A 115,343-nucleotide genomic window follows, 5' to 3' on the forward strand; every position below is an offset into this window, starting at 1 on the left:
AAATCCGGGTTCACTTATGCCGAGAACTGATGACGAACCGGCTACGGCCGGGAAGTGGTTGATGCCATGCTTCCAGGAAAAACTTCTAAGCGTCAGGTCAAGGGGGACCGTACCCCAAACCGACACAGGTGGTCAGGTAGAGAATACCAAGGCGCTTGAGAGAACTTGGGTGAAGGAACTAGGCAAAATGGCACCGTAACTTCGGGAGAAGGTGCGCCGGTTCTGGTGATGAGATTTACTCTCTGAGCTGGGACTGGTCGAAGATACCAGGTGGCTGCGACTGTTTATTAAAAACACAGCACTGTGCTAACACGTAAGTGGACGTATACGGTGTGACGCCTGCCCGGTGCCGGAAGGTTAATTGATGGGGTTAGCTTCGGCGAAGCTCTTGATCGAAGCCCCGGTAAACGGCGGCCGTAACTATAACGGTCCTAAGGTAGCGAAATTCCTTGTCGGGTAAGTTCCGACCTGCACGAATGGCGTAACGATGGCCACGCTGTCTCCACCCAAGACTCAGTGAAATTGAAATCGCTGTTAAGATGCAGTGTATCCGCGGCTAGACGGAAAGACCCCGTGAACCTTTACTACAGCTTCACAGTGGATCTTGATGTTGCTTGTGTAGGATAGGTGGGAGGCTTTGAAGTGTGGACGCCAGTCTGCATGGAGCCAACCTTGAAATACCACCCTGGCAATATTGAGGTTCTAACCCAGGTCCCTTACCGGGACCGGGGACATTGTGTGGTGGGTAGTTTGACTGGGGCGGTCTCCTCCCAAAGAGTAACGGAGGAGCACGAAGGTTGGCTAAGCACGGTCGGACATCGTGCGGTTAGTGTAAAGGCACAAGCCAGCTTGACTGCGAGACGTACAGGTCGAGCAGGTACGAAAGTAGGTCTTAGTGATCCGGTGGTTCTGAATGGAAGGGCCATCGCTCAACGGATAAAAGGTACTCCGGGGATAACAGGCTGATACCGCCCAAGAGTTCACATCGACGGCGGTGTTTGGCACCTCGATGTCGGCTCATCACATCCTGGGGCTGAAGCCGGTCCCAAGGGTATGGCTGTTCGCCATTTAAAGTGGTACGCGAGCTGGGTTTAGAACGTCGTGAGACAGTTCGGTCCCTATCTGCCGTGGACGTTGGAAGTTTGAGGAGAGCTGCTCCTAGTACGAGAGGACCGGAGTGGACGAACCACTGGTGTTCGGGTTGTGTCGCCAGACGCATTGCCCGGTAGCTAAGTTCGGACGGGATAACCGCTGAAAGCATCTAAGCGGGAAGCCCCCTTCAAGATGAGACTTCCCTTGACCTTTGAGGTCACATAAGAGACGTTGAAGACTACGACGTTGATAGGCGGGGTGTGTAAGCGTTGTGAGGCGTTGAGCTAACCCGTACTAATGAATCGAGAGGCTTGACCATATAACGCCAAAGCGATTTGAATGTTGACTGTGTTACCCGCTAGAGGATAACGAAGCCCGTTACCCGTAGCCCGTAACCCGTTAGCAGCCATGCACAGCATGAGAGTGTAAAGCAAGAACAAAAGCTTATTTAAAACATATTTTGGATTCCAGAGTATGCAGCAGCCCAAACGGGCTACGGGATACGGGCCACGGGCTACGACCCAAAACGCCCACCCAAGCTGTGACTCAAAAGAATTTGCCTGGTGACCATAGAGTGTTGGAACCACCCGATCCCATCCCGAACTCGGAAGTGAAACGACGCATCGCCGATGGTAGTGTGGGGCTTCCCCATGTGAGAGTAGGTCATCGCCAGGCATTCAATTAGAAAAGCCCGATAGAGAAATCTGTCGGGCTTTTTGTTGTTTGCCCAGCGAAGCGGGCAAACCCGTCAGGCTGAAAGAAGCCTGAGCCGCCCCGACTGAGGGGAAGGCAATCTGAATGGCAAGGGCGTAACTGGCCAACGGTTGGGTCTGAAGGAAGCCATAGGAAGTCAGAGGTACACAGCGCAAGCGAACCTGATTCGGCAGGTTGGGAGCGGCAAGCGTGCGAAATAGCGCAAAGCCCGATACTCAGTCAGTCCCAACTCTGTGCTTGAGGGTGGCATTTCTGACAGGGAACCGTTTAGTAACTGGGGAAGCCTGGCATCAATCTCTGAATCTCAGGGGCTGTTATCGCAAGAGGAAACTCAAGGGTAACAGTGGTGTGAGGTGGCAGATGATCCTGTAGTAGTGATGAAATTCCGGCCTGTGAAGGCGGGTAACCGTTCGGAGGGCAAAACCGGAATGACTACAGCCAGAGTGACTGTAGGGCATGTGTCGTCAAAAGCGGCAGATGTTGCGAAGGGGTGAAGCATTCTTAAAGAACAGTCAGACCGCAGGAATGACACTGTGAGCGCACAAGCTGCCTGACGAGGCAGGACATCTTCGGCTGGTGAGGTTGGGAACAATCCTGCTAAAAGAAAGAGCCGCGCTCGGGAGTAAAGGACAGGTAGCAGGTAGATTGCCTTGAGCCAGAACGCCTGTGAATGTCCATGAAGAATCCGGCCACAGTAGAAGGATGGCGCAATCTGTCTGTCGTGAGACAGTAACTGATGAGAGTATATTATAGCCTGTATGGGCGCTTGCTGACGATGGAAGCGCTTTACAACGGATTCAAAAAGGTATGGAAAGCGAAAGGTGCGGCCGGAATAGATGGGCAGAGCCTGAGCGACTACGCCTCGAATCTGCGTGGGAATCTTGAACAGTTACTGCTTGAATTGCGGGAAAAGCGCTACAAACCGCTACCGGTAAAGCGTGTAGAAATCGACAAAGAAGACGGTGGAAAGCGTCTGCTGGGAATCCCCGCAGTAAAAGACCGAATCGTCCAACAAGCACTTCTAAATATCCTGACCCCGATCTTTGATCCGGACTTCCACCCGTCCAGCTATGGGTACAGACCGAATCGAAGCTGCCATCAAGCCATTACCAAGGCGACCCTGTTCATACGGAAGTACGACAGACGCTGGGTGGTGGACATGGACTTGTCCAAATGCTTTGACCGACTCGACCACGAGTTAATTCTCAAGGCGTTCAGGCACAAAGTGGCAGATGGAAGCATCCTGAACCTGATCAGAATGTTCCTGAAAAGCGGGGTGATGGTTGGCTATCAACTGGAAGCCACGGAAACAGGCAGTCCACAGGGCGGAGTGATCAGTCCCTTAATCTCAAACGTCTATCTTGATGCGTTTGATCAGGAAATGATGCGACGCAAGCACAGGATTGTCCGCTATGCGGACGATATCCTGATTCTGTGTGGCTCCAAAGCAGCGGCAGAAAACGCTCTGAAAGTGGCGACCAAAGTACTGGAGCAAGACCTGAAACTGACGGTCAACCAGAATAAAACACACATAGCCCATAGCGGCGAGGGTGTGAAATTTCTGGGAGTTGAAATCCTGAGCAGCTATACGCGCATACAGGAAAAGAAGCTCAACGCACTGAAAGCAAAGGTAAAGCGAATCACGAAAAGGAATCGGGGAACGAACCTTGAAGGAGTAATCCGAGAACTGAACCCTGTGATACGAGGATTTGCTAATTACTTCAGGATAGCGAACTGTAGTCGTGAATTAAAACGGCTGACAGGATGGATGAGGCGCAGGCTGAGATGTTTACAACTGAAACAGTGGAAGAAACCAGCGAAGCTGCATCGTCGGCTGAAGCAACTGGGTTACAAGCCACCATTTAAGTACATCAAAATGCGTTCATGGAGAAATGCGTGCAGTCCCCTGTCGCATTTAGCCATGCCGAACAACTGGTTCAATGAGATAAAGTTGTTCAATTTGGAAGGCGTTAAAACGGGCGTTCTTGCCCCTTATTGTTAAGGGATAGAGAGTGCAGGAGCCGTGTACGAGGTCCGTACGCACGGTTCTGTGGGAAGGACGGGGCAATAGCCCCGCCTTACCTAATGTGTTCAACAGGCACTTAATTTAACGTCAGCTCGAACTTTGAATCAGGAAACTGAAGGTTCTTCATCATCAGAATGTGAAAGCTGTTCAACCCGGCCATTAACCCTATCAAACAGGGTTTCCATGGTTTTCGATGGCTTTCTGCCCAGGTAACTGAACACCATGACAGCCAGAGTTGCGGCAATAATTCCCGGAATGATTTCATAAAGGTCATACCAGCCACCCTGCTGCTGTTTCCACCAAACGACGGTCAGGCCACCAGCCACAATACCCGCTAATGCTCCCATGCCGTTCATCCGTCGCCAATACAGCGACAGTACCAGCACCGGACCAAAGGCTGCGCCAAAGCCTGCCCAGGCGTAGGAAACCATACCCAGCACCGAATGATCAGGGTTTAGCGCCAGCCAGGTGGCAATCACAGCAATCCCCACTACGGCGATACGTCCAACCAGAAGCACTTCTTCCTGAGGGGCGTTGCGGCGGAAAATATCCTGGTAAAAGTCTTCTGCAAATGCTGTTGAGCAAACCAGTAACTGTGAGTCCGCAGTACTCATGATGGCAGCCAGAATAGCGGCCAGCAGAATACCGGCAATCACCGGATGGAACAGTGTATTCACCATCAACATAAAAATTGCTTCGGGGTCATCAAGGCTAATCCCAAGCCTCTGTGTGTAAACCGCACCCGCGAGGCCTACCAGCAAGGCCCCCAGCATACAGATGCCCGTCCAGCTCACGGCTATTCTGCGAGCCAGTACCAGCTGTCCTTCAGACTTAATCGCTTTAAAGCGAGCCATGATGTGGGGCTGGCCAAAATACCCCAGTCCCCAGCCTAACAGGGATAACACCGTTATCACGGACAACGTTTCACCTTCGACAGTGGTTAACACATTTAACAGTTCGGGGTTAATCTGCTGCAACTCCTGAAAAACAGTATCAGCCCCGCCACTGGCTTCAAGGGCTGCAATCGGTACCACCAGCAGGGCGGCAGCCATCAATAGTCCCTGAATTAAATCCGTCCAGCAGACAGCCAGAAATCCACCATACAGCGTGTAGGAAATCACGCTGATCATGCCAATAATGACTGCCCAGTGATAATCAATGCCAAATACCGATTCAAACAGTTTGCCACCGGCCACCAGACCAGAGCTGGTATAAAAAAGGAAAAAGATCAAAATAAAAATCGCCGAGACAGGTTGCAACAACCCTTTTCTGTCCTCAAAACGATTGGCAAGAAACTCGGGTAACGTTAAAGCTTCATCGGCCAGAGCGCTGTAGGTTCTCAGGCGGCGCGACACTATCAACCAGTTCAGCCAGGTGCCTCCCAGCAAGCCCGCAGCAAGCCAGAACGCCTCAAGACCCGCTGCAAATGCATAACCGGGCAACCCCAGCAGTAACCAGCCACTCATATCAGATGCTCCGGCACTTAACGCCGCTGACCATGGTCCAAGGGAGCGTCCACCAAGAAAATAATCGGAAGAACTCAGAGTTCGACGCCAGGCATACAGGCCGACAAGCAGCATCGATCCAAAGTAAACCAGGAAGGTTAACAAAATCAGGTTATTATCAGTCATCGTCGTTACCGGATTAAGTGATTAGAACGACTGCTTTTCTAAACGGCTTATCTAAATAAAGTTAGTCTACTTCTCTGTATTTCGTCATATTTGCCAAGTTTTTAATAACTGTATGAATTAAAAGGCTCTCTTAAAAAACAGTGTCAGCCCATTAATTTTGACCACGCTCCCGACAAAAGCGCTAACTGCTTTCCCATAGCTGGCCAGAAATGATTCCGGACAGGCAGAGTTGCTTTTATTCCAATGCTTCACCATGAAGCAGCTATCCTTATTGTCCGACGCTAAATTGTCCAGCGCCAGACAAGTACTTGTCAGTTGGCCTGAAACGCTTTATATCTTTAAAGACAGGGTTAACCAATGCTAACGCAGTCACCGTGTACAACCGGCGCTGCTTACGGATTCAATTTATGCCTGAGCATCAGAATCTTATGCCCAAACCTCAGATGACCAGCCTCAAAGACTGTAGCCGGGTATGGATTAACGTAAACCTGGCAACGTTTGACCCGGCTCTGTCAGATGCCTACGGCGTTCAGACAAAATGCGCTCTCGGTGTTCTTGATGGCCGCATCGCCTGCATTGAGCCGATGTCATCTGTCACCGCAACGTCGCTGCCCTATGATGTCATCGACGGCCATAATGGCTGGCTGACGCCGGGGCTAATTGACTGCCACACCCATCTGGTCTTTGGCGGTAACCGTGCCAACGAATTTGAACAGAGGCAACAGGGCAAGTCCTATCAGGAAATTGCCAGAAAAGGCGGAGGAATTCTGTCCACCGTCAGGGCAACCCGGGTTCGCTCAAGAGAACAGTTGATCAAATCCGCTCTGCCCAGACTCGAGGCACTGATCAGGGAAGGGGTGACAACGGTCGAAATCAAGTCAGGTTACGGCCTGAACCTTCCTGATGAAATCAAAATGCTGGAAGTCGCCCGGGAGCTGGGGAGCAGGGTTCCCATCCGTGTCAAAACCACTCTGCTGGCTGCTCACGCCCTGCCTCCCGAGTACGCTGGGAGACCCGACGACTACATCGACCTGGTGTGCAATGAAATCATTCCCACGGTGGCTGAACAGGGTCTGGCAGACGCTGTTGACGTGTTTTGTGAAACCATCGGCTTCGACCTGAAACAATGCGAGCGGGTGTTTCACACCGCACTTGACCACGACCTTGCTATCAAGGGTCATACTGAGCAGCTCTCATTGACCCATGCCAGCTCTCTGGCCGCTTCAATGGGCGCCCTGTCCTGTGATCATCTGGAATATCTGGATGAAACCGGCGCTGTGGGTCTGGCCCAGTCAGGAACCGTTGCCGTTCTGTTGCCCGGTGCTTTTTACTATCTGAAACAGAGCAGAAAACCTCCCGTCGAACTGCTTCGCCGCTTCAAAGTGCCGATGGCGGTTGCCACCGATATCAACCCCGGCAGCTCGCCTCTGGCTTCAATCCGGCTGATGATGAACATGAGTTGTATTCTTTTCCAACTGAGCGCAGCCGAAGCCATTGCCGGAACGACCCGTGAAGCTGCCCGGGCGCTGGGAATCATTGATGACTTCGGAACCATTGAAGTCGGCAAGATTGCAGACCTTTGCTTGTGGGATACTAACCACCCCAACGAATTGCCGTATGAACTGGGTCACTCACCGTTAAAGCAGCGCATCCTTGGTGGAGACATTGCTAATGGGGATAGTTTATGGACATAGCTTATGGACATCGTTTATGAGTGCTGAGTCGCCTAACCCAGAACCGGCCCGCCCTGATTCAAAAGCGTATCAGGAAAAATTGCCCGACATGTCTCTGTGGCATGGAAGAGTTGATGAAGAAACTGTTCCTGAATGGGCTCTGCGCTGGCATCAGAAAGTTAACCGCTATTCAGGCCAGTCTGCGTTACCCGGTGTTACCCTTGCAGGCTTTGCTTCCGACGAAGGCGTACGCAGAAATAAAGGACGCCCCGGGGCGGCATCAGGCCCGGATGCTCTGCGCAAGGCTCTGGCAGGGCAACCATGGAACCGTGACCAGCCAGTATACGACAGCAGCACGATCATTTGCCGGGGTGGTAACCTGGAAGCCGCACAGCAAGCCTTTGCCCGGCACATTTCAAAACTGCTGGATAATCAGCAGTTGCCTATAGGGCTGGGAGGTGGTCATGAAATCGCCTGGGCCAGCTACCAGGGGCTTATTCATCACCTGAATCCGGAACAGAAGCCCAATGTCGGCATTATCAATTTTGACGCACACTTTGATTTGCGAAAACCCGATCAGGCAGGTGCCAGCTCCGGCACTCCGTTCTGGCAGGTAGCGGATTACACCAGACAACAACAGTTACCCTTTCATTATCTTTGCCTTGGGGTAAGCCGCAACAGCAACACCCGGGTGCTGTTTCAAAGAGCCAGAGCGCTGGGTGTCGATTATCACTACGACGATGATATGACCATCCTCCAGCTGAATACACTGACTGACGCACTGTCCCGGTTTATCGATAAAGTCGATCACGTTTACCTGACCATCGACCTTGATGGGTTTCCTGCTGCACTGGCTCCCGGTGTCAGCGCGCCAGCCAGCCGGGGCATTCCGTTGGAAGTAGCGGAACCCCTGCTGAAAGACATCCGGGATTCAGACAAGCTTCGACTGATTGACATCGCCGAGTTCAATCCAAACTATGATATTGACCATCGAACCTCAAGGCTGGCTGCCCGGTTGATTCATTTGCTGACTTTTCAGGAACCGACTCTTTAGGAACCGACTCTTTAGGAAACGATGAGTTATGACAAGTAACAACTGTTTAAGAACGGACAGCTCAAGAACGGACACGTCCCGAAAAATCTCTGCACCAACTGGCTCAATACTGAACACTAAAAGCTGGTTAACCGAAGCTCCTTTGCGAATGCTGATGAATAATCTTGACCCGGCGGTGGCAGAAAAGCCCGAAGACCTGGTCGTCTATGGTGGCATTGGTCGTGCTGCAAGAAACTGGCAGTGCTTTGACAAAATTGTCGAGGTACTCAAACGATTAAACGATGATGAAACCCTGCTGATTCAATCCGGCAAACCCGTTGGCGTATTTCCAACCCACGCTGACGCCCCCAGAGTATTGATTGCCAATTCTAACCTGGTACCTTATTGGGCAAACTGGCAGCACTTCAATAAGCTCGACCAGCAAGGCTTGATGATGTACGGACAAATGACGGCAGGTTCCTGGATCTATATTGGCTCCCAGGGGATCGTCCAGGGGACTTATGAAACCTTTGTCGCTATCGCCAACCAGCACTTTTCAGGCAGTGCTGCCGGTAAATGGATTCTAACGGCAGGTCTTGGAGGCATGGGAGGTGCGCAACCTCTGGCTGCGACCATGGCTGGTTTCTCTATGCTGGCAGTTGAGTGCGATGAGAGCCGTATTGATAAACGCCTTGAGACGGGTTATCTGGATCGAAAAACCGCCAGTCTTGATGAAGCCCTGAAGTGGGTGCAAACAGCCTGCAGACAGAAACAACCAGTGTCTGTGGGACTGCTGGGTAATGCCGCTGACATCCTGCCACAACTATTATCCAAAGTGGTGTCGTCTGAAAGAGTGTCGTCCGAAAAGGTTTTACCTGATGTCGTCACCGACCAGACCAGCGCCCACGACCCACTGAATGGTTACCTGCCTTCAGGCTGGAGCCTTGAAAAAGCCAGACAAGCCAGACAGCAAAGCCCGGAAGAGTTAAACGCCGCTGTCCGTTCATCCATTGCCAACCATGTCCGGGCCATGCTTGAGTTTCAGAAAAACGGCTCGGTGGTCGTCGATTATGGCAACAATATCCGCCAGGTTGCGCTGGAAGAAGGAGTACAGCAGGCATTCGATTTTCCCGGTTTTGTTCCAGCCTATATACGTCCCTTGTTCTGTGTGGGTAAAGGCCCTTTCCGCTGGGCTGCCCTCAGTGGTGACCCTGAAGATATTTACAAAACAGATGCAAGAGTCAAAGCACTTATCCCAGACGATAAACACCTGCACAACTGGCTGGATATGGCTAAAGAAAGAATTCATTTTCAAGGACTGCCAGCCCGAATCTGTTGGGCAGGGCTTTCTGACCGGGCGCGTCTGGGCCTTGCTTTTAACGCCATGGTCAGAAGCGGAGAGCTTTCGGCTCCAGTTGTGATTGGCAGAGATCATCTGGATTCCGGTTCTGTCGCTTCCCCCAATCGTGAAACAGAATCAATGCTCGATGGTTCTGATGCCATCTCAGACTGGCCTCTGCTGAACGCACTGCTGAATACCGCCAGTGGGGCGACCTGGGTCAGTCTCCACCATGGCGGCGGTGTTGGCATGGGCTTCAGCCAGCATTCCGGTGTAGTCATTGTCTGCGATGGAACTGAAGCGGCAGACCGCCGTATCGCCAGAGTCCTGAACAATGACCCGGCTACAGGTGTCATGCGTCATGCGGACGCCGGTTATCAGGAAGCCATTGACTGCGCCCGGCAGGGCCAGCTGGACTTGCCCATGCTGGAGGAACAGTGATTTGTCGCAGTCGATAACCCTGACACCCGGCACATTAAGCTTTGAAACATTACGAGCCGTCTATGAACAACCCATCCGGTTAACGCTCTCACCAGATTGCCATCAGGCTATAAACGACAGCGTTCAGGTTGTTGCAGATATCATTGCCAGTGATAAAACCGTTTACGGCATCAATACAGGCTTTGGCCTGCTCGCCAATACCCGTATTCCCTCAGATCAGCTGGAAACACTTCAGAACAGTATTGTTCTCTCTCACGCTGCCGGAACGGGCGAACGCCTGAGTGACCCTCTGGTACGATTGATTATGGTGCTGAAGCTGAACAGCCTGTCCCGGGGCTTTTCCGGCATTCGTCTGAAAGTCCTTGAAATGCTTGTTGAACTGGTCAACCACGGTATCTACCCCTGTATCCCCTCTCAGGGATCGGTTGGTGCGTCGGGAGACCTGGCACCACTGGCACATATGGCTATGACCCTTTTAGGCGAAGGGGATGTGCGCCATAAGGGGCAACAGATAAGCGCCAGGGACGGTCTGGCTATCGCCAGCCTTTCCCCCATTAAACTGGCACCAAAAGAAGGTCTGGCACTCCTGAATGGTACTCAGGTATCCACGGCATTAGCGCTACAGGGACTCTTTGAAGCAGAAGACCTCTTCAATGCCGCCCTGTTAGCAGGTAGCCTGAGTGTTGAAGCGGCACTGGGCAGCCGTAAACCTTTTGATGCCCGTATCCATGAAGCAAGAGGGCAGCAAGGTCAGATCGACACAGCACAACTCTATCGACACATCCTTGAACCTGAGACGGAAATATCCCGGTCACATAGAAGCTGTAAAAAAGTCCAGGACCCTTATTCGCTTCGTTGCCAGCCTCAGGTGATGGGGGCGTGCCTGACTCAGCTTCGACACTGCGGTGACATTCTCCTCACCGAAGCGAATGCTGTCTCTGACAACCCTCTGGTCTTCTACGACGAGGGGGAAATTCTTTCTGGTGGTAACTTTCATGCTGAACCGGTAGCGATGGCTTCAGATATTCTGGCTCTGGCTATTGCGGAAACTGGCGCCCTGTCAGAACGTCGGATCGCTTTACTGATCGACAGTCAATTATCTGGCCTTCCTGCTTTTCTGGTTGAAAACGGCGGTGTGAACTCCGGTTTTATGATTGCTCAGGTTACAGCGGCAGCCCTTGCCAGTGAAAACAAGATGCTGGCACACCCGGCCAGTGTTGACAGCCTGCCCACTTCAGCCAATCAGGAAGATCATGTTTCCATGGCAACCCATGCTGCCCGCCGCTTACAGGCTATGAATAGCAATGTCAGGGGAATTGTTGCGATTGAACTGCTGGCAGGCTGTCAGGGGATTGACTTTCGCAGACCTCTGAAAACATCCAGTACGCTGGAGCAGGTTTATAATGAAGTTCGCCGGTTTGTTCCTTTCTACGATAAAGACCGGTTTTTCGCACCTGATATTGAATCGATCAAACAACTGCTCTCTTCAGGAGACTTAACCTCCCTATTACCCCAAAAAGCATGGCTGCCTTCATAAATAGCTCTTCGTAGTTAAGCTATGCTTTATTAGAAGCCATTATAAAAAGCCTTCTTGCGAACGAACGCTTTTTATTTCTCACAGCGATCTACAGAAAGGGATTTCGAAGAACATGGACGGTGCAAAAGGAGCTGAAGCGCTCAACCTGCAGAAGCTATACCCCGGAATGGATAAAGAGCATGTCATTAATAGCCAGGGGGACTTTGTTAATCGAAAAGTCCGCAAGCTGGAAAATACTGCCAATTATCTGAACCCTTCTGCTAATCAACGCAAAGCCCACACAGACCAGCACACTGAGCAGGAGTCAATCTATAGCCGCCGAATAAAAATTCTACAAACTCACGGTGACTTCAGGAGTGCTGTCAGGCAGATTGAAACCTCTGAGTTCACGAACGAAGGAGGGAAGCTTGAGGTTACCCCTTCAAATAAGCTGGAAACCAGTATTTCAGGCATTAAAGCGTTTGCAAAAACACCAACGACTAACACTGATACTAAAGCAGCTATCTCTGAAGCTGGACTGCTTCGTCGCTCACAAAAAGACCTGACCCTGTTTTTTGGTCATTGCCTTAACTCAGCTCAGTCTCCCCATGCTGTTTTTCAACTTCAACACTATATTAACCGGGAAGCTGAATCCAAGGGAATCAGTCCTGGCGACCAAAAAACGCTATTAGAACAAATCGATAAAAAATATGATGAAATGGTCAAAGCGCTCCCTGCCACTCTCAACCAGATGACGGCACCCAGACCATCTCCGTCGAATACTGTCTACAGCGCAGAGAGAAAAAAACAGGCTTATGTACACGAACTGTCTGTAGCGATGGCAAAAGGTCAAAGAAACGACCTATTGAAAAAAAGTTCAAGAAAGCTAGCTGATGCAGCAGTACAGGCTTTTACTAACAATACTAATGTTTTAAAGCCCCACAATAACGATCTTGAGAAAACCCTCAGCCGGTACAAAAGCATAGAGGAATCTACCAACAATTACCTGTCGCCAGTACTCAAACTCACTGAGAACGATTCAGGCAAAAAAATGCTTAAACGAGCAAAAGAAGCGACATTAGAAACCGTCAAAACGCTACAAGACCAGCTTAACGTCATCCCTAAAGCCGTGGAAGGAAAAAAAGACTCACTTAATGAGCTGCACAAACTAGAGCAGAAAACTAAGGTTAAAACTCGAGAAGCCTACAAACTGGCAGCTCAATATGAGCAGGCTGAAAATAAATATCTTGAATTAAAAAGAGCTGCCGGCTCTTCCAAATTCAGCCGTCGCTTCAACATTCCCTATCAGATCAAAAGGCATGAAAACCGCCAATATAAGAAACAAATTCAAGACAAGCAGAATGTCACCAGAGAAGAACTAAAAAATATATCTACTAAAATTGAACAGGCACAACACAAATACTCCCTTCAACAGTCACATCTCAGTCAGCTTATAAAACAGTTTGGTGATAGCGTCAGTGTCGTGCATCCGGCACTGCCTGATCCCAATAAAATATTGAAGTCATCTGACTACTCAGAAACCTTTAACTCGTTAAAAAAAGCAGGTTTGTTGCAAGAAGTGGACGCCATTCAGGCTCAAGAATTTTTTAACAAAGTAGACAACGCCATGCTTGTAACAGCGTCTGTGGAATACAGTCAAAAGCCTTTAGCGGACGAATTCGAAAAACTCGTTCGCAATGAAGGTTACAGCCCTCGACAGGCATTATGGATTCTTGAAAATAGCATGGATGAAAACATTCCCGGAGAATTTGAACGGGGCTGCCAGACCGCTATAAATTTCTTGACTGATCATGCAGCCTTACACCCGGAACGAACCGTAGAAGCCACTCCACCTTATGTACAAGGCATTGAAAGTGAGTTATTCCAGGTCAATCCTCACGATGTCGGCTCAACTTCTAATGCAGAAGTTGTTCAATACTTTCAAAAACTCACTACAGAGCATCCTGAGCTTAGCAATGAGATTGATGAACTTTGTCACTTCCTGATCGACGGGTTTGAGGAAGACAGTGAATGGGTCGATGAGAACGAAATGCAGGATCTGTTCAATGACTACTTCACTGCCATTCAAACTGGAGCCAGAGAATTAACAGAAAACAACGGAACCATGGATTCAGCCTTTAATATAATGACTGAATACCTTGTAGCCAGAGAAGCCGAGCTGAGGTCATAGGCTGCGATATTTGTTTTTTTTCCGCAAACAGCAAAAAACTCGACAAATTGCTCTGTCTGGCTTTTCTAATGATTGTCTGGCGATGACATGATATGGTCGGTATCACTGGCACACCATAACCAGAACAGGCTAATCAGCCACTTAAACCAGCATATTGATGAGCCGGTTATTAATGGTTTTTTGGTTTCATTACATTATCCCGGTCTGCAGTTCTGCCTCGGTATAGAGCGGGTAATTGTTTGCATCAGGCAACTGGTAATGCCACCACTCACTCTGGATCGGATTAAAACCGGCGATACTCATAACGCCCGCCAGCAGCAGGCGGTTGTTCTGGGCTTTCTCTGACACCTGGTCATTGCCGTGGTGAGCCAGTGAGCGGAAATCATCAAAATCGGTTCCCATCTCCAGCTCTTGGCCAAAACTGTCCGTAAGGGTCAGGTCAATAGCGATCCCCCGGCAATGCGGGCAGGTGCCGGTTTGAGGGTGTGAAACGTACATGGGATCAGGCGTATGGTCGAACAGTAACTGCTGAGCCTCCTGCGGGCGAAAGGCATCCCATATTTTCAGCTTTAAGCCTAGTGGCGACAGAATATCAATCGCTTTCTCCAGACCTGCTACGGCATCCGGATGCAGGTAGCACAGAGGTTTTTTATAAAGAGGCCTGCCGGTAAAATTATCTCCGGAAGCATAAGCGATGGATAGAGTCACATCGTGACTTTCGGGCGTGATGGCGATAAGCGTCTGTGTCTTCATAATTGGTGTGTCTTTATCAATAGTCATCGGTGGTGGATTTTTGGTCAGGCTTCCATTCAGGCTATCACCCTTTATCGGCATTCACGATGAAATCTGGTTGCTGGCTGGGGGAGCAGGTGTTTTTACAGGTTTAAGCAGATTGACGGTAATCGCAGTGACCAGCATGCCAATAAGCGTGGCAAAAATATACCAGCAGCGTCCGTCAACGACTGGTAAGACAATCCAGCCTCCCCAGGGGGCATTGTTTAACACCCCGGCACTGAAACCAATGATGTTGCCGGTGATGCCTCCCAGTACGATGGCAGGTAATACTCTTAATGGGTCGGCAACGGCAAAGGGTATCGCGCCTTCGGAAATCCCTATCATACCCATCATCAGCGCCGCTTTTCCTGCCTGACGTTCTTCACCTGAGTATTTGAGTGGTGCCAGAACGGTTGCAAGCCACATGCCCAATGGCGGCGTACAGATAGCAATACCCACTCCGCCCATAAGATAGGGGTGGTCCTTGACCTGAGTTTGTGCAAACAGGGTGGCGACTTTGTTGATAGGCCCACCCATGTCAAAGGCAGTCATGGCACCCAGTATACCGCCCATAAGAACTTTTGAAGTCCCCTCCAGGCTGTACAAACAGTCATTAAGGGAGGTCGTCAGGTGTGCAATAGGGTAGCCAATAAGCCAGATAACAATGCCAGAGGTCAGAAAAGTACCCAGCAGCGGGTAAATGAAAATAGCCCCCATAGGCTTCATGGTGACAGGCATGGGGATACGTTTCAGCAGATTGACAATGTAACCGGCGATGAAACCAACAATAATGGCTCCCAGAAAACCACCACCATAACTTTCCGCCAGCCAGGCTCCAATCATTCCCGGTGCGAGTCCGGGGCGGCTTGCTATCGACCAGGCAATGTAGCCCCCCAGTATGGGGATAAACAGTGTAAAGCCTGCCACTCCCATATCCCAGAGGTCTTTTGGAAATCCCGATTCAGGCTGGGCTCCTTCACCATTGAGCATAACGGCAAGAGACAACAGAACACCGCCGGCAACAATAAACGGGATCATGTGGCTGGTGCCGGTTAATAGGTGTATTTTCAGGTTGAGCAGCTCATGCCTGAAGTTCAGAGGTGTGATTGCTGGGACCGACAATTTCATTATCCTGAAAATCTCATTTTCTGGCAGGTGAGTACCGTTATCAATGTGCAGTCATCAAACGGGTTTATGAGTATAGGATGTACAGGGAGGGTTTTGTGATATCAGTGACTCCGTTTCTGCCTCATGCGGCGGTTCAGCATTTCAACCATCAGTGAGAAGGCCATTGCAAAGTAGATATACCCCTTGGGTATGTGGAAGTTCAGACCTTCAGCCATTAGTGAAACACCGACGAGAATAAGAAAGCTGAGTGCCAGCATTTTGAAGGTTGGGTTGTTGCTGACAAACTGACCTATAGGATCTGCAGCAAACATCATAACACCCACAGCGATCATGATGGCGGCCACCATTACCCATACATCGTCAGCCAGACCGACGGCGGTGATGACAGAGTCCAGGGAGAAAACGATATCCAGAAGCGCGATTTGAATCAGGGTGAAGAAAAAGCCACGTCGTATAAGAGCCGGGGCGCCCTCGTCTTCCGGTTCAAAACAGTTGTGTATTTCGTGTGTTGATTTTGCCAGCAGAAACAATCCACCGCCAAACAGAATGATATCCCTGCCAGAGACTTCGTGTCCGAACACGGTAAACCAGGTCGCAGTTAGACCCATAATCCAGGTGATAGACAGCAGTAAAGCGATTCGGGTACCCATCGCCAGCAGGAGGCCGAGATAACGGGCGCGCGCCCGTTGGTGTTCTGGCAACCGGTCGACCACAATAGTAATGAAAATGATATTGTCAATGCCCAGAATGATTTCAAGCAGAGCCAGTGTCGCCAGGGCTATCCAGGGCTCAGGCGTCAGCAGGACTTCCAGGGTAGGCAGGGAAAAAACTGGGTCCATGATGCGCCCTTCGCTTCATTGGCAGTTGTGTTTATTTATATCGGCCTGCTTTATTTTAGACCTTAACTGGTTACACGACAGACAATAAAAAGCCGGTAATTCTCGGAGTGAGTATTGCCGGCTTAATGAGGTTGATGGTCAGTCAGGTTGAGTGAATGGGAAGATCAGCGCTGATCCAGAGGCACGAAGTTTCTGGAAGTCGCACCTGTGTACAACTGACGGGGGCGACCAATGCGATATTCACCGCTGATCATTTCATGCCAGTGAGCAATCCAGCCCGGTGTACGACCTGTCGCAAAGATAACAGTAAACATCTCGGTTGGAATGCCTAATGCTTTCAGGATGATGCCTGAGTAGAAATCGACATTCGGATAGAGTTTTTTCTCAATGAAATACTCATCTTCCAGTGCAATCTGTTCAAGGCGTTTAGCTATTTTGAACAGCGGATCGTTTTCCAGGCCCAGCTCGTATAAGACCTCGTCACAGGTCTGCTTCATCACTTTGGCACGAGGATCAAAGTTTTTATAGACACGATGACCAAAGCCCATCAGTCGGAAAGGGTCGTCCTTGTCTTTGGCGCGGGTGATGAATTCATCAATATTGTCAACACTGCCAATCTCATTCAGCATCACCAGTACCGCTTCATTGGCACCGCCATGGGCTGGCCCCCACAGGGCTGCGATACCGGCAGCAATACAGGCGAATGGGTTTGCACCACTGGAACCGGCCAGGCGAACCGTTGAAGTGGATGCATTCTGCTCGTGGTCTGCATGAAGCAGGAAGATGCGATCCATCGCCCGTGCCAGTACCGGGCTGACCTCGTAATCTTCACAGGGGGTGGCAAACATCATGTGCAGGAAGTTACCACCGTACGAGAGGTCGTTGCGAGGATACATGAAAGGTTGGCCAATGGAGTATTTATACGCCATGGCTGCCAGGGTTGGCATCTTGGAAATCAGGCGGTAGGCACAGATTTCCCGGTGATTTTCATTGGTGATGTCCAGAGAGTCGTGATAGAAAGCGGATAAAGCACCTACAACGCCACAGATCACTGCCATAGGGTGTGCGTCGCGACGGAAACCCGAGAACAGGTCGATCAGTTGTTCATGAACCATCGTATGGTTCATGATGGTTTTCTGGAATCGGTTTTTTTCTTCAGCGTTTGGCAATTCTCCGTAGATCAGCAGATAACAGGTTTCCAGGTAGTCAGAGTGTTCTGCCAGTTGTTCAATAGGGTAACCCCGGTGCAACAGTATGCCTTTGTTGCCATCAATGTAAGTGATTTTAGACTCACAGGATGCAGTAGATACAAAGCCAGGGTCGTATGTAAAGTAACCATTGGCTGTAAGGCTGCGGACGTCAATAACATCAGGACCAGTAGAGCCGGAGTAAACAGGTAACTCCAGTTCCTTGCCTTCTATCGTTAAGAGAGCTTTTTTTTCAGCCATGATAAGGTTGGCCTCCTGTTTTGCCGTTTTATTGGTGTCTTTATAGTCAATCAAGGCCCTGATATGAGTAATTATTAGACAGAAAATGAGCGGGCCCGCTTGTACGGTTCGACCACTATAGAGGGATTAAATCTTTTGTCAAACCCGAAAAAACATGATCGGTAAAATAAAGATCAGTAAGAAAATTTCCTTAATATAGCGGTAAATTGTAATTAAAAACCGAAGTGTATATACTTCAAATCCGAAGTCGTGGAAGGCTTTTAGCAGGGGACGGAATAGCCTCCAACGGCTAACGATAACCTGTAAACATCAGCGTTTAGCAGGTTTGGCACCTGCGCTTTTTGGGGACCCTGAGTATTCTGTCCCGGGGTTTCAGTGTTCTTTCTGCTGTGCACGCCGTAAGGCGTTAGGACAAAAAACGTGAATAGCAAAAGACCAGTTAACCTGGATATAACGACAATAAAACTGCCTCTGCCAGCTTACACCTCCATCTTGCATCGACTGTCAGGCATACTCCTTTTCATCGGGGTAGGGTTGCTGATTTATGCACTGGATCTTTCATTGGCTTCTGAAGAATCCTTTGCAGACTTGCAGGCGATAATGTCATCGGGTGTGGCAAAATTAGTCCTCTGGGTTCTGCTTTCAGGACTGATCTACCACTTCGTTGCCGGAGTAAAGCACTTATTAATGGATGTCGGCATAGGTGAAGAGCTTGAGTCTGGTCGTGCCGGTTCATTAGTAACCATTGTTGTGTCAGCCGTTCTGATCGTTTTGGCGGGGGTCTGGGTATGGTAACCAATATCACCAATTTGTCCCGGAGTGGGTTGTACGACTGGATGCTGCAACGCCTGTCGGCGATTGTGCTGGCAGCCTATACCCTTTTTATAGTCGGATATATTCTGACAACGCCTGAGCTGGATTATGGACAGTGGAGTGAACTGTTCAGCCAGGTCTGGGTTCGGATTTTCAGCTTTCTGGCACTTCTGTCGCTTGTTGCTCATGCCTGGGTAGGCATGTGGACCATTGCCACAGACTATTTAAACCGCCGTGCTTTCGGAGCAAAGTCGGTTTTGATTCGGTTCCCCGTGCAACTGATCTGCTTTATTGCACTGTTCAGTTATCTGGTCTGGGGCATTCAAGTAATCTGGGGGCTCTGATTAATGGCGGCACTTCATACCCTTACCTTTGATGCGATTGTTATTGGCGGAGGCGGCGCAGGTATGCGCGCTGCGCTGCAGTTAACTGAGGCAGGTATCAGGACGGCCTGTATCACGAAAGTTTTTCCGACCCGTTCGCACACCGTTTCGGCCCAGGGAGGAATTACCTGTGCAATAGCCAGTGATGACCCCCATGATGACTGGCGATGGCACATGTTTGATACGGTTAAGGGCTCTGATTATATTGGTGATCAGGAGGCCATTGAGTACATGTGTTCCGTTGGTCCTCAGGCTGTGTTTGAGCTGGAACATATGGGGCTGCCATTTTCCAGAACCGATGAAGGACGCATTTATCAGCGTCCGTTTGGTGGTCAGTCCAAAGAGTACGGAAAAGGTGGTCAGGCAGCGAGAACCTGTGCCGCAGCTGACCGAACCGGACACGCGCTGTTGCATACCCTTTATCAGGCCAACCTGAAAGGTGGTACCACCTTTTTTAACGAGTGGTACGCCGTTGACCTGGTCAAAAACCAGCGGGGACAGGTAGCAGGTGTTATTGCCATTTGCATTGAGACCGGTGAAACCGTTTACGTTAAAGCCAAGGCGACAGTGCTGGCAACGGGTGGTTCAGGCCGAATTTACGCTTCGACCACCAATGCCCTGATTAACACCGGTGACGGCATTGGCATGGCGTTGCGTGCAGGCTTCCCGATGCAGGATATGGAGATGTGGCAGTTTCATCCAACCGGTATTCATGGTGCCGGCGTTCTGGTCACAGAAGGTTGCCGTGGTGAAGGGGGCTACCTGATTAACAGCGAAGGTGAGCGTTTTATGGAACGCTATGCGCCGAATGCCAAAGACCTGGCTGGTCGTGATGTGGTCGCCCGTTCCATGATTATTGAGATTCTGGAAGGCAGAGGCTGCGGCCCGAATAAAGACCATGTAATGCTGAAACTTGATCATCTGGGTGATGAAACTCTGAACCTGCGCCTGCCGGGTATTTGTGAGCTGTCCAAAACCTTTGCCCATGTTGATCCTGTGAAAGCGCCGGTTCCTGTGGTACCTACCTGCCATTACATGATGGGCGGTATCCCGACCAATATTGGTGGTCAGGCACTGTTCCCTGATGATCAGGGTAATGATCAGGTGGTGGATGGTCTTTACGCCTGTGGAGAAGCCGCCTGTGTATCGGTTCACGGTGCTAACCGTCTTGGCGGTAACTCTCTGCTTGATCTGGTGGTCTTCGGCCGGGCAGCAGGGCTGCAGATTGAAAAGAGCCTGAATGAAGGTTTTGACTCAGTCGATGCATCCGACAGTGACATTGAGGCGGCACTGTCCAGACTTGACCGTCTTAATAGCAGTCAATCCGGTGAAAAAGTCGCGGAGCTGAGAACCGAACTGCAAAATACCATGCAGCTGTATTTCGGTGTGTTCCGCGAAGGTGGCAGTATGCAGGAAGGCCTTAAAAAGCTGGATGAACTGGGCGAGCGGATGCAGAACATCCATCTGCAGGATAAGAGTCAGGCCTTTAATACCGCAAGAGTTGAAGCTCTGGAGCTTGAAAACCTTTATGAGGTGGCTTACGCCACAGCGGTTTCAGCTGAAGAGCGTAAAGAGTCCCGGGGCGCACATGCCCGGAATGATTTTACCGAACGTGATGACGAAAACTGGCTGGTTCATTCGGTTTACTACCCGACAGACAGGGCAGTAGGTAAACGTCAGGTGAATTTTGCTCCCACATCAATGGAAGCCTTCCCGCCCAAGGCAAGAACGTATTAAGGGAGGCTCAGGATAGTTATGTTAGTAAGTGTCTATCGCTATAATCCGGAAACGGATGCCAGGCCTTTTATGCAGGATTATCAGATCGAGATTCCGGAAGGCAAAGACCTGATGGTGCTTGATGTTCTTAACCTTCTGAAAGAGCAGGACCCGAGCCTGGCTTATCGTCGCTCCTGTCGTGAAGGCGTTTGTGGTTCCGATGGCTTAAGCATCAGTGGGACTAACGGACTGGCGTGCATCACGCCCCTGTCAGAAGCTTCCCGGGGCAAACGTCTGGTTCTGCGGCCACTGCCGGGGCTGCCCGTTATACGAGATCTGGTCGTCGATATGGGGCAGTTCTACAAGCAATATGAAAAGATCAGGCCCTATCTGATTAATGATCAGCCGCCTCCTGCGATTGAACGTTTGCAGTCGCCGGAAGATCGGGAAAAGCTTGACGGGCTCTATGAATGCATACTCTGTGCCTGCTGTTCAACAGCCTGCCCGTCTTTTTGGTGGAATCCTGACAAGTTTGTGGGGCCTTCGGGCTTGCTGCAGGCCTATCGTTTTCTGGCAGACAGTCGCGATACCGCCACTCAGGAGCGCCTGGCTGATCTGGATGATCCGTTCAGCGTGTTCAGGTGCCGGGGCATTATGAACTGCGTCAGTGTTTGCCCAAAAGGGTTGAACCCGACCAAAGCCATTGGGCATATCCGGCAGATGCTATTTAACAGCGCCACTTAATGGCGTTTTCGCTTTTAGGAGTTACAAATAGTATTTTTTTATTGTTACAAATAGTATTTTTTTTATTGTTAATTGTATCTACAATAGAGCGGGATTGTTCGAAGGTGTAGCTGGTTGTATACATAGCTCTGCCTGTAGTTTACTCTTGGATACCTGCCGGTTTTGTGACCAGTTTTTTTGTGAACGGCCGGTAAGTTTTACCAGCAGGGGCGGCCAGCATTGTGTTGGTTAAATAAGATTTGCCCCAGATATACGGGGTGCAGACCATGCAAGAAGGTGTGATGCAGCAAATGTGGGCGACGTCTCATATTGCCGGGGGAAATGCTGCATACGTCGAGGAGTTGTACGAGCTTTATCTGCGAGACCCTAATGGTGTCTCAGAAGAATGGCGTGATTATTTTGAAAAGCTTCCACAGGTGAATGGTGGCAATCCGGATGTGCCACACTCAACCATTCAGGAAAACTTCATCCTGATGGCCAGGCAGCATCAGACTACCCGACCAATAGCAGCCAGCACAGTATCCAGTGATCATGAACGAAAACAGATTCAGGTTCTGCGCCTGATCAGTGCATATCGAATCCGTGGTCATCAGCAGGCGCGCATTGATCCGCTGGGGATATTAAAAAGGGAGAAGTTCCCGGATCTTACCCTTGAATACCACGGCCTTTCCCGGGCCGACCTGGAGATCGAGTTCCAGACCAGCACCATTTTTATTGGCAAAGAACGGGCAACGTTACAGGAAATCATCGCTGCACTCGATGCCACCTACTGTGGCTCAGTAGGTGTTGAGTACATGCATATTGTTAACACGGAACAGCGCCGCTGGTTTCAGAGCCGCATGGAAAGTGTCAGAGGACGCCCTGAAGTGGGTAGGGAAGCCCAGCTGCATCTGCTGGAACGTCTGACCGCTGCGGAGGGGCTGGAAAAATACCTTGGTACCCGTTACCCCGGAACCAAGCGTTTTGGCCTTGAAGGTGGTGAAGCGTTGATTCCCATGCTGGATGAAATGATCCAGAGAGCAGGCTCTTACGGAGCCAAAGAAATCGTCATTGGAATGGCGCACCGTGGTCGTCTTAATGTCCTGGTGAACATCCTGGGTAAAAATCCTTCTGAGCTTTTTGATGAGTTTGAAGGCAAGAAAATGGCAGACAGCGGCTCTGGTGATGTGAAGTATCACCAGGGTTTTTCGTCTAATGTTATGACACCTGGTGGTGAGGTTCATCTTGCGCTGGCTTTTAACCCTTCGCATCTTGAAATTGTTGCGCCAGTGGTCGAAGGTTCAGTGCGGGCTCGGCAGGATCGGCGTCATGATGATATCCGGGGGCAGGTGATTCCTGTTTCCATTCACGGTGACGCAGCTTTTGCCGGACAGGGCGTTGTGATGGAAACCCTGCAGATGTCTCAGACCCGTGCTTACAGTACCGGTGGTACTGTTCATATCATTATTAACAATCAGGTAGGTTTTACCACCAGTCGCCGGGAAGACGCTCGTTCAACTGAGTACTGTACCGATGTTGCCAAAATGGTGGGTGCGCCAATTCTTCACGTAAATGGTGATGATCCGGAAGCAGTTCAGTTTGTGACCAAACTGGCGCTGGATTACCGTATGGAATTCAAACGGGACGTGGTGATCGACATGGTCTGCTATCGTCGTCGTGGGCACAACGAGGCTGATGAACCCTCAGCCACTCAGCCCATGATGTATCAGACAATCAAGAGTCATACCACGACCAGAGATTTATATGCTGAAACCTTGGTTGGGCAGGGAGCCCTCTCTGCTGAAGCCAACAAGGAGCTGGTGAATACCTATCGGACTGCACTGGACAACGGCGAGCATGTTGCCAAGGCGCTGGTTAAGGAACCCAATACGGGGCTGTTTGTTAACTGGATGCCTTATCTGGGACACGAATGGACAGCACGCCATGATACCCGGGTAGCCCTGGGCAATCTGCAGGAACTGGGACAGAAACTATGCGAAATTCCTGAGGGCTTTGTGTTGCAGCGTCAGGTCAGCAAAATAATTGATGATCGTCGTAAGATGGCAGCAGGTGCATTGCCCATAAACTGGGGTTGTGCAGAAGTGCTGGCTTATGCCTCTTTGTTGAAAGAAGGGCATCCAGTTCGAATCACCGGCCAGGATGTTGGTCGCGGAACCTTTTCTCACCGTCATGCTGTGCATCACAACCAGAAAGACGGCAGCGCACTGGTACCTCTGGCCAGGCTGAGTGATGACCAGCCTCCGTTCCAGATATGGGATTCGCTGCTTTCTGAAGAAGCCGTGCTGGCTTTTGAGTATGGCTATGCGACCACGACGCCGGGGGCGCTGGTGGTCTGGGAAGCCCAGTTTGGTGATTTTGCCAACGGTTGTCAGGTGGTGATAGACCAGTTTATTACCAGTGGTGAACACAAGTGGGGACGCCTGTGTGGCCTGACCATGCTGTTGCCTCATGGTTACGAAGGGCAGGGGCCGGAACACTCGTCAGCCCGGCTGGAACGGTACCTGCAATTGTGTGCGGAACACAATATTCAGGTGTGTGTACCAACAACCCCTGCACAAGTGTTTCACATGTTGCGCCGCCAGGTATTAAGGCCGCTGCGCAAACCTTTAATTGCTTTCACCCCTAAGAGCCTGCTAAGACACAAACAGGCCATTTCAACACTTGAAGAGCTGGCTGAAGGTGGGTTCCAGACCATTATCCCTGAAGTGGATGAGCATAAACACGCTGATGTGCGCCGCCTGATTCTCTGCAGTGGTAAGGTTTATTATGATTTAATCGACAAACGACGTAATGATGAGATTAACGACACCATCGTCGTTCGGATTGAGCAGCTTTATCCATTCCCACAGGACGATCTGGATGAATTAATCATTCAATATCCAAACCTTGAGCATGTTGTCTGGTGTCAGGAAGAACCTATGAACCAGGGAGCCTGGTATTGTAGCCAGCACCACATGCGGCGCTCTGTTGCCCGGCTCAATGATAGTCTGGCGCTTAAGTATGCAGGGCGTGATGCTTCTGCGGCACCGGCGTGTGGCTATATGTCCAAGCATGTAGAAGAGCAACAGAAACTGGTAGAAGACGCATTTACGGTATAAATATTCGTCTTGCGTCGTTCAAAGTGAAAGACGCAGGCAGGTCTAATACTCCAAGGGATCATTATGGCCATTGAAATAAAAGCACCCACCTTTCCCGAGTCTGTCGCAGACGGTGTCGTAGCGACCTGGCACAAAAAAACGGGGGAAGCCTGTAGTCGGGATGAGCTTCTGGTTGATATTGAGACAGATAAGGTGGTTTTGGAGGTTGTTGCTCCGGCGGATGGAACATTAACAGAGATTATAAAGAATGAAGGCGATGTTGTTCTTGGAGAAGAGCTGATTGCCCGGTTTGAAGCGGGTGCTGTTGTTGAAACGCCACGGGAGACGGTAGCAGAACCTGAAGTTGTATCGGCTGAAGTCGCTGCACAGGAACCGATCCTTAGTCCTGCTGCACGCAAAATGGCGGATGAAAAAGGCTTCAACCCCACCGACATTGCCGGAACCGGTAAGGGAGGAAGAGTTACCAAGGAAGATGTGATGCGTCATGCCGATCAGAATCCGGTTGCCAGTCCTGCACCTGTTACTGCTGCCCCCCAGGTAGAGGCCACTACACCGGTGTTTGCCGGTGACCGTGTGGAAAAGCGGGTTCCCATGACAAGGCTTCGTGCCAAGGTGGCTCAACGGCTGGTAGAAGCCCAGCAAACCGCTGCCATGCTGACCACATTCAACGAGGTCAACATGAAGCCGGTGATGGAGTTGCGTAGCCGTTATAAGGATCAGTTTGAAAAACACCACGGGGTCAAGCTCGGCTTTATGTCTTTCTTTGTAAAAGCTTGTACTGAAGCCCTTAAGCGTTTCCCGGCTGTGAATGCTTCGATTGATGGCAATGATATTGTTTATCACGGTTACCAGGATGTCGGTGTGGCAGTATCCAGTGACAGGGGGCTGGTTGTGCCGGTTCTGCGTGACGCGGAAGCCATGAGCCTGGCTGATATTGAGACAAAAATCCGCGAGTACGGACAGAAAGCCCAGGCAGGCAAGCTGGGCATTGAAGATATGACAGGTGGCACCTTTACCCTGTCTAATGGCGGTGTTTTTGGTTCGCTGCTCTCTACTCCGATTCTGAACCCGCCCCAGTCAGCCATTCTTGGCATGCATAAAATTCAGGAGCGCCCGATGGCCGTTAACGGGCAGGTGGAAATTCTGCCCATGATGTATCTGGCGCTATCCTACGACCACCGCTTGCTGGATGGCAAAGAGGCGGTCACCTTCCTTGTGACTATCAAGGAATTACTCGAAGATCCTGCACGCATACTGCTGGAATTATAAGTTGTAGACAATGAGTGGATGACTGTTTCGGCAGTCATCAGATTTATTTGCTAGGAATAGAAATTATGGCAAATCAGTTCGACGTCGTCGTTATTGGAGCTGGACCAGCGGGTTATGTTTGTGCTATTCGCGCCGCTCAACTGGGACTAAAAACCGCTTGTATTGAAAAGTGGTCAGACGACAAGGGGAAGACATTGCTGGGCGGCACCTGTCTAAACGTTGGGTGCATTCCTTCCAAGGCGCTGCTGGACAGTTCACACAAATTCGTTGAGGCACAGAAAGACTTTGCCATTCATGGTATCAAACATGAAGGGGTCGAGATGGATGTGCCGAAAATGATGGCCCGTAAAGACAAGATTGTTCAGACCCTGACCACTGGCGTTGGTGGTTTGTTCAAGGCTAACGGGGTAACACTGCTGGAAGGTGCGGGCAAGGTTCTGGCAGCGAAGCAGGTGGAGTTAACCAGGGGTGACGGCAGTGTAGAAATTATCGAAACCGCTAATGTGGTGATTGCGACCGGCTCCCGCCCGATCGACATACCACCGACTCCGGTTGATAACGATCTGATTGTTGACTCAACCGGTGCGCTTGAATTCAGGGAAGTGCCAAAGCGTCTTGGTGTGATTGGTGCAGGTGTGATTGGTCTGGAGCTGGGGAGTGTCTGGGGGCGTCTGGGTTCAGAGGTTGTGGTTCTTGAGGCCCTTGATCAGTTTCTGCCAGCTGCGGATCAGCAGATTGCTAAAGAGTCCATGAAAATCATAAAAAAACAGGGACTGGATGTGCGTCTGGGAGCCCGGGTGACAGGGTCGGAAATCAGGGAAAAAGAAGTTCATGTTACGTATGTAGATAGTGAAGGCAAAGAGAATTCATTAATTTTTGACAAGCTCATTGTCGCCGTAGGTCGACGTCCTTATACTGAGGGCCTGCTTGCTCCTGACAGCGGTGTAAATCTGGATGAACGTGGTTTTATTTTTGTCGATGACCACTGTGCAACCGATGTACCGGGTGTCTATGCTGTTGGTGATGTCGTACGAGGGCCAATGCTTGCGCATAAAGGCAGTGAAGAAGGCGTTATGGTTGCCGAAATCATTGCTGGCCAGAAAGCCCAGATGAACTATGATCTGGTTCCATCAGTTATTTATATTCATCCTGAAATTGCCTGGGTTGGAAAGACTGAAGAAGAGGTCAAGGCGGAAGGTAATGAATACAAAGTAGGGACCTTCCCATTTGCTGCCAGTGGCAGGGCCCTGGCAGCAAATGATAAAGACGGAATGGTGAAAGTGATCGCTGATAAAGCGACAGACCGCATTCTGGGTGTCCATGTGGTTGGACCCAGTGCGGCAGATCTGGTTCAGCAGGGCGTTATTGCAATGGAATTCGCTGCCAGCAGCGAAGACCTTGCTTTGACAATTTTCTCTCACCCGACGTTAAGTGAAGCTTTACATGAAGCGGTACTGGCTGTGGATGGTCATGCCATTCATATAGCTAATCGCAAGCGGCGTTGATCATTTGATATAAATACTGGAGTTGCTTTTTTAAAGGATTAAGGCAATTCCAGACTGGTAGCAGTGATCAATGGAATAATGCTGGCTCCTGTTTATTTTCAGGCAGTTGCTGCATTAAAGAGTTTGATCTGCAAATGTGGATCGTGGGACTATTTTTTAAGGAAATACAGTTTTCAGACTCACAGGCTATTACTATGCCCGGAAGTGTGAACTGTATTTCTACTCATGGCTGTTTTAATAACAATAATATTAACAACAATGGTAGTGTCAGTATGAATCTCCACGAATATCAGGGTAAGCAACTGTTTGCTGAATATGGCCTGCCTGTGTCTAAGGGTATTGCCGCCGACACGCCGAAAGAGGCAGTAGCCGCAGCAGACATCATTGGTGGCGACAAATGGGTTGTCAAGGCTCAGGTCCATGCCGGCGGACGTGGTAAAGCCGGCGGCGTAAAGTTGGTAAGCAGCAGGGATGAAATCCGGGCATTCGCAGAACAGTGGCTGGGTAAGAATCTGGTTACCTACCAGACCGATGAAAATGGTCAGCCGGTGAGTAGAATTCTGGTAGAAAGTTGTACCGATATTGATCAGGAACTGTATCTGGGTGCCGTGGTTGATCGTTCCAGCCGTCGTATTGTTTTTATGGCATCGACTGAAGGTGGCGTTGAAATTGAGAAGGTAGCCGCTGAAACACCGGAAAAAATTCTCAAGGCGATCATTGATCCTCTGGCAGGTGCGCAGCCTTATCAGGGACGGGAGCTAGCTTTCAAACTAGGCCTTCAGGGTGATCAGGTTAAGCAGTTCACCAAAATTTTTCTCGGACTGGCCCGGTTATTTCAGGAAAATGACCTGGCACTGCTGGAAATTAATCCGCTGGTGATCACATCCGAAGGTAATCTTCACTGTCTTGATGCAAAAGTGGTGATCGACGGCAATGCCATGTACCGGCAGCCCAAGCTGAAAGCCTTTCATGATCCTTCACAGGAAGATTCCAGAGAAGCTCATGCTGCCCAGTGGGAATTAAACTATGTTGCCCTGGAGGGCAATATTGGTTGTATGGTCAATGGTGCGGGTCTGGCCATGGGTACCATGGATATTGTTAAGTTGCATGGTGGCGCTCCGGCAAACTTTCTTGATGTCGGTGGTGGTGCGACCAAGGACAGAGTCAGCGAGGCGTTCAAGATTATTCTTTCAGACGACAGTGTAAAAGCGGTTCTGGTTAACATCTTCGGTGGTATCGTTCGCTGCGACCTGATTGCAGATGGCATTATTGGTGCCGTTAAGGAAGTGGGTGTTGAAGTACCCGTAGTGGTTCGGCTGGAAGGCAACAATGCCGAGCTGGGCGCGCAGAAGCTGGCTGACAGTGGTCTGGACATTATTGCAGCAACCAGTTTGACAGAAGCTGCGCAACAGGTTGTTACAGCAGCAGAGGGCAAGTAATGAGCATCCTGATTAATAAAGACACTAAAGTTATCTGCCAGGGATTTACGGGCTCTCAGGGTACCTTCCATTCTGAACAGGCCATTGCTTACGGCACAAAGATGGTGGGTGGTGTCACCCCGGGCAAGGGTGGGCAGATCCACCTTGGCCTGCCCGTATTTAATACGGTGGCTGAAGCCGTTGATAGCACCGGAGCTGAGGCATCAGTGATTTATGTGCCTGCTCCCTTCTGTAAGGATTCTATTCTTGAAGCGGCAAATTCAGGTATCCGGCTGATAGTCTGCATTACTGAGGGTATTCCAACACTGGATATGCTGGAGTGCAAAGTTCGTTGTGATGAACTCGGGGTTCAGTTGATTGGGCCTAACTGTCCGGGGGTTATTACGCCGGGAGAGTGCAAGATTGGAATTATGCCGGGTCATATTCACAAGCCGGGCAAAGTTGGAATCGTTTCCCGTTCAGGTACGCTGACCTATGAAGCGGTTAAGCAGACAACGGACTATGGTTTTGGGCAGTCTACCTGTGTTGGCATAGGTGGCGATCCGATTCCCGGTTCAAACTTTATCGATATTCTGGAAAAGTTTGAGAAAGATACCCAGACGGAAGCCATTGTCATGATTGGTGAGATTGGTGGTACCGCAGAAGAAGAGGCTGCGGCCTTTATCAAGGATCATGTGACCAAACCAGTGGTTTCTTATATTGCTGGTGTGACTGCACCTCCGGGTAAGCGAATGGGACATGCGGGCGCTATCATCTCGGGTGGTAAAGGTACTGCTGACGAAAAGTTTGCAGCGCTTGAAGCGGCGGGTGTTCGAACGGTTAGAAGCCTTGCTGATATTGGTGAAGCGCTTAAAGATGTAACGAACTGGTAATTTTACGACCAGTTATCGTTGTAAACTATCCTGCCGACAACTCTTGTCAACAAGTCTTGTCAACAACTCTTGTCAACAAAGTAAGCCCCGACTTTTTTCAAGTCGGGGTTTAATTCTGTTAGCCATTGAAAGCTCTGGGTTTGTCGTTGCAACCTGTCTGGTGTTGTGTTCTAGTAGCGCACGACTGATGTTCACCACTTGCAATGGCTCGCGAAATACCAGTCTTTATTTATTTCATAGTTGTCAGGGATTAGCCCGTGGGTACGCCTTACCTGAATCCAGATAAATACCGCTTTATTCGAGCGCTTCGACCATTCTCTTATTCTGTTGCGTTAATTACCTGTGGCCTTGGCGTAACCTTGTCGTTTGTCCATGATTTGGGAGATCCCCTGAGAGGTGTACTCGTCATCCTGGCCGGAGTCTTGTTGCAGGCTGCCAGTAATCTGGCTAACGATCATGCAGACCTGGCTTTGTGGAAAAATCGCACGGGGAGAATGGCTGTGCTGGCGGTCAAACGTATCCGGTTTAATTTTCTGGTTGCAGGTGTGCTTACCTTCATTGCCTCTTTAATGGGTATTTATCTGGTGATTGATGTTGGCTGGCAGCTGCTGGTCTTTGGAGCTTCTGGCATTATTGCCGGTTATTTTTATACGGGTGGACCTATTTATTACAAAAGCCGTGGTCTGGGGGTTCCTGCCGTTTTCCTGCTTACCGGGGTTCTTATGGTCAGTGGTTCCTATTATGCAGTGTCTGCGGAGTGGAGTAATAAGGTTGTATTAATTTCTCTGCCGGTTAGCCTGTTGGCGTCAGCCTTGCTGCTGGCTAATGAATTGAGGGATTACCTTGATGATAAAGCGAATAAAATCGGTACTCTGACAGTAAAGATTGGCTTTAATAACTCTAAAGCGCTGTACGCTTTGTGCCTTTTATTAACTTACCCATTGAGTTTTTATCTGTTTATTATTGGCGCGATACAAAACCCTTTATTATTACTTCTATCTTTAGTCTTTGTCTGGCAACCACTTCGATTGCTGATGTGCGAAGTCGGTGATGTCCAGTTGGTGAGCTTGCCCCCATTGACTGGTCGCTACTTCATTGCTTTTGGAGTGGGTTATATTTTCAGTGTGATGTAAAAAAGGGCTGAAACCAGCCCTTTTTTAATGATGTTTTCTAATCCTTTGATTGCCAGGGAGCCTTATCCTGCTTTCGAAGGTCAAAGGCTTCTGCCTCAAACAGTGAATCCAGGTTGTCCGGCAAGGTGTCAGGTTTGCCTGGCGCGCTTTGCAGAACCCTAAGTTTAGAGAAACGATCCTGTGTGGCTTTCGCTAGTGTTTCAGAGTTCCGCATAATGGTTGGGCGAATAAAGAGCATAAGGTTTCGTTTTTTATTCGTTGTATTTGTACTTCGGAAGAGTTGCCCTAATAGAGGGATATCTCCGAGCAAAGGTACTTTGGACTTACTGGCTCCTGATTCATCTTCAATCAAACCACCGATCACGATAGTCTGACTGTCATCAACCAATACTGTTGTTTTAAGGGTTCGGGTGTTAAATACAAAATCGTCTTCTATGACAACGGTTTGGTCAAGCGTTGAGATTTCTTGCTCTAGCTCAAGCCGAATGCTGTTACCTTCATTGATATGAGGCGTTATTTTTAGTTTGACACCAATATCTTTACGTTCTGTGGTAGTAAATGGGTTGCTGGATGAACCCTGACTACCAGTTTGATAAGAGCCAGTTTTTATTGGTACATTTTTACCAACCTGAAATTCTGCTTCTTCATTATCAAGCGTCAGCATGCTTGGGGTAGAGAGTATGTTGCTGTTGGCTTTTTTGCTCAATGCAGTGACTAGTACACCAAAGTTTGCGCCTCTGAGCGCAAGTGTTCCGATTGGAATATTTTTTGCGTTATTCTCCAAAGGACTGCCAATGACTGAACTAATGTTGGTTTCGCCTTTTTCTCCCCTTGAAGATATAGTTTTGGTTCCATCAATACCCCACTGAACCCCCAGAGCATCACCGATATCACCGGACACTTCAACAATAGCGCCCTCAAGCAAAACCTGCGCCCTTGGAACATCCAGCTGTCGGACAATGTGTTCCATCTCTGTCAGCGTTTCGGGGTCCGCAATAAGTATTAGTGCATTCTGGGTTTCATCAGCTTTTACGAAGACGTTCTGGTTTTTGTTCTTGCTGCTTTTACCGGAGGGCTGCCCTTTTGCCTGTACTTTTGGGGCGGCAGAAGCTGGCTGTGATGCAGGAGCAGACGCGGATGACTTGCCTATTTTATCCTGACTGTCCTGAATGGTACCTGATGCCTCAGAGAGGATTTCAGCCAGGTTTTTCGAGTCGGCATAACTCAGGAACATCACCTTGGTAGTGGATTTTCGGATGCCTTGCTTATCCAGGGTTTCAACCAGTTTTCGAACCCGAATCCGCTTACTGGAATTACCTTTGATCACCAGCCGGTTGCTGCGTTCGTCAGCAATGACCTGTAGTCCACTGGGTAACTGACCCTTGGCAGTTGTCAGGGTGTCCTGAATAATTTTGGCAATATCGCCAACCCAGGCGTGTTTCAGCTGTATCACTTCATAATCATTGTTGCCCGCTTCATCCAGCTCCTTAACCAGCTTGGCGATGCGTTCAACGTTATCGGCAAGGTCGCTGACAATAACGGCATTGCTGGACGCAGAAGCGGCAGCATGACCGTATTGTGCAATAAGTGGCCTGATAATCGGAATCAGCTCGATAGAGGAAACGCTGTGCAGTTCAATGACTCTTGTTGTCATGACTGCATCGCGTGGTTTTTGTGTCGATTCGTTCGGGCTGCTGGTTTTTGCGGTTGTGCTGGGAACAATATTGATGATGTTGCCTTTGGGAATGACGGCATAACCATTGGCTGAAAGAACTTCCAGAAAAACATCGTAAACTTCATCACTGCTGAGTGGTTTGGTTGAAATCACCGAAACGGTATTACCACCTTTTATTCGAGGGTCAATGACAAAAGTTTCACCGGTTATTTTGGCAATTTGCGCAATGAATTCGCGAATGTCAGCATTTTGTTGATTCAGGCTCCACTTTTTTTCTGACGATTTTTCTGATGAAGAATCAGAGGGTGAATTGATTCCCTGCTTGGGCGCCTGTCGGTTTAATGGCGCTTGAGCCAATAGACGATCTGAAATTTGTACATTTGTTTCAGATGATACCGGAGCGGCATTCAGGCTTCCCTGCAATGAAAATAACAGCAAACACGCAAGAAGCGATTTTGGTGCAAAATTAGCCTTGTAGCACTCTTTCATTTTCATCACTTAACCATTGAATAAGTTGTAATTCTTTTATTGAATCCCTTGATTAGCCTGCTGTAACTTGTCTCTAAGTTCCTGCATTCGCTGTTCAAGTGACTTGTCATCCGGATCTTGTGTAAAACCGGGGCGTTCAATTGCTTGTTTCGCATCATCCGATGCCGGTTTTTGGTATTCCTGAAGGGTCCGTGAGTCTATACCGGAATCAGGAAAATAGAGCTTTTCCAGCTGTCCATTGCGACTGAGAATGACATGGTCTGGATGAATCTCCTTCAGAGTGACTCCTCCGGGCAGTGAGTCGCCAGACGAGTAAAGCTTATCCTGACTGTTGCCCTGGATGATGACGCTGGAATCTTCAGTGTTTGAACCAATATCTGCCAGAGCCCCCCTGAGAATTAAATTAAGTTTTGTTTTGGGAATCTCGGCTGACTGACTTCGGGCTTCAGTCTGATTGTTAAACCCAAACAGCAGGTCAAAGTCTTTAGCCGATAAAGCCTGAGGTTCCTGAGTTAATTCTGACTTTGGTTCCAGATTTGTACTGCCTGTATCCTGAATGGTTTTGAAGAGTTGTAAACCCTGAATTCCGAGACTGATAAACATGGCAATGCAAAGCAATGTTGTTATCAGGATTCTGTTTTTGCGCTGGCCCCATTTAAAGTAGGTGGCCATGACCTCTTGATTCATAATGTTCTCTGATGGCTGAAAAAGTGGTTGGGTCATGGACTGACTAATAGTCTAAATAAAGCATAAGGGTTCCATTTTTTAAAGCTGGTTTTCTGATTATGGAAAATCATTTTTTGTTTTGAAGTTGTAAAATGCCAATATTGCATCACAATTCCACTATTGTCTGATCTAGAATAATTCAAATTCAGATGTTGGTGATAAATTTGTGAGCGAAGATTCAAAAAAATGCTCATTCTATATAGAGACCTTTTCTACTAAATAATTATTGATTTAAAGAAGGAGTAGCTCTTGTCCACCCCGACTGACACTGTAGCAGCTGACGTTGTTGAAGAAAGCGAAGAACGTGATCCTGCCTGTCTGCGTCTGCCATTTTCATTTGCCAAGCGTCACGGTGTTGTACTGGTCTGGGATCTGGGAAGGCCCGTTGTTTATTTTACGGTGTCTCCTTCGGCTCATATTTTTGCTGAAATTGTCCGTCTTGCCGGTCAGTCACCTGTTTATCGTAATGTGAGTAATGATCAGCTGGCTGAGGTGCTTTCACAGTGTTATCACAATGACAGTTCCGAAGCATTGCAGGACGCAGCCGGAATTGGTGATGACATGGATTTGAGCAGTCTTGCTGAAGCTGTGCCAGTGACAGAAGACCTGCTGGAGCAAAGTGATGACGCGCCGGTTATTCGCCTGATTAACGCTTTATTGACGGAGGCGATCAAGGAAGGTGCATCGGATGTTCACATAGAAACCTTTGAATCCAATCTGGTTGTCAGAGTCAGGGTTGATGGTGTACTCAGGGAAATTCTGCGGTTGCAGCGCACCCTGGCTTCACTGCTGGTATCCCGTATCAAAGTTATGGCAAGACTGGATATTGCAGAAAAGCGTATCCCGCAGGATGGGCGTATTTCCCTGAAAGTGGCAGGCAAGGAAGTGGATGTGCGGGTGTCTACTCTGCCATCGAGTAATGGTGAGCGTGTAGTGCTGCGTCTTCTCGACAAGGCGGCAGGTCGACTGGAGCTGAAACATCTCGGTATGGCTGAAAGAGATATGAGTGAAGTGTCAAAGCTCCTCGGTCGCCCTTACGGTATCATTCTTGTGACTGGACCGACCGGTTCCGGTAAGACAACCTCCCTGTATGCCAGCCTGACCACATTGAATGACAAGTGCCGAAACATCCTCACTGTCGAAGACCCCATTGAATACAACCTTGAAGGTATAGGTCAGACTCAGGTGAACACCAAGGTGGATATGACCTTTGCCCGGGGGCTGCGTGCCATACTGCGGCAGGATCCCGACGTCGTGATGGTGGGTGAGATCCGGGATACAGAAACGGCTGAAATAGCGGTTCAGGCCAGCCTTACGGGTCACCTTGTATTGTCAACATTGCATACCAATACCGCCATCGGAGCCCTGACGCGCTTGCAGGATATGGGAATTGAACCATTCTTGTTGTCGTCCAGTTTGCTGGGAGTCGTTGCTCAGCGACTGGTACGGATGTTGTGTGATAGCTGCAAACAGCCTTATACCCCGGACGCTGTTGAGTGTCAGGAGTTGGGTGTCACTGTGGATGATAACGTGACCTTGTACCATGCCGCTGGTTGCAAAGACTGTAATCAGAGTGGCTACCGTGGTCGTACCGGCATTTATGAAGTCGTCATGCTGGATGAGAGCATGCGCAGAATGATTCACTCCGGTGAGAGTGAGCAGTCTATTAACGATTACGTTCGTCGTACATGCCCCAGTATTCGTGACGATGGCAGTCGCAAGGTACTGGAAGGTGTCACAACCCTGGAAGAAGTGTTGCGGGTAACCCAGAAAGATTGATCCGTACCGGAGGCGGATAAACTACGATCATGGCTGCATTTGAATACATAGCCCTCGATCCGGAGGGAAAGCAACACCGGGGTACACTTGAGGCCGACAGTAATCGTCAGGTTCGCCAGATTCTACGTGACCGTCAGTGGACGCCACTGTCTGTGGATGCCGTGGACGAACAGAAAAAGAATAAAGCCGGCGGTCGTTCCTCGTTATTTCATCGCGGGGTTTCCGCTGTCGAGCTGGCTACGATCACCCGACAACTGGCAACCCTGATACAGGCTGCCATGCCGGTGGAAGAGGCACTGCAAGGAGTCGCTTCTCAGCAGGAGAAAAGGCGGCTGAAGAATATCTTGCTGGCCATTCGCTCCAGGGTTCTGGAAGGTTATACGCTGGCTCAGAGCCTTGAAGGTTTCCCTCAAATTTTCCCGCAGATGTACCGGGCGACCGTCACGGCGGGAGAGCATGCTGGTTATCTGGACAAAGTGTTAAATCGTCTGGCGGACTACACAGAAGCTCGCATGCAATCCATACAGAAGGTTCAGCAGGCTTTGCTCTACCCCGTTATTTTGATGGTTGCTGCAGTGGGTATAGTCAGCTTTCTGCTGGGGTATGTAGTACCTGATGTGGTTAAAGTGTTTGTTGATACAGGGCAGGAGCTGCCGGGTATTACCGTCGCACTCATTGCTGCCAGTGAAGGTTTTCAGTCTTACTGGGTGGTGCTGTTTATTCTGATTGTCATGACGGTTTTTATTTGTCGTCAGGCACTCAAAAGGCCCTCTGTCCGGCTGTCCTGGGATCAGGTTTTTCTGCGGCTACCGGTGCTGGGTCGTTTCAGTCGCAGCCTCAGTGCGGCACGATTTGCCAGTACATTGAGTATTCTGACCCGCTCGGGGGTGTCTCTGGTTGAAGCATTGATGATTTCTGCGCAGGTGGTGGAAAACAGGGCTATTCAGGGTGCGGTCATTGATGCCGCAAAAAAAGTCAGTGAAGGGTCCAGCCTGAATAAAGCGTTATCGGGTACTGGCTATTTTCCACCACTGATGCTGCATATGATCAGTAGTGGCGAGTCTACCGGTGAGCTGGATGAAATGCTGGAACGAACCGCGCAAAACCAGCAAATGGAACTGGATGGTCGTATTGCGATGCTGCTGGGGCTGTTTGAACCCCTGATGCTGGTGGTGATGGGTGGGGTCGTGATGGTGATTGTACTGGCAATCCTCCTGCCTATTCTCAATATGAATCAGTTGCTGAACTAATCCTCAGCCGTGTGAGCTGTCTGAGGTGATTAAGTGCGAGGCGATCAAGAGTGGAGCAATTAACGGATGGCTGTGTCAGGGAATTCATTAACGAGGTCAGTGAATAATGAAACTACATATACGAGAAGAGCGATATAACAAACGATCAGGGGGGGCGTTCCGTCAGGCAGGTTTCACACTGATCGAGATTATGGTGGTTGTGGTTATTCTGGGAATTCTGGCGGCCATGGTGGCACCAAAAATTCTCAGTCGCCCCGATCAGGCTAAGGTGACGGTGGCTCGTTCAGATATAGAAACGGTTTCTCAGGCGCTTGAGCTGTTCAGACTCGATAATGGTTTTTACCCAAATACCGATCAGGGGCTGGATGCCCTGGTTAAGAAGCCTACTGTTGCGCCTGAGCCCAGAAACTGGAATCCGGAAGGCTATCTGAAGCGGATGCCGGTTGACCCCTGGGGAAATCCTTACCTGTATCTGCAACCGGGCAATCATGGGAAGTACGACCTTTATTCGCAAGGGGCTGACGGGCGAGAAGGAGGAGATGGGCTGGATGCTGATATTACCAACTGGGATGATACCGATTCGTGAAGCTAAAGTTGCAACAGGGCTTCACCCTGGTAGAGCTGCTGGTCGTCCTTCTGATCATCGGCATACTGCTGGGTATTACCCTGTTGAGTCCGATTACAGGAAGTGTTCAGAAAACCACTCAGCAGCAGGCAGGGCGCCTGCAGGTGCTGTTTGAACAGGTACGGGACAAAGCGTTATTGGAAAATGCTGAATATGGCTTTTCGATTGGCGAGGACGGTTTTTATCGCTGGTGGGTTCTGCCTCTGGAAGGCAGGGAATGGTTACCCATCAACGAAAAGCCCTTCCAGCCCTACCGGCCTCCTGCATCCATACAGATGATATTGAATACCGCAGACGAGGCTCTGCCTGCCCTGGATATCACTGACGAAGGACCTTCGATCGTATTTTACTCTGACAGACAGGTTACGCCTTTTGCATTGTCCGTCAGTCCCGTGGAAAACAAAAAACAAACGGTGGTTTTGCAAACCGATGGCTTGTCGGATATTGAGGTTGCCCGCTGACCACAGCAGAGGGTTTACGCTAATTGAAGTAATGGTGGCGCTGGCTGTTTTTGCGGTAGCGGCTGCCATGTTGATGTTGTCGGATGGGAACAGTATTCGCCAGACAAGGTATATGCAGGAAAAAGTTCTGGCTGCCCAGGTGGCTGATCATTACATGAGTCGCTTACAGGCTGAAAAGGTATGGCCGGACAAAGGCGTCAAGGGAAAAAACGAGACCTATGCTGGTTATGACTGGTATATACGTCAGGTGACCCGAACCACCAGTATTCCTGATTTCAGAAAGGTGGTGGTCGAAGTATTTATCGGTCGAGCCAAGCCGGAGGACGATGAGACAGGGCTGTATTCATTAACTTCGTATTTCAGGAAGCCCAAAAAATGAAGCAGAGCCGGGGCTTTACGCTGATTGAGTTAATGATTGCGATACTGATTTTCGCCATGATCAGCACCGCAGCCTATAAACTGTTTGACTCCGTCAGCCGGGCTCAGCAGGTAACTGACGGGATTCTGGATCGTCTTGATGGACTGCAGAGAACCATGGTTGTGATTGAAAAAGACCTGTTTCAGATTGCTCCCAGACCCGTTAGGGACGAGTTTGGAGACCGACGAAAAGCCATGCTGGCTCCCGGTAAAAATGGAGAACTGCTGGAATTTACCCGATTTGGATGGCGTAACCCGATTCAGGAAATTCGGAGCAATATGCAAAGGGTTGCCTACAGCCTCGAGGAAGATGAGTTAGTCAGGTACTACTGGCTAATGTTGGACAGGGCGGCAGATCCGGTGGTGGTTCGACAGGTTTTGATGAGTGATGTGACGGGTGCCCGGCTAAAGTTTATGGATGAAAAAAAGCGCTGGCAACACTCATGGCCACCAAAAAATCAGGGACAACAGCAGGTCGCCCAAACCGCCGCAACCGCTGCCGGTAAAGTAAGAGGAGGTGCGGAAGAGCGCCCACAAATTCCCCATGCTATTGAGTTGACGCTTCAGCACAAAGAGTACGGGGTTTTAACGACGATATTACCACTGTTGACTTATAAACCTTCTGAAACCGAGAAGCCAAAGCCTGATGAGGAAAAAGGCAAGGCTGAAAACAGAATGAAAAAGGATCAGGCTTCACAGATCGAAGAGGAGTCTGACAACGATGATTAGTGAGACCTCAATGAATCAGCAAAAGGGCATAGCCCTGATTTATGTACTGCTTATTTTTTCCATGATCACGCTTATGGCATCACAAATGGTGACCAGTCTCTGGCTGCATACTGAAAAAAACAGCCGGTTTATTGAGCGAGTTCAGGCTAAGCATCATGCTCTTTCTGCAGAGCAGTATGTCGCTTTGCTACTGGAGCAGGATTTTGAAGAGGATAAAAAAAAGAAGCGACAGGTGGATCACGAGGGGGAACGCTGGAATGTTAAGACCGTTGGGTATCCGGTTGAACAGGGGGACATTGAATTGCAGATTATTGATGAGAATGGCCGTTTCAATCTTAACTGGTTAAATGCCGAAGCGCTGGATGGCAAGCGGTATAAGTCTCAATTTGAAACTATCCTCAAGAACCTTGGAATTGATACACAACTGACATACACCATCAAAGACTGGATTGACAGTGAGCAGGAACCGTCAGAGACCGGAGCTGAAGATAACCACTACCTTGTTCTTGATCCACCTCGCAGAACTGCTGATTTCCCGCTGGTTTCGCTGTCAGAGTTACGCTTGATCCAGGGGGTTGGCAAAGAAGAGTTTGAATTACTGACTCCCCTGGTGACTGCCTTGCCAAAAGAATCCAAAATCAATGTCAACAGTGCATTACCAGAAGTGTTGCGTTCCTTGTCTGATAAAATTACAGAAGGGGATGCGCAGGCTATTATTGATTCCCGTACCGGTGAAGGCTTTGCAAAACTGGAAGATATGACAAAGTTGCCAGCCCTTAAAGATAAGACCGCAGAATTAAAAGCGGCAGGATTTGAGTTTAGCAGTAGTTATTTTAACGTTTATATAAAAGCAACGTACCGTGACACTGTTTTCTACATGAGAACGTTACTGGTTCGTAATGCTGATGGAAAGGTTCAAGTCGCAGGGCGTGAAATTGGACCGAACGACTATTGGGTGACAGCCAATAAGGAATCCTGAGGTCTAACAATGAAAAGCATCCTGTTAATACGAATTCACCCACCCTCAGCTGTAATCAATGACAGTACGCTGACTCAGTGGGGGATATTTTCCGGACAAGGCGAACTTCAGGGAGAAGTTCATGTTTCGGAACTGAGAAATATCAAAAGAGACTATCTTGCAGTCAAGGGAATAGAAGCCGGGCAGAATACTCAGATAGAGGAAGACCATATTCCAGATCAGGTAACTGTGTTACTGCCGGGAACGCTTGCCTTTCACCGACTGCTGTCTATCAACAGCGGACAGCGCAAGCATCTGAATACGGCTCTGCCTTATATGCTGGAAGAGGATCTTGCTGAAGATGTTGATACTCTTCATCTGGCCAGCCAGTTGTCTTCAGATAAAGAGAATGTTTCAGTATCCGGTTTTTCCCATAAGCAGTTTCAGATCTTGCTGGCTGTTATGGATGGACAGGAATTGAGTATTGATAATGCGCTCGCTGAAACCCAGTTGCTTGAAACGGAAGCGGGTCAGTTGCTGATCCTGATGGAGAGTCAGTCCGTCAACGTCCTGATTCCAGGCCAGAGTGCCAATCATCTGGATTATGAAGCGTTGCGTTTCGTTCTGGAGGAAGTAAACCGTTCAGGCAGTGAAGATGATATTGTTCAGAGTCCTGATCTTGAGCCAGATTCGCCTGCCGTAACCAGTATAAAACTACGGTTTCCTGAAGGTGCTTTTTCGCTTGATGATGACAAGTTTGAACAGGTACGCTCCTGGCTGGCGGAGCAGGGGTGGCTGGTTGAAGAGAAAGGTCTGAATGCCTCTGTTTTTGAGTACTTTGCCAACCTCTATTTTTCACGGCGTAAAAACTTCCGTTCGATACTGGTTGATTTGCGCTCAGGTGCTTACCAGTGTCCCAGACGTGCCGGTCGACGTTTACGTAAATGGAAGCCAATTGCACTGGTTGCCAGCCTCTGGTTGATGCTGGAAATTGGGCTGATGGTTGGGGAAGGTGTGACTTTTCAACACCAGGCTGACCAGTTCTGGGATCAAAGTGCAGCCTTGTACCTTGAAGTCTTTCCACAGGATCAGCAGGTCAGAGAAGCTCTGGAGAGTGAACATCGATCTATCAATGTTAAAAGTCGAATGGAAAGCCGGTTGAAAACGGCAGGTAGCCAGCCTGGCAGCAAGCCATTCCTGCCTTTGTTGCAAAAAGTATCCGCAGTGTCTGCTTCTTTACCTGAGGCTAAAATAAAGCCCGTCAGTATGGACTTTAACGATACAACCGGCAATCTTGTACTGGAGCTAAGAGCAGAAAGTCTGGAATCTGTCGACAAGCTGCTTGCTGCGACCAAATCAGCGGGTCTGATGGCAAAGCTGGACAGCGCCAATCAGGAAAAAAGCGGTGTTAACGCAAGAATGACCATCAGCAGGTGATTTATGGGAATGCACAAATTAATTGCAGGAATACAGGAAAACCCTTTTTGGCAGCAGTTGCAAACCCGGTACGAGCTTCTGTCATCAAGGGATCGACAGGCTTTACAGTGGCTGGGGACTTTTCTGGCAGCAGCACTGCTTTATCTGATGATATGGGAACCGTTAAGTAGCTGGAATAGTAGTCAGAAAGAAGATTATCAAAGACAGCAAGTGGTTCTGGAATGGATGGGTGACAATTATGAGTCAGCCAAAGACCAACAACGAAAACAGAAAACGGCTGGTGGACAACGAGAGATTTCATCCATTGTTGCCAGTACCGCAAAGCAGGCAGGCGTTACTCTGAGTCGCGTACAGCCTGACAGGAAGGGACTGGGGGTCTGGATTGAAGATGCAGCGTACCAGAAATTTCTGAGCTGGATGGTCGTACTTAGCACTAAGTTTAACCTGACAGTCCAACAGGTCCGGCTGGATAAGGGCAAAGAAGAAGGGCGGGTGAAAATCTATCTCCACCTGTCTAACTGACTATATTTGAACAAACCTGCCAATGCTGAAAGCTTGGCATGATCTTATTAATCAGTCAGTCATGAACAGTCATGAACGAGTGAGATATTTCTCCGTCACCCATTGGTGATGGAAAATTTTCACGGAAAAAATTGTTGACTCCTTTCACTCAATCCGTAAAATTCAAATCCGCTGACAGGGTGATTAGCTCAGCTGGGAGAGCATCTGCCTTACAAGCAGAGGGTCGGCGGTTCGATCCCGTCATCACCCACCAAATGTTATTTTGAAGCGCTAGCTTCACAAAGACCCTTTTTCGAAAGATTCTTTGCAGAAAGATTATGCGGACCGGTAGTTCAGTTGGTTAGAATGCCGGCCTGTCACGCCGGAGGTCGCGGGTTCGAGTCCCGTCCGGTCCGCCATATTTCAAAGCCCTGGCGACATCTGTCGTTGGGGTTTTGTTTTATCTAGCCCAGTATAAAGGGCTGTTTCTGTTTCCTTCGTAGTTTTCAGCACCTGTCGTTTAACTGCATTTTTGCCTGTTTTTTCTCTGTTTTTCTCTCTTATCTCAAACGCCATGGCCTACGGCAGTTGGCGAACCACGGCTTAATTTCCTGTTTTTAATCAGATACTTAGATTTATTTTGTGCTGTGGTTCAACTTTCGGTTCGTTGACATTCCGGCGGTAGGGGCTCGGGACGGTATGCTAACTTTTTTATTTTGCTTGCCCTTCGTCGATGGCTTTTAACGCTTGGTCGAAAGATTCCTGAACATCTTCAAGCCAGTACATCACTTCATCTGGTGCTTTAGTTTGGTTAGCAATATTGCGTATCAGCAGTAATGTGTCTTTCATCTGATTCAAGCTGCCGTGTATTTTCAAAAAAATCGAGTTCGAATTTCAGATCAGTTTTCATTTAGGGGATGGATTTCTTTTCTGTCCCGGCCTCAATGAGAGCCTGGCGCATACTCAGCATCAACAGATCAAGGTCGGCCAGAACCTTCGTCACCGAAGCATCACCAGAAGCGTGACCTGAGGCATCTTGGCCTTGAAGACGTTGCTTATAAAACTCGAGGAGTTCTATAACAAATTTGAGACACTGGTTAAACTCCAAATCAGCTTGCCCAATTAAGCTATTCAGCCGGAATCTCTCGCCACTGAAATGCATGGTCAGATCACCGCTAGTGGGCTGCCGGGAGTCAAGTAACTCACTTAGCGGTGTTTCAGCAGCTAAGTTATTGGGTAATGTCATGAGCTGCCTGCTTATGACATGAATCGTCAGCACCAGATCCTCTATTGCCCAAAATCTATGGGGCGGGCAACAAACATAATCAGAACTCTCCTGGCTTTCAGCATAATTTCTAGCTTCTCTGTAGCTAGTGAAAAGATAGCTGTGCGCTGCTATCAAAGCTTCCAGTAGATCGTACCGGGCAGGACGATTCAGAACTTCACTCAGTATGTTCTCCGGGGCATCCAAGAAACCGGCGTTGTCCCTCAGATTACTGCCAGGAGGGGTTCTCAGATAGAGGGTATTCTCATCGGTTAGATACCTGACCTGGTGCCCGGATTCACCTGTAAATACTCCGTATACAGGCAGCGGTGATACTTCCTCCAAAAGTTCTGCCCGCCTGGTAATTTGCTGGCTGTTGAATTTACGGGTAAGCCAGTAATTATTATTGCGTCTGTGCTTTTGATAAGTTGAAATTACCGTTTCCCATGATTCAGGGAGTGGTATCTGGGCTGAAGCGCCTTCAGCTTGCTGTTCGCCCTCATTCAGAGCTCTGTTTAACTCTTCTCTTAAAGCCACTCCAAGAGCTTCTCTTTCAAACCCTTCAAAACCGATGAAATGTGCCCCAATCCGAACAGTTACACCTTCAGCACGAAGCTTGAAAGGTAAAAGTGCGACACATAAATAGAATACCGAAAATAACCAGCAACTCTTCATTTTTTCTGAAAACCTGGCGGTTCTTTTGACTAAATAAAAATGACTCATAACAATCCCATCCAAGCACCCAAGCACCCAAGCACCCAAGCACCCAAGCACCCAAGCTGATAAATTTACTTTAGCTCTAAGGTAAAGTAGGTTATGAGGACTGTTGCTGCTGATCATTTTCAAAAAATCGAGTTCAAAGTAAGCGGATGGGGGAAGGATCTTCAGGGGGCAAAGTAATCATGGGTTTGAAGGTTAGACGACAAATTGAGTTTATTCCTCTTCATATACCGGCTTTTGAGTACTTACGATTCAAGTCTCGCACTGATTCCCAGCTCATCGCTTCATGAATATGGAACATCAGTTTATCTGAATCCGGAAAGCCAAAATCTTCAGCGACCGCATCTTTCAGGTTTTCCCAGGAACCCTGAAGATCGGAAATGGCTGTTTTGATGTAGCCGGTTGATTCGGTCGTAAAGCTCATGATGTCTCAATCAGGATTATTATGGATGGGCTGAAGTATACTCGATTTACGAGGTGATTTACTGCGGACGAGGATTGGTATGAGACAAGTGTAGTTCACTATCAGTTCGACAGTGACCGGGGAGAAATAGCAGCGATTTTCACAAAGTGTTCTCGTTGTTCATTCCACAGAATAGGAAATGGCTTCATGCAGTCTTTTAGTGAAAGTACCCACTCACCGGTATTGCAAAGAATCGCTTCCTGAATATCCGGTGCCAGACAGGTCAGGCGAGTCACTTTGGCTACACGGCTTTTATCCGTCTTTTCTTTTTTTGCCAATGCTTCCATATTTTTAAACCGACCAGATTCGAGCTTCTTCATCCACCGGTGTCCCTGGATCAAAGCTCTCTGAAGAGACACTATATCCTCATGGCCAATCATGCCGTCAGGTGTTTCAATGGTGGCTTTACCGCCCCGGTGAAAAATCCGGATGGGTACAGTGACTTTGATCAGGTTTTCATCTTCCAGAAACTCAACGGTTTCTTCAGCGGTTTTCCGTATTCTTGCCATTATCTGGCTCCTTGCAGTTCTTGTGTGACGGCGTTGATGCCATCCGGTTGGTAGTAAATGGTCACTTGGTTCAGATCCAGTTCAATGCGCTTGATCAGCAACTCAACCAGACGACGCTTTTCCGGTGCGAACAATTCATCCCAAATGGAAGCGAGGTCGTTTAACGCCGTTCGAATGATGTCTTCACTGATGGTTTTATCTACCTCACTGGCCTGCTGCCACACTTTAAACAGCAGCTCCGGACTGGTCAGCCTTTTGCGGGTTTCTTCAAGTATAAGATTCTCAACAGCAGTGGCAGACAGAGGCGGCAGGGACGCGTTTTTATAGCCTTTGGCTTGTGCAGTGCGACTCACGTAATAACGGAACTGTTGCCCGTTACGGCGGGTGCTGCTGGTGGTTAGGGCATGGCCGTCGTGACCGAACAATAATCCTCTCAAGAAAGATGGGTTCTTTCTGTGTCGTGACTCTCTGGAGCGCAGGCTGGCATGCACATCGAAAGTACCATGGGCCTTTGCCCATAAATCCATAGTGATAATCGGTTTGTGTTCGCCGGGATACCATTGGCCCTTGTTCCCGATTTCGCCAATATAGATCCGGTTTTTCAGAATGCGATGAATCGTATTTTTGGCAAACTCGATACCTCCCCGGCTACCACCATCCCGCAAAGGTATCTGCTTGGTTTTATGACCTTGTTCGTTGACCACTTCACAAGTGGCGATAATCGAGCGTGTTTTGACGAAGGTTTTAAAAATCAGCTTGACAATTTCAGCCTCTGCCGGATTAATAATGAGTTTGCGCTCATTTACGTCATAGCCCAATGGCGGGTTGCCACCCATCCACATGCCTTTCTTTTTCGAGAGCAGGAATTTATCCCTGATGCGCTCGCTCGTCACTTCCCTTTCAAACTGCGAAAACGACAGCAGAATATTGAGAGTAAGTCTTCCCATACTGCTGGTGGTGTTAAATTGCTGGGTTACGGAAACAAACGACACATTATTTTTATCAAACAGATCCACCAGCTGGGCAAAATCAGCCAGTGAACGACTTAGCCTGTCTACCTTATAAACCACCACAATATCGACAAGCCCGGCCTGAACATCCCGAAGCAGTCGCTGCAACGCAGGGCGTTCAACATTACCTCCGGAAAAGCCACCATCGTTATAGTCATCGGGTACCAGTACCCAGCCTTCATGCTTCTGGGAGTGAATGTACGCTTCGGCGGCATCCCTTTGGGCATGTAACGAGTTAAACTCTTGCTCTAACCCTTCTTCTGATGATTTACGGGTATAAATGGCGCATCGTTTTTTCACCAACGTGTTTTTAGTTGTTGGCATTCTGACCTCCTTTCAGGCCGAAAAACAAAGGACCCGACCAGCTAGAGCCAGTAATGGTCTGTGCAATTTTGCTCAGGCTTTTGTAAATCACTCCCCGGTACTCAAACCCTTCCGGTGTGACAATGACCCAGTGTTCCTCACCGTTGTACTCTTTGGTGATGACCGTACCCAAAGGCGGTCTGAACAAACGGCTGTTTTTAGGCTTTGGTTGTGTGTCGCTGGTTGGGGTGGTCAGCTCCAGATTTGTCGCCGGAGTTGGAATTAAAGCTGTTCTCAATTGTTCAATTGGGAATTGGTGGCTATATTGCCAGTCGTGGTTTGGAAAAAATGGCTGTCAAAATAAGAAAATGAACTTAAAACATAAGCTTAAAATTCTGCTTGTTGCTCTTGCTCTTGCTCTTGCTCTTGCTCTTGCTCTTGCTCTTTCTTCTCATGCTTACAGCTATCAGGCTCTGTATGCTTATTATGGATATAGTAAATTCTACAAACCTGAAATAGTTGCAGGATATCCTTTTCTACACGCATTAACTTTGCATTTGCATCAGGCAGGAGATCGTTTTGTTTATGGTGTGTTAAACCTTATTAAAGAGTCACAATACTATCCAGTTGCATTGCAAAGCCTGATAAACCTTGAGCGTGATTTACAACTTGAGTGGATAAACGAATCTCTGATAAATGATCTAAAAGAGAGACTTTATTCCGACAAATGGTGGCAGGGTAAATAACCACTTCTGTTATTGTGTTCGTCGGGGTCCCTGCGAACCTTCGTCTTTTGCGGGTGGGCGGAACCGCCGAATATCGCCAGCGACAGAGTAAAAATCGGGGTTGACAGGTGGTTGACAAAAAGTACTGAAAGCCACGGCTCATAAGGCTCTCAGCTGTCAACCATGAGTAGTTTTGTCAACCACTGCTAAAACACAATCAACCATCATGTCACAGGTTTGCACGAATAAGATTTGAGCAGGATCAATGATTTGGTTGGTCGAAATCCGTACAGTAGGAACTGTCACGAGGTCGGGTGCACACAGGCGCAAACAAGCGCAAACAAGCGCAAACAAGCGCAACGTATTAAACGATTAATGGCATCAGCAGGCAGTGACAGAACTCACGAGTTGCGGGAGCGCAACAGAGTGATAAAGAAGCTTGGAAAGCATCACTTTCAGCGTCAGCATTGGCCCCGTTAATCGGGGCTTTTGTTTATCGGTTTCCAGCCATCGGCATCATGTAGCAAGATCGATTGTATTTTCAGACTTCGGGCAATGGATGTCAGGTGTCGCTTTGAAGAAGAGAGCCGGGGCTGAACATCTACCCAATGCTCTTCCCAATCCCGATGTAAAGCACAAGCCCTTTTGCCCTTCAGGTAGTGCAAGTCTCCCAACTGAATCAAAAAAATAGCTTCATGCAGATTGGAATACCACCGTGTGAGGTGGGGTAAGGTCTGTCGATCAGGATGCAGCAGGAGGCAGGATAAAAAAGAGCCGCTGGTGAGTTCAGCGGCCAGAAGTATCGGGTTCACAGTCTTGCCTCTTATGTGAGAGCTTCCAGTCCACCGGTGATTCGGTAGATTCGGTCTTTGCCTTCCGGCTTTTCAGACTCAATGGTCAGCCCCAGTCGTTTTTTGAGCGATCCAGCCAGCGTTCCCCGAACCGTATGTTGCTGCCAGCCGGTTTCTCGCATGATTTCGTGGATGGCTGCACCTTCGGGACGACTGAGCAACTCAATCACGGTGTGCAGTTTGGTGCCGGTTCGGATTTTGCCTTTGTTTTTGGTCGGCTTGGCTTCTTCATCAATGCCGATGGCTTGCCTGCCTTGTGGGCTGATGTCGTAAGTGTCCGGTGTTTTCATGGCAATCAAAAATCCTTTGTTTACCAGACTGGTCAGTACTTTTTTGGCTGGCCTTAAACCCGACACACGCCTTTCCGTTTCCGAATGGGCCGATGAGCATCGAATCCTGCCCATGAAAGCGGCTAAAGAAGCCGGACGCTGGCGTACTGCCCGCACGCCTTACCTGAAAGAAATTATGGATTGCCTGTCGCCTTCTTCACCGGTTGAACGGGTAGCGTTTATGAAAGGGGCGCAGGTTGGTGGTACCGAGTGTGGCAATAACTGGCTGGGCTATGTGATTCATCACACGCCAGGCCCAATGATGTATGTGCTGCCGACATTGGACATGGCCAAGCGAACCTCCAAGCAGCGCATCGCGCCCATGATTGAGGAAATGCCGATCCTGAGAGAGAAGGTCAAAGACCCTCGCTCCAGGGATTCCGGTAATACGCAAATGGTGAAGGAGTTTCCCAACGGGGTGCTGATCATTACCGGGGCCAACTCTGCCACCGGTCTTCGTTCCATGCCTGCCCGCTTCCTGTTTCTGGATGAAGTGGATGCTTATGAAGACGATGTGGACGGGGAGGGCAGCCCCATCAATCTGGCGATTAAACGAACGGCGACGTTTTCCCGTAATCGTAAAATCCTGATGGTCTCCACACCCAATATTGCCGGAGTTAGCAAGATCGAATCGGCCTATCAGGCCAGTGACCAGCGGCAATACCATGTTCCCTGCACTCAATGTGGTGAGATGCAGCCGATTGAGTGGCAGCAGATCCGGTTTGATAACCATGACCCTGAAACCGCTTGTTTTGAATGCATCTCTTGTGGTCATCGGATGCAGGAGCATGACAAGCCCCGACTGCTTGAAAACGGTCAATGGGTACCGCAGAACCCTGAAGCCAATACTGCAGTTCGGGGTTATCACCTGAGTTCACTCTACAGTCCCAATGGCTGGTACAGCTGGAAAGAGGCGGTTGCTGATTTTCTGGCGGCAAAGGATGATCCGATACTGTTGAAGGACTGGACCAATACGGTTCTGGGACAAACCTGGCAGGAAACCGGAGAAACCGTCGATCACGAATTGCTCTACCAGCGTCGTGAGCATTACCCGGAAGAAGTACCCAGGCCAGTCGAGGTGCTGACCTGCGGCATCGATGTTCAGGATGATCGCATTGAATATGAAGTCGTCGGTTGGGGAGCCGGTGAGGAAAGCTGGTCGATCAACTATGTTCGTCTTTATGGCGATCTGTCCCGGCCCGGGATATGGAACATTCTGGCAGACAAACTGCGGCAGCCTTATAGACGCCAGGATGGTGTATTAATGAATCTGGCCCAGGTGTGCATGGATTCAGGCGGGCATTTCACCGATGAAGTCTATGCCTTTTCCAGAAAGTAGGGGGCTGACTGACTGATTCCTATCAAGGGTGCATCTCAGGCGGGCAAACCCATCGCCACCTTTCCTAAAACCAGGAACAAGAAAGGAGTGTATCTGACCTTGGTTGGTACCGACACTGCCAAAGAGCTGATCTACCAGCGTTATCGCATTCTGGAACCGGGAGCTGGTTATTGCCACTGGCCGGTCAAAGACTGTTTTGATGAAGACTATTTCAAACAGGCCACCGCTGAAGAAAAGATTCGCAAATACAAACACGGTGTCCCTTATTTTGAATGGGATGCCCGCAAGAAACGTAATGAAGCCCTGGATTGCCGGGTGTATGCACTGACGGCTGTTCGTATCCTGCAACAGCACCGAGGTTTGGATCTGGAACGTTTAGCTGAACAGAGACCCGAACCGGATGTGCAGATCGAACAGGAGCAACCCGACACGCTGACTAACGGGATTGATGAGCTTCCATGTACTTTCTAAGTAAATGGTTAATTCGGGTTTGATAGCCCTGACCCTGCTCTTTAAACCACTCCAAAACATCAGAATCCAAACGGATGGTTACAGGCTTTTTCACAGGTACCCGTAATTCAGCCTGATTAAAGAACTCGTCATCAAGCTCTGGAATATCAGATGTATCAATATCTTCATCTTCCATTGCAGCAAGTTGTTTCCAGTCAGTAGCTGATGGCTTCTTCATAGCGACGTGCCTCTTGTTTTGTGGCTTTTCGGGCAGAGATAATTCGAATGATATCGCCTACTCGCTCTGTGTATACAACAACACCAGTGATGTACCGAATTTGGCCGATAGCAACCCAGCGCTCTTCCCCATAATCCGTTCTGTTATCCATACGACTGAGCAGGGGGTGGTTAAAAATGTCTACTGCATCCTGAAAGTCGATGCCGTGTTTTCGGATGTTGGCCTGATTTTTTGCATCATCCCACTCAAAATGCATGACTGGCTCTGTATTTACATTTGTACATACAAAATAGCACAAATTTGAGAACTGTGTATGACTCTCAGACAAAGAATGGCAGGCTGGTTGCTGCCTGAACTGAAAAACCTGGCTTACACCTCGGCAGGCAGAGGGCGGCGTAGCCAAAGCTGGGCAGCGCCGTCCACTGGCTCCAATAACTCTCTGACGGGCAATCTCGGCACGCTGATCAATCGCTCAAGGGCAGCCATTCGTAATGACCCCTGGGCGGCTTCTGGCCTGGAAAAACTGGTGTCCAATATTGTTGGTACGGGCAGGAAGCAACGGATGATGCGTTTCGTAAACAGCTGCAAACCCTGTTTCTGGACTGGACCGATGAGTCCGATGCCGATGGCCTGCTGGATTTCTATGGGCAGCAATCGCTGGCTGTCCGATCCATGTTGGAAGCGGGCGAATGTTTTGTCCGACTGCGTCCCCGCAAACCATCGGACGGTCTGTCGGTGCCTTTGCAGCTGCAGCTACTGGAAGCTGAGTTTGTCCCCTGGGACTATCAGGATGACCTGAAGAACGGACATAAGATCCGGGCCGGAATTGAGTTTAATGGTATCGGACAGCGGGTGGCCTATTGGATGCACCGGCAACATCCAACGGATTACACCAGTCTTGATACCGCTGATTTACGACGGGTGCCTGCTGAACAGGTGTTGCATCTGTATGAACCATTGCGACCCGGGCAGCTGCGAGGGCAGCCTCTGCTGACTCAGGTGTTATTGCGAATGTTTCATCTGGACAAGTTTGACGATGCCACTTTGCTTCGGCAGGAAATTGCCAACCTGTTCACCGGCTTTATCACCAAGCCCGCTCCGGAAACTGAAAAGGTCGATCCACTTACCGGACGCCCCATTGTTTAGGATTTGCAGGGTGTTCCCATGGTGGCCATGGAGCCCGGCACCATGCAGGAGCTTTCGCCCAGCGAAGAAATTACTTTCAACAACCCACCGGGTGCCGCCAGTAACTATCCCGACTTTATTCGGCAGCAGTTAATGGCAGTCGCAGCCGGTATCGGGCTGCCTTTTGAAATCCTGTCCGGTGATATGAAAGGGGTCAGTGACCGGGCATTGCGAGTGGTTCTCAATGAGTTCAGACGACGGATTCAGCAGATTCAGCACAACCAGCTGGTGTTTCAGTTTTGCCGCCCGGTGTGGAATCGCTAGCTGGAACTGGCTGTGCTCAGTGGTGCTATTTCTGCTCCTGGCTTTCACAAGAATAAAGCTGCGTATAAACAATTCATTGTGTCCGAAGGAAACAGCAGCATCAGTCGTGAATTGTCAGCGGCAGGCGAGCTGGCGTCACTGGATATCATTCTCAGACAGGGAGAACAGGGATGAGCTTACTGGATATTTTCAACAACGACGCTTTCAGTCTGACCAGCCTGACAGCCACCATCAATGATCTGCCCTACAAGCCCGGACGTATCGGTGAGCTGGGTTTATTCACCGAAAGCGGCATCAATACCACGACTGCTGTCGTTGAGTCCCGGAATGGTGAGCTGATCCTACTACCCACTTCCGAACGCGGTGCTCCGGCACCCCAGGCCAGCGGTCGCAAGCGCAAGGTGCGGAGTTTTGTCATTCCCCATATTCCTTATGACTCCACCATTGTGGCGGACGAAGTTCGGAATGTGCGTGCCTTTGGGTCAGAGAGTGCTTTGGAAGGGGTGCGTACCGTTGTTAACCAACGGCTTTCAGATATGAACGCCAACCATGAAGTCACCCTTGAACACCTCAGGCTGGGGGCCATCAAGGGGCAGATTCTCGATGCGGATGGCAGCACCGTGATTTATGACCTGTTTCAGGAGTTTGGTGTTACCCAGCAAACCCATACCTTCAAGTTCAGTGATGCGGCCACTGACGTGCGTATCCAGTGTGTGAAGCTGCGGCGGAAAGTGGATGATGCCCTGGGGGCTCAACCCTACTCGGGGCTTCGGGCTTTCTGCGGTGCAGATTTCTACGATGGACTGGTGAGCCATGATTACGTGAAGGATGCCTACCATCGCTATCAGGACAGCGCCCTGCTGCGGAACGATCCTAAATCCGGCTTCCGGTTCGGGGATATCGACTGGGAAGAGTATCGCGGTCAGGTGGGTAATGTTCCGTTTATCAAGTCGGACGAGGCTTATGTAATTCCTGAAGGCACCGGCCTGTTCCGCACCTGGTATGCCCCGGCGGACTTTATTGAAACCGTGAATACCATCGGTCTGCCTCGCTATGCCAAGCAGAAGATTCTGGACTTTGACAAAGGTGTTCAGGTGCATACCCAGTCCAACCCTCTGCCCATCTGCCTGAAGCCCGGGGCGGTGATTAAATGCAAGATGAGTTAAACAACTTGCATCAACAAGTGCTGGCCATCTTTGGCCAGCCTGTCACGATCACGCAAGATAACCAAAGCATTAATGTCACGGGCATTATTTCCCGGGAGCTGATTGCTACGGGATTTAATGATAACGTTTTACAGCAGGTGACTGTGGTGAGTCTGGACAAAGCTTTGCCTGTAAAACGTGGTTGTCTGATTGAGTCTGAAGGTCAGCGTTGGGTAATTGACCGGCCTCTCAAAGACGACGGTCACCTGATTGTCTGGAATCTCCATGAAGATCGATCTTGAGCTGGACAGCCAGATAGAAGACATCGTCAGTGCTTTCCGCGACTCTCCCCGGCGAGTGGACAAAGCCTTAACCCGAGCCCTGCGTAAACTCTCCCGCTTCGCAGAACGACAGACCTTGCGGAATCTCGCCCGTCAACAAGGCATTACTCAAAAGCTACTGAAAGAGCTGGGCAGGGTACGAGTGACCCTGAACCAGAACGGCGGTTATCAGCTGGTGATCTGGATCGGTGTTTTGGATATTCCGGCCCACTATCTGGGTAAACCAGTGCAAACCCGATCCGGTGTTCGGACCGCCAAACACTTCTGGCCGGGGGCATTTCTGATGCAGCCGCTCAATGCTTCTCATCCGATGGTGTTTAAACGTAAAGCAAACTGGAAACACCGATACCAGCGCTCAAAACGATCCGGACGCATGATGTGGATGGGATTACCACTGGCAAAGCAGGGAGCCCCACTTTACGACAGTGCCAGTCAGGTCATTGCTGCTCTGGAGCCGGAATTACTGGAGCGATTTACCACTTTGCTGCAACAAGAGCTGAACTATGCCTTCAACATCGAACCCCGATGAACAGATCATCAAAGCCCTGGTCGCCGAACTGGAAGAGAGTAGCTTTCCGGTATTGCTTGGCTATTCCATCGCTGACCTTCCGGATATTGAGCCCCCAGCCATTCTGGTACAGCTGGACAGTATCCGGGAACAGGAACGGCAGGGTAAACGGGCAAAGTATCAGCTGGAATTAACGGTCAGCGGCGTTTACCGGACGCAGCCTGATTCCACTTATCAGCTGATGACCATTGCCCGAACGATCCGGTCACTGCTCAATAACGCCAACTTTGAAAGTGTCCGGAAAATCAGCTTTTCTGAGACTCAGTTCGATATCGCTCCCAACAATGGACAGCTCTCGTTTGCAGATATGTCTGTGAACCTTGAAGCCGTCTTCTAAATCGCTCAGGCAACCATTCCAAAAATAAATCCAACAGGAGACTTACTATGTCCACAATCGACCGTAGCTTCATTGGTGCCGGTTCCATCCACCTGCAACCCTACGACCAGTCAGCGCCACTGCTGCCCATTGGCAACGTCAGCGAGTTTACCTTCAGCTTTGAAGAAGACCGTAAAGAGCTGAAAAACTATCTGGGCGGTGGTGGTAACCGCAATGTACTCAGCCGGGTGTCCAGTGTTACGGCAAGCATTGTCGCTAATGACTTTACCGCTTCCAATATCTCCCTTGCCCTGCGGGGCAGTGTGGCTACAGCCAGCACCACCCCAATCACCGATGAACTGTTACCCAGTCACGGTGTGGAAGACGAACTGATTCCTTTCAACCATCTGCCAGACTTGAAGCAATCGGTCACGGTTAAAGGCAGTACGGATACCGAACTGGCGGCGGGTGTGGACTATGAACTAACCAAGTCCGGTATCAAGGTGCTGGTGAACAGCGGTATTGATAACAAAGGTGTGAAGGTCAGTTACACGCCCACTGCCTCCAATATGGTGCAGGCATTAGTGGAAAGTGGTCGTGAGTTTGTGCTGTTTATGGAAGGGCTGAACGATGCCCAGGAAGGCTTGCCCTTCAATATCCGGGTGCATCGGGTGAAGTTCTCGCCAGCCCAGAACCTTGGCTTTATCTCGGACGATTTTGCCAGCCTCAGTTTGCAGATAGATGTGCTGGCAGACCCGAGCATTAGTGGGAACGGGTTGAGTCCGTTTATGCAGATTGATCTGGCGACATAAGTTATGGGTTCAGGGAGTGATGTATTGTTCTCTGTATTTCTCAACAGCTGAAGAAATGAATTCAGTGGCCAGTTGATAGTCACAATTTTGATAGATGTCGTAAACCCAACTTCTGAACTCACTGTTGTTATCAAACAAAGTTAAAAAGGTTTGTAGAAGTAGCTGGCTATCTCCACTAAGCGTTATAAGGTATTCGATTAAGTAATTCATTTGTTCTGGCGTCAGCATTGCCATCCCTCCATCGCTAAAAATTAAGGCTCACTATGGGATCAGTTAAAGAATCCGCCTTACGGTTAGTACTCAAGGCGAGGGACACCCTCTCTGGCCCGCTTCAGCAATCGGCTAAATCGCTGGAAAAGCTACGCCATAAAACCCATGAGCTGAAACAACAACTTAGCACCCTTGAACAACAGGACAAGTTGTTATCGGCTTTTCAGCAGCAGAAAAAGACCGTTCAGGCATCGGGGCAGGCGTATAAGCAGGCTGAACAGAAGGTTGAACAGTTAGCGCAGGAATATAAAAAGACCGCCAAGCCCACCAAGGCGATGCAGCGATCACTGGATAATGCCCGTAAGTCAGTCATTGCGGCAAACCGAGCCTATCAGCAGCAGCGGGGGAAATTAGCCGAGCTGCGTGGCTCTCTGGAGAAAGCCGGATTATCGAACCGTAAGATTGCCCAGCAGCAGAACCGGCTACAAAGAGAACTGAAACAAACATCAGCGGCTTACCAAAAGCTAACGGCTAAAAGCCAACAGGCCAACCGTACTTTACGACGCAACCCGTTTAAGAAGGTGGCCAGTGATGCCAGTCTTGCCTCAAAAGGTATTAACGGATTGGCAGGTCGATTCACGGCATTGGTATCCGCTGGTGCTGGTTTGTACGCCATCAAGCGTGCCATGCAGGGTGTTTTAGGAGCCGGGGATCAGTTTGAACGGCTGGAAGTACAACTGGCGGCCATTATGGGCAGTATCGAGGAAGGCAACCGGGCGGTTGAATGGATCAAGGACTTCACCTCTAAAACCCCACTGGAGTTACAGCAGGTTGCTGACTCGTTTACTGCGCTGAAGAACTTCGGGCTTGATCCGATGGACGGCACGCTTCAGGCCATTGTGGATCAGACCTCCAAACTCGGCGGCGGGATGGAACGCCTGAACGGGATGACTCTTGCCCTGGGTCAGGCGTGGGCAAAACAAAAGCTGCAAGGGGAGGAAATTCTACAGCTTGTAGAGCGTGGCGTTCCGGTCTGGAGTCTGCTGGAAAAAGTCACTGGCAAAAATACTCAGGAGTTACAGAAGCTATCCAGTGCCGGGAAACTGGGTCGGGACACCATCAAGCTACTGATTGAAGAGATTGGTAAATCCAGCGAAGGGGCAGCTGCCGCTAATATGAGCCTGCTGTCAGGCTTGATGGCGAATATGTCCGATGAGTGGCTGAAGTTTAAAGGGCAGATTGCCGATTCCGGCTGGCTGGATTACGTCAAAGGTCAGTTAAAAAGCTTTGCCATCAGCATTCAGGAATTAACGGACAACGGCAAACTGGCTGCTGTGGCACAATCCATCAGCGATGGCTTTATCAGCATGGCGGAGAGTATCAAGGCGTCACTTTCTGGTGTCACCATTGAAGGGTTTGTTTCCGGAATAAAAAACGGTTTCCGTACAGTCAGTACCGCTTTGAGCGATGCCAGGTCAGCGTTTGAGATAACCGGCTCTACCGTCAAACTGTTCTTTAATGGCTTTATGGTGGGAGTGAACGGTTTTGGTGCTGTGGTGACTGCGACCTTTGCTTCCATTACCAGCGGTTTGTCCAGCCTGTTTAAAGCGGTCAATGCTGATGAAATGGCTGCAAAAACCGCAGCCATTACCGCCACGCTGGATGCCATGAGCAATGACTTTGCAGCGAAGGTCAAGCAGGACGCTTCCGATGTCAATGCGGCCTTATCGGATATAGGCGACAGCCTTGTCAGAAATAACGAACTGTCCCAGCAAAAAATCCGGCAGCATAATAAAAAGACCATTGACCAGCTGCTGGATAATTACCAGCAGGTCAAGCCCGCCGCTGAAGAAGTCGCAAAGGCCGCACAGTCTGCCTTTGCCGATGCTGCCGATGCCCTGAAACAAATAGACGCTGCCGAAACCCGCACTGAGCTGGCTGACCTTGGCGTGGCACTGGCCGAAGCCTACAGCAACGGCACGCTGACCCAGGAGCAATACACTGAAGCACTGGAACGGGTTAAACAAAAGCTTCAGGAAGTGACACAAGTTGCTCAATCACTGGGCAAAGAGATAGGCGGTCTCAATACTGAAATAACCCACAATAACGACAAACTAAAAACCACCGGTTCCGGCCTGGCAGGGGTCTTCAACCGAACCACCGCCGAACTCCATGCCCTGAGCGCACAGGCAGAAGATGCTTTTCTGGCCATGCAGGGTGCCACCCAAATTGACACCAGCGATACTTCTGACCAGTTAGGCCAGTTAAAACATCAGCTCAGAGAAGCGAAGGAAGAAGCGGGTCGGCTTGCTAATGTCACCAGCGGTTTTGATCCCACCGGGATTGGTAGCTGGTTGTCGGATACCGCAGCCAATGCCGCTTATGTGAAAGCGCAGTTTTTACAGCAGAAAGTCACGCTGGAGTCACTGCTTTCCGGTTATGAAGACGGAACTCTTACCGCCCAAAATCTCGCTTATGCCGGACGCTCTGCCGCACACTCTCTGGACTTGCTTAACCATCAAGACCTTGACCGCCTGACGGATGCCATTGATCAGGCTGAAGACAGTATGGAGCAGCTGGGCAACAGTACCCGCAGTACGCTGGACAGTATGCAGGACGAACTGGATCAGCTCCAGGGCAAGCAGGAGTCTATTGAAAGGCGACGCTTTGAGAGCCGGAACCGTGACCTACAAAGCCAGTTACAAGAAGCCCAACAGGAGGGAAGCGCTGAGTCAGTCAGCAATATTCAGCAAGCCCTTAGCCTCAATAACCAGATTTACAGCGAACGGCGCAGGCAAATCCAGCAGGACAAACTGGAAGAACGACAGCGGGAGTTTAAGAATCTGCCCGCCCCGCCACCGCCCAAAAGAGAGTGGCGCAGCAGTGAAAAAGTGATCCGATTGGAGTACCCGGGAGGTAATGTCAAAGTAGGCATCAATAGCAGTGATGAAGCGAAGTTTCTGGAAGCATTAAAGAATGCAGGATTGAGGTCAGTGTGATGACTCTGGATGATATAGAACTGCCGGATGATCTGTTGTGGGTCAACGAGTTTGACTGGAATCCGGTCGAACAGACAACAGAGCGAAGCCTGACCGGATCACTACTGGTTCAGGAGCAAAGCCTCAAGCATGGGAGACCGATTGAACTGTCCGGCAATGATGAGTCGGGCTGGGTGCCTCGGTCTACGGTAGAAGCCCTGCTACAGACCAGCCAGACACCGAATAAGGTCATGACGCTAACGCTTTCTGACAGCCGAACCTTTCCGGTTATTTTTGATCGACGCAATGGCTCACCGATTCAAGCCCGACAAGTGCTTCCTTTCGCTTACCCGGATGAAAATTATCAATACAGTCTCACTATTCGCTTATTAACAATTGATATTTCTGAATAAACGTTAATATTAAAAACTTCCAATATCAAATCTTCTTAAATAAATATTTCCTGACTTAAGCGGGTTTATGTGTTTATCAACCAGGCAGCAGAAGAAAAGGTTGTTGTAATATTCGTGGTATATGTACTTGCAATGAAGTTCTTTTTTTGGTTCAGCTTTAAAAGAATAGTGATTCTTTATTGAATCTGGATATTTGGTCATATAAATGTTGTAAGGATGCGAATTGAAGTGTTCGGTACTACCAATGAGTCCTTTAGCACTTATCCAATCAATAAAAGGCATTCCTTGTTGATACATTAAAAAGTTGCCTTTCTTATTGAGAAATTTTGATCCTGATTCAAATGAAACTACTGAATTTGAGTTTGCGGCATTAAATAGTATTTCAATATCCGACTTCCATTGATCAATAAAATAATCACACTCCTCAATTGTCAGAGCATGAGTGGCGATTGCCTGAAAAATAATGACTAGTAAGCATAATTTCAATTTCATGCAGGAAGGATAGACCATGGCTATCAACAACGACGATGTAAAGCTCTTCGAAAGCCAGCGCCTCAGTGACGAGGAAGACGGCGGTGGTCGGGCAACTGGCACCGAAGTCATCGACGGCAACGTCAACAACCTGTTTCAGGATATCTCAAGGATCGACCGAACTATTGGTGATGTGGCTTTGCGTAAAGCCTACGTGGGCATCAGCACCGATAATAACGATGCCTACCTTGGCAGCCATCTGATCCTGACCGAACCTCCGGTGTTTGTCAACAAAGTTGTCGCCTCATCTCACGCAGCTTACCTCAGTCGATCAGTGTCCGACCTGTCTGGATTCAACCAGACTTCACGGCTAAGGTTCCCGTCTCTTTTGTATGGTGGTTAGAACGTTGAAGTCTAACCACCGTTGACGAATTTACAGGCAAGCCCGGGATGAATTCGATGAGGAATTAAACTTCTCTGGGCGCTTCTCCCTTGCGGTTGATTACGGTGATGCTGTTTGCTTTTTCATTAAGGCCGTCTTTTATGTCCAGAATAAATTCCCAGGGATCGTTGAGATCGTAAAGAAGGCGGAGCTGATCTCCTGGGGTAGGCAGAAGATCTTTCAGGCTGGTGTCGTCAGCGTAATCATTGTAACGGGGTCTCAGAAGCGGGTCAGCCACCTTGTATATATCACCGTAAAAGTCTTCATAGACAAAATGGTACAGGTGCTGATGGCTGAATGAAAAAGCGCTCAAAACTGATTTTGCCAGTTTTTCAAAACTTGTGCCCAGGGGTACCATGAGAGTTCTCCGGCATTTGTAGGCGGGCATTGAGACATCAATGATATAGCTGTCTTTTAGTTCCGGCTTAACTGGAAGTAGAAGCTGTTTAATGTCATTTCGCCATTGTCGAACTACTTTCTGCATACCGTTAACTTCATAGAGTATGTCCTGACAACCAGAGGGCAGAAAAAGCCCTTGCAGATCAATGGATTTCTGGAAGGCATTAAACAGGGTGACACCCAGAGGAGAAAATTGCAGGTGACCGAGCTGATTGTTCTCTTGCCATCGAATATGGGCGAGGCCAAAAAGATTCAGCAGTGCAACGTTGTAAGCCCCCAGGCTGTGAGGCAGTATTTCAAGAGCTGTTTCTGAAATGGGCTCCTCAGTAAAGTCTGACGTTCTGAGAAAATTAGCGCCACTGCAGCCCAGTATGCAGTGGCTGCGGCCTGACAGTTCTTCACCAATAATGTCTGAGACACCTCTTGTTAGCCATGCGCCCAGCAGGCTGAAGTATTGTTCAACTGCTGTTAGCTGTTGCCACTGAGCTAACATATTTTCGTGGATGATGAGCTTGAATTTGTTGACTCCCACTACAATAACCCGCCCAAGTCCGGATGCTCGGACCAGCAGGTACAAACCTAATGTTGATGGATAATGGATGGTCAGAGGTCGCTTAAGTTCAGGCTTGTCGGGATTGGTTAATTCTTCATTCAGAAGTGCAGTCCATTTCTGGACAGGCTGCCGTTTGCCTTTACTCAGTGGAACCGGCTTTTCGATGAGCCGGTTCAGAAAACGATTGAAATCTTTGACTACAGAGCCCGGCTCCGAGTCTGTGAAAGCTTGAGACCGAATGATTTTCAGAGAATCGCTTGAGAGATCGATAAGTTTCATTTTACTTCAGTTAGCCCAGATAGGTTTCATAGGTTTCTGACAGGGTTTCATGGAACCCCCGGCCCATTTTCGAGGTCTTGTCTAACAGGTCACATAGCTGGTCATCGAATATTTGGACTAACCCCTCTTTTTTTATGAACTTGACAGCCCTGTCATGCATACTTTCCATGCTGCTGTAAAACGGCTCGTCAATCTCGCCATACTCTCTGGTACACCAGACTCCTGATTCAACAAAAGTTAGCATGATATCGGCAAGGCCTGTATTGGAACTGGAGACTTTTTTGTAATCTGAAATGGCTTTTTTGGCGACAGATGCCCGCATGCGCGGAAACTGTCGCCGTCCAGAAGGGATGTATTCATCCCTGACGATTTATTTGTACTTTTCCAGCACAGCAGAATCATCATCAAAGAAAGAGGCCTTTACTCCCTGCCTGCCTGATTTTTTCAGGATGTTGTTACCTTGTCTTGTAATGAGTGGCTGGTACTGGCTACGCTCAGCTCTTCTGAGGAAATCACATCTTTCACCGTCCTTTCACCCTCTGCGATTAACTTCTGAATTTCGCCACAAAAATACCGAACATTCTCAGAGCGAATTGTGTTCTGGTGATCCAGACGTTTTTGGAAACTAATCCTGTATTCTGGACGTATGTCATAGTCGGCGATCACGGCTGGTTTGAAATCCAGATCATCAAGCTTTAGCAAGTCGTGAATCGAAGCCCACTGGTCTTCCTCGCGCAATTTGAGCAGTGGGTTGATGATATAGTGACCCCGTTTTATGCGTTTAAAGAGTTTGCGGTTATAAGGTGAATCCCTTTCAACCTCATTACCGGATAGAATGCTGCTGATGTAAGACTGGCGTTTCCGTCGCTCAGGGAGGACAGAGTCCGGCAATTGCTGTACCCGTTCGGTAATTTCTTTGGCTGTGAATCCACAGTTGATACTCAAGACATTGCCGAGTGTTCGGTAAAACAGGGCGAACATCAGGTTGAGTATAAACAGACCCATCAGTTTTTTGTCGAGTTTGATCAGACGCCCTTCGGCCTGAATGGAAAGGCTGTCTGGCTCCAGTAATTGATAAATGTCAGGTAGTTTATTTTTAGCGTACTTTTCATCAAACAGTGCTATCTCTATAGCCAGTTGCAGCGCATTAAGTCCGTTGCTGCCGGTTTTATTCGGGTTTGCTCCCCGCTCAACCAGCTCTTTAACCAGTCCTGCATTGCCAATACGAGAGGCGACCATCAACGGTGTAAGGTTGAAAATTGTTCTGTGATCAATGCCGTACTGCTCGGTATCCCGCAACACTGAGCCAGGATTTTTTAAATCGTAGGTCATGTAGTGTTTACGGTACAGTTGGGTCAGTGACTTGCCTTCCGGTTGAGACGCAGCTTTTACGCCAGCTTTGACCAGGGCATTCAGGGTGGGGCGATGGTGATAAATAATGGCGTATTCCAGGGCCAGAATCCGCTTTTTCTTATTAGTACCAGTCAGGGCTTCTTCCCGCAGAGCGGTAAAGGCATTTTGATCGAGTACAGGCCAGGGCACAGGTTTCTGTTTAAGGATTCTGTCACGAATATCGTCAGCTTGTTCCTGCTTTCCCTGCAGTTCGAGTTTGCGTGCTTCTTTCTGCCATTCATCCAGACTGGAATCCTGTTTATCGAGGGAAAGGTCACTGCTGTGCCGATCCATATCCAGCAGACGAATCAGGGGGTGCTTCTGACGTTCTTCTACAAGGAATAAATTGCTGACAGCCCGGGTCATGGCCACATAAAGCGCATTGATATAGAACTTGTAGACTTCCAGGGATTTGTCGCTTTTATCCTTTGCACGAGCGTAGTTCAGGGTATCACCCTCAAGTGCTTTAGGGTCTACACCCGAAGCGATGTCCAGAAATGCTTTTTCCTCATCGCTGATAAAGTTGTAAAGGATGATGTTGTCATATTCCAGCCCTTTGGCTTCCTGAATTGAAAAGACCAAGGGCGTTTTGAACCATTTACTGGCTTTCGCTTTCTGGTCAGGGTGCATAACCAGCACAGCAAATTTGGTGGAGTGGGAGGTTTTTGTGTTCAGGTCTTTTTTGACTTTATCGCTGTCGTTCAGTAATTGCAGGCTTCCACGTTGCCCCCCAATACTGTCAACCAGGTAGTTACTCTCTTTATCGATAGAGCCAAAACGGGCATGTTTTAGCTTCAGGATACGATTGGCAATATGAGTGACGACCGGAGAGTTTCTGTAATTTGACTGCAATACCCGGACAACTTCACCATGACCGGTGAGTGTTTTCTGTTCAAAGAATAACGACTTTACTTTTGACCATGAGAAAAAGTTGGGATGTACAATTTGATTCGAGTCACCACAAAGGATAAAGTGACCCGCATTGCGTAACGTTTTAAGAATCAGGTATAGCTGAATATTGGTAATATCCTGGACTTCATCGACCACGATAAAATCGTAGCGGGCAGAGGCTTTGGAGAGATATTCATGGCTGACGATATTGGTATCGTAAAGCTGATTTAATTTCAGGTGGCTGAGATATTTTTCAAAAAGGTCGTAAACACCTGAACGCTCTTCCTCGCTGTATATAGACTGCTTGATGCCCAGCTTAAGGTACTCACTCCGTGATAACCAGGCGGATTCTGTTGATGGGCCTGTGAGTACCCCTCTGAACTCTTCAAACAGCTTGTGAGGGTCTTTCAGTTTGCTTTGGCCTTTATGTCTCTGGAACCAGACTGAAAAATCCCTTAGCTTGATTTCGTTGCCATCAGGCACTCTGATACTTTCGATAAACTCATGAAATGACAGAAAGTCAACTTCCTGATTTTCATTTTCATAACCGTTAGCGTAATAGAGATTGCGGGCATTTTGCACTAGAAAAGGCGATAGACTGACATATAAAACATCGCCGGAAGCCTGCTTCATTTTCTCCAGAGTGAGGGCGGTTTTACCACTACCGGCGCTGCCAATGATGACCAGGGGTGGGGGTAGTTTGTAGACAGACTGCTGAGCATCATCAAAGGATATGATTTTATCCAACAGGTTAAAGCGGTCACTGCCCGTATTGAGATAGACCAGTTCTTTGGATTCGGCAATGTCCGTATTACTTATTACTGGAATTTTATCCTCATCCACGACCACGCCTCGGCTTAAAAAACGGGACTTTTCATAGGCATGGTTTAGTACGTGTTCCAGAATAAGGCAGTACGGTTCACCTTGAAAGCGGTACAATGAAAACAGTATTCGATCACTACGGTTCAGCCTTGCACGGTAAAGGTTATTATCAATCTTACGGACATCGGCCTGAGTGAAATTGCCTGCTTCCAGTGCTTTCTGAACTTTGGCCAAGCCCGGAATGTTTCTGGGGTTCAGGTCGTTGTAAAAAAGTACATTCATGATATTTAGAAGTTGAGCATTACAATGCCTGTTGCTCATGATCCTGTTTATGGATGGTAGGTGCGAAGTAGGAGGTATTATAGTTCAGGTTGTAAACCGGATACTATGTAAAACTATGGTTTAGATTTGGCGACTATCATCATATTCTGAAATGGGTTCCCGCCCCACCGCCATATTTCAAAGCCCTAGCGACATCTGTCGTTGGGGTTTTGTTTTATCCAGCCCAGTATAAAGGGCTGTTTCTGTTTCCTTCGTAGTTTTCAGCCCCTGTCGTTTAACTGCATTTTTGCCTGTTTTTTCTCTGTTTTTCTCTCTTCTCTGAAAAAGTGGAGGAATTCACTCTTCGACACCTCCACTTTGGTTTTATCTTTGAAAACAGTACGTTAGTTCATTTTTTTGCTGGAGGTAGTAACAGCGGTTCGCAGGCGTTTTTCTGATAGGGGCTCGGCACCAGTTTCGAAACATCATATCATTGCTTTGGATGTATTGGGGGAGCCTAAAAAATGTATTCTGAAATTGAGCTGAAGAACTTTTACGCTAGGGAATCTATTGCTGTAGGTGCGTTTAATTGTCCGAATAAGCAGAAGTGCTCTGAAGCCGAACCACGACCGCTTTATCACGGAGCAGAGGCGCACGTAGGATCAAAATATGGTGAATTATTCAGAATAGTGGTAGTAGCTTTGGATACTGGGCATGAACCAGCTGATCTGGAGAAAAGACGATCTATTATTGAAGGTCTTTGGGGCGAGTCATTAAATCCGCATATGAGAGGCACTACGGAATTAATCCAGGGTTTATTAAAAGGGCAGATTGAGGAAAATACATCTCCACATCCTTTTTATGCGATGATTAATGCTGCCAAATGCTCTGGGGCTGATGGGAAAAGAGACATGGTCTCAGGAGCGCTGTATAATCACTGTCGACCTTTTGCACTTCAAGAGATTGAATTATTAAGTCCTCAACTTCTCGTAGCTCAAGGTAAAAAAGCTGCTTCTGTTTTGTCTGCCCCTCAGATACCGTTAGACGATTTAATTGCTGTCGCTGGAGCAATTTCAGAGGACAAAGAAATACAGCAGTGGTTGATATCTTTCGCTAGACAACATCTTCGAGCTTATTCACAAAGCGAGGGAGAGTATGTACCTGTTTTGGAAGTACCTCATCCATCCTCCCGGAATGGTAGCTGGACTCTTTTTAAGAACATCGCACTTGCTCCTGTCCTAAGTTTGATAAAAGAATTAACTAAAATGAAAGTGGCTTCATAATTGTCGAACAATTCATTGTGAAAGCTGCATTGACAGGCTTTTGAAGTGTTCCCTTTGCTCGTCCCACAGCATCGGGAACGGTTTCAGGCAATCCTTCAGGAGCAGTACCCAGGTTCCGGTGTTGCAAAGAATCGCTTCCTGAATCTCCGGAGCCAGACAGGTCAGTCGGATTAACTTTGAGATCCTGGCCTTGTCTATTTTCTCTTTTTCTGCCAGATTGCGAACGCTCTTAAACCTTCCGCTTTCTAGCATCTTCATCCACCGATGCCCCTGAATCAAAGCTCTCTGAAGAGACACCATATCCTCATGGCCAATCATGCCGTCAGGTGTTTCAATGGTGGCTTTACCGCCCCGGTGAAAAATCCGGATGGGTACAGTGACTTTGATTAGGTTCTCATCTTCCAGAAACTCAACGGTTTCTTCAGCGGTTTTCCGTATTCTTGCCATTATGTAGCTCCTTGCAGTTCTTGTGTGACGGCGTTGATGCCATCCGGTTGGTAGTAAATGGTCACTTGGTTCAGATCCAGTTCAATGCGCTTGATCAGCAACTCAACCAGACGACGCTTTTCCGGTGCGAACAATTCATCCCAAATGGAAGCGAGGTCGTTTAACGCCGTTCGAATGATGTCTTCACTGATGGTTTTATCTACCTCACTGGCCTGCTGCCACACTTTAAACAGCAGCTCCGGACTGGTCAGCCTTTTGCGGGTTTCTTCCAGTATGAGATTCTCAACAGCAGTGGCCGACAGGGGCGGCAAGGGCGCGTTTTTATAGCCTTTGGCTTGTGCAGTGCGACTCACGTAATAACGGAACTGTTGCCCGTTACGGCGGATACTGCTGGTGGTCAGGGCATGGCCGTCGGGACCGAACAATAATCCTCTCAAGAAAGATGGGTTCTTTCTTTGTCGTGACTCTCTGGAGCGCAGGCTGGCATGCACATCGAAAGTACCATGAGCCTTTGCCCATAAATCCATAGTGATAATCGGTTTGTGTTCGCCAGGATACCATTGCCCCTTGTTACCGATCTCGCCAATGTAGATCCGGTTCTTCAGAATGCGATGAATCGTATTTTTGGCAAACTCGATACCTCCCCGGCTACCACCATCCCGCAAAGGTATCTGCTTGGTTTTATGACCTTGTTCGTTGACCACTTCACAAGTGGCGATAATTGAGCGTGTTTTGACGAAGGTTTTAAAAATCAGCTTAACGATTTCAGCTTCTGCCGGATTAATAATGAGTTTGCGCTCATTGACGTCATAGCCCAATGGCGGGTTGCCACCCATCCACATGCCTTTCTTTTTCGAGAGCAGGAATTTATCCCTGATGCGCTCGCTCGTCACTTCCCTTTCAAACTGTGAAAACGACAGCAGAATATTGAGAGTAAGTCTTCCCATACTGCTGGTGGTGTTAAATTGCTGGGTTACGGAAACAAACGACACATTATGTTTATCAAACAGATCCACCAGCTGGGCAAAATCAGCCAGTGAACGACTTAGCCTGTCTACCTTATAAACCACCACAATATCGACAAGCCCGGCCTGAACATCCCGAAGCAGTCGCTGCAACGCAGGGCGCTCAACATTACCTCCGGAAAAGCCACCATCGTTATAGTCATCGGGTACCAGTACCCAGCCTTCATGCTTCTGGGAGTGAATGTACGCTTCGGCGGCATCCCTTTGGGCATGTAACGAGTTAAACTCTTGCTCTAACCCTTCTTCTGATGATTTACGGGTATAAATGGCGCATCGCTTTTTCACCAACGTGTTTTTAGTTGTTGGCATTCTGACCTCCTTTCAGGCCGAAAAATAAAGGACCCGACCAGCTAGAGCCAGTAATGGTCTGTGCAATTTTGCTCAGGCTTTTGTAAATCACTCCCCGGTACTCAAACCCTTCCGGTGTGACAATGACCCGATGTTCCTCACCGTTATACTCTTTGGTGATGACCGTACCCAAAGGCGGCCTGAACAAACGGCTGTTTTTAGGCTTTGGTTTGTGCTCACTATGCTTGCTGGCCTGCTTGAGCCGTTCTTTGCTCTTCTCACTCAGTCCACCAAAAGCCAGCTCCTGAATCCGGTTGGCTAACCGTTGTCGTAAAATTCGAAGATCCAGGCCAGGTGCCGGTTTGCCGTACAACTCCCGCCATAGCATTCTGAGTTCATCGGTTTTCATCTTCTGCAGTGCCAGCACCCTCGCTGCGATACTCTCTTCTTTCATAAGCTACCTCTGTCGTTATTCTCAGCAGTGTCTACAGTCATGCATGAGGTAGCCGGTTTATCCAGTCGAACAGGTTCTTTGTGTCGGGCTTTCTGTTGCTTGCGGAGAATGGCAGCGGTCAACAGAAAGATGATTTCTTCGCCAGGGGATTTTGTTGGTTCTGATGATAAAGGTTCGTCCATGATGAGCGCCTGATGGTTTTACGAAGTCTTATCGCCAGTGTTGTGTTTATTTATTTTTGATTCCATACCGGAGTATCTGGCTCTGTATGGCTTCCTCAGAAACATTGACAACCAAGGCAGTCAGGGACAAGATATGCACTGTATAAAAGAACAGTAATAAATAATAAGCCGGAGAATAGCAGTAGAACGGTAAACATTGGAGGTTTGGATGCCCCATATGAAACGAGTCCTGAGACATATCTCGGACAGTTATTGCCGTGAATTACTGAAGTTAACCAGTATTTCAAAAGTAGACAGGGTTATTGCCCACGAGCCTGAATTCATTACGACTATTGATTTGTCGGAAGTCGTTGCTTCTCTGAATAAGAGACAACGACAGATGTTTAATGATTTTACCCGGCGCATTGACCATATGACGGACGATGTGGGACAGGAGATTCTGGCCCGGTTGGTTTGTGATAAAACGACCTATGCTGTGCAGAGTGGCCCTTATAATCAGTCAACCTGGGTGTTTCTTCATGAGCAGTCCGTTTTTGAGCAGGCTGAAAGTGAGCGCTTTGCTGATGAGGCCCGGTTAACTGCCAAGTGGGATAGTTTCAAAGTTTTGTCCAGCGTGGATCAGCTACCGGATTTGGACCAGCTAAAAAAGTACCTTGTGCAGCACTTTGGTGGTGATGATGAAGTGCTGGTGGAGCTGTTTGAACGTGAACGACCATGTATTGATGGCACGATAGAAGCTCTACAGCAGGTAATGGTATACCGTGAAGGTCTACCCAGCCTTTTAAAAGAAGTTTCCCGGGAGAAAAAAACGCTCAGGGAAACCATGGTTAAGCCTGCAAGAGAATACGCTTTTCTCTGGAACCCCAAAAAGGGAGAGCTGGAAGTTGTCACCCGCAGAAAGCAGGAGCGAGAACAGTTGGCTGAGCTTTTTACCAGTAATGGGTTGGGTATAGAGCAGGCACCAGAGAAACTAGAAAAAAGGCAGTTGACTCTGGATGTCTTGAAATCAGAAAAACCTCTGCCATTCAACCGGGAAGAGGGTATTGAACAGGTGTCTGTTGCCGCTCTTAAATTCAGATCTACTCAAACCGATGCGACTTATACGGTTCACTCCCCTGCACGAAAAGCCCACGAAATGAATGTTTATCAAGTTATGCGGGAAGATCAGCAGGATTCACTGCTGCATAGCGAACACTACATCGTTGTTGAGGCATCCATTGCGGTAAAGTTCCGTAAGAAAGAAGGACAGAGTCGGGCGAATAGCACCACGATTCATCTCAAAACGCCTTGTTCATCCAATTTGCAGGAGCTGACTGAACGTGAACGCTACCTCAGCTGGAATAAGCTGAAGGAGTGGGGGCTAACCCATGACTGAAGTGCTGAAGCTGCCTGAAAGGAAGCGGACTTTTCGTTATCTGGCCGGTCTTTACGAAACGAATACCGACAGGATTCTGAAGGCTAGCCTGGAGGTTGATGCGCCCAATGAAGCGACGGATATTATCAGTTCGGGAGCCTTGGCCCCAGATGGTCTGGCGTATGAAATTCCCATTGATACAACCGATGGTATCCAGTGGCTTGACGTGATTGAGCGCGAGCCAGGCGTTTTCACTTGCTATTGCGCTTCTGAAGGATTTATTGAAATTACTGAAGAGCAGCAGCGTCAGTACTTCTATGATCTAGACTGGTTGATCAAAGTACTCAAGAGCCACCTGAAGCTGACCGGCGACCAGATTACTGTGGTTCCAACACAGTTGGAATGGCTGGGAAACCTTCGGGTTGATGAACAGCTTTACCAGGTTTTACTTGCAAGACACCTGACTAGTATGGGTGGCTACAAGAGCATTTATCAGGGGCTGGATAGCTGGAGCGGCAAAGGGGCTGGCGTGATTCTGACAGTACCTGAGCGATATGATCATCTGCTCCCTTTGCCAGGCGGTTATCCGGTAGTCTCGGTTATGTCACTGCTGTCTTCAGAAAGCCCTTGTAGAATAGAGAGTAAAAAACTGAAAGAGTTTCTGCGAGCAACTTTCCAGCCTGACGCAGGTAAGCTGGAAGTTCGATGGGAATGCTATGGTATTCAGGGGCGCTTTAAGGCAGACAATCGTGAACCTTGGGATATTCGTGGTGAGAAACGCTGTGGGGTAACCAGTCTGATCTATGATGCCTGGTTAGCGGGTAATGCAGGAATTACCACTGATCAGTTGAATGAAGAAGGGTTTAAAGTCACTCATCCTGGTAACTGTTATAACGACCACCGATGGAAAGATTACATTCGTTATGAAAACAAGCTTTGGAGTATCAAGGCTGAGAGGTTAACTCGCCGAAGATCATCTCCATAATAAATAGTACAACCCTGATTCTCTGGATTCCGGCCAATGAGCCGGATTTTTTTTGATTTTCTCCTAAATATACGCCAGCTACTTCCCAGCTACACCTCAACTACTTCTGAGCTACTTCGGCTGCCCCATTATTGTTCCTGCCATTGGAAGAAACAAGAAGGAGCATGAAATGGAGATTCAACACCTGAGCCAGAATGAGCTGGCACAACGCTGGCGGATAAGTCCTTACACCCTGGAAAAGTGGCGTATGCAGGGTTTGGGGCCTCGTTATATCAAACTTGGGAACCGTGTCGTTTATCGACAGGAAGATGTTGAAGCTCATGAAAACTCACACACCCACATTGGGACATCGCAACCTGTTGTGTGTCAGGGAGGTGGGGTATGAGTATCGAGCTGAACGATATCCAGACCATGAAGGTCGAAGAGCTGGCGTCTTGTTCCGGAAAAGAACTGGCACTGCTTTTAAACGATGTTGAAAAAGCTATGAGTCAGTTAGAGACCCAGAAGCTCTGGTTGGAATCCGTGGTTGCTTATAAATATGTCTACCGTGCCTCTCAGCTTCGTTCGCAGTTACAGCAAGACTTCGGAACCGTCAGCTTTGATGACGAAGGAACCCGGGTGCTGGTGGACCAGCCCAGGGAAGTGAGCTGGGATCAGCAGAAACTTAAAGCGATTGCTCAGCGGATTCAGGAACAGGGTGAAGATCCTTCGGAGTTTCTGGATGTTGAGTACTCAGTGTCGCAGGAGAAGTTTGATCAGTGGCCACAGCAGCTTCGTCGATCTTTTGAACCTGCATTAAAAATCAAGCCGGGTCACTGTACCTACAGGCTGGTGGGAGGTGATGTATGAGCCTTCCTATTTTAAACGCAGAGCAGCGCAGCCAGGAACGCAAAGGTATCAAGTGCGTTCTGCTCGGCAATAGCGGGGTTGGTAAAACGACGCTTCTGCACAGCTTGAATACGGACTCCACCCTGTTTGTGGATTTGGAAGCTGGTGATCTGGCAGTGCAGGACTGGCAGGGCGACACCATTCGTCCGGCTACCTGGTCAGAGTTTCGTAACTTTGCGGTATTTCTGGGTGGCCCTAATCCGGCCTTGCGGGATGATCAGGTTTACTCCAAGGCACATTACGATTCAGTTTGTCGTAAATACGGTGATCCGAAAACTTTGGATAAGTACGACACTTATTTCATTGACTCCATCACGGTGCTGGGACGGCTTTGCTTCCAGTGGTGCAAAGGCCAGCCGCAGGCTTTCTCCGAGAAAACCGGCAAGCCCGACACTCGCGGAGCGTATGGTCTGCACGGGCAAGAGATGATCGCGGCACTGACTCACCTGCAACACGCCAGAGGCAAGAACGTGGTGTTTGTCGCCATTCTGGAAGAGCGGGTAGACGACTTTAACCGCAAGCTTCACCAGCTGCAGATCGAAGGCAGTAAAACCGGGCTGGAGTTACCGGGCATTGTTGACCAGGTGGTTACACTGGCCAGCCTACCCGATGAAGAAGGCAACCTGCGTCGTACCTTTGTTTGCCAGACCCTTAACCCCTATGGCTACCCAGCCAAGGATCGCAGCGGACGACTGGATGTATTCGAGCCGCCTCACCTTGGACAGCTGTTTAACAAGATCCACACCGGATCAAGACAGCCTGTCCACTTCGAAACTCAATCTCATGGAACGGAGAAACAGCAATGACTCGCTGGAATGACTTTAACGACGCTAACGATCAGGGCAGTTACGATGTGATCCCTTCAGGCACTCTGGTCAAAGTCCGGATGAGCATCAAACCGGGCGGATTTGACCATCCCGAGATGGGCTGGACCGGAGGTTATGCCACCCAGGGTGACACCGGTGCCGTCTATCTGAACGCTGAGTTTACGGTACTGGAAGGGCAGTATGCCAAGCGCAAAATCTGGTCACTGATCGGTATGCATAGTCCCAAGGGGCCGGAGTGGGAGAATATGGGGCGCTCTTTTGTCCGAGGTATTCTCCAGTCGGCTCGTGGTATCAAGGCAGACGACAACAGTCCACCTGCTTACAAAGCCCGGCAGTTACAGTCCCTGTCTGAGCTGGATGGCATTGAGTTCCTGGCTAAAGTCAGCACGGAAAAGGATCAGTACGACGACCCTAAAAATGTCATCAAGCAGGCCATTACGCCAGAGCATAAGCAGTATGCCCAGTTGATGCAGGGTGGTGCGGCTCCACAGACAACCCAGCAGCCCAAGCCTACTCACAGTCAGTTGCAATCGCAGCTCTACAGTCCTCCGGATTCTGCTCCGCACCCGGCGGATAGCTACAACAACCAGTGGGATTAAGGCTCTTAAGCCCACCGTTTGGTGGGCTTTTCCCCGACAGGGACGGTAAGGATGAATAATAAGTGGCTTGATTTTAACGACGTACCTGAGCAGGGCTCGGGCGACAAGCTCGATGCTGAAGACGTCAAGCGACGTATTCAGGAACGATTGCCCGAGTATTTGAACTGGCTGTTTCCCAACGGTAAGCAGAGAGGTCAGAAGTTTGTTCTGGGCAATGTCCAGGGCAAGAAAGGCAAGAGTCTGGAAGTGGAACTTTCGGGCAACGAAGCCGGGCTTTGGCATGACTTTGAGAGCAGTGAGGGTGGGGATATTATCAGCCTGACCGCTGAACACCAGAAACTGGATGCCCAGCGGGATTTTCCTGAAATCATCCGCTTCATGGCGGAGTGGCTGGGGATGCCTTTATTCTCACCCCCTGTTACTGCCAGCCATCAGGACGATTATGAAGACCTTGGTCATCATACGGGCAAGTGGGATTACCACGACAGTGAAGGAAACCTGATCGCCTGTGTCTACCGCTACGATACCCCGGATGGTAAAGAGTTCAGACCGTGGGATGTTAAAACACGCAAAACCAAGGCTCCGAACCCAAGACCGCTTTATAACCAGCCAGGCATCAAATCAGCGAACGAAGTCTTGCTGGTGGAGGGGGAGAAGGCTGCTCAGGCTCTGATTGAAAGCGGCTATTGCGCCACGACGGCCATGAATGGCGCAAAGGCCCCTACGGATAAAACTGACTGGTCGCCACTGAAAGGCAAGCGTGTAACCCTTTGGCCTGATAACGACGATGCAGGATTAGAGTACGCTTTCAACGCCGCTAAAGCGATTGCCGATGCTGGAGCGTTATCTGTTGTTGTATTGAAGCCTCCAGTGGATAAACCCGAAAAGTGGGATGCAGCGGATGCTGCTGGAGAAAGCTTTGATATTGATCACTGGATGACGACTGCTGACCGCAAGACTATCAAGTCAGGTGGGCTCTGTATTCGTGACTGGAGCGCCTTGCGCTATCAGGGGAAAGCACCGGAGCAGAAGTACTTGATTGATGGTTCCTTTCCAATGGGCGTGGTCTCTATTCTGGCGGCAATGGGTGACACCGGTAAAGGTATGCTGACTCTGAAGCTGGCTCTGGAAGTGGCTTGTGGTGAGAGTACCGGAGATGAGGTGTTTGGTGGCCGGGTGCTTCAGCATGGCACTGCAGTCGTCTTTACCGCTGAGGATGATCATGCAGAAGTGCATCGTCGCCTGGAAAAACTGGACGCCAATAATCTGAGATTAAAATACGCTGAAAAACTTCTGATTGTTCCACTTCCGAATGCTGGTGGCCCTTTTCCCATTGTCCGGGAAACCTCTGATGGTCCTAACACGACACCTGAGTTCGTTCAGGTGGTTCGTCAGCTACAGGCAATTGATGATTTGACGCTGGTGGTCTTTGATCCGTTGTCGTCCTTTGTTCATGGAGATGTCAATGCTGATCCGGCAGTGGGAAGCTATCTTACAGGGCTGATGGCTAACCTGGCCTGTGAAACCAGTGCTGCTGTGATTGTGATTCATCATATGCGTAAACCACCCGGCCAGAAACCTATTGAGAGTCCAGAGCAAGCAAGGGACGCCATTCGTGGCAGTACGGCCCTGGTGGATGGTTCCCGAATGGCTTATGCCATCTGGCCAGCTCAGGAGCAGATGGTTCAACAGGTCTGTACCACTCTGAACCTGACAGCAGAGCCCCGGAGCATCTACATGGGAACCGTGGTTAAATCCAATGGACCTGCAGACCGGACACTGCGAACCTTTAAGCGAAACTTTGTCGGTTTGCTGGAAGACTTAACGACACGGATCAGGCGCAGTGAGCCTTCAAGTCATGATCTGTCAGGTGAGTTGGCAGGTGCCATTCGGCAATGTGCTGAGCGCGGCCATCCATTAACACATACAGGAGTTAATGGCGTCTTCAAGCAACGGCATCGTCTACCGGGTGAGTTTCACCCAATGTCCCGTCACCGGTTGGAAAATATGGTGCAGGAGTTGCTGAATGAACACCCGCCAAGAATCGTCAAAGGAACATTATTAAATTCCAAAGAACAGAAGTGGCTGGACTCTCCCTGGGGGAGTTTTGCACAAGGAAAAGGTGTCATAAAAGCGGGTGCAGATTGTCCGTTTCAGAGCTAAAACCGTTTCCAGAACGTTTCCGGTTTCCAGCGTTTCCGGAACGTTTCCAGAGCTTTTGGAAATAGAGACAACTTTAAGAAAACTCTATAAGTGACTGTTTCATAGACTTATAACCAAAAATAAAAAGACATGTGTCGCATTTCCAGAGGACTGGAAATGGAAACGCTTTGGAAATGGTTAAGTACTTGAAAAATAACCCGTTTCCAATTTCCAGCCTCCCTTACTTAAGTAAGTAAGGTTGGAACTTAAATTCCCAACCTTACTGACACGTAATGTTCCCGGCTGGAAACGACTCACGGAGGAGATCGCAATGGATACCGATGAACTGGCAAAACGCTATCGGGAAGCCTGGCTGGTGGCACGACAATTGCCGTCTGGTATTCACCTCCGGCATGCGGCTTTCTGGCCTGAGGTGAATCCCAATCGTTGGGAGGTGTACCAGAGCGAGGGGAGGGTGGTCAGGCGACCATTGCCCTCCGATGATGCTGTTGACCGGATGGTCGAGTGCATGCGTTGGCTTCGCTGGATCAGCAGGGAGGAGCGAGATTTGGTCTGGCTTCGGGCATCAGGATTGCCCTGGCGAGTGATTGCTGAAGACATGGGTGTAAACCGGAAGACTCCCTATGCTCACTGGAGCAAGGCCATGAGCAAGATTTCCATCCATTTGTCTCGAAGGACGTAACCCGACGTAACTCAGAGTAGCTTGTGTTATCCGTTTATATCTGGGTAGAGCCAAAACAGGCACCACTTCAAGAATTGGACACTTTTCCCGGTTTTGTTAAAAATTAACGCTAAGCTCGAAGCAAAGTACACATGAGCCCCGCACCTCACCGGTCCGGGGTTTTTTATTGCCTGTTTGCAAGGATGATCCATGGCTCAAATCCTCGTTAAAACCATCGAACATCGCTCTGTTGTCAGCCTCACGCCCTACGCCAACAATGCCCGGACTCACTCTGATGAGCAGGTCAACCAAATCGCCCGATCCATCGAGGAGTTTGGATTTGTGAATCCGGTGCTGGTGGGCGATGACGATGTGATCGTCGCCGGGCATGGTCGTTTGATGGCGGCAAAGCAACTGGGCATGGAAACCGTGCCGGTGATTGTTTTGGGGCATCTGACAGAGACCCAGCGTCGTGCTCTGGTCATTGCGGATAACCAGATCACTTCGAACTCCGGCTGGGACGAAGAGCTGCTGAAACTGGAACTGGCGGAGCTGGATGAACTGGATTTTGATCTGGACCTGATGGGATTTTCCGACGAGGAGTTAGAGGGGTTTCTGCTCACGGATGAGCCGGAAGGTCAGACTGACGACGATGATATCCCGGAGCCTGAAGAGCATCCGGTCAGCCAGCCGGGGGATTTATGGGTTTTGGGAGAGCACCGGGTGTTGTGTGGCAGTGCCACCGAACCAGGCGATGTTGAAAAACTCATGGACGGGCAGCTGGCGGACATGGTATTCACCGATCCTCCCTACAACGTGGACTACGCCAACCCTGAGAAAAACGGTAAAGCGAAGAAAGACCGTCGCATCAAAAACGACAATCTTGGTTCAGAGTTTTATACCTTCCTGCTGGCAGCCATGACGAACATGCTGGGTGTTTGCAAAGGGGCGATTTACGTCTGCATGTCGTCGTCGGAACTGGATACGTTGCAGAAAGCTTTTCGGGAAGCCGGTGGCAAGTGGTCCACGTTTATCATCTGGGCAAAAAACACCTTCACCCTGGGACGTGCTGATTATCAGCGACAGTACGAGCCCATTCTCTACGGTTGGAAGGAAGGCTCGCAGCACTTTTGGTGTGGTGCCCGGGATCAGGGCGACGTGTGGTTTTACAGCAAACCGGCGAAGAATGACCTGCACCCCACCATGAAGCCCGTCGAACTGGTTGAACGGGCCTTACGTAACTCGTCCAAGAGTCGGGATATTGTGTTGGACCTGTTTGGTGGTTCTGGTTCAACCCTGATCGCCTGCGAGAAAACCCACCGCAGTGCCCGGCTCACTGAACTGGACTCGAAGTACGTTGATGTGATTGTACGTCGCTGGGAGGAGTACACCGGTAAAGAGGCTTATCTCGAAGAAAACAAACTGACCTTTGATCAAATTAGGGAACAACGGCATGGACGAACTCTCCCGGCGACTGGATCAGATTGATTCAAAGCTCGACAAGCTCAGCGATGCGGTGTCCAGGCTGGCGATGATTGAAGAGCGCATCACCCATCAGACTTCCAGCCTCAGCCGTCAGGATGAACGGCTGGACGCTCAGGAAAAGCGCATCAGGGTGCTTGAATTTCAGGCCAGTCGCCGGGGCGTGATGCTCAACTACATCGAGCGGTTCGGCTGGATTGTTTTAACGGCCAGTATTGGGCTGTTGTCTTACTTTATCAGGGGGTGAGCAATGGGTAAGCGTACTGAAACCAATTACATCGTTATTCATTGCTCGGCTACCCGGGCCAATCAGAACGTCACGTTTGACGACATCAAACGCTGGCACACCATGGAGCGTGCCTTTTTTGATATTGGCTATCACTGGGTGATTGAGCGGGATGGCTCGGTGAAGCAGGGCAGGCCAGTAGACGACTGGGGCGCACACGCAAAAAGCCACAATCATGAAAGCGTGAGTATTTGTCTGGTGGGTGGGCTTGATGATAACAATCAGTCTGAAGACAACTTCACACCTTTGCAGAAGCGGATGCTGAAGCTGCTCGTTGCCGGTCATCAGGCTTTGTATCCAGAAGCCATTGTCCATGGCCATTACCACCTGAGTAAGGTCAAAACCTGTCCGAACTTTGATGTTCACCGTTGGCTGATTGCTGAAGGACTGCTGGGAGAAAAACAGTGAGCCTGGTTGCCGCTATCCCACTGGTGGGGAAGGTCATCGACAAGCTCTTTCCTGATGCAGAGAACCGTGATCAGGTGAAAGTGGTTCTGGCTGAAATGCTGATTAATGGTGAGCTGGATGAATTGACTCAACAAGCCGGAGTGATCAAGGCTGAAGCGCAGGGTGAAGGCTGGCTGCAAAGAAGCTGGCGGCCTATTGTGATGCTGGTGTTTACGGCACTGGTTGTGTGTCGTTGGTTGGGTTGGTCAGCTCCAGATTTGTCGCCGGAGTTGGAATTAAAGCTGTTCTCAATTGTTCAATTGGGAATTGGTGGCTATATTGCCAGTCGTGGGATTGAAAAGGTAGTGCATAAAATAAAATCATAAATCAAATGGGTAAGGACTTTATATGTCATTTAGCAGAGTTAAGTGCTTTTTCTTATTATTTTTTTTACTGCTTAACTCACATGGTTCATGGGCAGTAGTTATTAAAATAATAAACTCTTCAATTAGCTTTACGTTTTCAGGTGAATATGGCTCAGGAGATAAGACAACATATCTTTATCCGATTCAAATAGGAAATGGAAATGTTTATAGTGATCTTACCAGTACACCCCAAGAAGTTAATTTAGCAGAGCAAGAGGATGATAGCAGAGAGGTGTCTTTTTATTTTTCAGGGTTTGGAAATGGTAATGATAGTGTGTTGGATCTCCCTGAAGAATTACAGGAAAGATTATTTCAAATCCTAGAGAATAGACCAGACATAAAAATGGACGCCATGACGGATTGTGTTCAATATTGTTGTTATTTGAAGACGGGTGACTTCCGTCAGGAAAATGGACAGTTAATTGAATCTTTAGTGGAAAGAGCGCCTGAAGCATTGGAAGCCGTAATTTTTATGAATCAAGCTAAACCAGTTCATGTTGCTTTATATGTTGGGCATGGTGTTTACATGAGTAAACTAGGTTCTTATGGTGTTTATTTTCATTCGTTTCAAACAGTTAAAGATCTTTATGGATCAAATCTATCAATCAAAGTGGCAACTTTCATATCTCAAAGCTCTCGTAGAGATGACAACCATCCACCACCTGATGCCGGTGCATGCGGCGGAGCTTCAACATCAGCCTATTAACCCGGGGTCCCTGCGAACCTTCATCGACTGCGGGGATGCGGAACCGCCGAATATCGCCAGCGACAGAGTAAAAATCGGGGTTGACAGGTGGTTGACAAAAAGTACTGAAAGCCACGGCTCATAAGGCTTTCAGCTGTCAACCAGGGGTGGTTTTGTCAACCTGGATTCCTGATAGTGTCAACCACCCATTGTTGCTGCTGGTTGACAAAAAGTGTGCTGATTTTCAGGCTTCTGGCAACGGATTTCAGATGGCGGATTGATGGAGAAAGTCGAGGCTGAACGTCGATCCAAGGCTCTCCCCAATCCCGATGTAAAGCACAAGCCCTTTTGCCCTTCAGGTAGTGCAAGTCTCCCAGCTGAATCAAAAAAATAGCTTCATGCAGATTGGAATACCACCGTGTTAGGTGGGGTAAGGTCTGTCGATCAGGATACAGCAGGCGGCAGGATAAAAAAGAGCCGCTGGTGAGTTCAGCGGCCAGAAGTATCGGATTGTTCACAGCCTTGGTTCTCGTAGCACGATGGCTTGCCAGCCACCATCCTGCCAGTAATAGAGGTATTCAGCACAAGACTCCCAGGCCAGAGAGGTTAAGTGCGATAGGTCGGGGCTGTCAGCAGGGCAGACATGACGCCAAGAGTCTCCCCGATCCTGATAGGTATCCAGCTTGTCTGGGCTGACAGAGCGCAAATCGCCACTATTGATAATCATTTGGGCTTTTTCGTCTGAGGCATAATGTTTTTGCAGAATCGGGCCGACAAGATCACCATCAAAATGGCAGTAAATGCTGCGATAGCTGCCTTCCGGCAGCCTTATCGCAATTCTTGAGCGGGTACTCATGCTTCTGCTTCTCCAAATAGGCCATCCAGTCCACTGGTGATCCGGTAAGTACGATCCTTGCCTTCCAGCTTTTCAGACTCAATGGTCAGCCCCAGTCGTTTTTTCAGTGACCCGGCCAGCGTTCCCCGAACCGTATGTTGCTGCCAGCCGGTTTCGCGCATGATTTCGTGGATGGCTGCACCTTCGGGACGACTGAGCAACTCAATCACGGTGTGCAGTTTGGTGCCGGTTCGGATTTTGCCTTTGCGAGTGGGTTTATCATCCTCCCTGATACCGATGGCCTCTTTTCCCTGTGGGCTGATGTCGTAGGTATCTGACTCTTTAAGGGCAATCAGAAAACCCTTGCTGGTCAGGCTGTTCAGCACTTTGTTTCGGGCTCCACCCCTGATGGTGAGGTCAGAGGCCTGAAGGGTTCCGGTTTTAGCGGCTTGTTGCAGAACGTTTTCCTGAGCTGGGGTGAGTTTGTTGTTTTTCATGGCGCTTCTCCTTCGCGATTATTGCTGTTGTCCGTCTTTAAATCCCTGTTGGTAGGCGGCTTCCAGTGCTTTTTTAATGCTCCAGATGCTTTGTTCCTCAAAGTCCTCGCTGCTGTTCCGGGTTTTCAGGGTATCCAGAAACAGGTGTTTGCGAGCGATGGCTTCCAGAGATTTTTCGATGTGCTTGTTCATTGGGCTGTCCTTTCAGTTAATTTGCTTTTGTTATGTACAGTAAGGCTCTATAACCGATGGTTATCAAGATAATCTTCTTAATAATCAATATGTTGGCGGGAGGGTGCGAGACAATACGGAGCGATACGGTTCTATAGGGAGCAATAGGGGTCTATGGCGCTACTGTCACAATCAGAGTTCGCCAAACGTCAAGGTTGGAGCCGCCAGTATGTGGCCAAGCTGGTTAAGTCGGGCAAGATTAAGCTGGTCAATGGCAAGGTCGATGAACAAGCTGCTTTATCCGCCCTGAAGCAACAGGCAGAACCTGCTAGCGCCTTACGGCAGGCTCCTGCTCGTCAAGAGGCCTTTCCCGCCACCCTTACGGATTCCAGGCAGGCGGTTGATTTTGTAACGGCTCGCACCATGCGCGAAGCCTTCAAGGCCAGAATGGCAAAGATGGAGTATGAGGAAAAGTCGGGCAAGCTAACGGATGCCGCCAGGGTGCGGGATGATGCGTTTCAGGCCGCTCGAATGGTGCGGGATGCGCTTATGGGGATTCCAGATCGGCAGGCTGATGTACTGGCAGCAGAAACCGATCCCAAAAAAATAAGGGAGCTGTTAATGAATGAGTTAGAAGACATTCTCAACGAGTTAAGCCGTCAGTGAGTTCACCTTATTTCTCAGGCTTTTTGGCTGGCCTTAAACCCGACACACGCCTTTCTGTTTCCGAATGGGCCGATGAGTACCGAATCCTGCCCATGAAAGCGGCTAAAGAAGCCGGTCGCTGGCGCACTGCCCGAACCCCTTACCTGAAAGAAATTATGGATTGCCTGTCGCCTTCTTCACCGGTTGAACGGGTGGCGTTTATGAAAGGGGCGCAGGTCGGCGGCACCGAGTGTGGCAATAACTGGCTGGGTTATGTGATTCACCACACGCCAGGTCCGATGATGTATGTGTTGCCAACCCTCGATATGGCGAAGCGAACCTCCAAGCAGCGCATCGCCCCCATGATTGAGGAAATGCCGATCCTGAGAGAGAAGGTCAAAGACCCTCGCTCCAGGGATTCCGGCAATACGCAAATGGTGAAGGAGTTTCCCAACGGGGTGCTGATCATTACCGGAGCCAACTCAGCCACCGGCCTTCGCTCCATGCCTGCCCGCTTTCTGTTTCTGGATGAAGTGGATGCTTATGAAGACGATGTGGACGGGGAGGGCAGTCCCATCAATCTGGCGATTAAACGAACGGCGACGTTTTCCCGTAATCGTAAAATCCTGATGGTCTCCACACCCAATATTGCCGGAGTCAGCAAGATTGAATCAGCTTATCAGGCCAGTGACCAGCGGCAATATCATGCTCCCTGCACTGAATGTGGTGAGATGCAGCCGATTGAGTGGCAGCAGATCCGGTTTGACAACCATGACCTTGAAACCGCTTGTTTTGAATGCGTATCCTGTGGTCACCGGATGCAGGAGCATGACAAGCCCCGACTGCTTGAAAACGGTCAATGGGTACCGCAGAACACAGAAGCCAATATCACGGTTCGGGGTTATCATCTCAGCTCGCTTTATAGCCCAAACGGCTGGTACAGCTGGAAAGAGGCGGTTGCTGATTTTCTGGCGGCAAAGGATGATCCGGTACTGTTGAAGGACTGGACCAATACGGTTCTGGGACAAACCTGGCAGGAAACCGGAGAAACCGTCGATCACGAATTGCTTTACCAGCGTCGTGAACATTACCCAGCAGAAGTACCCTGGCCAGTCGAGGTGCTGACCTGTGGTATCGATGTTCAGGATGATCGCATTGAGTATGAAGTCGTCGGTTGGGGAGCCGGTGAGGAAAGCTGGTCGGTCAACTATGTTCGCCTTTATGGCGATCTGTCCCGGCCCGGGATATGGAACATTCTGGCAGACAAACTGCGGCAGCCTTATAGACGCCAGGACGGCGTATTAATGAATCTGGCCCAGGTATGCATGGATTCAGGCGGGCATTTCACTGATGAGGTCTATGCCTTTTCCAGAAAACAGGGGGCAGACTGGCTCATCCCTATCAAGGGTGCGTCACAGGCAGGTAAACCCATCGCCACTTTTCCCAAGACCCGAAACAAGAAAGGTGTCTACCTGACGCTGGTCGGTACCGACACCGCCAAAGAGCTGATCTACCAGCGTTATCGAATTCTGGAGCCAGGAGCTGGTTATTGCCACTGGCCGGTCAAAGACTGTTTTGATGAAGACTATTTCAAACAGGCCACCGCTGAAGAAAAGATCCGCAAATACAAACACGGTGTCCCTTATTTTGAATGGGATGCCCGCAAGAAAAGAAATGAAGCGCTGGATTGTCGGGTGTATGCACTGACGGCTGTTCGTATCCTGCAACAACACAGAGGTTTGGATCTGGTACGTTTGGCTGAACAGAGACCGGAGCCTGATGTGCAGATCGAACAGGAGCAACCCGACACGCTGACTTCAACCCGTCACCGCAGAACCTCTCGCAGTACTTACCTGAATGGATGAATCATGATTACCGATGCTGAATATCAGGCGTTAAAGCGTGCCGTTCTGCTGCGGGAAACCCGCACGGTGGAATTTGAAGGTCGTAAAGTGGAATACGCCAGCTTTGCTGAAATGGAAAGGCGCTTACACGCCATCGAGCGTGAACTGATCAAGCAACAAAAACGACCACGGCAGTACGGGGTGTATTCTGGCAAAGGAATTTAAATGAGGCTTAGCCCGGATATTTCATAAAAAGAGGCAAGTTCCGCCCAATCACTTGATATAATTGGGTCGACCAAAAAAATGCTTCGGAAGAAGCAAACCGGAACTTGCCATGAACAAATTTACACAAGAACAGCTTCGTTTTCACCCCTCCAACGGAAAAACTATCCGGGCAGACTTCAATGGCGGAGAATTATCCTCTGATTTTGGCGCCCTGATGCTACGTGAAACAATGCTTCACAGCGGTATCATATCCAGGCTGACTGACGGCATTGACGATAAACGTCATCAATCCTACATCGACCACACCCTGCAAGAACTCATTGCCCAAAGAGTTTTGCAAATGGCCTGTGGTTATGAAGATGCAAACGACAGCAACCATCTGCGTAAAGACCCAATCTTTAAGCTTGCCAATGGAAGAAACCCACTGGACGATGATAACCATCTGGCTTCCGCTCCAACGTATACAAGGCTTGGTCAGTCCATGACCAAACGGGATATTTATAATATGACCAAAGCACTGGCTGATCACTTCATCAGCAGTTATGAATACCCGCCATTAGCCATCATTATCGACCTGGATCATACGCCTGCTATCACCCATGGCGGCCAGCAGATGAACCTGTTCAACGCCAAATATCAAGACTACTGTTACTTGCCCTTAATGATCTTTGAGGGGCTCAGCGGCAAGCTGATCACTTCGATCCTGCGTCCTGGAAAAACACCCACAGGCCGAGAGAATGCAGCTATTCTCCAGCGCCTCATTAAGCTGATCCGTACAAGATGGCCGAAAACCCATTTACTGGTTCGTGGGGATAGCCACTTTGCCCAACCAGAGTTAATGCAGGTTGTTCAGGATGACCCTCACTCCGACTACGTGCTGGGAAAAGGCGCAGGACACAAGACGGCCTTGCGACCTAAAGCCAAAGAGTTGCTGGATGAAGCGCGGAAAGCTCTCGACGTTAAAACCGGGCTGGCAAAACTGAACAACATGCCAGAGCCTGAGCGACTCAGGCTCTACGGAGAAACGGACTATCAGGCAAAAAGCTGGAAAGGGCTGGACACCCGGATAATCTATAAGGCAGAGGTCAACCAGAAAGGCGACAATCCCCGCTTTATTGTGACTTCGATGATGGAGGCTTCCCCCGAGGAAATATATGAAGACCTTTATTGTCCCAGAGGGCAGGATGAGAACTTCATTAAGCATCTGAAAAGTGATTTGTCCGGTGATCGCTTGTCAGATCAAGGCTTTCTGGCAAATCACCTGAGAATGTTTTCCGCCTGCGCTGCTTATGTTCTTCACTATGAGCTGAGAACCAAGGCACTGAAAGGTACGGAGCTGGAAAAGGCACAGCCATCAACCGTGATCACAAAACTTTGTAAGGTCGCGGTTAAAGTGGTTGAGTATAAAGACCGAATCAAACTTCACTTGCCCCGCAGCTGTCCAATAAAAGGGCTTTTGCAGCATATAACCGAAGTCTTTTATTCAATGCCGCTGCCTCGACCGGGATAGTCAGCTTCATAAACTCAATCAGAATAAAATAGCGACCAACAGAAAGAGTGTTGGGGAATTCTGTTGTCCTGAAAAAGCAGGTGCTGATCAAAAAACATCCGAATTAATGGTGAGTTCGGGTTGTAATACCTTTTTCATGGACAGTAGAGCAACAGACCTCCGAAAAAATCAGAATGGGATGTTTTTTCCGGAACTTGTTGCTCATTTATGAAATATTCGGGTTAGACAAAGGATTGCAGGCTGGTTGCTGCCAGAACTAAAAAACCTGGCTTACACCTCGGCAGGCAGAGGACGGCGTAGCCAAAGCTGGGCAGCGCCGTCCACAGGCCCCAATAACTCTCTGACGAGTAATCTCGGCACGCTGATCAATCGCTCAAGGGCGGCTATTCGCAATGACCCCTGGGCGGCTTCCGGTCTGGAAAAACTGGTGTCCAATATTGTTGGTACAGGCATTAAACCCAAGTCGGAAGCAACGGATGATGCGTTTCGTAAACAGCTGCAAACCCTGTTTCTGGACTGGACCGATGAGTCCGATGCTGATGGCCAGCTGGACTTTTATGGGCAGCAATCGCTGGCTGTCCGATCCATGCTGGAAGCGGGCGAGTGTTTTGTCCGACTGCGCCCCCGCAAACCATCAGACGGTCTGTCGGTGCCTTTGCAATTGCAGCTACTGGAAGCCGAGTTTGTACCCTGGGACTATCAGGATGACCTGAAGAACGGGCATAAAATCCGAGCCGGAATTGAGTTTAATGGTATTGGGCAGCGGGTGGCCTATTGGATGCACCGGCAACATCCAACGGATTACACCAGTCTTGATATCGCTGATTTACGACGGGTGCCTGCTGAACAGGTGTTGCATCTGTATGAACCATTGCGACCCGGGCAGCTGCGAGGACAGCCCCTGCTGACTCAGGTGTTATTGCGAATGTTTCATCTGGATAAGTTTGATGACGCCACTTTGCTCCGGCAGGAAATCGCTAACCTGTTCACCGGCTTTATCACCAAGCCCGCTCCGGAAACTGAAAAGGTCGATCCGCTTACCGGACGCCCCATTGTTTACGATTTGCAGGGTGTCCCCATAGTGGCCATGGAGCCCGGCACCATGCAGGAGCTTTCGCCCAGCGAAGAAATTACTTTCAACAACCCACCGGGTGCCGCCAGTAACTATCCCGACTTTATTCGGCAGCAGTTAATGGCAGTCGCAGCCGGTATCGGGCTGCCTTTTGAAATCCTGTCCGGTGATATGAAAGGGGTCAGTGACCGGGCATTGCGAGTGGTTCTCAATGAGTTCAGACGACGGATTCAGCAGATTCAGCACAACCAGCTGGTGTTTCAGTTTTGCCGCCCGGTGTGGAATCGCTAGCTGGAACTGGCTGTGCTCAGTGGTGCTATTTCTGCTCCTGGCTTTCACAAGAATAAAGCTGCGTATAAACAATTCATTGTGTCCGAAGGAAACAGCAGCATCAGTCGTGAATTGTCAGCGGCAGGCGAGCTGGCGTCACTGGATATCATTCTCAGACAGGGAGAACAGGGATGAGCTTACTGGATATTTTCAACAACGACGCTTTCAGTCTGACCAGCCTGACAGCCACCATCAATGATCTACCCTACAAGCCGGGACGTATTGGTGAACTGGGCCTGTTTACGGAAAGCGGCATTAACACCACAACCGCCGTCGTAGAATCCAGAAACGGTGAGCTGATTCTGTTGCCCACTTCGGAGAGGGGTGCGCCAGCTCCTCAGGCCAGCGGTCGCAAGCGCAAGGTGCGCAGCTTTGTCATTCCCCATATTCCTTATGATTCCACCATTGTGGCGGATGAAGTTCGGAATGTGCGTGCCTTTGGGTCAGAGAGTACTCTGGAAGGGGTGCGTACTGTGGTTAACCAACGGCTTTCAGATATGAACGCCAACCACGAAGTCACCCTTGAACACCTCAGGCTGGGAGCCATTAAGGGCCAGATTCTCGATGCGGATGGCAGCACCGTGATTTATGACCTGTTTCAGGAGTTTGGTGTTACCCAGCAAACCCATACGTTTAAGTTCAGTGATGCGGCCACCGACGTGCGTATCCAGTGTGTGAAGCTGCGGCGGAAAGTGGATGATGCCCTGGGGGCTCAACCCTACTCAGGACTTCGGGCTTTCTGCGGTGCAGATTTCTACGATGGACTGGTGAGCCATGATTATGTTAAGGATGCCTACCATCGCCATCAGGACAGCGCCCTGCTGCGGAACGATCCTAAATCCGGCTTCCGGTTCGGGGATATCGACTGGGAAGAATATCGCGGTCAGGTGGGTAATATTCCGTTTATCAAGTCGGACGAGGCTTATGTGATTCCTGAAGGCACCGGGGTGTTCCGCACCTGGTATGCCCCGGCAGACTTTATTGAAACCGTGAATACCATCGGTCTGCCTCGCTACGCCAAGCAGAAGATTCTGGACTTTGACAAAGGTGTTCAGGTGCATACCCAGTCCAACCCTCTGCCCATCTGCCTGAAGCCCGGGGCGGTGATCAAATGCAAGATGAGTTAAACGACTTGCACCAACAAGTGCTGGCCACCTTTGGCCAGCCAGTGTCGATTACTCAGGATAATTACAGCTTTGAAACTACCGGTATCATTTCCAGAGAGCTGGCTGCTACCGGTTTTAATGATAATGTCTTGCAGCCAGTGACCGTGATCAGTCTGGATCGAACCTTATCAGTAAAGCGAGGCTGTCTGATTGAATCTGGAGGGCAGCGTTGGGTAATTGACCGGCCTCTCAAAGACGACGGTCACCTGATTGTCTGGAATCTCCATGAAGATCGATCTTGAGCTGGACAGCCAGATAGAAGACATCGTCAGTGACTTCCGTGACTCTCCCCGGCAAGTGGACAAAGCCTTAACCCGAGCCCTGCGTAAACTCTCCCGCTTCGCAGAACGACAGACATTGCGGAGTCTCGCTCGTCAACAGGGCATCACTCAAAAGCTATTGAAAGAGCTGGGCAGGGTACGAGTGACCCTGAACCAGGACAGTGGTTATCAGCTGGTGATCTGGATCGGTGCTTTGGATATTCCGGCTCACTATTTGGGTAAACCAGTGCAAACCCGATCCGGTGTTCGGACCGGCAAACACTTCTGGCCGGGAGCGTTTCTGATGCAGCCGCTCAATGCTTCTCATCCGATGGTGTTTAAGCGTAAAGCAAACTGGCAACACCGATACCAGCGCTCAAAGCGATCCGGACGCATGATGTGGATGGGATTACCACTGGCAAAGCAGGGAGCCCCACTTTACGACAGCGCCAGTCAGGTCATTGCCACCCTGGAGCCGGAATTAATGGAGCGTTTTACCACTTTGCTACAACAAGAGCTGAACTATGCCTTCAACATCGAATCCCGATGAACAGATCATCAAAGCCCTGGTCGCCAAACTGGAAGAGAGTCGTTTTCCGGTGTTGCTTGGCTATTCCATCGCTGACCTTCCGGATATTGAGCCCCCAGCCATTCTGGTACAGCTGGACAGTATCCGGGAACTGGAACGGCAGGGTAAACGGGCAAAGTATCGGCTGGAATTAACGGTCAGCGGCGTTTACCGGACGCAGCCTGATACCACTTATGAGCTGATGACCATTGCCCGAACGATCCGGTCACTGCTCAATAACGCCCGCTTTGAAGGTGTCCGTAAAATCAGCTTTTCTGAGACTCAGTTCGATATTGCTCCCGGCAACGGGCAGCTCTCGTTTGCAGATATGTCTGTGAACCTTGAAGTCGTCTTCTAAATCGCACTCCGACAACCATCCCAAAAATAAATCCAACAGGAGACTTCCTATGTCCACAATCGACCGCAGTTTCATTGGTGCCGGTTCCATCCACCTGCAACCCTACGACCAGTCCGCGCCACTGCTGCCTATTGGCAACGTCAGCGAATTTACCTTCAGCTTTGAAGAAGACCGTAAAGAGCTGAAAAACTATCTGGGCGGTGGCGGTAACCGCAATGTACTCAGCCGGGTGTCCAGTGTTACGGCAAGCATTGTCGCTAATGACTTTACCGCCTCGAATATCTCCCTTGCCCTGCGTGGGAGTATGACGGCTGCGACCACAACTCCGGTCACTGATGAACTGTTGCCGAGTCATGGTGTTGAAGATGAACTGATCCCGTTTAACCATCTGCCGGACTTGAAGCAATTGGTCACCGTCAAAGACAGTACGGATACCGAACTGGTGGCGGGTGTGGATTATGAACTGACCAAGTCCGGCATCAAGGTGCTGGTGAATAGTGGCATTGATAATAAAGGTGTAAAAGTCAGTTACACGCCCATTGCCTCCAATATGGTGCAGGCATTAGTGGAAAGTTGCTGATTGAAGAGATCGGCAAATCCAGCGAAGGAGCCGCTGCCGCTAACATGAGCCTGCTGTCAGGCTTGATGGCGAATATGTCCGATGAGTGGCTGAAATTCAAAGGGCAGATTGCCGATTCCGGCTGGCTGGATTACGTCAAAGGTCAGCTAAAAAGCTTTGCCGTCAGCATTCAGGAATTAACGGATAACGGCAAACTGGCTGCTGTTGCACAATCCATCAGTGATGGCTTTATCAGCATGGCAGAGAGTATCAAGGCATCGCTCTCCGGTGTCACCATTGAAGGGGTTGTTTCCGGGATAAAAGACGGTTTCCGTACAGTCAGCACCGCTTTGAGCGATGCCCGGTCAGCCTTTGAGATAACCGGCTCCACCGTCAAACTGTTCTTTAATGGCTTTATGGTGGGGGTGAACGGTTTTGGTGCTGTGGTGACTGCGACCTTTGCTTCCATTACCAGCGGTTTGTCCAGCCTGTTTAAAGCGGTCAATGCCGATGAAATGGCTGCAAAAACCGCAGCCATTACCGCCACGCTGGATGCCATGAGCAATGACTTTGCAGCGAAGGTCAAGCAGGACGCTGCGGATGTGAATGATGCCTTATCGTATATAGGCGACAGCCTTGTCAGAAATAACGAACAATCCCAGCAAAAAGTCCGGCAGCATAATAAAAAGACCATTGACCAGCTACTGGATAATTACCAACAGGTCAAACCCGCCGCTGAAGAAGTCGCCCAGACCGCACAATCTGCGTTTGCCGATGCTGCCGATGCCCTGAAACAAATAGACGCTGCCGAAACCCGCACTGAGCTGGCTGACCTTGGCGTGGCACTGGCCGAAGCCTACAGCAACGGCACGCTGACACATGACGAATACACGGAAGCACTGGAACGGGTTAAGCAAAAGCTTCAGGAAGTGACACAGGTTGCTCAATCACTGGGCAAAGAGATAGGCGGTCTCAATACTGAAATAACCCACAATAACGACAAACTGAAAACCACCGGTTCCGGTCTGGCAGGGGTCTTCAACCGAACTACCGCCGAACTCCATGCCCTGAGCGCACAGGCGGAAGACGCTTTTCTGGCCATGCAGGGTGCCACCCAAATTGATACCAGCGATACCCTTGACCAGTTAGGCCGGTTAAAGCATGAGTTACAGGCAGCGAAGGAAGAAGCGGGTCGGCTTGCGAACGTTACCGGAAGCTTCGACCCCACCGGGATTGGTAGCTGGCTATCGGATACCGCCGCCAATGCCGCTTATGTGAAAGCCCAGTTTTTACAGCAGAAAGTCACGCTGGAGTCACTGCTATCCGGTTATGAAGACGGCACCCTGACCGCACAGAACCTCGCTTACGCCGGACGATCCGCTGCGCACTCTCTGGACTTGCTTAACCATCAAGACCTTGACCGCCTGACGGATGCCATCGATCAGGCAGAAGACAGTATGGAGCAGCTGGGCAACAGTACTCGCAGTACGCTGGAAAGTATGCAGGACGAACTGGATCAGCTTCAGGGCAAGCAGGAGTCTATTGAAAGGCGACGCTTTGAGAGCCGGAACCGTGACCTGCAAAACCAGTTACAAGAAGCTCAACAGGACGGAAATGCCCAGTCAGTCAGCAATATTCAGCAAGCCCTTAGCCTCAATAACCAGATTTACAGCGAACGCCGCAGGCAAATCCAGCAGGACAAACTGGAAGAACGACAGCGGGAGTTTAAGTCCCTGCCAGCCCCACCACCGCCAAAAAGAGAGTGGCGCAGCAGTGAAAAAGTGATCCGGCTGGAGTACCCGGGCGGTAATGTCAAAGTGGGCATCAATAGCAGTGATGAAGCGAAGTTTCTGGAAGCATTGAAGAATGCAGGATTGAGGTCAGTGTGATGACTCTGGATGATATAGAACTGCCGGATGATCTGTTGTGGGTCAATGAGTTTGACTGGAACCCTGTCGAACAGACAACAGAGCGAAGCCTGACCGGATCATTACTGGTTCAGGAGCAAAGCCTCAAGCATGGGAGACCGATTGAACTGTCCGGCAATGAGGAATCGGGCTGGGTGCCTCGCTCAACGGTTGAAGCTCTGCTGCAAGTCAGCCAGACACCGAATAAGGTCATGACACTAACGCTTTCTGACAGCCGAACCTTTCCGGTTATTTTTGATCGACGCAATGGCTCACCGATTCAAGCCCGACAAGTGCTTCCTTTCGCTTACCCGGATGAAAATTATCAATACAGTCTCACTATTCGCTTATTCACAATTGATATTTTTGAATAAACCATAATATTTAGAATCCTGAATTCAAGTCATAAGTGCATAACCCATGACTTTTCTTGCATCTATTCCAGTTGACTCTTTAAATGCCTCATAAGGAGTCTTGTAGCCCAGGCACTTTCTTGGCCTGTTGTTCAGCTTATCCACTGCAATGATGACATCTTTTTCTGTCACGCCATTAAGCTCCATCGACTTGGGGAAATACTGCCTTAGCAAACCATTAGCATTCTCATTCTGGCCTCTTTCCCAAGAATGGTAGGGGGCAGCAAAGTAGCTGTCACATTTTAAAGCTTTGGCAATTGATTCATGCTGAACAAACTCCTTTCCATTGTCGTATGTTATTGTCTTTACAAACCTTTTCAGAGGCTTGAGTACGTCAATTATTCCCTGTTTAACCGCTTTTGCCTTCTTGCCTGGTAGAGGGACAGCAAGGCGAAGCTTGGTTTTTCGTTCATCTAATGTAGCGATGGCTCCTTTATGATTTTTACCTATTACAGTATCAGCTTCCCAGTCACCAACTCGCTCTCTGTTGTTGACCACTTCGGGGCGTTCTTCAATGCCAACCCGATTTGGTATACCGGTTCGGTTATGAGCTGAACCGTATCGCTTTCGATAAGTTTTTTTCTGGTGCCTCAAGTGCTTATAGAGCGAGCCTCCGCGCCGTTTATCATCCGCTACAAATTGATAAATCGTCTCATGATGCAGCTTGATTACACCGTCCTTTTCAAGCCTTCCAGCCACTTGTTCAGGACTCCAATCTGAACGGATATCGTTTGAAATACGTTGTTTAATGTCGTCTGTCAGCTTAATAGCTTTTGGCTTATCTTTGTGCCGCTGCCGAGCTGTGCGATTAGCCTGTTGGTGCCTGTACCCTCTTTGCCCTTTATTGCGGTTTACTTCTCGCGACACGGTAGGCTGTGAACGGCCAAGCTTTTTAGCAATTTTGTTTTGTGAAGTCCCATTTTTGAGTTCAGTTTCGATATAATATCTCTCTTCAGAGCTCAGGTGTGTATAGGCCATCCTTGGCTTCCTCTGTATGGTTTGGTTGCTTTACAGAATACCCCTGAGTTCTGATTCACTTCAAAGGTTCTGAAACAATCCTCTGGTTACAGAGGTTATGCACTTATGATACGAATTCAGGAATTACCAAAATTAAATATTCTTAAATAAATATTTCCTGACTCAAGCGGGTTTATGGTTTTATCAACTAGGCAGCAGAAAAAAAGGTTGTTGTAATATTCGTGGTGTACGTACTTACAATGAAGTTCTTTTTCAGATTTAGCCTTAAAATAATAGTGATTCTTTATTGAATCTGGATATTTGGTCATATAAATGTTGTAAGGATGCGAATTGAAGTGTTTGGTACTATCAATGAGTCCTTTAGCACTTCTCCAATCGATAAAAGGTTTTCCTGGTTGATACATTAAAAAGTTGCCTTTCTGATCGAGAAATTTTGGGTAGTGGGGTAAACCTGATATTTTGGTTCTTCCCTGTTTTAAGTGGGTAGTTTTCAACGATGTACGCCAGTGGGGTACAAGTCCAAGCCTCCAAGATGAAAGTAGATCGCTGTCTTATATCTTTCACGGTTTCGAAAGCCACAAGCCCGATTCTTCAAACTCTGAATCTTGCTGTTCACTCCCTCTGCTCGACCGTTATTAGCCTCAAGGACAATAGCGTTGATGATACCCCACAAGTGCTCTTTGACCGTTCTGGCAACTTCTTTTATGGGCTCAAGCCGACATCTCTGCGCCCAGCATAGCCACCTCTTCCAGGCCTTGATTGCCCAAGCTCTGGACTTGTAATTCCATAAGCTCATTGCCATTTGCCGGATGGCCCAGGCGCGAGCTGTTTTAAGTGTCGAGTTTCTCAGTGGTTCGAAGTTATCCCACTGCTCTTCAGACATGTTTTCAGGGTTAGTCAGCCAGTCGTAGCGAGTCCCCTTAAGCAGCTCTACACCTTGGTTTACAAGGGCTTTGTTCTCTTCTATCCGAACCTTGTTGACAGCTTTACCCAGAGACTGAGCAACGTGAAACTTATCAAATGCAATCTTCTGATCTGCGTCTGGAACATTCTCACTGACTGACTTGATGTAAGCCTTGGACATGTCCATCGTCACGCATTCGATCCCCTCTTTATGGTCATAGGGCAGTGTGTCAAAGTACTCGTTGAGACTGTCACTTTTACGGTCATCAGAAACGTGAATAACAACGCCTTGGTCGTGGTCAGTGACCACTGTGACGTATTCATGATGCTTTTGAAATGAGGTTTCATCAACAGCGATTCGTTTTGGTGGCTTAGCATCACGACGAGCCAGTCCTCTCTTCACTGCACGCTGCTGAATACCGTCTATGGCATTCCAACCAAGCTTCATTTGTCGTGCAACTGCCTTCGTAGTTGCCTCCTTTAGCCAGTCAATAACAAGGGCTTCAAACAGAGCTGTATATCGAGAGTCAGATTCAGCCCAGGGCACATTGATGGCTAACACCTTATGCTCAGGGCACTGGGTCCGTGGAACCCTGGCAACTAGAATAGTCTGAAACTGACAGGTATCCAGATGACGCCACTTCTGAGTGATGTGGTCGTAGCCAGAGCAGGGCTTATCGCAAACACTGCATTTGCAGGCCTTTTTACCATTGTGTTCAATGAATACCCGAACCTGTTGATCCTGTAATGACAATTCAACTTCAGAAACGAACCAAGGAGACTCAATACCCAGTATTTGAGAATAGAGTTGCTTATCACGCATCGGTGCATCCTTGCATTGAGTGCTTCAGAATATAATAAATCACCCACTCAAATTGAGGAAGAGCCGATATTTTGTAGTTGTTTGCTAAAATACGGCGTATGCCGTATTTGTCATGGTGCGATATGAAAATGTGCTCCACACCAGTTCACTGCCCGAAATGTGGCGGTAATGATGTTAAAAGCTTTGGTTACAGTGTTCATAATGTTCCTCGCTACTTTTGCTGTAATGCTGAATGTGAAACCAAGTCCTTTATGCTTGAGTACCGGTATAAAGCTTATGAGCCAGGCGTTAAAGAAAAAGTCGTCGATATGGCAATTAATGGTGGCGGCATCAGGGATACAAGCAGGGTTTTGGGAATCAATAAAAAAACAGTAATAAACACATTAAAAAAAAGAGAAAGGCTTAGTTCAAGTTAATCCAAATATTCAGAAAATGGATCTTGGAACGGGTGCTGTGATTCACGTAGGCCGTGCCTGCCAAGAGGCTGAGATAGATGAACAGTGGTCGTATGTGTTTGAAAAAAGTAACCAGCGTTGGCTTTGGCATGCAGTTGATCATGCGACCAATACTGTTTTGGCTTACGTTTTTGGGAAACGAAAGGATGAGGTTTTCAAAAAACTAAAAGAGCTTCTTGAACCATTTGGTATCAAGAAATTTTATACTGATGATTGGGGAGCCTATGAACGTAATCTCGACGAAAGCAGACACATCATTGGAAAAGAAAATACTCAGAAAATTGAACGTAAAAACCTGAATTTTAGAACTTGGATTAAGCGTCTGGCCAGAAAGACAATATGCTTTTCAAAGTTAGAACAAATGCACGATATTGTTATTGGCCTGTTGATCAACAAAATCGAATTTGGCATTGACATCCATGAAATATAACAGGTTTGCCCCACTACCAAATTTTGATCCTGATTTTAATGAAACCTCTGAGTTTGAGTTTGCGGCATTAAATAGTATTTCAATATCCGACTTCCATTGATCAATAAAATCATCACACTCCTCAATTGTCAGAGCATGAGTGGCGATTGCCTGAAAAATGATGATGAGTAAGCACAGTTTCAATTTCATGCGGGAAGGATAGTCCATGGCCATCAACAACGACGATGTAAAACTCTTCGAAAGCCAGCGCCTCAGCGACGAGGAAGACGGCGGTGGTCGGGCAACCGGCACCGAAGTCATCGACGGCAACATCAATAACCTGTTTCAGGACATCTCAAGGATCGACCGCACTATTGGTGATGTGGCTCTGCGGAAAGCCTACGTGGGCATCAGCACCGATAATAATGATGCTTATCTGGGCAGCCACCTGATCCTGACCGAACCACCCAAAGATCAAAACGTCAGTGTTCTTCTGTTTAATACCGATGACCAGACGGATGAGCGCAAGAATGCCCGGAACCGTATCGAAGCCTACGTCGTCCCTGGCACCAGTGCCAGCTTTGAACTGTTGGGTAACCAGACTGAAGGCCAGCGCAGTATTGTGGGTATCCAGCGGGAAGAAAGCAGGCTGCCAGAGGTAGGCGAGGTTTACCGGCTCTATGATCCCATCGAAAAAAAGGAACAGTACGTTCGTCTGACCAAGGTGGAAAGTCGCATCGAAGTGTTCACTTATCAGTACGGCGATAGCACCTTTATGGATTTTGAACGACGCCGTATTGATATGGAGATCAGCGCAGCCCTCTCCTTTACCTTCCCCGGAGGTGTACCCACTCCCGGAGGTACTCAGATATTTAGACACGGAGAGCATCTTGCGCTTGTGGAAAAGACACAGGTACAGGGAACGCAGATAGCCGATGCCTCCCGTTACTATGGCATCAAGCCTGCCAGTGCCACTATCAGCAAGGGCGACCTGAGCGTCCGGGTCGAGAGCCTCTATGCGCCACTGGTTCCCAGTGCCAGGGTGGAAAGCCCGGTGGTGGATCAGTATGGCGGTTATACCGCTAAACGGATGGTGGCGACGGCTGCTGTCGTCAGAAATGTCAGCCCGAAGTTCGTCCATCTTACCGGCAGTCAGAGTCGTGCGTTTTTGCAGACCGGAGCCTTGCCGGGAACCATCACCCTCACCATGGATGGCGGTACTTTTGTGGATAACCAGAAAGGCCAGCTGGTAAACAGCAGCGGCACCAATAACTTCTCCAGCCTTACCATCGACTATGAAAATGGAGAGATCAATGCCTATCGCAACAGCGGCCAGTATACCAGTACAGCGTCCGCTACTTACCAGCCTGCGGCTGCCGTCGTCGGTTCTGCCATCAGCGGAACAGAAGACGTGTCTTCCCAGAACCGGGGCTTTAATTACACCTTCAACTTTGCTGAAGCCAAGCCCAGACCGGGAACATTGGTCATCAGTTACATGGCTCTGGGCAAATGGCAGGATGTGAGCGATCCGGGCAACGGACAAATGGACGGTTCCGGCAAGGGCAATATTGATTTCAGTACCGGCAGTGTGGCGGTCACCCTGGATGCGGTGCCAGACCCGGACAGCAAGCTGGTGTTCAGTTACATCACCCAGGGCGACGAAGAAATTACCCGGCGCACAGGCTCTCTGCCGGTAGAACGGTTTGCCTTTCGTCACACCACTGAAAAGCCGGGCATCAAGCCGGGCAGTGTCACCATTCGCTATCTCGCCAGCGGGGAGAATAAAACCCTGACCGATCAGGGCAATGGCTTATTAAACGGCGATGGTTCAGGCAGTGTGTATTACGCCTCCGGGGAGCTGGGCTTTGTCTTAAACGCCATTCCTGACAATGGCACCGAGATCGAAATCGAATATAAAGAAGGTGCGGTAGCCGGTGGGCAGGTAGACGTTTCAGTGGATTCAGCGGGGTTGATGACCGGCACCATCAGCGGAGCGCCACTGCTGCCCGGATCGGTGCAGGTTCAGTTTGCCGTGGAACGGGAGTCGGTCAGCCATAACAATAGTGCCAGCGCATTTACTCAATACAGCAGCACTTATAACAGAAATAAAATCTTCAATGATAACGGCAACGGGGGCTGGCAAAGTGGTACAGGCAGCATCGACTACCAAACCGGCGAGTTTACGATTCAGGCGACGGAGAATTACTCCATACGGAAATATAATGCGTACTCATGGACTGGTACAGCCAGAACCTATTATCGTTTGCAGTCTGCCAACGTCACTAAAACCGAAGTGTTCCCCGGCAGCACAGTCACCAGCAAAGCCCAAGGCAACAGTTTAAGTCACCTGCCCAATACCGAAACCCTGGGTTCACCGGAACTGACCATCGACCTGCTACCCCTGATTGACGAGCCTCTGCTGCCGGGCAGCCTGATCTTTGACTGGAATGGAGAGTCTTACTTTGACCGGGACGGGCTGCTGTATAAAAACATCAGCACTGAAACCAATGCCGGAACGCAGGTGGGAACCATTGATTACACGGGCGGCGTGGCGACACTGGCAGTCTATCCATCCGGGACAGTCAGCACTGCCACCCTGACCGCAGCGGCTACCTTTTCAGCCGACTTCAAGACGAACAGTGTCGCCTTCCGTACAGCTGGCGCACCCGTAAGGGCTGGCAGCCTGCAACTGACCGCAGTCCGGGCAAGCAACGCCGACATTATCACTGCCACAGCCGACTTCAATGGCAACATCAACACCAGTGAGGTACAGGGCAAGTTTGACGCAACCACTGGCTGGTGCGAGGTGTTCTTCACCGATGGCAACTCTCCTGATAACGAGCCTATTCAAATAATTCCCCAGAGCGTCCGTTACAACTGCGTCATCGAAACCAGTCTGCCAATGGATGCAGACTTGATCGGCCTTGACCCGGTTCGCCTTCCGGCAGATGGCAGGGTGCCGATTTATCGTCCGGGGGATATTGTGGTGATCAGCCATAAGAAAGAAACCGATGCAGGCACCCCAACCGCTGGACAAACCGTCACACTCACAAGGGATCATCAGGCCGAGATCGTTGTAGAAGACAGCGCAGGTAAACTTCTCGATCCGGCACAATACACCGCCGACAAACCAGCCGGTCAATTAACCTTTGCTGATCCATTGCTGCTTCAGGATGCTGGCGGGGAAAGCCTGACCGCCCCCTTTAAAATCACTGACCGGGTCGAACATATGAGCGTAGTCAGCGATGCCCAGATCAACGGGGAACTGTCGATTATCGCTCCGGTGCCTTGGGATTTGCCTGCGGGAGAAACCACCATCAGCAGTGCTGTGGTCTATGGGGATTTGCAGGCCAGGGTTCACAATTTTTTCAGCCAGAAGGTGTGGGACAGCGGCAACCCCAACTGGACGGATGAGCGCAACGAAGACAACACCACTGCCAAGTACAACACCATCAACTACCCGATACAGGTCGCCAACAAGGGTGCCATCTATGGCAAGTGGGCGATTATCTTCACGACAGGCACCGCCTTTAAGGTGGTGGAGGAAAAGCTGGGGATCATCGACACCGGCACGACGGGAACCAATACCGCACCCGTTAACCCGGAAACCGGAACCCCTTACTTCAGCATTCTGGCCGATGGCTGGGGCGTTGGCTGGTCGCCCGGCAATGTGGTGCGATTTAACACCGATGGCTGCCTGGCTCCGGTGTGGATTTGCCGGACGGTTCTGTCAGGGCAGGGGACGGAATCAGACGACAAATTTACTCTACAGATTCGGGGGGATGCAATGCAGACTGATGGCGGTTACCTACTACGACTCGGAGGATGCAGGGGCTCCACAGTTTACCTTCAGTGGAACCACTTCAAACATCACGGAAATTTTTGATGCCATTCTGGTCAACGGATACGGCAGCAAGCCCGGTCTGGGCTGGACGAAAGAGATGGTGTCGGAGATAGAAGGCAGTGACCGGACGGTTTATAAAAACAAATCCGCCTCGCAGGAGGATATGTATTTACTGGTGGAAACCAATCCCGCTAATGGCGCAGCCTTTCGCCTGCAAATCGCAGAAAGTGTCACATCACCAGAAGCCTATGAAGGTTACAGTGCCTATGCTGCCTGTTATTGGCAATATACACCAAGAGTATGGAAAGCGGTGGGTGATGAGAGAACGCTGATCTTGTTTCTTCATGCAGGCGGTCTTGAAAATCAGTCAGTTGGCAATGCCATTTTTAGGTCTCCGTTAACGCTTTATGTTGGCGATGTTGACACTATGAACATGGATATTCCCAGAGGCTGGGCTTTGCTGGCACCGTCTATGACAAAAGGCTTATTGAGCGCATCCACATCAAATGGAGCTTACGCAGGGACATTGGTAGGCGCTGATCAATCATTAATTAGCTACTCACGCCCAAGAGTGATGACCTCACTGCCTGGCATAAACTGGTCTGAAGATGATCAAGCCGTGATTTGCAGCTCGATGCATCAGGCACACGGCTCTGTGAACGAAAAAAATGGTTTCCCAACCAAAGACATTTCAGAGTTTGAGCAGAATGCCATTGCCAGAGTCCCGTGGTTCTTAATGATTGAGCAAAAATTCATGTTCAGGCTGCGGGGCGTATTTAATATATTCCCATGGCTGATTCAGAATGGCAGCGATTCAAAATTACACCATTTAAAGCCATTAACCGTTGATGGCATTACCTACAGGGGAACGACGTACAAAGGGAACCGATACGGCAACTTCCCCATGACCGCTTATATCCAAACGTCGGGAGACTGGTAATGTTCACAGACACCTACCAGCCACTGAACACTGACCTTCGTTCGCTTTATCCCAGTGTGAAAGCAAAGCTGATGGTGGATGGCAAACTGTTTGCAGGTACAGTGTCCCTTATTGTTGAGGGGAAAATGGGTTATATCTTCTCCACCCGGATCAACGATGGAACGATCAATGCCTCCTTTCTTCCAGATTCTTTAGCCACTTTGTCATTTAGCTTTTTGGTCTTTGTGGATCACCAGCCCTTTGCAACAAAGCCTGTTAAATCTGATGATGTTGTCGTTTATGACCTTGCCATCAGTACCAAAGGCGGCAGCGCTCCCACAGGTGATCCGGGAACCATTACCGGCAAGGTGGAACAGGTTATTGATAACCAGCCTCAACCTGTCGCCCGGACACTGGTCGCCGTGGAGAACAAACCGGACGGAACCTGGGCAGTAACAGGCAATGCCACCAGTGACAGCCAAACCGGAGCTTACTCTCTCGATGTACTGACTGATGGCGGCGATACCTTTGTGCTGGCCATTGACGACTATGGGCGACCATTCACCGCCAGTGCCAGCGTGGAGCTCAACGAAATTATTCACCCGACCACGCCCAATGGTTATGTTTACCGGGTCGAAAAAGCAGGCACCCTGCCGGGCAGTGAGCCGGAGTGGTGGGTGGATACCGGCACCAACCACACCCGCACCATTAACGATGTCACCCTCCGGGCAATGGCTTATAACCGTCCACTGTGCCACGGAGCCTTGACCGTGGAAACCAGCTGATGCCTTATCCGCCACACCAGGGCAGCGTTGACTTTAAATTCTCCGGCACACCTTATGTGAGAAGCACAGCAGCCGTAGCGAACTTTGATGGCTCGGTCGCTATTGCCTTTGCACCGCCTCCCGGATTAATGATCAGCCAGCAGGCACTCTGGCAAATAGCGCTCACCAGTGAACGAACACAGCAAAGCCGCTTCGGAAACACTGTGCCGATTGAGACTCTACGCACCCAAACCAGTCAGCAGGGGAACCCCCTGAATCCTTCGCCATTCGCGGTACTTTGGGGCAAGGTGCCTGAACTGGAGCAACAGCTGGTGATTAGTCATGGCACCGCACCCTCCAAAAAGAACAGCAGCGAGGGGAGATGGACGCAGCCACCGGCAGCCGACAAGAACAATGCTTCAGGATGGGATCAGAGCATTCAGGCAAAAGAGCTGACCCGTATCGACGACTGGAAGCAAGCCCCGGAAAAAGACAATGACAACGCCTCCCTGTTCCAGTCTGTCGATTTATACAACGGCACTAGCCGTAAGCCAGCTGCCTATGTCCTGCCACAGCCACCGATCAGCTTTGTTTTTCAGGAAAGCCTGTACTCCGAATCAGGAACCCCTGCGGCCTGGTTCCGGTTTGGAGCCATAGAGCCAAACACTGCTATTCAACCAAGGGACATCCGGCAGCGTTCCACCTATAGCAGCAACCGAACTCAGGACGAGCCGGTCATCATCCCCTGGGGCGAAGGCCGCAAACAAAAAGACAACGACTACACCGGCAAGTACGGTGGCGAAACCCAGCCTGAAGACCCAAAGAAGCCGCAACCGAAGCAGCCAGATATCAGGGAGAGCTACCTGCTTATGAACACCATCAGCGTCGTCGTCCTGCCAGACAGAACCCCGATAGAGATAAGGGACTTGGACATAAGCCTCGACATCGACAGCTTCAGCTGGAGTTTCACCGGCAGCCTTTGGGGAGCGTCCAGCCTTGCGTTGGTGGAACCGGATCAGGACGGTGTTAAGCAAATCGAAGTGGATATAAACGGCTGGAAGTGGGTCTTTATTATCGAGCGCTACACAAGCAACCGGGTATTCGGGCATGAGCGTTATACCATTTACGGCACTAGCCGCACCCAGCTTCTGGCAGCGCCTTATGCGCCCCAGCGCAGTAAAAGCAACACCAGTCACATCAACGCAAAACAGGCAATTAGTGAAGAACTGAAAAATACAGGCTTCACGGCTGAATACCCGGACTTGAATGACTACAGTACACCGGACTGGATTATCCCCGGAGGAAGCTTCAGCTACCAGAACGAAACCCCAATGAAGGTCATCGTCCGACTGACCAGCACCGCAGGGTCGGTGATTATTCCTGCCAGAAACAGCGACACTCTCAACATTCAGCCCCGTTACCCAGCCAGCCCCTGGAAGTGGAACGAGGCCACCATGGACAGGATCATACCAGCCAGTCTGGTGATCAGCCTCAACGCCAGCTGGCGACCCGAGCCGGAATACAACGCTGTCTATGTTTCAGGCACCCATGCCGGAGTTGCCGTCAACGTCAAGCGGCAAGGGTCAGCAGGCAACGATCCGGCACCGGATATTCTGGAAGACTGGCTGACTGAAACCCAGGTCAATACCGAGCGAGGCCGCAATGAGCTGGCAAAAGGGGGAAACCAGAGTGTCACCACCATCGAGATCCCACTGACCGACAGCAACACGGCACCGGGACTGGTGGAGCCAGGGCAGCTGGTCGAAGTGCGGGACTCACTCCTGAATGGGACGAATAACAACTGGCGAGCCTTGTGTCTGGCGACCAGCATAGGGTCTTCAGGTGGGAAGGTGACGCAGAGGCTGGAGTTGGAACGACACTACAACTCACCAACATCACCACAGCCACCTGAACCGCCACAGCCTCAAGTGGTCAACCTGCTGGATTCATCCGGTGACAATGGTGGCAGCGACTGGTCGAAGTGGGATCACTGGAACAATCTGTATTACTGGGGATCAGGAAATACCCAGCAGGAAGGCAGCGTCAACAATACAACGTGCGTGATCGGCAAAGGAACGAATACACAAGGCTATAGCTCGATTCTGATGTACTACAAAAGAGTGGCTTATGAGGTCGGAAAAAAGTACACCGTATCAGTATGGCTAAAGGGTGCTTCTGCAACAACGCCTTACATTAACTGTTATATCAATAGCTATCTGGGAGGCGGTCAGCATGAAGTGGGAACCGATAAAGTGGTCAAAGGCACTGAAACATCCATCAAGGCTGGGTGGACACAATTTATCTGGACGTTTACCTGCACCGAAGAAACACCGGCTGACCAGGGAGGTGTCGCTTTCTTTTTGCACAATCAACCTGTCGATGTGGAGATTCAGTGGGCGATGCCGGTAGTGGCTGAGGGAGATTTAACGGCTGAAGAAGTTGCAGCGATTTATGACTATAAGACGACGACATAGCCGTACCAGAATAGCTGCACCGAAGCTGGCGCAGCTTCTGAAGAACGGCATTATTGAGTTGATTTCAGACAGCCATTCTCAAGGGTGAACAGGCCATCCGAAATAGCGGAGTTGATCGCAGCCTGAACATCTTCGTTAGTGAACTCAGGATGTAAGTCGGTAAAGCATTCGACCACATCAATAAGAGTGGGAGGAAAGTCAGGATCAGAATTCCAGTCATTGAGAACGGCAACCAGTTTATCCATCAAGTTATTCATAGCAGGTACCTCTCGTTTTTTTTTTGCGGTGGGCTCACTTCCCGCAGGTCGTTGGTGAGGTCTGTGAGCCATTGGCTGAAGTCCTTCATAGTGCTTCTCCCGGAAGACTTATTGGTTGATTTCTTCGTATTCTTCGTAGGCTTCTCTGGGGACAATTCCAAGGGCTTTGATGGCCTGTTCTAAATGTGCTTTTACTTTTGCTTCGATGTGTTTCTGTTCGCTTGGGTCTTCGGCTTCTGCTCCCCAATCATTGTTTTGTTGTCCTTCGAGGATGTTCATCAGGCAATCAAGTTTGTCTCTGGTGTTCATGATCCTGTTCTTTATCGTTTGTTGTACTACCACTATCGTATAACACCGGCATATAGCAACGACTACTGGTTAGAAACTAATCAGCTTTTCTTTCGTTATAAGAAAGCCCCATCTTGCGGTTTTCTTGCCATCTTTGCTGGGCGCAAGGTCATACCATTGAGCTGGAGAGACATTACTTATGGCTACCACAAACATCTGGCAACAGTTCAAATCGCTGATCCCAGAAGGAGGCAGAACCGTCGTAACGATCACGGCTAATAACGGGAATGGAACCAGTACGGCGACCCTGAGAGATGGGACTGTAGTGATGGTGAAGGGTGAGACGGTAGGGGCAGGGCAGAAGGCTTTTGTGCAGGGTGGCGAGGTGAAGGGGGCTGCGCCGGAGTTGGCGCAGTATGAGGCGGAGGTTTGAAAAGAAGAAATCAGCCTTTCGCAGAGTGAATATCATCAGCTTCAGATATTTGTGCAGCCATCAACACCCTTCCCCGAGTTACCAGCTTGGCTATTTCTTGCCCGTTGCGAAAACAATGCCTCTCTAAAATAGCATTTTCAGGAATGAGTTTTTTTGACCAATCAGGAAGTTCATCGAAATGGTAATCAGACAGTTTGTGTTCATCAATATTGTAGGGAAAAGGCCCATTGATAATGTCGAGCGGAGCAAGTTTTAGAGCCTGGTCTTTAAGTGCGTCTTTTAGAAAAGAAAGGGCGGCGTCAGGCGTATGGTTATATTCAGAAGCAATGCGCTTCAGCTGTTCTATCAGTCTTTGATCAGACATGGGGTACTCTCTGTCAGAAAATCAAAACATCAATGAAAGTGGCCTTAAGTCAGGGCGAATTCCCTGCCAAAAAATAGTATCATAATCCCATTTTGTGGTTAATCTGCATCAAGGATCCTCAGACATTGTCTATTGATACAGCGCATTCAGCATCCATACCCCGGGTAGGCATGCTGGCAACCGTTCGTAACCGGCGAGGAGTTATCTCTGCCGTTGAGTCCATCAGTGAAGGCAGAGCCTCCTCACAATTACATCTGGTCACCGTGGAGTTTAGCGACGCCGAGGGTGATGCTCAGGAGTCTCTGCTGTGGGAGCGTGAGCGAAGTCCGGTGGTACTGGAGCCTAATGCCCTGCCTCGTATCGACGCTGAAGCCCCCATGGTTATGGGTGAGTTTATGGCACTTCAGCGAGCGACTCGATGGAGTGCGCTCACTCCCTTTCTCTCCGCTCATTCTCTGGAAAAACGCTCTGAGCCGGTGCCCACTGCGCCAGTGTATGGTGCGGTTAGTGTTGATGACTTCCAGATGGTGCCACTGGCCAGGGCGATGCGTATGCCGAGAGTATCGCTGTTGCTGGCTGATGATGTGGGCCTGGGTAAAACCATCGAGGCGGGGCTGATTCTGGCTGAGCTGATTCGAACCCGGCGCATCCGCCGAGTACTCATTATTACTCCCGCCTCCCTGCGAACCCAGTGGCAACAGGAGATGGACGAGAAGTTCTCCCTTGGCTTTGATGTGGTGGATAAAGCGTTTACCCATAAACTGCAGAAAGAGATGGGGCTGGATGCTAACCCCTGGCGAGCTTTGCCCCGAATCATCACCTCTTATCACTACCTGCGCCAGCCGGATGTGCTTGAGCAGTTTATTGCTAATTGCGAAGCCTCCAGGGGGCAGGGGCATGCTCAGTTGCCCTGGGATTTGTTGATTGTTGACGAAGCCCACAATCTCATGCCCGCCAACTATGGCGAAGACAGCGATCTGGCTAGAATGCTGCGGACGCTGACACCTTATTTTGAGCATCGGCTGTTTCTGACTGCCACCCCCCACAATGGGCATACCCGCTGCTTTTCTGGTCTGCTGGAACAGCTTGATCCGGTGCGATTCACCAAAACACCCGGTTTTACTGAGAAAGAGCGGGGCATGATCGGCGATGTTCTGATCCGCCGACTGAAAAGTGAAATTAACGAGCAGGACAAAAGCGCTGGTCGGGTGCCGCGTTTTGCAAAAAGGCACCTTGAGCCGTTGCCCTTGTACATGCCAAGGGATGAAAAACAGCTGGCTGAAGCAGTGCGGTGTTTTTGCGGCAGCCTGAAAAAAATGATTCAGGCTGAGCCAAAGGCTCGAATGGTACTGAACTTTGCGATAGAGGTTCTGCGTAAGAGGTTGCTCTCCAGTCCTGTCACCTTTGCGGATAGCTGGCTGCGATTCAAGTTGGGGCTTGAGGACAGCGAAGCGTTGCAGGCCAGCGAGGTTATGGCGGCTCGTCGTTCTATAGAAGAAGACATCGACGATGACCTTGAGCGGGAAAGTCGTGGGCAGCATGCCGCGCAGGTGATTGGTGGCTGGATACACCCCCACGTTCACGGACTTCAGAAAGAGATTGACGCCATTGATGCCGCCCTGGAGGCCCTTGGCCTGAACCAGCTGCCGGTCGTATGTTGTACCCCGGTATCCGACAGCCGCTTTGATCGTCTGCTGGAGATGGTGAATAAGGAATTGCGTAATGCTGAGCAGTGGCAGCAGGACGAGCGTCTGATCATTTTTACGGAATACAAGACGACACTGGACTATCTGGTCAACCGCCTTACAGATTGCTTTGGTGCCGATGAAGGTGCTATCGCACAGCTTTACGGCGGCATGAGTGATGACGAGCGGGAAGTGATCAAACGGGCCTTTAATGACCCGGCCTCACCGGTAAAAATTCTGGTGGCAACCGATGCCGCTTCTGAAGGCTTGAACCTGCAACACACCGCCCGGCTGCTGATTCACTACGAAATCCCCTGGAACCCATCCCGGCTGGAGCAGCGCAATGGCCGGATCGACCGTCACGGTCAGTCCCGGGATGTTTCCATCTATCACTTCACCAGCGATGATGACGCTGACCTGAGTTTCGTCGCCAGAGTCCTGAGTAAGGTAAACGATATCCGGGAAGACCTTGGCTCTGTGGGAGAGCTTTTTGACGCAGCGTTCCAGCGCCGGATGCTGGAGCTTAACGAAGACCAGGAAGTACTGGCCAGCCTTGAACTTCAGATTCAGGGCCGACGGGGAGCCGCTGACGATGCCAGGGTGCAGACTGAGGAAAGCGGTGAAGCCGAAAAAGAGCAGCTGTTACAGCTGATGGCAGACCTTGACCTCTCGCCACAAACCCTGGTGGAAACCCTGTCCGTGGCGATGGAATTAGGCGCTCCGGGCAAAGTACTGGATGGGCCGGATACTCTGGGGCGAATGCGCCTGAAAACACCACTTCCCAGTCGCTGGCAGTCGGTGGTGGATGATGGTCTGCGCCTTCCCGCCCATAAAGGCATCGCCGGAGCCATGCCCTGGGTGGTGTTTGATAACCAGTTTTTTATTAAACATGTCAATGGTCGTCCGGTATTTCAGCCGTCTGCGGATACGGTGCTGCTCCATCTTGGTCACCCACTGTTCCGCCATGCGCTCAACGCTTTTGCGCGACTGCGTTTCCCTAGTGGACAAACGGAGTTTCAGCCCCCCAGTCGTTGGCTGGTGACTCGAGGCAAAGTGCCTGAAGGCTCGGATGCCCTGATTCTGTTGACCGTTGAGGAGTTGGCTATTAATGAGCTTCGGGAAACCTTCCATCACTGGACGCGCACCCTGGCACTGCCAGTGTCGGGTGAGGCGCTGGGTGCTTCCCTGACTTATGAAAACCCGACTTACGGTGGCCGGGTGGCGGTGAATGACAGCCTGGACGTTGAGCGGGCCCGTGATCTCTGGGATGGCGTTGAACAGGACGTCAAAGGCTTTATCACTGCCTTCCGTGAGCGTATTTCCAATAACATCAAGGCAGAATTGGCTCATAGCTATGACGAAGCGAAAGATCGGGAAAAAGAAGCCTTCGACCGTCGTATTAAAGAGGTTCAGAGCCTTAAAGGTGCCCAGAGCATTGAAAAACTGAAACGGGAAATTGAAGAAGAGCGCAGCCAGTCAGCACTCCAGCTGGACATGCTGGAAGACGCCAATGCCGAGGCGGAAAAACGCCTGCGGGATCTGGAAGATGAGCTTAAACGACGACAGAACCAGTTTGGCGATTTGCTCGACCGGCTGAAAAGTGAGAAAGAGCGAATATTGAAACAAGTGCTTCCCCAGCGTTTCCGTTTACGGGGTGAGGCTCAGGTATTTCCCGTCACCATCGAGATTCGTCTGCCGGAGGCTCGCTCATGAGTACATTGAATGAAGTCTGGGCCTCCCTTAACCATGGTGGTCTGTTACTGTCGGCAACCCAGCTGGCGAACAAGGCGTATTTTCCCGATAACTTGCCTGAGCTGCCTGCATGGCAGGTAGAAAAACTTCGTCGTGCGTTAACGGCGTTTGACGGCACCAATGAAACCCTTGCGCCGCTGCTGGATTATCTGTTGCAGAACTTCACCGGCCTGCCCGCTGATGAATGGCAAAAGGCTCAGTTTGTGGAGAGCCGCTGGGCGATTCGCAGTTTTACCGGCGTACAGGTCAAGCCCCGCCGTTTATGGGTTGGCCCAACTGGTGAAGCCTTTCCGGTGTTTGTACCGGAAGAGGGGGCTTCCCGTCAGTTTTCCGGTCGTCTGGGCGTAGGTCGTTCCCGGGTTCTTCTGGGGCGGGTGTTGGAGTGGTTGCGTAAGCAACGACAGCCTCTGGCGCTGGTCACTAATGGACGACAATGGCGGCTGGTCTACGCCGGTCAGGATTACGACGCCTGGTGTGAGTGGGACATCGACCTCTGGTTTGTCGAAGGACAGCCCGGTCCTCAGCCCTTGGCGTGGCGTTACCTGCTGAACCGGGACAACCTGCTGGTGGAAGATGGCCAGAACCGGTTGCAGAAAGCCATCAGTGCCTCCCGTAAAGGACAGGCGGAACTCTCCAGTGTGCTGGGTGAACGGGTTCGCCAGGGCGTTGAAGAGCTGATTACCGCTTCCCATGCTGCCATTGAAGCCGCCCAGAAAGCCGGAACGGCACCCGCTTTCAATGACCTGTACGTGGCCGGTTCCCGCATCATCATGCGCTGTATTATCACCCTGTTTGCCGAGGCTCGTGGACTGCTGCCGGTGGACAATGGCATCTATCAGCAAACCTACGGCCTCGAAGGGTTGCGTCAGCAGCTGGATCGCCGGGCCGGAGGGCGAGGCAATGATCGTCTGAGCCGCAGTTTCAGTGCCTGGCCCCGGATGATTGGCCTGTTTAACCTGATCCATAGTGGCTCCGCCCACCCCAGCCTGACCGTACCGGAATACGGTGGTGCCCTGTTCCAGCCGGGTGATGGCGACAGTGAGGACGGCATCTCCCGGGCGCTGGCACTGCTGGAAAGCGCCGCCAACATGATCTCCGACAGTCAGGTTAACCAGCTTCTGCGGCTGTTGACCCGCACCCGCATGAAAGTGCGCCACGGCAAGGCCAGCCGCTGGGTGGATGCGCCGGTGGATTTCTCCACCCTGTCCTCCGAGTACATCGGTATCCTTTATGAAGGCTTGCTGGACTTTGAGCTGAAGCAGGCGAAAGCCAATGACCCAGTGATTTTTCTTGGCATAGGCAACCAGCCTGCGCTGCCGCTGTCGCAACTGGAAGCCATGAGCGATAAAAGCATCAAGCAACTGTTTGAGGCGCTGAAGAAAGACGCCAGCCAATCCGTTGAGGCTGACGAAGAGGCTGGTGAGGAAGCTGTTGAGAAGAGCAACGAGGCTGAACCGCCTGCTGGCGAGTCGGAACCGGCAGCGGAAGAAACTGCGGAGACCGAATCCTCCGATGATGAGCTGCGACTGAGTGACGCAGACCAGCATCGGGCTGAGGCCTGGCTGGCCAAGGCGGCAACACTGGCCAGGCTGGTGAAAAAGCCCAGGGGGAAAAGTGCAGCTGCCAGCGCCAAGCAGGCGCAGGCACTGGAGCGTGCGATCAGGCAATTGTGCGTCAAACAGATTGCGCCGAGGCAGTTTTACCTGGTGCGCTGGGGCGGCACCCGGAAAGGGGCAGGCACCTTTTATACCCGTCCGCAACTGGCAGCGCCCACCGTTCGTCGCACCTTGCAGCCGCTGGCTTACGATGCGGTCCGGACTGAGACCGACGCTCGCACCGGGCTGGACAACGTCCTTGAGTGGGCGCCGAAAACGCCGGAAGCCATTCTCGCCCTGAAAGTCTGTGACCCGGCCATGGGTTCCGGCTCGTTTCTGGCGGGCGCATTGCGCTACCTTACCGACGCGCTGGTGGAATCCCTTTACCATCACAAGATGCTGGAGCGGGCAGCCGATGGCAGCGTACCCCGTATGGCCGATGGGCAGCTGACCACCCTGCTCAGTGACGAAGTCGCCAAACTCAAGCCCACGGATACGCATTTTGAAGAGAGCCTGCGGGCGCAGCTGAAGCGCCATATTGTTGAGCGTTGTCTCTATGGCGTCGACCTTGACCCGCTAGCCGTGGAGCTGGGGCGGATGGCGCTTTGGGTAGAGACCATGGACCGGGACCTGCCCTTTGGCTTTCTTGACCATAAGCTCAAGGTGGGCAATGCCCTGGTAGGCACCTGGTTTGACTGCTTCCGCCACTACCCGGCCATGGCCTGGCAACGGGAGGGGGGCGACAAGGACTACCAGAAAGACAAGCCCGACCAGATGATTAACCATTTCTATGTCGTCAGCGAAGGCAAAAGCCGGGGCAAGAAAAAGGGCGATGTGTTTACCGACGCCATTAAAGCCCAGGCAAAGGCTGTGCCGGGTCAGCTGGTGGCGCTGGTGAAACAGCAGCAGGATTCCCTGACCACCACCCTGGACGTGGACAACATTCATAAAGAACTGTTCAAGGTGTTTCGCAAGCTGCACCGGCTGCCGGTACACCAGAGTGACAAACGGGCAAAGCTCTACCAGGAACAGGTACTGAACAACCCCCATTACCACGCCGTTAAAAAGCGGATGGATTTGTGGTGCGCCCTCTGGTTCTGGCCCGGCGAGCAGATTGAGCTGGCACCTCTGCCACGGGACTTTACCCAGCCCGGTGAGCAGGCGTTAGCGATTGCCTCGGCGGTGGCGCGGGAGAAACGCTTTTTTCACTGGGAGCTGGAGTTTCCTGATGTGTTCACCAGCCAGCAAAACGGGTTTGACGCCGTGCTGGGGAACCCGCCCTGGGAAATTCAGAAGCCCAACTCAAAAGAGTTTTTCTCTAACCACGACCCGTTATACCGGGCGTATGGCAAGCAGGAGGCGCTGGCAAAACAACAGGAATATTTTCAGGCAACGCCAAAGCTGGAGCACCGCTGGATTGGCTATAACGCCAACCTGAAAGGGCTGTCGAACTGGGCGAAATTCGTGGGGCAGCCTTTTGGCGACCGGGTGACCACCGACAGTAAGAACAAAAAAAAGCACGACCTGAACCTGGGCGGGCGAAGCCGGGACAGCTTCAAACTCTCCGAGGCGCTTCATAAACAGTGGCAAAAGCAACGATGTAAACACAAAGGCTTTGCCGATAGTGCGCATCCGTTTGTGCATCAGGGTTCCGCCGACCTGAATACCTACAAGCTGTTTCTGGAACTGAGCCATGCCCTGATGCACCAGCAGGGGCGGCTGGGCATGATTGTGCCCAGCGGTATCTACACCGATAAAGGCACTACCCAGCTTCGGGAGCTGTTTCTGAACCGGTGTGACTGGCAGTGGCTGTTTGGCTTTGAGAACCGTGAAGGCATTTTTGATATTCATCGGTCGTTTAAATTCTGCCCGCTGATTATCCATAAAGGCGGTGAGACCCGGGCGATTCGCACCGCCTTTATGCACCGCAATGTGGACGACTGGGAACGGGCGGAACAATGGACACTGGCTTACCCACGGGAGCGGGTGCTGGAGTTTTCCCCCTATTCCAAGGCGATTCTGGAGATTCGCAGCGAGCGGGACTTGCAGGTGTTGCAGAAAATCTACGCCAATGGCGTGCTGCTGGGGGATAAGAGCGAGCAGGGCTGGGGGATCAAATATGCCCGTGAGTTTGATATGACCAATGACTCCAAACTCTTTCCCTCCCGCCCCAAATGGGAGGCGAAAGGGTATGTGCCCGATGAGTATGGCCACTGGCTGAAAGGGGCGTGGTTTGATTATGACGGGCCGAAGCACATTCTGGAGCGGGAAGCGGGGCTGGTGTTGTCCCGGGATGGGTCGCAGGCGATGGCTGTTGAAGCTATTGAGGATGTGGCTTTGCCGCTCTATGAAGGGCGGATGATTGGACAGTTTGACTTCAGTGAAAAGGGCTGGGTCAGTGGTAAAGCTAGATCTGCTGTATGGAGAGAAATAGCAGAAACCAATAAGCAACTAGAACCACAATATTTGATGGGTTTGAATGATTATGAAGATAAGTCTAAATCAGGTATTAACTCACTAAAATTGTCGTTTATGGACGTTACATCTGCAACTAATGCTCGAACAATGATAGCCTCTGTAGTAGGGGCGTTTCCATGCAATCATAAAACGCCGACCCTGACAGAAGTTGGCATGAACGCTTTGGATGTTGCCTCACTTGTTGGGATTTTAAATTCGACAGTATACGATTTTACCTTACGGTTACGATTAGGAGGGCAATCATTAATATGGGGTGCGCTGGAAGAAACGCCTGTAATTGGTCGTTCTAAATTAGCCAAAGTGGTCGCTTTGTTAGTTGGTGATCTTAACTTAATTCATACACTATTTTCAGCTGGTTATTGGACTTCAATAAGAACAAGAAATAAATCGTGGCGGTATTGCTGGGCTGTAACACCGCACGAGAAAGTACGGATCAGAGCATTATTAGATGCAATGGTTGCATACGGTACTAACCTCTCGTTTGAAGATTTTTACTCTGTGCTCTCCGGAGTTGATTTTCCCGTTAAATGGTTCTCTGAGAAAGAGCGAGTGAAAGGGCTAAACCCCAAAGGCTTCTGGCGCATCGACAAAGACAAAGACCCCGAACTGCGCCACACGGTTCTCTCCCTAATCGCCTTCCACGATTTGCAGGAAAAAGGGCTGGACGCTTTCCTCGCCCAGAATAACGGCGAGGGCTGGATGATTCCCGACACCCTGCGTCTTGCCGACTACGGCCTTGGCCATGACGACCGGGCGCAGGCACATCAGCCGGTGGCGGCTCGCCTTGGCCCAAGGTTCTACGACTGGCAGCTGAATGAAGACGTGGAGCGTAGCTGGCAGGAGTGCGAGGCGCACGCAGCCCTTATTCGCCAGATTGTACCGCTGGGTAATGCTATCTCAAAAGACGACGATAACAGTACATCAAAACAGAATGAGCAGGGAGCCCTTTTCTGATGTTGAACCCCATTACCTATACCGAGCAGGTGGTCAGTGACTTCTTGCGCTACCAGCTCAGCACCTACGCCTTTGCCGACAATAACCTCTACCAGCAGATGCGGGCGCAGCTTAGCCTGGAACAGACCCGGGATACGCCGCTGTTGCAGGGACCCTATATTTCCCTGTCCCGCACCTTTTTGAAGGGCGCCACCATTGACCAGTTAATTGCCGAGGGCATTCTTCACCCCCATATCAAAGAACGTTCCTACCCGGAGGCCTACGCCCACCAGGAACAGGCTTTCCGGTCTATCCATAACAAAAAGACGACGCTGGTGGCGACGGGTACGGGCTCGGGCAAAACCGAGTCGTTCCTGTTGCCGATCATCAGCCGCTGTCTGCAACTCAGGGATGATGAGGCCGATGCCGGAATTACGGCAGTGATCGTCTACCCCATGAACGCCCTGGCGGAAGACCAGCTTCAGCGGATGCGGGAGCTGCTGGTGGGTACTGGCATCAGCTTTGGCATGTACGTGGGCAAAACGCCCCAGCGGGAGTCCGACGTCAATGGTGTCCGGCTCCCGGCGGGCAGCACGGTGGTGGATTATCGAAACAAGCTGGATGAGATGCGCCATCAGAAAGTGGATGTGGCATTGCATCCTGCCGAAGAGCGGGTCAGCCGGGAATCCATGCGAACCCCCGGCCAGCAACCCCGCATTCTGCTCACCAATGTTAAGCAGCTGGAACTGCTGCTGACCCGCCAGCAAGACCTGGAGCTGTTCGATAACGCCCGGCTGGAATTCATGGTGTTTGACGAGGCTCACACCTTTACCGGCGCAGGTGGCGCAGAAACCGCCTGCCTGATTCGCCGTCTGCGGGCTTACTGTGGCAAGGATGAACACAGCACCGTCTGCATCGCCACCTCCGCCACCATTGCCGACCCTCGCAAAGGGCCGGAAGCAGGACGTGAGTTCGCCAGCCGTTTTTTCGGGGTAGACGGCGATAACGTGGAGCTGGTGGGCGAGGCTTATGAAGACGATATATGGGGGGAACCCAGAACCGTCAGCGCCCCCTTTACCGGCGACCAGACTGTGCAGCTGCAAACGGTGCTGGGGCTGCTGAGCCAGTTGGAGAAACCCGATGTCAGCGATGCGGATTTTCAGACGTTCAGGCTCTGGTTCCAGAGCGTCAGTGGTCGTTCTGTCTCCGGTAAACTATCCGGCAATAACTGGCGGGAAACCCTGAATCACTGGCTTAGCCACAATGAGGTGGTTTACCAGATTGCCGGGGCGTTGCGTAAACCCAGGGCGTTGCAGAGTTTGCTTGAAGACCTGAGTGACGTCCTTGGGCGTCCAATTACCGAAGAGGAAATTCTGATCTGGCTGGCGCTTGGAGCTGCCGCCCGTAATGGTGAGCGACCGCTGTTGCGCCCGGTGGTGCATGGCTTTGTCCGTGGCATTGGCGGGGCGGTGGTGACTTTTCCCGATGATGGCCTGTCTGCCCGCCTGAGTTTGTCGGCAGAAGAAGCGGCGAAGCTTGACCCTGACCTGAAAGCCTTTCCGGTGTCCAGTTGCACCACTTGCGGCCAGCACTATTTTGAGCATGGGCTTGAGGATTTTGACTTTACGGGCGAATCCCCCGGTGGTGGTTCTGCCGAAGGCAAGGGGCGAGCCTGGCGGGGAGCGGAAATTCTGCATGGTGGGGTGCGTGCCCTGTCCCTCGACCATCAGGTGGGGCGGGAAGAGGATGACCCGACCCGGACGGAATCGCTGTTTGTTTGCCGCTACTGCGGTACAGCCCATGACCAGAAGGTTAACGAGTGTGTGGGGTGTGGGCGGGATAAGGCGTTCAAGTCCCTCCATTTTGTCCAACAGAAAGAAGAGCATATCGGGCATCTGACCCGCTGTGTTTCCTGCGGTGCCCATGGACGACGGCTGAGTGGTCAGTACCGTGAACCGGGCAGACCGGTTCGGGCAACGGCGGTGGCGGATGTCCACGTACTGGCCCAGAGCATGATTCACCGGGCAGAACGGCGGCGGTTGCTGGTGTTTGCGGATAACCGGCAGGACGCCGCCTTCCAGGCGGGCTGGATGCAGGATCGTTCCCGCCGTTATCGTTTGCGGGAGCTGATTTATAAGAAATTGCGGGAAGGCGCGGTTTCTGTCAGTGACCTGACATTATGGATGGACCGTTATCTGGATGCGGATGATGAACTGTCCAGGGCGTTAATTCCCGAGGTCTGGCGGGTGGAGCCCAAGGCTAAGGCGGGTCAGGCTCACGGGGAGGAGCGCAAGTGGTTCCTGCGGGTGCAGATCATCCGGGAAATTACCCAGGGTGCCAGACAGACTATCGGCCTTGAGCCTCTTGGACGCCTGAAGATTCAGTATCAGGGATTGAACCCGGAGCTGCCGGTGATTCTGAAATGGGCAAACCGGCTTGGATGCAAGGCAGAGCAATTGGCTGAGGGTATTGCCTCACTGTTGGATGCCGCCCGTTCCCGGCGGATGGTGTATGACCCGGTAACGAAAGCCTGGTCAAAGTTCTGGCTGGACGGTGATCCGCTGGTACAGAAAGGCTATATCCCGGTGATGCGGGACGTGCCTTCCGGCCTGGTACTGCAACGGGATGGTCAGCACGATGAAAACCGGATCAAACAGTGGCTCAGCAGCCATCGCACCGTCGCCAAACAGGCGATTGCCAACTGGGGTGTGGCTCCAGATGACACTGAAGCGTTTTTGCGGGATATCTGGCAACTGTGTACGAAGGAGTTGGAGTTGCTGGTATCTGTCCAGCTGTTAGGTGGACGGGGCAATAACCTGCCTGGTTGTTATGGCAGTACACAGGTTCATGTGGATCACCTGCTGCTGGTTCCCGCTACGGGTATGTACCGTTGCACCACCTGTCGCCGCCTGCACAGCCGAACCAACCCTGCGGATGCCTGCATGGCCTGGAACTGTAAAGGCAAGCTGGTTTATGAAGCAGAAAACCCCGATAACTATGACTTGCTCCTGCTGGATCAGGAGTTTTCCATGTTGCGGGCAAAGGAGCACTCAGCTCAGATTCCGGGACCGGAAAGAGAGCGTATAGAGAACGCTTTCAAAGGTGATAATGAGCGCATTAACACTCTGGTGTGTACGCCTACCCTGGAGATGGGGGTGAATATTGGTGCCCTGGATGCGGTGTTGATGCGTAACGTACCACCACTGCCTGCTAACTACTGGCAGCGTGCGGGGCGTGCCGGGCGACAGTTTCGGATGGCTCTTGACCTTACTTATGCCCGTGCTACCAGCCATGACCGGGCTTACTTCAACGAGCCGTTGAAAATGCTGGAGGGGCTGGTGGAGCCACCCAGTTTTAACCTGCGTAATTCGGTGATGGTGGCGAAGCATGTTCATGCGACT

General features: G+C 50.1%; 106 protein-coding genes, 2 tRNA genes, 2 rRNA genes and 2 pseudogenes (2 of these 112 cut by a window edge). 78 read left to right on the forward strand and 34 right to left on the reverse strand.

Annotated elements, in window-relative coordinates; all coding sequences use genetic code 11:
* Together NX722_RS03520 and rrf are read left to right on the forward strand one after the other, a co-directional pair.
* A 23S ribosomal RNA gene (locus NX722_RS03520) occupies nucleotides 1–1,411 on the forward strand (it extends 1,508 nt beyond the left edge of the window).
* Nucleotides 1,412–1,651: 240 nt separating this feature from the next.
* Nucleotides 1,652–1,767, forward strand: a 5S ribosomal RNA gene (gene rrf, locus NX722_RS03525).
* A 2-nt stretch (nucleotides 1,768–1,769) separates the two neighbouring features.
* On the opposite strand, the gene NX722_RS03530 is transcribed toward rrf, so the two are convergent.
* On the reverse strand, nucleotides 1,770–1,961 hold the full coding sequence (locus NX722_RS03530; RefSeq protein ID WP_262566732.1) for a hypothetical protein: 192 nt from the start codon (nucleotides 1,959–1,961) through the stop codon (nucleotides 1,770–1,772).
* Nucleotides 1,962–2,542: 581 nt separating this feature from the next.
* Between NX722_RS03530 and ltrA the strand changes: the two genes are divergently transcribed.
* Nucleotides 2,543–3,808 carry a group II intron reverse transcriptase/maturase gene (gene ltrA, locus NX722_RS03535; RefSeq protein WP_262563619.1) on the forward strand — a complete coding sequence of 422 codons (1,266 nt, stop codon included), beginning with the start codon at nucleotides 2,543–2,545 and terminating at the stop codon, nucleotides 3,806–3,808.
* A gap of 128 nt (nucleotides 3,809–3,936) precedes the next feature.
* On the opposite strand, the gene putP is transcribed toward ltrA, so the two are convergent.
* Nucleotides 3,937–5,463, reverse strand: a complete 1,527-nt coding sequence (putP, locus tag NX722_RS03540; protein WP_262566733.1) for a sodium/proline symporter PutP — start codon at nucleotides 5,461–5,463, stop codon at nucleotides 3,937–3,939.
* 407 nt (nucleotides 5,464–5,870) lie between these two features.
* Here putP and hutI point away from each other — a divergent pair, with 407 nt between their 5' ends.
* The 5 genes from hutI (at nucleotide 5,871) to NX722_RS03565 (ending at nucleotide 13,656) form a co-directional block, all read left to right on the forward strand.
* Complete coding sequence (gene hutI, locus NX722_RS03545) at nucleotides 5,871–7,157, forward strand: imidazolonepropionase (RefSeq protein WP_407647956.1); 1,287 nt, start codon at nucleotides 5,871–5,873, stop codon at nucleotides 7,155–7,157.
* A gap of 88 nt (nucleotides 7,158–7,245) precedes the next feature.
* Complete coding sequence (gene hutG / locus NX722_RS03550; RefSeq protein ID WP_262566734.1) at nucleotides 7,246–8,190, forward strand: formimidoylglutamase; 945 nt, start codon at nucleotides 7,246–7,248, stop codon at nucleotides 8,188–8,190.
* 28 nt (nucleotides 8,191–8,218) lie between these two features.
* Complete coding sequence (hutU, locus tag NX722_RS03555; protein WP_262566735.1) at nucleotides 8,219–9,949, forward strand: urocanate hydratase; 1,731 nt, start codon at nucleotides 8,219–8,221, stop codon at nucleotides 9,947–9,949.
* A gap of 1 nt (nucleotide 9,950) precedes the next feature.
* Complete coding sequence (hutH, locus tag NX722_RS03560) at nucleotides 9,951–11,486, forward strand: histidine ammonia-lyase (protein ID WP_262566736.1); 1,536 nt, start codon at nucleotides 9,951–9,953, stop codon at nucleotides 11,484–11,486.
* A 112-nt stretch (nucleotides 11,487–11,598) separates the two neighbouring features.
* The gene (locus NX722_RS03565) at nucleotides 11,599–13,656 is read left to right on the forward strand and encodes a hypothetical protein (RefSeq protein ID WP_262566737.1); all 2,058 of its coding nucleotides are present in this window, start codon (nucleotides 11,599–11,601) and stop codon (nucleotides 13,654–13,656) included.
* A 189-nt stretch (nucleotides 13,657–13,845) separates the two neighbouring features.
* Here NX722_RS03565 and ddpX read toward each other — a convergent pair whose 3' ends face one another.
* From ddpX to gltA, 4 genes are all read right to left on the reverse strand, one after another.
* Nucleotides 13,846–14,490: a D-alanyl-D-alanine dipeptidase gene (gene ddpX / locus NX722_RS03570; protein ID WP_262566738.1), complete on the reverse strand. Its 645-nt coding sequence runs from the start codon at nucleotides 14,488–14,490 to the stop codon at nucleotides 13,846–13,848.
* Nucleotides 14,491–15,552, reverse strand: coding sequence for a PTS fructose transporter subunit IIC (locus tag NX722_RS03575; RefSeq protein WP_262566739.1), 1,062 nt, complete (start codon nucleotides 15,550–15,552; stop codon nucleotides 14,491–14,493).
* 107 nt (nucleotides 15,553–15,659) lie between these two features.
* Nucleotides 15,660–16,397 carry a TerC family protein gene (locus tag NX722_RS03580; RefSeq protein WP_262566740.1) on the reverse strand — a complete coding sequence of 246 codons (738 nt, stop codon included), beginning with the start codon at nucleotides 16,395–16,397 and terminating at the stop codon, nucleotides 15,660–15,662.
* Between the two features lie 164 nt (nucleotides 16,398–16,561).
* A complete protein-coding gene (gene gltA / locus NX722_RS03585) occupies nucleotides 16,562–17,845 on the reverse strand; it encodes a citrate synthase (RefSeq protein WP_262566741.1) in 1,284 nt (427 codons plus the stop codon).
* A gap of 420 nt (nucleotides 17,846–18,265) precedes the next feature.
* Between gltA and sdhC the strand changes: the two genes are divergently transcribed.
* The 10 genes from sdhC (at nucleotide 18,266) to NX722_RS03635 (ending at nucleotide 30,817) form a co-directional block, all read left to right on the forward strand.
* Entirely contained in the window at nucleotides 18,266–18,640 is a 375-nt protein-coding gene (sdhC, locus tag NX722_RS03590) for a succinate dehydrogenase, cytochrome b556 subunit (RefSeq protein WP_262566742.1), read from the forward strand.
* Nucleotides 18,634–19,002 carry a succinate dehydrogenase, hydrophobic membrane anchor protein gene (gene sdhD / locus NX722_RS03595; RefSeq protein WP_262566743.1) on the forward strand — a complete coding sequence of 123 codons (369 nt, stop codon included), beginning with the start codon at nucleotides 18,634–18,636 and terminating at the stop codon, nucleotides 19,000–19,002. The genes sdhC and sdhD overlap by 7 nt, the downstream gene beginning before the upstream one ends.
* A gap of 3 nt (nucleotides 19,003–19,005) precedes the next feature.
* Nucleotides 19,006–20,778, forward strand: coding sequence for a succinate dehydrogenase flavoprotein subunit (sdhA, locus tag NX722_RS03600; protein ID WP_262566744.1), 1,773 nt, complete (start codon nucleotides 19,006–19,008; stop codon nucleotides 20,776–20,778).
* Nucleotides 20,779–20,796: 18 nt separating this feature from the next.
* The gene (locus tag NX722_RS03605; RefSeq protein ID WP_262566745.1) at nucleotides 20,797–21,501 is read left to right on the forward strand and encodes a succinate dehydrogenase iron-sulfur subunit; all 705 of its coding nucleotides are present in this window, start codon (nucleotides 20,797–20,799) and stop codon (nucleotides 21,499–21,501) included.
* A gap of 266 nt (nucleotides 21,502–21,767) precedes the next feature.
* Nucleotides 21,768–24,599 carry a 2-oxoglutarate dehydrogenase E1 component gene (locus NX722_RS03610; protein WP_262566746.1) on the forward strand — a complete coding sequence of 944 codons (2,832 nt, stop codon included), beginning with the start codon at nucleotides 21,768–21,770 and terminating at the stop codon, nucleotides 24,597–24,599.
* A 63-nt stretch (nucleotides 24,600–24,662) separates the two neighbouring features.
* Entirely contained in the window at nucleotides 24,663–25,868 is a 1,206-nt protein-coding gene (gene odhB, locus NX722_RS03615) for a 2-oxoglutarate dehydrogenase complex dihydrolipoyllysine-residue succinyltransferase (RefSeq protein ID WP_262566747.1), read from the forward strand.
* A gap of 65 nt (nucleotides 25,869–25,933) precedes the next feature.
* Complete coding sequence (gene lpdA, locus NX722_RS03620) at nucleotides 25,934–27,373, forward strand: dihydrolipoyl dehydrogenase (protein WP_262566748.1); 1,440 nt, start codon at nucleotides 25,934–25,936, stop codon at nucleotides 27,371–27,373.
* A gap of 272 nt (nucleotides 27,374–27,645) precedes the next feature.
* The gene (sucC, locus tag NX722_RS03625; protein ID WP_262568608.1) at nucleotides 27,646–28,812 is read left to right on the forward strand and encodes an ADP-forming succinate--CoA ligase subunit beta; all 1,167 of its coding nucleotides are present in this window, start codon (nucleotides 27,646–27,648) and stop codon (nucleotides 28,810–28,812) included.
* Nucleotides 28,812–29,684, forward strand: coding sequence for a succinate--CoA ligase subunit alpha (sucD, locus tag NX722_RS03630; protein ID WP_262566749.1), 873 nt, complete (start codon nucleotides 28,812–28,814; stop codon nucleotides 29,682–29,684). The genes sucC and sucD overlap by 1 nt, the downstream gene beginning before the upstream one ends.
* A 257-nt stretch (nucleotides 29,685–29,941) precedes the next feature.
* The gene (locus tag NX722_RS03635) at nucleotides 29,942–30,817 is read left to right on the forward strand and encodes a prenyltransferase (RefSeq protein ID WP_262566750.1); all 876 of its coding nucleotides are present in this window, start codon (nucleotides 29,942–29,944) and stop codon (nucleotides 30,815–30,817) included.
* A gap of 37 nt (nucleotides 30,818–30,854) precedes the next feature.
* On the opposite strand, the gene gspD is transcribed toward NX722_RS03635, so the two are convergent.
* Nucleotides 30,855–32,987, reverse strand: coding sequence for a type II secretion system secretin GspD (gspD, locus tag NX722_RS03640; protein ID WP_262566751.1), 2,133 nt, complete (start codon nucleotides 32,985–32,987; stop codon nucleotides 30,855–30,857).
* Nucleotides 32,988–33,017: 30 nt separating this feature from the next.
* The gene (locus NX722_RS03645; protein WP_262566752.1) at nucleotides 33,018–33,668 is read right to left on the reverse strand and encodes a type II secretion system protein N; all 651 of its coding nucleotides are present in this window, start codon (nucleotides 33,666–33,668) and stop codon (nucleotides 33,018–33,020) included.
* A 288-nt stretch (nucleotides 33,669–33,956) separates the two neighbouring features.
* Between NX722_RS03645 and gspE the strand changes: the two genes are divergently transcribed.
* From gspE to NX722_RS03700, 11 genes are all read left to right on the forward strand, one after another.
* Nucleotides 33,957–35,486, forward strand: coding sequence for a type II secretion system ATPase GspE (gspE, locus tag NX722_RS03650; protein ID WP_322740910.1), 1,530 nt, complete (start codon nucleotides 33,957–33,959; stop codon nucleotides 35,484–35,486).
* 29 nt (nucleotides 35,487–35,515) lie between these two features.
* A complete protein-coding gene (gene gspF, locus NX722_RS03655) occupies nucleotides 35,516–36,736 on the forward strand; it encodes a type II secretion system inner membrane protein GspF (RefSeq protein WP_262566753.1) in 1,221 nt (406 codons plus the stop codon).
* 106 nt (nucleotides 36,737–36,842) lie between these two features.
* A complete protein-coding gene (gspG, locus tag NX722_RS03660; protein ID WP_262566754.1) occupies nucleotides 36,843–37,322 on the forward strand; it encodes a type II secretion system major pseudopilin GspG in 480 nt (159 codons plus the stop codon).
* Nucleotides 37,319–37,822, forward strand: a complete 504-nt coding sequence (locus NX722_RS03665) for a prepilin-type N-terminal cleavage/methylation domain-containing protein (RefSeq protein ID WP_262566755.1) — start codon at nucleotides 37,319–37,321, stop codon at nucleotides 37,820–37,822. The genes gspG and NX722_RS03665 overlap by 4 nt, the downstream gene beginning before the upstream one ends.
* Nucleotides 37,812–38,201, forward strand: a complete 390-nt coding sequence (gspI, locus tag NX722_RS03670; protein ID WP_262566756.1) for a type II secretion system minor pseudopilin GspI — start codon at nucleotides 37,812–37,814, stop codon at nucleotides 38,199–38,201. The genes NX722_RS03665 and gspI overlap by 11 nt, the downstream gene beginning before the upstream one ends.
* Entirely contained in the window at nucleotides 38,198–38,968 is a 771-nt protein-coding gene (gene gspJ, locus NX722_RS03675) for a type II secretion system minor pseudopilin GspJ (protein WP_262566757.1), read from the forward strand. Before gspI ends, gspJ begins: the two co-directional genes overlap by 4 nt.
* Nucleotides 38,961–39,947 (forward strand): type II secretion system minor pseudopilin GspK, encoded by a 987-nt coding sequence (gspK, locus tag NX722_RS03680; RefSeq protein ID WP_262566758.1) that lies wholly within the window; start codon nucleotides 38,961–38,963, stop codon nucleotides 39,945–39,947. The genes gspJ and gspK overlap by 8 nt, the downstream gene beginning before the upstream one ends.
* A gap of 9 nt (nucleotides 39,948–39,956) precedes the next feature.
* Nucleotides 39,957–41,363, forward strand: a complete 1,407-nt coding sequence (gene gspL, locus NX722_RS03685; RefSeq protein WP_262566759.1) for a type II secretion system protein GspL — start codon at nucleotides 39,957–39,959, stop codon at nucleotides 41,361–41,363.
* Between the two features lie 9 nt (nucleotides 41,364–41,372).
* Nucleotides 41,373–41,885 carry a type II secretion system protein M gene (locus tag NX722_RS03690; RefSeq protein ID WP_262566760.1) on the forward strand — a complete coding sequence of 171 codons (513 nt, stop codon included), beginning with the start codon at nucleotides 41,373–41,375 and terminating at the stop codon, nucleotides 41,883–41,885.
* Nucleotides 41,886–42,062: 177 nt separating this feature from the next.
* Nucleotides 42,063–42,138: transfer RNA gene (locus NX722_RS03695), tRNA-Val, on the forward strand.
* A 68-nt stretch (nucleotides 42,139–42,206) separates the two neighbouring features.
* Nucleotides 42,207–42,283: transfer RNA gene (locus tag NX722_RS03700), tRNA-Asp, on the forward strand.
* Nucleotides 42,284–42,575: 292 nt separating this feature from the next.
* Here the strand turns inward: NX722_RS03700 and NX722_RS03705 are convergent.
* From NX722_RS03705 to NX722_RS03730, 6 genes are all read right to left on the reverse strand, one after another.
* A complete protein-coding gene (locus NX722_RS03705; protein WP_262566761.1) occupies nucleotides 42,576–42,713 on the reverse strand; it encodes a hypothetical protein in 138 nt (45 codons plus the stop codon).
* Between the two features lie 61 nt (nucleotides 42,714–42,774).
* A complete protein-coding gene (locus NX722_RS03710; RefSeq protein WP_262566762.1) occupies nucleotides 42,775–43,851 on the reverse strand; it encodes a hypothetical protein in 1,077 nt (358 codons plus the stop codon).
* Nucleotides 43,852–44,071: 220 nt separating this feature from the next.
* Nucleotides 44,072–44,272 (reverse strand): hypothetical protein, encoded by a 201-nt coding sequence (locus NX722_RS03715; RefSeq protein WP_262566763.1) that lies wholly within the window; start codon nucleotides 44,270–44,272, stop codon nucleotides 44,072–44,074.
* A 101-nt stretch (nucleotides 44,273–44,373) separates the two neighbouring features.
* Nucleotides 44,374–44,820 carry a hypothetical protein gene (locus NX722_RS03720; RefSeq protein ID WP_262566764.1) on the reverse strand — a complete coding sequence of 149 codons (447 nt, stop codon included), beginning with the start codon at nucleotides 44,818–44,820 and terminating at the stop codon, nucleotides 44,374–44,376.
* Nucleotides 44,820–46,154, reverse strand: a complete 1,335-nt coding sequence (locus NX722_RS03725; protein ID WP_262566765.1) for a recombinase family protein — start codon at nucleotides 46,152–46,154, stop codon at nucleotides 44,820–44,822. The genes NX722_RS03720 and NX722_RS03725 overlap by 1 nt, the downstream gene beginning before the upstream one ends.
* Complete coding sequence (locus NX722_RS03730) at nucleotides 46,141–46,431, reverse strand: DUF2924 domain-containing protein (protein ID WP_262566766.1); 291 nt, start codon at nucleotides 46,429–46,431, stop codon at nucleotides 46,141–46,143. Before NX722_RS03730 ends, NX722_RS03725 begins: the two co-directional genes overlap by 14 nt.
* Nucleotides 46,432–46,501: 70 nt before the next feature.
* Between NX722_RS03730 and NX722_RS03735 the strand changes: the two genes are divergently transcribed.
* The gene (locus NX722_RS03735; protein WP_262566767.1) at nucleotides 46,502–46,879 is read left to right on the forward strand and encodes a hypothetical protein; all 378 of its coding nucleotides are present in this window, start codon (nucleotides 46,502–46,504) and stop codon (nucleotides 46,877–46,879) included.
* A gap of 455 nt (nucleotides 46,880–47,334) precedes the next feature.
* Here the strand turns inward: NX722_RS03735 and NX722_RS03740 are convergent, their stop codons facing one another.
* Both NX722_RS03740 and NX722_RS03745 read right to left on the reverse strand, forming a co-directional pair.
* The gene (locus NX722_RS03740) at nucleotides 47,335–47,670 is read right to left on the reverse strand and encodes a hypothetical protein (RefSeq protein WP_262566768.1); all 336 of its coding nucleotides are present in this window, start codon (nucleotides 47,668–47,670) and stop codon (nucleotides 47,335–47,337) included.
* A gap of 11 nt (nucleotides 47,671–47,681) precedes the next feature.
* Nucleotides 47,682–47,999: a DUF3489 domain-containing protein gene (locus tag NX722_RS03745; protein ID WP_262566770.1), complete on the reverse strand. Its 318-nt coding sequence runs from the start codon at nucleotides 47,997–47,999 to the stop codon at nucleotides 47,682–47,684.
* A gap of 112 nt (nucleotides 48,000–48,111) precedes the next feature.
* Here NX722_RS03745 and NX722_RS03750 point away from each other — a divergent pair.
* A pseudogene (locus NX722_RS03750) lies at nucleotides 48,112–49,848 on the forward strand (phage terminase large subunit family protein).
* On the opposite strand, the gene NX722_RS03755 reads toward NX722_RS03750, so the two are convergent.
* Nucleotides 49,814–50,065 (reverse strand): BrnA antitoxin family protein, encoded by a 252-nt coding sequence (locus tag NX722_RS03755; RefSeq protein WP_262566771.1) that lies wholly within the window; start codon nucleotides 50,063–50,065, stop codon nucleotides 49,814–49,816. The pseudogene NX722_RS03750 and the gene NX722_RS03755 sit on opposite strands and share 35 nt — an antisense overlap.
* Nucleotides 50,043–50,321 carry a BrnT family toxin gene (locus tag NX722_RS03760; protein ID WP_262566772.1) on the reverse strand — a complete coding sequence of 93 codons (279 nt, stop codon included), beginning with the start codon at nucleotides 50,319–50,321 and terminating at the stop codon, nucleotides 50,043–50,045. The genes NX722_RS03755 and NX722_RS03760 overlap by 23 nt, the downstream gene beginning before the upstream one ends.
* 75 nt (nucleotides 50,322–50,396) lie before the next feature.
* Here NX722_RS03760 and NX722_RS03765 point away from each other — a divergent pair.
* From NX722_RS03765 to NX722_RS03805, 9 genes and pseudogenes are all read left to right on the forward strand, one after another.
* Nucleotides 50,397–51,514: pseudogene (locus tag NX722_RS03765) on the forward strand (phage portal protein).
* Between the two features lie 12 nt (nucleotides 51,515–51,526).
* A complete protein-coding gene (locus NX722_RS03770) occupies nucleotides 51,527–51,688 on the forward strand; it encodes a hypothetical protein (protein WP_262566773.1) in 162 nt (53 codons plus the stop codon).
* Entirely contained in the window at nucleotides 51,685–52,680 is a 996-nt protein-coding gene (locus NX722_RS03775) for a major capsid protein (protein WP_262566774.1), read from the forward strand. The genes NX722_RS03770 and NX722_RS03775 overlap by 4 nt, the downstream gene beginning before the upstream one ends.
* A complete protein-coding gene (locus tag NX722_RS03780; RefSeq protein WP_262566775.1) occupies nucleotides 52,665–52,961 on the forward strand; it encodes a head-tail joining protein in 297 nt (98 codons plus the stop codon). Before NX722_RS03775 ends, NX722_RS03780 begins: the two co-directional genes overlap by 16 nt.
* Nucleotides 52,945–53,529 carry a phage tail protein gene (locus tag NX722_RS03785; protein ID WP_262566776.1) on the forward strand — a complete coding sequence of 195 codons (585 nt, stop codon included), beginning with the start codon at nucleotides 52,945–52,947 and terminating at the stop codon, nucleotides 53,527–53,529. The genes NX722_RS03780 and NX722_RS03785 overlap by 17 nt, the downstream gene beginning before the upstream one ends.
* A complete protein-coding gene (locus NX722_RS03790; RefSeq protein WP_262566777.1) occupies nucleotides 53,504–53,905 on the forward strand; it encodes a hypothetical protein in 402 nt (133 codons plus the stop codon). Before NX722_RS03785 ends, NX722_RS03790 begins: the two co-directional genes overlap by 26 nt.
* 47 nt (nucleotides 53,906–53,952) lie before the next feature.
* Nucleotides 53,953–54,696 (forward strand): phage tail tube protein, encoded by a 744-nt coding sequence (locus NX722_RS03795; RefSeq protein WP_262566778.1) that lies wholly within the window; start codon nucleotides 53,953–53,955, stop codon nucleotides 54,694–54,696.
* Nucleotides 54,697–54,959: 263 nt separating this feature from the next.
* The gene (locus tag NX722_RS03800; protein WP_262566779.1) at nucleotides 54,960–57,905 is read left to right on the forward strand and encodes a tape measure protein; all 2,946 of its coding nucleotides are present in this window, start codon (nucleotides 54,960–54,962) and stop codon (nucleotides 57,903–57,905) included.
* Entirely contained in the window at nucleotides 57,905–58,297 is a 393-nt protein-coding gene (locus NX722_RS03805) for a hypothetical protein (RefSeq protein WP_262566780.1), read from the forward strand. Before NX722_RS03800 ends, NX722_RS03805 begins: the two co-directional genes overlap by 1 nt.
* A 9-nt stretch (nucleotides 58,298–58,306) precedes the next feature.
* On the opposite strand, the gene NX722_RS03810 is transcribed toward NX722_RS03805, so the two are convergent.
* Nucleotides 58,307–58,789, reverse strand: a complete 483-nt coding sequence (locus NX722_RS03810; protein ID WP_262566781.1) for a hypothetical protein — start codon at nucleotides 58,787–58,789, stop codon at nucleotides 58,307–58,309.
* Nucleotides 58,790–58,805: 16 nt separating this feature from the next.
* Between NX722_RS03810 and NX722_RS03815 the strand changes: the two genes are divergently transcribed.
* Nucleotides 58,806–59,171 carry a hypothetical protein gene (locus NX722_RS03815; protein ID WP_262566782.1) on the forward strand — a complete coding sequence of 122 codons (366 nt, stop codon included), beginning with the start codon at nucleotides 58,806–58,808 and terminating at the stop codon, nucleotides 59,169–59,171.
* A gap of 64 nt (nucleotides 59,172–59,235) precedes the next feature.
* Here the strand turns inward: NX722_RS03815 and NX722_RS03820 are convergent, their stop codons facing one another.
* The 3 genes from NX722_RS03820 to NX722_RS03830 form a co-directional block, all read right to left on the reverse strand.
* Nucleotides 59,236–60,441 (reverse strand): plasmid pRiA4b ORF-3 family protein, encoded by a 1,206-nt coding sequence (locus NX722_RS03820; protein ID WP_262566783.1) that lies wholly within the window; start codon nucleotides 60,439–60,441, stop codon nucleotides 59,236–59,238.
* A 10-nt stretch (nucleotides 60,442–60,451) separates the two neighbouring features.
* Complete coding sequence (locus NX722_RS03825; RefSeq protein WP_322740965.1) at nucleotides 60,452–60,811, reverse strand: DUF6155 family protein; 360 nt, start codon at nucleotides 60,809–60,811, stop codon at nucleotides 60,452–60,454.
* 74 nt (nucleotides 60,812–60,885) lie between these two features.
* Nucleotides 60,886–63,828 (reverse strand): UvrD-helicase domain-containing protein, encoded by a 2,943-nt coding sequence (locus NX722_RS03830; RefSeq protein ID WP_262566784.1) that lies wholly within the window; start codon nucleotides 63,826–63,828, stop codon nucleotides 60,886–60,888.
* A 503-nt stretch (nucleotides 63,829–64,331) separates the two neighbouring features.
* On the opposite strand from NX722_RS03830, the gene NX722_RS03835 reads away from it, so the two are divergent.
* Nucleotides 64,332–65,090 carry a uracil-DNA glycosylase family protein gene (locus NX722_RS03835; RefSeq protein WP_262566785.1) on the forward strand — a complete coding sequence of 253 codons (759 nt, stop codon included), beginning with the start codon at nucleotides 64,332–64,334 and terminating at the stop codon, nucleotides 65,088–65,090.
* A 12-nt stretch (nucleotides 65,091–65,102) separates the two neighbouring features.
* Here NX722_RS03835 and NX722_RS03840 read toward each other — a convergent pair whose 3' ends face one another.
* Genes NX722_RS03840 through NX722_RS03855 form a run of 4 tightly spaced genes read right to left on the reverse strand, consistent with a single transcriptional unit; the run spans nucleotide 65,103 to nucleotide 67,486 of the window.
* Nucleotides 65,103–65,537 (reverse strand): hypothetical protein, encoded by a 435-nt coding sequence (locus NX722_RS03840; RefSeq protein WP_262566786.1) that lies wholly within the window; start codon nucleotides 65,535–65,537, stop codon nucleotides 65,103–65,105.
* Nucleotides 65,537–66,871, reverse strand: a complete 1,335-nt coding sequence (locus NX722_RS03845; protein WP_262566787.1) for a recombinase family protein — start codon at nucleotides 66,869–66,871, stop codon at nucleotides 65,537–65,539. Before NX722_RS03845 ends, NX722_RS03840 begins: the two co-directional genes overlap by 1 nt.
* Nucleotides 66,858–67,304, reverse strand: a complete 447-nt coding sequence (locus NX722_RS03850; RefSeq protein ID WP_262566788.1) for a DUF2924 domain-containing protein — start codon at nucleotides 67,302–67,304, stop codon at nucleotides 66,858–66,860. Before NX722_RS03850 ends, NX722_RS03845 begins: the two co-directional genes overlap by 14 nt.
* The gene (locus tag NX722_RS03855) at nucleotides 67,301–67,486 is read right to left on the reverse strand and encodes a hypothetical protein (RefSeq protein WP_262566789.1); all 186 of its coding nucleotides are present in this window, start codon (nucleotides 67,484–67,486) and stop codon (nucleotides 67,301–67,303) included. The genes NX722_RS03850 and NX722_RS03855 overlap by 4 nt, the downstream gene beginning before the upstream one ends.
* Before the next feature lie 217 nt (nucleotides 67,487–67,703).
* Here NX722_RS03855 and NX722_RS03860 point away from each other — a divergent pair, with 217 nt between their 5' ends.
* The 13 genes from NX722_RS03860 to NX722_RS03920 all read left to right on the forward strand — a co-directional run bounded on the left by NX722_RS03860 (nucleotide 67,704) and on the right by NX722_RS03920 (nucleotide 78,249).
* The gene (locus NX722_RS03860) at nucleotides 67,704–68,861 is read left to right on the forward strand and encodes a hypothetical protein (protein ID WP_262566790.1); all 1,158 of its coding nucleotides are present in this window, start codon (nucleotides 67,704–67,706) and stop codon (nucleotides 68,859–68,861) included.
* Nucleotides 68,854–69,825 (forward strand): hypothetical protein, encoded by a 972-nt coding sequence (locus tag NX722_RS03865; RefSeq protein WP_262566791.1) that lies wholly within the window; start codon nucleotides 68,854–68,856, stop codon nucleotides 69,823–69,825. The genes NX722_RS03860 and NX722_RS03865 overlap by 8 nt, the downstream gene beginning before the upstream one ends.
* Before the next feature lie 169 nt (nucleotides 69,826–69,994).
* Nucleotides 69,995–70,210, forward strand: coding sequence for a helix-turn-helix transcriptional regulator (locus NX722_RS03870; protein WP_262566792.1), 216 nt, complete (start codon nucleotides 69,995–69,997; stop codon nucleotides 70,208–70,210).
* A complete protein-coding gene (locus tag NX722_RS03875) occupies nucleotides 70,207–70,674 on the forward strand; it encodes a hypothetical protein (RefSeq protein WP_262566793.1) in 468 nt (155 codons plus the stop codon). Before NX722_RS03870 ends, NX722_RS03875 begins: the two co-directional genes overlap by 4 nt.
* Nucleotides 70,671–71,519, forward strand: coding sequence for an ATP-binding protein (locus tag NX722_RS03880; protein WP_262566794.1), 849 nt, complete (start codon nucleotides 70,671–70,673; stop codon nucleotides 71,517–71,519). Before NX722_RS03875 ends, NX722_RS03880 begins: the two co-directional genes overlap by 4 nt.
* Complete coding sequence (locus tag NX722_RS03885; RefSeq protein ID WP_262566795.1) at nucleotides 71,516–72,139, forward strand: hypothetical protein; 624 nt, start codon at nucleotides 71,516–71,518, stop codon at nucleotides 72,137–72,139. The genes NX722_RS03880 and NX722_RS03885 overlap by 4 nt, the downstream gene beginning before the upstream one ends.
* 51 nt (nucleotides 72,140–72,190) lie before the next feature.
* The gene (locus NX722_RS03890; RefSeq protein WP_262566796.1) at nucleotides 72,191–74,302 is read left to right on the forward strand and encodes an AAA family ATPase; all 2,112 of its coding nucleotides are present in this window, start codon (nucleotides 72,191–72,193) and stop codon (nucleotides 74,300–74,302) included.
* Between the two features lie 310 nt (nucleotides 74,303–74,612).
* Entirely contained in the window at nucleotides 74,613–74,984 is a 372-nt protein-coding gene (locus NX722_RS03895; RefSeq protein WP_262566797.1) for a DUF6362 family protein, read from the forward strand.
* Between the two features lie 189 nt (nucleotides 74,985–75,173).
* On the forward strand, nucleotides 75,174–76,451 hold the full coding sequence (locus NX722_RS03900; protein ID WP_262566798.1) for a site-specific DNA-methyltransferase: 1,278 nt from the start codon (nucleotides 75,174–75,176) through the stop codon (nucleotides 76,449–76,451).
* Entirely contained in the window at nucleotides 76,417–76,692 is a 276-nt protein-coding gene (locus tag NX722_RS03905; RefSeq protein WP_262566799.1) for a hypothetical protein, read from the forward strand. Before NX722_RS03900 ends, NX722_RS03905 begins: the two co-directional genes overlap by 35 nt.
* A 3-nt stretch (nucleotides 76,693–76,695) precedes the next feature.
* Nucleotides 76,696–77,139 carry an N-acetylmuramoyl-L-alanine amidase gene (locus NX722_RS03910; protein ID WP_262566800.1) on the forward strand — a complete coding sequence of 148 codons (444 nt, stop codon included), beginning with the start codon at nucleotides 76,696–76,698 and terminating at the stop codon, nucleotides 77,137–77,139.
* Nucleotides 77,136–77,504 carry a holin family protein gene (locus NX722_RS03915; protein ID WP_262566801.1) on the forward strand — a complete coding sequence of 123 codons (369 nt, stop codon included), beginning with the start codon at nucleotides 77,136–77,138 and terminating at the stop codon, nucleotides 77,502–77,504. The genes NX722_RS03910 and NX722_RS03915 overlap by 4 nt, the downstream gene beginning before the upstream one ends.
* Nucleotides 77,505–77,526: 22 nt before the next feature.
* Nucleotides 77,527–78,249, forward strand: coding sequence for a hypothetical protein (locus NX722_RS03920; protein ID WP_262566802.1), 723 nt, complete (start codon nucleotides 77,527–77,529; stop codon nucleotides 78,247–78,249).
* 493 nt (nucleotides 78,250–78,742) lie between these two features.
* Here the strand turns inward: NX722_RS03920 and NX722_RS03925 are convergent, their stop codons facing one another.
* The 3 genes from NX722_RS03925 to NX722_RS03935 are packed head-to-tail and all read right to left on the reverse strand — an operon-like array spanning nucleotide 78,743 to nucleotide 79,752.
* Nucleotides 78,743–79,084, reverse strand: coding sequence for a hypothetical protein (locus NX722_RS03925; protein WP_262566803.1), 342 nt, complete (start codon nucleotides 79,082–79,084; stop codon nucleotides 78,743–78,745).
* A complete protein-coding gene (locus NX722_RS03930; RefSeq protein ID WP_262566804.1) occupies nucleotides 79,081–79,560 on the reverse strand; it encodes a DUF3489 domain-containing protein in 480 nt (159 codons plus the stop codon). Before NX722_RS03930 ends, NX722_RS03925 begins: the two co-directional genes overlap by 4 nt.
* A gap of 18 nt (nucleotides 79,561–79,578) precedes the next feature.
* A complete protein-coding gene (locus NX722_RS03935; protein WP_262566805.1) occupies nucleotides 79,579–79,752 on the reverse strand; it encodes a DUF6900 domain-containing protein in 174 nt (57 codons plus the stop codon).
* A gap of 153 nt (nucleotides 79,753–79,905) precedes the next feature.
* Here NX722_RS03935 and NX722_RS03940 point away from each other — a divergent pair, with 153 nt between their 5' ends.
* The 13 genes from NX722_RS03940 (at nucleotide 79,906) to NX722_RS04000 (ending at nucleotide 90,549) form a co-directional block, all read left to right on the forward strand.
* A complete protein-coding gene (locus tag NX722_RS03940; protein ID WP_262566806.1) occupies nucleotides 79,906–80,397 on the forward strand; it encodes a hypothetical protein in 492 nt (163 codons plus the stop codon).
* Entirely contained in the window at nucleotides 80,394–82,241 is a 1,848-nt protein-coding gene (locus NX722_RS03945) for a phage terminase large subunit family protein (protein WP_262566807.1), read from the forward strand. Before NX722_RS03940 ends, NX722_RS03945 begins: the two co-directional genes overlap by 4 nt.
* A 3-nt stretch (nucleotides 82,242–82,244) precedes the next feature.
* Nucleotides 82,245–82,445, forward strand: coding sequence for a phage head-tail joining protein (locus NX722_RS03950; protein ID WP_262566808.1), 201 nt, complete (start codon nucleotides 82,245–82,247; stop codon nucleotides 82,443–82,445).
* 109 nt (nucleotides 82,446–82,554) lie between these two features.
* Nucleotides 82,555–83,955, forward strand: a complete 1,401-nt coding sequence (locus tag NX722_RS03955) for an IS1380 family transposase (protein ID WP_262566809.1) — start codon at nucleotides 82,555–82,557, stop codon at nucleotides 83,953–83,955.
* A 244-nt stretch (nucleotides 83,956–84,199) separates the two neighbouring features.
* On the forward strand, nucleotides 84,200–85,318 hold the full coding sequence (locus NX722_RS03960) for a phage portal protein (protein WP_262566810.1): 1,119 nt from the start codon (nucleotides 84,200–84,202) through the stop codon (nucleotides 85,316–85,318).
* Nucleotides 85,319–85,330: 12 nt separating this feature from the next.
* Nucleotides 85,331–85,492 carry a hypothetical protein gene (locus NX722_RS03965; RefSeq protein WP_262566773.1) on the forward strand — a complete coding sequence of 54 codons (162 nt, stop codon included), beginning with the start codon at nucleotides 85,331–85,333 and terminating at the stop codon, nucleotides 85,490–85,492.
* The gene (locus NX722_RS03970; RefSeq protein ID WP_262566811.1) at nucleotides 85,489–86,484 is read left to right on the forward strand and encodes a major capsid protein; all 996 of its coding nucleotides are present in this window, start codon (nucleotides 85,489–85,491) and stop codon (nucleotides 86,482–86,484) included. The genes NX722_RS03965 and NX722_RS03970 overlap by 4 nt, the downstream gene beginning before the upstream one ends.
* Nucleotides 86,469–86,765 carry a head-tail joining protein gene (locus NX722_RS03975; protein WP_262566812.1) on the forward strand — a complete coding sequence of 99 codons (297 nt, stop codon included), beginning with the start codon at nucleotides 86,469–86,471 and terminating at the stop codon, nucleotides 86,763–86,765. The genes NX722_RS03970 and NX722_RS03975 overlap by 16 nt, the downstream gene beginning before the upstream one ends.
* Nucleotides 86,749–87,333 carry a phage tail protein gene (locus tag NX722_RS03980; RefSeq protein ID WP_262566813.1) on the forward strand — a complete coding sequence of 195 codons (585 nt, stop codon included), beginning with the start codon at nucleotides 86,749–86,751 and terminating at the stop codon, nucleotides 87,331–87,333. Before NX722_RS03975 ends, NX722_RS03980 begins: the two co-directional genes overlap by 17 nt.
* Entirely contained in the window at nucleotides 87,308–87,709 is a 402-nt protein-coding gene (locus NX722_RS03985; protein ID WP_262566814.1) for a hypothetical protein, read from the forward strand. The genes NX722_RS03980 and NX722_RS03985 overlap by 26 nt, the downstream gene beginning before the upstream one ends.
* A gap of 49 nt (nucleotides 87,710–87,758) precedes the next feature.
* Nucleotides 87,759–88,289, forward strand: coding sequence for a phage tail tube protein (locus NX722_RS03990; protein WP_262566815.1), 531 nt, complete (start codon nucleotides 87,759–87,761; stop codon nucleotides 88,287–88,289).
* Complete coding sequence (locus tag NX722_RS03995; protein WP_262566816.1) at nucleotides 88,283–90,157, forward strand: hypothetical protein; 1,875 nt, start codon at nucleotides 88,283–88,285, stop codon at nucleotides 90,155–90,157. The genes NX722_RS03990 and NX722_RS03995 overlap by 7 nt, the downstream gene beginning before the upstream one ends.
* The gene (locus NX722_RS04000) at nucleotides 90,157–90,549 is read left to right on the forward strand and encodes a hypothetical protein (RefSeq protein ID WP_262566817.1); all 393 of its coding nucleotides are present in this window, start codon (nucleotides 90,157–90,159) and stop codon (nucleotides 90,547–90,549) included. The genes NX722_RS03995 and NX722_RS04000 overlap by 1 nt, the downstream gene beginning before the upstream one ends.
* 24 nt (nucleotides 90,550–90,573) lie before the next feature.
* Here NX722_RS04000 and NX722_RS04005 read toward each other — a convergent pair whose 3' ends face one another.
* Both NX722_RS04005 and NX722_RS04010 read right to left on the reverse strand, forming a co-directional pair.
* Nucleotides 90,574–91,566 carry an IS30 family transposase gene (locus NX722_RS04005; RefSeq protein ID WP_262563592.1) on the reverse strand — a complete coding sequence of 331 codons (993 nt, stop codon included), beginning with the start codon at nucleotides 91,564–91,566 and terminating at the stop codon, nucleotides 90,574–90,576.
* A 490-nt stretch (nucleotides 91,567–92,056) separates the two neighbouring features.
* A complete protein-coding gene (locus tag NX722_RS04010) occupies nucleotides 92,057–93,292 on the reverse strand; it encodes an ISL3 family transposase (RefSeq protein ID WP_262563604.1) in 1,236 nt (411 codons plus the stop codon).
* A gap of 122 nt (nucleotides 93,293–93,414) precedes the next feature.
* Between NX722_RS04010 and NX722_RS04015 the strand changes: the two genes are divergently transcribed.
* From NX722_RS04015 to NX722_RS04040, 6 genes are all read left to right on the forward strand, one after another.
* On the forward strand, nucleotides 93,415–93,708 hold the full coding sequence (locus NX722_RS04015; protein WP_262566541.1) for an IS1-like element transposase: 294 nt from the start codon (nucleotides 93,415–93,417) through the stop codon (nucleotides 93,706–93,708).
* Between the two features lie 16 nt (nucleotides 93,709–93,724).
* Nucleotides 93,725–94,177: an IS1 family transposase gene (locus tag NX722_RS04020; RefSeq protein ID WP_262566540.1), complete on the forward strand. Its 453-nt coding sequence runs from the start codon at nucleotides 93,725–93,727 to the stop codon at nucleotides 94,175–94,177.
* 205 nt (nucleotides 94,178–94,382) lie between these two features.
* Nucleotides 94,383–98,042, forward strand: coding sequence for a hypothetical protein (locus NX722_RS04025; protein WP_262566818.1), 3,660 nt, complete (start codon nucleotides 94,383–94,385; stop codon nucleotides 98,040–98,042).
* Nucleotides 97,939–98,940: a hypothetical protein gene (locus NX722_RS04030; RefSeq protein WP_262566819.1), complete on the forward strand. Its 1,002-nt coding sequence runs from the start codon at nucleotides 97,939–97,941 to the stop codon at nucleotides 98,938–98,940. Before NX722_RS04025 ends, NX722_RS04030 begins: the two co-directional genes overlap by 104 nt.
* On the forward strand, nucleotides 98,940–99,704 hold the full coding sequence (locus tag NX722_RS04035; protein WP_262566820.1) for a hypothetical protein: 765 nt from the start codon (nucleotides 98,940–98,942) through the stop codon (nucleotides 99,702–99,704). Before NX722_RS04030 ends, NX722_RS04035 begins: the two co-directional genes overlap by 1 nt.
* Nucleotides 99,704–102,157: a hypothetical protein gene (locus NX722_RS04040; RefSeq protein WP_262566821.1), complete on the forward strand. Its 2,454-nt coding sequence runs from the start codon at nucleotides 99,704–99,706 to the stop codon at nucleotides 102,155–102,157. Before NX722_RS04035 ends, NX722_RS04040 begins: the two co-directional genes overlap by 1 nt.
* Nucleotides 102,158–102,207: 50 nt before the next feature.
* Here NX722_RS04040 and NX722_RS04045 read toward each other — a convergent pair whose 3' ends face one another.
* Both NX722_RS04045 and NX722_RS04050 read right to left on the reverse strand, forming a co-directional pair.
* A complete protein-coding gene (locus NX722_RS04045; protein ID WP_262566822.1) occupies nucleotides 102,208–102,414 on the reverse strand; it encodes a hypothetical protein in 207 nt (68 codons plus the stop codon).
* 108 nt (nucleotides 102,415–102,522) lie between these two features.
* Nucleotides 102,523–102,723, reverse strand: coding sequence for a hypothetical protein (locus NX722_RS04050; protein WP_262566823.1), 201 nt, complete (start codon nucleotides 102,721–102,723; stop codon nucleotides 102,523–102,525).
* A 178-nt stretch (nucleotides 102,724–102,901) separates the two neighbouring features.
* Between NX722_RS04050 and NX722_RS04055 the strand changes: the two genes are divergently transcribed.
* The gene (locus NX722_RS04055; protein ID WP_262566824.1) at nucleotides 102,902–103,135 is read left to right on the forward strand and encodes a hypothetical protein; all 234 of its coding nucleotides are present in this window, start codon (nucleotides 102,902–102,904) and stop codon (nucleotides 103,133–103,135) included.
* A gap of 10 nt (nucleotides 103,136–103,145) precedes the next feature.
* On the opposite strand, the gene NX722_RS04060 is transcribed toward NX722_RS04055, so the two are convergent.
* A complete protein-coding gene (locus NX722_RS04060) occupies nucleotides 103,146–103,499 on the reverse strand; it encodes a hypothetical protein (RefSeq protein WP_262566825.1) in 354 nt (117 codons plus the stop codon).
* Nucleotides 103,500–103,624: 125 nt separating this feature from the next.
* Here NX722_RS04060 and drmD point away from each other — a divergent pair, with 125 nt between their 5' ends.
* The 3 genes in view from drmD to NX722_RS04075 are tightly spaced (each overlapping or abutting the next) and all read left to right on the forward strand, a layout consistent with a single transcriptional unit that may run on beyond the window.
* Nucleotides 103,625–106,897, forward strand: coding sequence for a DISARM system SNF2-like helicase DrmD (gene drmD, locus NX722_RS04065; protein ID WP_262566826.1), 3,273 nt, complete (start codon nucleotides 103,625–103,627; stop codon nucleotides 106,895–106,897).
* Nucleotides 106,894–111,963 carry an Eco57I restriction-modification methylase domain-containing protein gene (locus NX722_RS04070; RefSeq protein WP_262566827.1) on the forward strand — a complete coding sequence of 1,690 codons (5,070 nt, stop codon included), beginning with the start codon at nucleotides 106,894–106,896 and terminating at the stop codon, nucleotides 111,961–111,963. The genes drmD and NX722_RS04070 overlap by 4 nt, the downstream gene beginning before the upstream one ends.
* Nucleotides 111,963–115,343, forward strand: the 5' portion of a protein-coding gene (locus NX722_RS04075) for a DEAD/DEAH box helicase (protein ID WP_262566828.1). It continues 2,571 nt past the right edge of the window; 3,381 of the gene's 5,952 nt are visible here — the first part of the coding sequence; its start codon is at nucleotides 111,963–111,965; its stop codon lies beyond the right edge, outside the window. The genes NX722_RS04070 and NX722_RS04075 overlap by 1 nt, the downstream gene beginning before the upstream one ends.

Source organism: Endozoicomonas gorgoniicola (assembly GCF_025562715.2).
GTDB lineage: Bacteria > Pseudomonadota > Gammaproteobacteria > Pseudomonadales > Endozoicomonadaceae > Endozoicomonas_A > Endozoicomonas_A gorgoniicola.

Coding starts and splice junctions, on each gene's coding strand:
- ltrA (WP_262563619.1), top strand. CDS start 2,543: ATGAGAGTATATTATAGCCTGTATGGGCGCTTGCTGACGATGGAAGCG.
- putP (WP_262566733.1), bottom strand. CDS start 5,463: ATGACTGATAATAACCTGATTTTGTTAACCTTCCTGGTTTACTTTGGA.
- hutI (WP_407647956.1), top strand. CDS start 5,871: ATGCCTGAGCATCAGAATCTTATGCCCAAACCTCAGATGACCAGCCTC.
- hutG (WP_262566734.1), top strand. CDS start 7,246: ATGTCTCTGTGGCATGGAAGAGTTGATGAAGAAACTGTTCCTGAATGG.
- hutU (WP_262566735.1), top strand. CDS start 8,219: ATGACAAGTAACAACTGTTTAAGAACGGACAGCTCAAGAACGGACACG.
- NX722_RS03565 (WP_262566737.1), top strand. CDS start 11,599: ATGGACGGTGCAAAAGGAGCTGAAGCGCTCAACCTGCAGAAGCTATAC.
- ddpX (WP_262566738.1), bottom strand. CDS start 14,490: ATGCCGATAAAGGGTGATAGCCTGAATGGAAGCCTGACCAAAAATCCA.
- NX722_RS03580 (WP_262566740.1), bottom strand. CDS start 16,397: ATGGACCCAGTTTTTTCCCTGCCTACCCTGGAAGTCCTGCTGACGCCT.
- gltA (WP_262566741.1), bottom strand. CDS start 17,845: ATGGCTGAAAAAAAAGCTCTCTTAACGATAGAAGGCAAGGAACTGGAG.
- sdhD (WP_262566743.1), top strand. CDS start 18,634: ATGGTAACCAATATCACCAATTTGTCCCGGAGTGGGTTGTACGACTGG.
- sdhA (WP_262566744.1), top strand. CDS start 19,006: ATGGCGGCACTTCATACCCTTACCTTTGATGCGATTGTTATTGGCGGA.
- NX722_RS03605 (WP_262566745.1), top strand. CDS start 20,797: ATGTTAGTAAGTGTCTATCGCTATAATCCGGAAACGGATGCCAGGCCT.
- NX722_RS03610 (WP_262566746.1), top strand. CDS start 21,768: ATGCAAGAAGGTGTGATGCAGCAAATGTGGGCGACGTCTCATATTGCC.
- odhB (WP_262566747.1), top strand. CDS start 24,663: ATGGCCATTGAAATAAAAGCACCCACCTTTCCCGAGTCTGTCGCAGAC.
- lpdA (WP_262566748.1), top strand. CDS start 25,934: ATGGCAAATCAGTTCGACGTCGTCGTTATTGGAGCTGGACCAGCGGGT.
- sucC (WP_262568608.1), top strand. CDS start 27,646: ATGAATCTCCACGAATATCAGGGTAAGCAACTGTTTGCTGAATATGGC.
- sucD (WP_262566749.1), top strand. CDS start 28,812: ATGAGCATCCTGATTAATAAAGACACTAAAGTTATCTGCCAGGGATTT.
- gspD (WP_262566751.1), bottom strand. CDS start 32,987: ATGAAAATGAAAGAGTGCTACAAGGCTAATTTTGCACCAAAATCGCTT.
- NX722_RS03645 (WP_262566752.1), bottom strand. CDS start 33,668: ATGAATCAAGAGGTCATGGCCACCTACTTTAAATGGGGCCAGCGCAAA.
- gspF (WP_262566753.1), top strand. CDS start 35,516: ATGGCTGCATTTGAATACATAGCCCTCGATCCGGAGGGAAAGCAACAC.
- gspG (WP_262566754.1), top strand. CDS start 36,843: ATGAAACTACATATACGAGAAGAGCGATATAACAAACGATCAGGGGGG.
- gspJ (WP_262566757.1), top strand. CDS start 38,198: ATGAAGCAGAGCCGGGGCTTTACGCTGATTGAGTTAATGATTGCGATA.
- gspK (WP_262566758.1), top strand. CDS start 38,961: ATGATTAGTGAGACCTCAATGAATCAGCAAAAGGGCATAGCCCTGATT.
- gspL (WP_262566759.1), top strand. CDS start 39,957: ATGAAAAGCATCCTGTTAATACGAATTCACCCACCCTCAGCTGTAATC.
- NX722_RS03690 (WP_262566760.1), top strand. CDS start 41,373: ATGCACAAATTAATTGCAGGAATACAGGAAAACCCTTTTTGGCAGCAG.
- NX722_RS03705 (WP_262566761.1), bottom strand. CDS start 42,713: ATGAAAGACACATTACTGCTGATACGCAATATTGCTAACCAAACTAAA.
- NX722_RS03710 (WP_262566762.1), bottom strand. CDS start 43,851: ATGAGTCATTTTTATTTAGTCAAAAGAACCGCCAGGTTTTCAGAAAAA.
- NX722_RS03715 (WP_262566763.1), bottom strand. CDS start 44,272: ATGAGCTTTACGACCGAATCAACCGGCTACATCAAAACAGCCATTTCC.
- NX722_RS03720 (WP_262566764.1), bottom strand. CDS start 44,820: ATGGCAAGAATACGGAAAACCGCTGAAGAAACCGTTGAGTTTCTGGAA.
- NX722_RS03725 (WP_262566765.1), bottom strand. CDS start 46,154: ATGCCAACAACTAAAAACACGTTGGTGAAAAAACGATGCGCCATTTAT.
- NX722_RS03735 (WP_262566767.1), top strand. CDS start 46,502: ATGAACTTAAAACATAAGCTTAAAATTCTGCTTGTTGCTCTTGCTCTT.
- NX722_RS03745 (WP_262566770.1), bottom strand. CDS start 47,999: ATGAAAACACCGGACACTTACGACATCAGCCCACAAGGCAGGCAAGCC.
- NX722_RS03755 (WP_262566771.1), bottom strand. CDS start 50,065: ATGAAGAAGCCATCAGCTACTGACTGGAAACAACTTGCTGCAATGGAA.
- NX722_RS03760 (WP_262566772.1), bottom strand. CDS start 50,321: ATGCATTTTGAGTGGGATGATGCAAAAAATCAGGCCAACATCCGAAAA.
- NX722_RS03775 (WP_262566774.1), top strand. CDS start 51,685: ATGAGCTTACTGGATATTTTCAACAACGACGCTTTCAGTCTGACCAGC.
- NX722_RS03780 (WP_262566775.1), top strand. CDS start 52,665: ATGCAAGATGAGTTAAACAACTTGCATCAACAAGTGCTGGCCATCTTT.
- NX722_RS03785 (WP_262566776.1), top strand. CDS start 52,945: ATGAAGATCGATCTTGAGCTGGACAGCCAGATAGAAGACATCGTCAGT.
- NX722_RS03790 (WP_262566777.1), top strand. CDS start 53,504: ATGCCTTCAACATCGAACCCCGATGAACAGATCATCAAAGCCCTGGTC.
- NX722_RS03795 (WP_262566778.1), top strand. CDS start 53,953: ATGTCCACAATCGACCGTAGCTTCATTGGTGCCGGTTCCATCCACCTG.
- NX722_RS03800 (WP_262566779.1), top strand. CDS start 54,960: ATGGGATCAGTTAAAGAATCCGCCTTACGGTTAGTACTCAAGGCGAGG.
- NX722_RS03805 (WP_262566780.1), top strand. CDS start 57,905: ATGACTCTGGATGATATAGAACTGCCGGATGATCTGTTGTGGGTCAAC.
- NX722_RS03810 (WP_262566781.1), bottom strand. CDS start 58,789: ATGAAATTGAAATTATGCTTACTAGTCATTATTTTTCAGGCAATCGCC.
- NX722_RS03815 (WP_262566782.1), top strand. CDS start 58,806: ATGGCTATCAACAACGACGATGTAAAGCTCTTCGAAAGCCAGCGCCTC.
- NX722_RS03820 (WP_262566783.1), bottom strand. CDS start 60,441: ATGAAACTTATCGATCTCTCAAGCGATTCTCTGAAAATCATTCGGTCT.
- NX722_RS03830 (WP_262566784.1), bottom strand. CDS start 63,828: ATGAATGTACTTTTTTACAACGACCTGAACCCCAGAAACATTCCGGGC.
- NX722_RS03835 (WP_262566785.1), top strand. CDS start 64,332: ATGTATTCTGAAATTGAGCTGAAGAACTTTTACGCTAGGGAATCTATT.
- NX722_RS03840 (WP_262566786.1), bottom strand. CDS start 65,537: ATGGCAAGAATACGGAAAACCGCTGAAGAAACCGTTGAGTTTCTGGAA.
- NX722_RS03845 (WP_262566787.1), bottom strand. CDS start 66,871: ATGCCAACAACTAAAAACACGTTGGTGAAAAAGCGATGCGCCATTTAT.
- NX722_RS03850 (WP_262566788.1), bottom strand. CDS start 67,304: ATGAAAGAAGAGAGTATCGCAGCGAGGGTGCTGGCACTGCAGAAGATG.
- NX722_RS03855 (WP_262566789.1), bottom strand. CDS start 67,486: ATGGACGAACCTTTATCATCAGAACCAACAAAATCCCCTGGCGAAGAA.
- NX722_RS03860 (WP_262566790.1), top strand. CDS start 67,704: ATGAAACGAGTCCTGAGACATATCTCGGACAGTTATTGCCGTGAATTA.
- NX722_RS03865 (WP_262566791.1), top strand. CDS start 68,854: ATGACTGAAGTGCTGAAGCTGCCTGAAAGGAAGCGGACTTTTCGTTAT.
- NX722_RS03870 (WP_262566792.1), top strand. CDS start 69,995: ATGGAGATTCAACACCTGAGCCAGAATGAGCTGGCACAACGCTGGCGG.
- NX722_RS03875 (WP_262566793.1), top strand. CDS start 70,207: ATGAGTATCGAGCTGAACGATATCCAGACCATGAAGGTCGAAGAGCTG.
- NX722_RS03880 (WP_262566794.1), top strand. CDS start 70,671: ATGAGCCTTCCTATTTTAAACGCAGAGCAGCGCAGCCAGGAACGCAAA.
- NX722_RS03885 (WP_262566795.1), top strand. CDS start 71,516: ATGACTCGCTGGAATGACTTTAACGACGCTAACGATCAGGGCAGTTAC.
- NX722_RS03890 (WP_262566796.1), top strand. CDS start 72,191: ATGAATAATAAGTGGCTTGATTTTAACGACGTACCTGAGCAGGGCTCG.
- NX722_RS03895 (WP_262566797.1), top strand. CDS start 74,613: ATGGATACCGATGAACTGGCAAAACGCTATCGGGAAGCCTGGCTGGTG.
- NX722_RS03900 (WP_262566798.1), top strand. CDS start 75,174: ATGGCTCAAATCCTCGTTAAAACCATCGAACATCGCTCTGTTGTCAGC.
- NX722_RS03905 (WP_262566799.1), top strand. CDS start 76,417: ATGGACGAACTCTCCCGGCGACTGGATCAGATTGATTCAAAGCTCGAC.
- NX722_RS03910 (WP_262566800.1), top strand. CDS start 76,696: ATGGGTAAGCGTACTGAAACCAATTACATCGTTATTCATTGCTCGGCT.
- NX722_RS03920 (WP_262566802.1), top strand. CDS start 77,527: ATGTCATTTAGCAGAGTTAAGTGCTTTTTCTTATTATTTTTTTTACTG.
- NX722_RS03925 (WP_262566803.1), bottom strand. CDS start 79,084: ATGAGTACCCGCTCAAGAATTGCGATAAGGCTGCCGGAAGGCAGCTAT.
- NX722_RS03930 (WP_262566804.1), bottom strand. CDS start 79,560: ATGAAAAACAACAAACTCACCCCAGCTCAGGAAAACGTTCTGCAACAA.
- NX722_RS03935 (WP_262566805.1), bottom strand. CDS start 79,752: ATGAACAAGCACATCGAAAAATCTCTGGAAGCCATCGCTCGCAAACAC.
- NX722_RS03940 (WP_262566806.1), top strand. CDS start 79,906: ATGGCGCTACTGTCACAATCAGAGTTCGCCAAACGTCAAGGTTGGAGC.
- NX722_RS03950 (WP_262566808.1), top strand. CDS start 82,245: ATGATTACCGATGCTGAATATCAGGCGTTAAAGCGTGCCGTTCTGCTG.
- NX722_RS03955 (WP_262566809.1), top strand. CDS start 82,555: ATGAACAAATTTACACAAGAACAGCTTCGTTTTCACCCCTCCAACGGA.
- NX722_RS03970 (WP_262566811.1), top strand. CDS start 85,489: ATGAGCTTACTGGATATTTTCAACAACGACGCTTTCAGTCTGACCAGC.
- NX722_RS03975 (WP_262566812.1), top strand. CDS start 86,469: ATGCAAGATGAGTTAAACGACTTGCACCAACAAGTGCTGGCCACCTTT.
- NX722_RS03980 (WP_262566813.1), top strand. CDS start 86,749: ATGAAGATCGATCTTGAGCTGGACAGCCAGATAGAAGACATCGTCAGT.
- NX722_RS03985 (WP_262566814.1), top strand. CDS start 87,308: ATGCCTTCAACATCGAATCCCGATGAACAGATCATCAAAGCCCTGGTC.
- NX722_RS03990 (WP_262566815.1), top strand. CDS start 87,759: ATGTCCACAATCGACCGCAGTTTCATTGGTGCCGGTTCCATCCACCTG.
- NX722_RS04000 (WP_262566817.1), top strand. CDS start 90,157: ATGACTCTGGATGATATAGAACTGCCGGATGATCTGTTGTGGGTCAAT.
- NX722_RS04005 (WP_262563592.1), bottom strand. CDS start 91,566: ATGGCCTATACACACCTGAGCTCTGAAGAGAGATATTATATCGAAACT.
- NX722_RS04010 (WP_262563604.1), bottom strand. CDS start 93,292: ATGCGTGATAAGCAACTCTATTCTCAAATACTGGGTATTGAGTCTCCT.
- NX722_RS04015 (WP_262566541.1), top strand. CDS start 93,415: ATGAAAATGTGCTCCACACCAGTTCACTGCCCGAAATGTGGCGGTAAT.
- NX722_RS04020 (WP_262566540.1), top strand. CDS start 93,725: ATGGATCTTGGAACGGGTGCTGTGATTCACGTAGGCCGTGCCTGCCAA.
- NX722_RS04025 (WP_262566818.1), top strand. CDS start 94,383: ATGGCCATCAACAACGACGATGTAAAACTCTTCGAAAGCCAGCGCCTC.
- NX722_RS04030 (WP_262566819.1), top strand. CDS start 97,939: ATGCAATGCAGACTGATGGCGGTTACCTACTACGACTCGGAGGATGCA.
- NX722_RS04035 (WP_262566820.1), top strand. CDS start 98,940: ATGTTCACAGACACCTACCAGCCACTGAACACTGACCTTCGTTCGCTT.
- NX722_RS04040 (WP_262566821.1), top strand. CDS start 99,704: ATGCCTTATCCGCCACACCAGGGCAGCGTTGACTTTAAATTCTCCGGC.
- NX722_RS04045 (WP_262566822.1), bottom strand. CDS start 102,414: ATGAATAACTTGATGGATAAACTGGTTGCCGTTCTCAATGACTGGAAT.
- NX722_RS04050 (WP_262566823.1), bottom strand. CDS start 102,723: ATGAACACCAGAGACAAACTTGATTGCCTGATGAACATCCTCGAAGGA.
- NX722_RS04055 (WP_262566824.1), top strand. CDS start 102,902: ATGGCTACCACAAACATCTGGCAACAGTTCAAATCGCTGATCCCAGAA.
- NX722_RS04060 (WP_262566825.1), bottom strand. CDS start 103,499: ATGTCTGATCAAAGACTGATAGAACAGCTGAAGCGCATTGCTTCTGAA.
- NX722_RS04070 (WP_262566827.1), top strand. CDS start 106,894: ATGAGTACATTGAATGAAGTCTGGGCCTCCCTTAACCATGGTGGTCTG.